General features: G+C 60.3%; 100 protein-coding genes and 13 pseudogenes (2 of these 113 cut by a window edge). 64 read left to right on the top strand and 49 right to left on the bottom strand.

What is annotated here, in order from left to right; all coding sequences use genetic code 11:
- From LDZ21_RS28740 to LDZ21_RS28755, 4 genes and pseudogenes are all read right to left on the bottom strand, one after another.
- Positions 1 to 1,385: the 5' portion of a hypothetical protein gene (locus LDZ21_RS28740; RefSeq protein ID WP_244797884.1), read on the bottom strand. The gene continues 634 nt to the left of window position 1, outside the view; 1,385 of the gene's 2,019 nt are visible here — the first part of the coding sequence; it begins with the start codon at positions 1,383 to 1,385; its stop codon lies beyond the left edge, outside the window.
- A gap of 1 nt (position 1,386) precedes the next feature.
- Complete coding sequence (locus LDZ21_RS28745) at positions 1,387 to 3,024, bottom strand: hypothetical protein (RefSeq protein ID WP_244797885.1); 1,638 nt, start codon at positions 3,022 to 3,024, stop codon at positions 1,387 to 1,389.
- Positions 3,025 to 3,043: 19 nt separating this feature from the next.
- The gene (locus LDZ21_RS28750; protein ID WP_244797886.1) at positions 3,044 to 3,541 is read right to left on the bottom strand and encodes a hypothetical protein; all 498 of its coding nucleotides are present in this window, start codon (positions 3,539 to 3,541) and stop codon (positions 3,044 to 3,046) included.
- A 1,032-nt stretch (positions 3,542 to 4,573) separates the two neighbouring features.
- Positions 4,574 to 6,211 (bottom strand): annotated as a pseudogene (locus LDZ21_RS28755) (ATP-binding protein).
- A gap of 300 nt (positions 6,212 to 6,511) precedes the next feature.
- Between LDZ21_RS28755 and LDZ21_RS28760 the strand changes: the two are divergent.
- Positions 6,512 to 7,565, top strand: a pseudogene (locus LDZ21_RS28760) (IS110 family RNA-guided transposase).
- A 112-nt stretch (positions 7,566 to 7,677) separates the two neighbouring features.
- On the opposite strand, the gene LDZ21_RS28765 reads toward LDZ21_RS28760, so the two are convergent.
- Positions 7,678 to 9,363: a site-specific integrase gene (locus LDZ21_RS28765; protein ID WP_244797887.1), complete on the bottom strand. Its 1,686-nt coding sequence runs from the start codon at positions 9,361 to 9,363 to the stop codon at positions 7,678 to 7,680.
- A gap of 609 nt (positions 9,364 to 9,972) precedes the next feature.
- Positions 9,973 to 10,987, bottom strand: a pseudogene (locus LDZ21_RS28770) (IS110 family RNA-guided transposase).
- Between the two features lie 140 nt (positions 10,988 to 11,127).
- Here LDZ21_RS28770 and LDZ21_RS28775 point away from each other — a divergent pair.
- The 3 genes and pseudogenes from LDZ21_RS28775 (at position 11,128) to LDZ21_RS28785 (ending at position 14,767) form a co-directional block, all read left to right on the top strand.
- Positions 11,128 to 11,760 carry a hypothetical protein gene (locus LDZ21_RS28775; protein ID WP_244797888.1) on the top strand — a complete coding sequence of 211 codons (633 nt, stop codon included), beginning with the start codon at positions 11,128 to 11,130 and terminating at the stop codon, positions 11,758 to 11,760.
- Positions 11,757 to 13,759 (top strand): annotated as a pseudogene (locus tag LDZ21_RS28780) (integrase). The gene LDZ21_RS28775 and the pseudogene LDZ21_RS28780 overlap by 4 nt, the downstream one beginning before the upstream one ends.
- Positions 13,760 to 13,789: 30 nt before the next feature.
- Positions 13,790 to 14,767, top strand: coding sequence for an AAA family ATPase (locus tag LDZ21_RS28785; protein ID WP_244797889.1), 978 nt, complete (start codon positions 13,790 to 13,792; stop codon positions 14,765 to 14,767).
- A 1,300-nt stretch (positions 14,768 to 16,067) separates the two neighbouring features.
- On the opposite strand, the gene LDZ21_RS28790 is transcribed toward LDZ21_RS28785, so the two are convergent.
- The 7 genes and pseudogenes from LDZ21_RS28790 to LDZ21_RS28820 all read right to left on the bottom strand — a co-directional run.
- A complete protein-coding gene (locus LDZ21_RS28790) occupies positions 16,068 to 16,304 on the bottom strand; it encodes a hypothetical protein (RefSeq protein ID WP_244797890.1) in 237 nt (78 codons plus the stop codon).
- A gap of 1,847 nt (positions 16,305 to 18,151) precedes the next feature.
- Complete coding sequence (locus tag LDZ21_RS28795) at positions 18,152 to 19,336, bottom strand: Replication protein O (protein ID WP_244797891.1); 1,185 nt, start codon at positions 19,334 to 19,336, stop codon at positions 18,152 to 18,154.
- Between the two features lie 322 nt (positions 19,337 to 19,658).
- Positions 19,659 to 20,627, bottom strand: coding sequence for a ParB/RepB/Spo0J family partition protein (locus LDZ21_RS28800; RefSeq protein WP_244797892.1), 969 nt, complete (start codon positions 20,625 to 20,627; stop codon positions 19,659 to 19,661).
- 2 nt (positions 20,628 to 20,629) lie between these two features.
- A complete protein-coding gene (locus tag LDZ21_RS28805) occupies positions 20,630 to 21,817 on the bottom strand; it encodes a ParA family protein (RefSeq protein WP_244797893.1) in 1,188 nt (395 codons plus the stop codon).
- A gap of 815 nt (positions 21,818 to 22,632) precedes the next feature.
- Positions 22,633 to 22,914: pseudogene (locus LDZ21_RS28810) on the bottom strand (IS3 family transposase); the annotation flags it as partial.
- A gap of 16 nt (positions 22,915 to 22,930) precedes the next feature.
- The gene (locus LDZ21_RS28815) at positions 22,931 to 24,016 is read right to left on the bottom strand and encodes an IS110 family RNA-guided transposase (RefSeq protein ID WP_244797894.1); all 1,086 of its coding nucleotides are present in this window, start codon (positions 24,014 to 24,016) and stop codon (positions 22,931 to 22,933) included.
- Positions 24,017 to 24,306: 290 nt separating this feature from the next.
- A pseudogene (locus tag LDZ21_RS28820) lies at positions 24,307 to 25,093 on the bottom strand (IS3 family transposase); the annotation flags it as partial.
- A 164-nt stretch (positions 25,094 to 25,257) separates the two neighbouring features.
- On the opposite strand from LDZ21_RS28820, the gene istA reads away from it, so the two are divergent.
- Together istA and istB are read left to right on the top strand one after the other, a co-directional pair.
- Positions 25,258 to 26,751 (top strand): IS21 family transposase, encoded by a 1,494-nt coding sequence (istA, locus tag LDZ21_RS28825; RefSeq protein ID WP_244797895.1) that lies wholly within the window; start codon positions 25,258 to 25,260, stop codon positions 26,749 to 26,751.
- Positions 26,748 to 27,566 carry an IS21-like element helper ATPase IstB gene (istB, locus tag LDZ21_RS28830; RefSeq protein ID WP_244797896.1) on the top strand — a complete coding sequence of 273 codons (819 nt, stop codon included), beginning with the start codon at positions 26,748 to 26,750 and terminating at the stop codon, positions 27,564 to 27,566. The genes istA and istB overlap by 4 nt, the downstream gene beginning before the upstream one ends.
- 67 nt (positions 27,567 to 27,633) lie before the next feature.
- On the opposite strand, the pseudogene LDZ21_RS28835 reads toward istB, so the two are convergent.
- A pseudogene (locus LDZ21_RS28835) lies at positions 27,634 to 27,937 on the bottom strand (transposase); the annotation flags it as partial.
- A 665-nt stretch (positions 27,938 to 28,602) separates the two neighbouring features.
- Positions 28,603 to 29,460 carry a ParB/RepB/Spo0J family partition protein gene (locus tag LDZ21_RS28840; RefSeq protein WP_244797897.1) on the bottom strand — a complete coding sequence of 286 codons (858 nt, stop codon included), beginning with the start codon at positions 29,458 to 29,460 and terminating at the stop codon, positions 28,603 to 28,605.
- 158 nt (positions 29,461 to 29,618) lie between these two features.
- On the opposite strand from LDZ21_RS28840, the gene LDZ21_RS28845 reads away from it, so the two are divergent.
- The 5 genes and pseudogenes from LDZ21_RS28845 to LDZ21_RS31485 all read left to right on the top strand — a co-directional run.
- Positions 29,619 to 29,792: a nucleotide-binding protein gene (locus tag LDZ21_RS28845; RefSeq protein WP_244797898.1), complete on the top strand. Its 174-nt coding sequence runs from the start codon at positions 29,619 to 29,621 to the stop codon at positions 29,790 to 29,792.
- A 215-nt stretch (positions 29,793 to 30,007) separates the two neighbouring features.
- Positions 30,008 to 30,388, top strand: a complete 381-nt coding sequence (locus tag LDZ21_RS28850; protein WP_244797899.1) for a ParB-like helix-turn-helix domain-containing protein — start codon at positions 30,008 to 30,010, stop codon at positions 30,386 to 30,388.
- A gap of 665 nt (positions 30,389 to 31,053) precedes the next feature.
- Positions 31,054 to 31,758, top strand: coding sequence for a VirB8 family type IV secretion system protein (locus tag LDZ21_RS28855; RefSeq protein ID WP_061151707.1), 705 nt, complete (start codon positions 31,054 to 31,056; stop codon positions 31,756 to 31,758).
- A gap of 2 nt (positions 31,759 to 31,760) precedes the next feature.
- Positions 31,761 to 32,633, top strand: coding sequence for a TrbG/VirB9 family P-type conjugative transfer protein (locus LDZ21_RS28860; RefSeq protein WP_244797900.1), 873 nt, complete (start codon positions 31,761 to 31,763; stop codon positions 32,631 to 32,633).
- A 513-nt stretch (positions 32,634 to 33,146) separates the two neighbouring features.
- Positions 33,147 to 33,356 (top strand): annotated as a pseudogene (locus tag LDZ21_RS31485) (hypothetical protein); the annotation flags it as partial.
- Between the two features lie 28 nt (positions 33,357 to 33,384).
- Here the strand turns inward: LDZ21_RS31485 and hfq are convergent.
- On the bottom strand, positions 33,385 to 33,660 hold the full coding sequence (hfq, locus tag LDZ21_RS28870; RefSeq protein WP_244797902.1) for an RNA chaperone Hfq: 276 nt from the start codon (positions 33,658 to 33,660) through the stop codon (positions 33,385 to 33,387).
- A gap of 473 nt (positions 33,661 to 34,133) precedes the next feature.
- Positions 34,134 to 34,529, bottom strand: a complete 396-nt coding sequence (locus LDZ21_RS28875; protein WP_244797903.1) for a bactofilin family protein — start codon at positions 34,527 to 34,529, stop codon at positions 34,134 to 34,136.
- On the opposite strand from LDZ21_RS28875, the gene LDZ21_RS28880 reads away from it, so the two are divergent.
- The 18 genes from LDZ21_RS28880 (at position 34,528) to LDZ21_RS28965 (ending at position 53,837) form a co-directional block, all read left to right on the top strand.
- Entirely contained in the window at positions 34,528 to 36,120 is a 1,593-nt protein-coding gene (locus tag LDZ21_RS28880; protein WP_244797904.1) for a coiled-coil domain-containing protein, read from the top strand. The two genes, LDZ21_RS28875 and LDZ21_RS28880, sit on opposite strands and share 2 nt — an antisense overlap.
- An 85-nt stretch (positions 36,121 to 36,205) precedes the next feature.
- Positions 36,206 to 36,385 (top strand): hypothetical protein, encoded by a 180-nt coding sequence (locus tag LDZ21_RS28885; protein WP_239294759.1) that lies wholly within the window; start codon positions 36,206 to 36,208, stop codon positions 36,383 to 36,385.
- Between the two features lie 37 nt (positions 36,386 to 36,422).
- The gene (locus tag LDZ21_RS28890) at positions 36,423 to 36,809 is read left to right on the top strand and encodes a hypothetical protein (protein ID WP_244797905.1); all 387 of its coding nucleotides are present in this window, start codon (positions 36,423 to 36,425) and stop codon (positions 36,807 to 36,809) included.
- Positions 36,810 to 36,902: 93 nt separating this feature from the next.
- The gene (locus tag LDZ21_RS28895; RefSeq protein ID WP_244797906.1) at positions 36,903 to 37,088 is read left to right on the top strand and encodes a hypothetical protein; all 186 of its coding nucleotides are present in this window, start codon (positions 36,903 to 36,905) and stop codon (positions 37,086 to 37,088) included.
- A complete protein-coding gene (locus LDZ21_RS28900; protein WP_244797907.1) occupies positions 37,085 to 37,900 on the top strand; it encodes a hypothetical protein in 816 nt (271 codons plus the stop codon). Before LDZ21_RS28895 ends, LDZ21_RS28900 begins: the two co-directional genes overlap by 4 nt.
- A 660-nt stretch (positions 37,901 to 38,560) precedes the next feature.
- Complete coding sequence (locus LDZ21_RS28905; protein WP_244797908.1) at positions 38,561 to 39,991, top strand: tyrosine-type recombinase/integrase; 1,431 nt, start codon at positions 38,561 to 38,563, stop codon at positions 39,989 to 39,991.
- Between the two features lie 188 nt (positions 39,992 to 40,179).
- Positions 40,180 to 42,702, top strand: a complete 2,523-nt coding sequence (locus LDZ21_RS28910) for a hypothetical protein (RefSeq protein ID WP_244797909.1) — start codon at positions 40,180 to 40,182, stop codon at positions 42,700 to 42,702.
- Between the two features lie 12 nt (positions 42,703 to 42,714).
- A complete protein-coding gene (locus tag LDZ21_RS28915) occupies positions 42,715 to 44,091 on the top strand; it encodes a hypothetical protein (protein WP_244797910.1) in 1,377 nt (458 codons plus the stop codon).
- Positions 44,031 to 44,768 carry a hypothetical protein gene (locus tag LDZ21_RS28920; RefSeq protein ID WP_244797911.1) on the top strand — a complete coding sequence of 246 codons (738 nt, stop codon included), beginning with the start codon at positions 44,031 to 44,033 and terminating at the stop codon, positions 44,766 to 44,768. Before LDZ21_RS28915 ends, LDZ21_RS28920 begins: the two co-directional genes overlap by 61 nt.
- Positions 44,765 to 45,148, top strand: a complete 384-nt coding sequence (locus tag LDZ21_RS28925; protein ID WP_244797912.1) for a DUF6262 family protein — start codon at positions 44,765 to 44,767, stop codon at positions 45,146 to 45,148. Before LDZ21_RS28920 ends, LDZ21_RS28925 begins: the two co-directional genes overlap by 4 nt.
- 157 nt (positions 45,149 to 45,305) lie before the next feature.
- Positions 45,306 to 45,668 carry a hypothetical protein gene (locus LDZ21_RS28930; protein ID WP_244797913.1) on the top strand — a complete coding sequence of 121 codons (363 nt, stop codon included), beginning with the start codon at positions 45,306 to 45,308 and terminating at the stop codon, positions 45,666 to 45,668.
- Between the two features lie 92 nt (positions 45,669 to 45,760).
- Positions 45,761 to 47,056, top strand: coding sequence for a TolC family protein (locus tag LDZ21_RS28935; protein ID WP_244797914.1), 1,296 nt, complete (start codon positions 45,761 to 45,763; stop codon positions 47,054 to 47,056).
- Between the two features lie 11 nt (positions 47,057 to 47,067).
- A complete protein-coding gene (locus tag LDZ21_RS28940) occupies positions 47,068 to 48,618 on the top strand; it encodes an efflux RND transporter periplasmic adaptor subunit (RefSeq protein ID WP_244797915.1) in 1,551 nt (516 codons plus the stop codon).
- The gene (locus tag LDZ21_RS28945) at positions 48,615 to 51,821 is read left to right on the top strand and encodes an efflux RND transporter permease subunit (protein ID WP_244797916.1); all 3,207 of its coding nucleotides are present in this window, start codon (positions 48,615 to 48,617) and stop codon (positions 51,819 to 51,821) included. The genes LDZ21_RS28940 and LDZ21_RS28945 overlap by 4 nt, the downstream gene beginning before the upstream one ends.
- Positions 51,818 to 52,168 carry a copper-binding protein gene (locus LDZ21_RS28950; protein WP_244797917.1) on the top strand — a complete coding sequence of 117 codons (351 nt, stop codon included), beginning with the start codon at positions 51,818 to 51,820 and terminating at the stop codon, positions 52,166 to 52,168. Before LDZ21_RS28945 ends, LDZ21_RS28950 begins: the two co-directional genes overlap by 4 nt.
- 438 nt (positions 52,169 to 52,606) lie before the next feature.
- Positions 52,607 to 52,960: a hypothetical protein gene (locus tag LDZ21_RS28955; protein ID WP_244797918.1), complete on the top strand. Its 354-nt coding sequence runs from the start codon at positions 52,607 to 52,609 to the stop codon at positions 52,958 to 52,960.
- Positions 52,961 to 53,088: 128 nt separating this feature from the next.
- A complete protein-coding gene (locus LDZ21_RS28960) occupies positions 53,089 to 53,385 on the top strand; it encodes a hypothetical protein (RefSeq protein ID WP_244797919.1) in 297 nt (98 codons plus the stop codon).
- 2 nt (positions 53,386 to 53,387) lie between these two features.
- A complete protein-coding gene (locus tag LDZ21_RS28965; RefSeq protein WP_244797920.1) occupies positions 53,388 to 53,837 on the top strand; it encodes a DUF2933 domain-containing protein in 450 nt (149 codons plus the stop codon).
- A 15-nt stretch (positions 53,838 to 53,852) separates the two neighbouring features.
- On the opposite strand, the pseudogene LDZ21_RS28970 reads toward LDZ21_RS28965, so the two are convergent.
- Positions 53,853 to 55,922, bottom strand: a pseudogene (locus LDZ21_RS28970) (heavy metal translocating P-type ATPase).
- Between the two features lie 162 nt (positions 55,923 to 56,084).
- Here LDZ21_RS28970 and LDZ21_RS28975 point away from each other — a divergent pair.
- From LDZ21_RS28975 to LDZ21_RS28990, 4 genes are all read left to right on the top strand, one after another.
- The gene (locus LDZ21_RS28975; RefSeq protein ID WP_244797921.1) at positions 56,085 to 56,399 is read left to right on the top strand and encodes a hypothetical protein; all 315 of its coding nucleotides are present in this window, start codon (positions 56,085 to 56,087) and stop codon (positions 56,397 to 56,399) included.
- Between the two features lie 118 nt (positions 56,400 to 56,517).
- Positions 56,518 to 56,949, top strand: coding sequence for a Cd(II)/Pb(II)-responsive transcriptional regulator (cadR, locus tag LDZ21_RS28980; protein ID WP_244797922.1), 432 nt, complete (start codon positions 56,518 to 56,520; stop codon positions 56,947 to 56,949).
- A 267-nt stretch (positions 56,950 to 57,216) separates the two neighbouring features.
- Complete coding sequence (locus tag LDZ21_RS28985) at positions 57,217 to 58,488, top strand: adenine nucleotide alpha hydrolase family protein (RefSeq protein ID WP_244797923.1); 1,272 nt, start codon at positions 57,217 to 57,219, stop codon at positions 58,486 to 58,488.
- A gap of 150 nt (positions 58,489 to 58,638) precedes the next feature.
- Complete coding sequence (locus LDZ21_RS28990; protein WP_244797924.1) at positions 58,639 to 59,691, top strand: SDR family oxidoreductase; 1,053 nt, start codon at positions 58,639 to 58,641, stop codon at positions 59,689 to 59,691.
- Between the two features lie 42 nt (positions 59,692 to 59,733).
- Here LDZ21_RS28990 and LDZ21_RS28995 read toward each other — a convergent pair whose 3' ends face one another.
- Positions 59,734 to 59,991, bottom strand: coding sequence for a hypothetical protein (locus tag LDZ21_RS28995; RefSeq protein ID WP_244797925.1), 258 nt, complete (start codon positions 59,989 to 59,991; stop codon positions 59,734 to 59,736).
- A gap of 122 nt (positions 59,992 to 60,113) precedes the next feature.
- Positions 60,114 to 61,274 (bottom strand): sensor domain-containing diguanylate cyclase, encoded by a 1,161-nt coding sequence (locus LDZ21_RS29000; protein WP_244797926.1) that lies wholly within the window; start codon positions 61,272 to 61,274, stop codon positions 60,114 to 60,116.
- Between the two features lie 337 nt (positions 61,275 to 61,611).
- Between LDZ21_RS29000 and LDZ21_RS29005 the strand changes: the two genes are divergently transcribed.
- Genes LDZ21_RS29005 through ligD form a run of 4 tightly spaced genes read left to right on the top strand, consistent with a single transcriptional unit; the run spans position 61,612 to position 64,272 of the window.
- Positions 61,612 to 61,917, top strand: coding sequence for a hypothetical protein (locus LDZ21_RS29005; protein WP_244797927.1), 306 nt, complete (start codon positions 61,612 to 61,614; stop codon positions 61,915 to 61,917).
- A complete protein-coding gene (locus LDZ21_RS29010) occupies positions 61,898 to 62,113 on the top strand; it encodes a hypothetical protein (RefSeq protein WP_244797928.1) in 216 nt (71 codons plus the stop codon). Before LDZ21_RS29005 ends, LDZ21_RS29010 begins: the two co-directional genes overlap by 20 nt.
- An 11-nt stretch (positions 62,114 to 62,124) precedes the next feature.
- Positions 62,125 to 62,328 carry a hypothetical protein gene (locus LDZ21_RS29015; RefSeq protein ID WP_244797929.1) on the top strand — a complete coding sequence of 68 codons (204 nt, stop codon included), beginning with the start codon at positions 62,125 to 62,127 and terminating at the stop codon, positions 62,326 to 62,328.
- A 42-nt stretch (positions 62,329 to 62,370) separates the two neighbouring features.
- Positions 62,371 to 64,272: a DNA ligase D gene (ligD, locus tag LDZ21_RS29020; protein WP_244797930.1), complete on the top strand. Its 1,902-nt coding sequence runs from the start codon at positions 62,371 to 62,373 to the stop codon at positions 64,270 to 64,272.
- A gap of 17 nt (positions 64,273 to 64,289) precedes the next feature.
- Here the strand turns inward: ligD and LDZ21_RS29025 are convergent, their stop codons facing one another.
- On the bottom strand, positions 64,290 to 64,523 hold the full coding sequence (locus LDZ21_RS29025) for a hypothetical protein (RefSeq protein WP_244797931.1): 234 nt from the start codon (positions 64,521 to 64,523) through the stop codon (positions 64,290 to 64,292).
- 955 nt (positions 64,524 to 65,478) lie between these two features.
- On the opposite strand from LDZ21_RS29025, the gene LDZ21_RS29030 reads away from it, so the two are divergent.
- Positions 65,479 to 65,727 carry a DUF378 domain-containing protein gene (locus tag LDZ21_RS29030; protein ID WP_035967811.1) on the top strand — a complete coding sequence of 83 codons (249 nt, stop codon included), beginning with the start codon at positions 65,479 to 65,481 and terminating at the stop codon, positions 65,725 to 65,727.
- Positions 65,728 to 66,044: 317 nt separating this feature from the next.
- Here LDZ21_RS29030 and LDZ21_RS29035 read toward each other — a convergent pair whose 3' ends face one another.
- The 5 genes from LDZ21_RS29035 to ku are packed head-to-tail and all read right to left on the bottom strand — an operon-like array spanning position 66,045 to position 68,910.
- The gene (locus LDZ21_RS29035; protein ID WP_244797932.1) at positions 66,045 to 66,557 is read right to left on the bottom strand and encodes a hypothetical protein; all 513 of its coding nucleotides are present in this window, start codon (positions 66,555 to 66,557) and stop codon (positions 66,045 to 66,047) included.
- Positions 66,558 to 66,561: 4 nt separating this feature from the next.
- Positions 66,562 to 66,873, bottom strand: coding sequence for a DUF4148 domain-containing protein (locus LDZ21_RS29040; RefSeq protein WP_244797933.1), 312 nt, complete (start codon positions 66,871 to 66,873; stop codon positions 66,562 to 66,564).
- A 14-nt stretch (positions 66,874 to 66,887) separates the two neighbouring features.
- Positions 66,888 to 67,097 carry a YjzC family protein gene (locus LDZ21_RS29045; RefSeq protein ID WP_244797934.1) on the bottom strand — a complete coding sequence of 70 codons (210 nt, stop codon included), beginning with the start codon at positions 67,095 to 67,097 and terminating at the stop codon, positions 66,888 to 66,890.
- 56 nt (positions 67,098 to 67,153) lie between these two features.
- Positions 67,154 to 67,981, bottom strand: a complete 828-nt coding sequence (locus LDZ21_RS29050; protein WP_244797935.1) for a tetratricopeptide repeat protein — start codon at positions 67,979 to 67,981, stop codon at positions 67,154 to 67,156.
- Positions 67,906 to 68,910, bottom strand: a complete 1,005-nt coding sequence (gene ku, locus LDZ21_RS29055; RefSeq protein WP_404981118.1) for a non-homologous end joining protein Ku — start codon at positions 68,908 to 68,910, stop codon at positions 67,906 to 67,908. The genes LDZ21_RS29050 and ku overlap by 76 nt, the downstream gene beginning before the upstream one ends.
- Positions 68,911 to 69,128: 218 nt before the next feature.
- Between ku and LDZ21_RS29060 the strand changes: the two genes are divergently transcribed.
- Together LDZ21_RS29060 and LDZ21_RS29065 are read left to right on the top strand one after the other, a co-directional pair.
- Entirely contained in the window at positions 69,129 to 69,839 is a 711-nt protein-coding gene (locus LDZ21_RS29060) for an SOS response-associated peptidase (protein WP_244797936.1), read from the top strand.
- A 44-nt stretch (positions 69,840 to 69,883) separates the two neighbouring features.
- Positions 69,884 to 70,063, top strand: coding sequence for a hypothetical protein (locus LDZ21_RS29065; protein ID WP_244797937.1), 180 nt, complete (start codon positions 69,884 to 69,886; stop codon positions 70,061 to 70,063).
- Positions 70,064 to 70,160: 97 nt separating this feature from the next.
- Here LDZ21_RS29065 and LDZ21_RS29070 read toward each other — a convergent pair whose 3' ends face one another.
- From LDZ21_RS29070 to LDZ21_RS29095, 6 genes are all read right to left on the bottom strand, one after another.
- Positions 70,161 to 70,649, bottom strand: a complete 489-nt coding sequence (locus LDZ21_RS29070) for a hypothetical protein (protein WP_244797938.1) — start codon at positions 70,647 to 70,649, stop codon at positions 70,161 to 70,163.
- 87 nt (positions 70,650 to 70,736) lie between these two features.
- Entirely contained in the window at positions 70,737 to 70,931 is a 195-nt protein-coding gene (locus LDZ21_RS29075; RefSeq protein ID WP_035510755.1) for a hypothetical protein, read from the bottom strand.
- Positions 70,932 to 71,031: 100 nt separating this feature from the next.
- Entirely contained in the window at positions 71,032 to 71,853 is an 822-nt protein-coding gene (locus tag LDZ21_RS29080) for a CsgG/HfaB family protein (protein ID WP_244797939.1), read from the bottom strand.
- A gap of 565 nt (positions 71,854 to 72,418) precedes the next feature.
- Entirely contained in the window at positions 72,419 to 73,360 is a 942-nt protein-coding gene (locus LDZ21_RS29085; RefSeq protein WP_244797940.1) for a hypothetical protein, read from the bottom strand.
- A gap of 95 nt (positions 73,361 to 73,455) precedes the next feature.
- On the bottom strand, positions 73,456 to 73,956 hold the full coding sequence (locus LDZ21_RS29090) for a DUF2726 domain-containing protein (RefSeq protein ID WP_244797941.1): 501 nt from the start codon (positions 73,954 to 73,956) through the stop codon (positions 73,456 to 73,458).
- A gap of 93 nt (positions 73,957 to 74,049) precedes the next feature.
- The gene (locus tag LDZ21_RS29095) at positions 74,050 to 74,913 is read right to left on the bottom strand and encodes a CAP domain-containing protein (RefSeq protein ID WP_244797942.1); all 864 of its coding nucleotides are present in this window, start codon (positions 74,911 to 74,913) and stop codon (positions 74,050 to 74,052) included.
- Between the two features lie 112 nt (positions 74,914 to 75,025).
- Between LDZ21_RS29095 and LDZ21_RS29100 the strand changes: the two genes are divergently transcribed.
- From LDZ21_RS29100 to LDZ21_RS29135, 8 genes are all read left to right on the top strand, one after another.
- Positions 75,026 to 75,511: a hypothetical protein gene (locus LDZ21_RS29100; RefSeq protein ID WP_244797943.1), complete on the top strand. Its 486-nt coding sequence runs from the start codon at positions 75,026 to 75,028 to the stop codon at positions 75,509 to 75,511.
- Positions 75,489 to 75,722, top strand: coding sequence for a type II toxin-antitoxin system Phd/YefM family antitoxin (locus LDZ21_RS29105; protein ID WP_244797944.1), 234 nt, complete (start codon positions 75,489 to 75,491; stop codon positions 75,720 to 75,722). The genes LDZ21_RS29100 and LDZ21_RS29105 overlap by 23 nt, the downstream gene beginning before the upstream one ends.
- A complete protein-coding gene (locus tag LDZ21_RS29110) occupies positions 75,722 to 76,099 on the top strand; it encodes a type II toxin-antitoxin system VapC family toxin (protein WP_244797945.1) in 378 nt (125 codons plus the stop codon). Before LDZ21_RS29105 ends, LDZ21_RS29110 begins: the two co-directional genes overlap by 1 nt.
- 123 nt (positions 76,100 to 76,222) lie before the next feature.
- Complete coding sequence (locus LDZ21_RS29115) at positions 76,223 to 76,621, top strand: hypothetical protein (protein WP_244797946.1); 399 nt, start codon at positions 76,223 to 76,225, stop codon at positions 76,619 to 76,621.
- 268 nt (positions 76,622 to 76,889) lie between these two features.
- Positions 76,890 to 77,129, top strand: coding sequence for a hypothetical protein (locus LDZ21_RS29120; protein WP_244797947.1), 240 nt, complete (start codon positions 76,890 to 76,892; stop codon positions 77,127 to 77,129).
- Positions 77,130 to 77,467: 338 nt separating this feature from the next.
- On the top strand, positions 77,468 to 77,860 hold the full coding sequence (locus LDZ21_RS29125; RefSeq protein WP_244797948.1) for a hypothetical protein: 393 nt from the start codon (positions 77,468 to 77,470) through the stop codon (positions 77,858 to 77,860).
- Between the two features lie 168 nt (positions 77,861 to 78,028).
- The gene (locus tag LDZ21_RS29130; protein ID WP_244797949.1) at positions 78,029 to 78,682 is read left to right on the top strand and encodes a hypothetical protein; all 654 of its coding nucleotides are present in this window, start codon (positions 78,029 to 78,031) and stop codon (positions 78,680 to 78,682) included.
- A 230-nt stretch (positions 78,683 to 78,912) separates the two neighbouring features.
- Positions 78,913 to 79,719 carry a hypothetical protein gene (locus LDZ21_RS29135; RefSeq protein WP_244797950.1) on the top strand — a complete coding sequence of 269 codons (807 nt, stop codon included), beginning with the start codon at positions 78,913 to 78,915 and terminating at the stop codon, positions 79,717 to 79,719.
- Between the two features lie 37 nt (positions 79,720 to 79,756).
- Here the strand turns inward: LDZ21_RS29135 and LDZ21_RS29140 are convergent, their stop codons facing one another.
- The 4 genes from LDZ21_RS29140 to imuA form a co-directional block, all read right to left on the bottom strand.
- On the bottom strand, positions 79,757 to 80,521 hold the full coding sequence (locus LDZ21_RS29140) for a hypothetical protein (RefSeq protein WP_244797951.1): 765 nt from the start codon (positions 80,519 to 80,521) through the stop codon (positions 79,757 to 79,759).
- A 672-nt stretch (positions 80,522 to 81,193) separates the two neighbouring features.
- Entirely contained in the window at positions 81,194 to 84,337 is a 3,144-nt protein-coding gene (locus LDZ21_RS29145) for an error-prone DNA polymerase (RefSeq protein ID WP_244797952.1), read from the bottom strand.
- 4 nt (positions 84,338 to 84,341) lie between these two features.
- Entirely contained in the window at positions 84,342 to 85,820 is a 1,479-nt protein-coding gene (locus LDZ21_RS29150; protein WP_244797953.1) for a Y-family DNA polymerase, read from the bottom strand.
- Complete coding sequence (gene imuA / locus LDZ21_RS29155; protein ID WP_244797954.1) at positions 85,744 to 86,451, bottom strand: translesion DNA synthesis-associated protein ImuA; 708 nt, start codon at positions 86,449 to 86,451, stop codon at positions 85,744 to 85,746. Before imuA ends, LDZ21_RS29150 begins: the two co-directional genes overlap by 77 nt.
- 407 nt (positions 86,452 to 86,858) lie before the next feature.
- Between imuA and LDZ21_RS29160 the strand changes: the two genes are divergently transcribed.
- Positions 86,859 to 87,206: a flagellar transcriptional regulator FlhD gene (locus LDZ21_RS29160; RefSeq protein ID WP_425306868.1), complete on the top strand. Its 348-nt coding sequence runs from the start codon at positions 86,859 to 86,861 to the stop codon at positions 87,204 to 87,206.
- A 2-nt stretch (positions 87,207 to 87,208) separates the two neighbouring features.
- A complete protein-coding gene (flhC, locus tag LDZ21_RS29165) occupies positions 87,209 to 87,817 on the top strand; it encodes a flagellar transcriptional regulator FlhC (RefSeq protein WP_244797955.1) in 609 nt (202 codons plus the stop codon).
- Here flhC and LDZ21_RS29170 read toward each other — a convergent pair.
- From LDZ21_RS29170 to LDZ21_RS29185, 4 genes are all read right to left on the bottom strand, one after another.
- Positions 87,803 to 89,284, bottom strand: coding sequence for a UvrD-helicase domain-containing protein (locus LDZ21_RS29170; protein ID WP_244797956.1), 1,482 nt, complete (start codon positions 89,282 to 89,284; stop codon positions 87,803 to 87,805). The genes flhC and LDZ21_RS29170 overlap by 15 nt on opposite strands.
- 78 nt (positions 89,285 to 89,362) lie before the next feature.
- Positions 89,363 to 89,686, bottom strand: a complete 324-nt coding sequence (locus LDZ21_RS29175) for a hypothetical protein (RefSeq protein ID WP_244797957.1) — start codon at positions 89,684 to 89,686, stop codon at positions 89,363 to 89,365.
- 68 nt (positions 89,687 to 89,754) lie between these two features.
- Complete coding sequence (locus LDZ21_RS29180) at positions 89,755 to 89,937, bottom strand: hypothetical protein (protein ID WP_244797958.1); 183 nt, start codon at positions 89,935 to 89,937, stop codon at positions 89,755 to 89,757.
- Positions 89,938 to 90,246: 309 nt separating this feature from the next.
- Entirely contained in the window at positions 90,247 to 90,693 is a 447-nt protein-coding gene (locus LDZ21_RS29185) for a hypothetical protein (protein WP_244797959.1), read from the bottom strand.
- Positions 90,694 to 90,851: 158 nt separating this feature from the next.
- On the opposite strand from LDZ21_RS29185, the gene LDZ21_RS29190 reads away from it, so the two are divergent.
- A complete protein-coding gene (locus LDZ21_RS29190; protein ID WP_244797960.1) occupies positions 90,852 to 91,505 on the top strand; it encodes a TetR/AcrR family transcriptional regulator in 654 nt (217 codons plus the stop codon).
- 282 nt (positions 91,506 to 91,787) lie between these two features.
- On the opposite strand, the gene LDZ21_RS29195 is transcribed toward LDZ21_RS29190, so the two are convergent.
- From LDZ21_RS29195 to LDZ21_RS29215, 5 genes are all read right to left on the bottom strand, one after another.
- Positions 91,788 to 94,055, bottom strand: coding sequence for a xanthine dehydrogenase family protein molybdopterin-binding subunit (locus LDZ21_RS29195; RefSeq protein WP_244797961.1), 2,268 nt, complete (start codon positions 94,053 to 94,055; stop codon positions 91,788 to 91,790).
- Positions 94,052 to 95,080 (bottom strand): FAD binding domain-containing protein, encoded by a 1,029-nt coding sequence (locus tag LDZ21_RS29200; RefSeq protein ID WP_244797962.1) that lies wholly within the window; start codon positions 95,078 to 95,080, stop codon positions 94,052 to 94,054. The genes LDZ21_RS29195 and LDZ21_RS29200 overlap by 4 nt, the downstream gene beginning before the upstream one ends.
- The gene (locus LDZ21_RS29205) at positions 95,080 to 95,559 is read right to left on the bottom strand and encodes a (2Fe-2S)-binding protein (protein WP_244797963.1); all 480 of its coding nucleotides are present in this window, start codon (positions 95,557 to 95,559) and stop codon (positions 95,080 to 95,082) included. The genes LDZ21_RS29200 and LDZ21_RS29205 overlap by 1 nt, the downstream gene beginning before the upstream one ends.
- A gap of 127 nt (positions 95,560 to 95,686) precedes the next feature.
- A complete protein-coding gene (locus LDZ21_RS29210) occupies positions 95,687 to 96,895 on the bottom strand; it encodes a zinc-dependent alcohol dehydrogenase (RefSeq protein ID WP_244797964.1) in 1,209 nt (402 codons plus the stop codon).
- Between the two features lie 889 nt (positions 96,896 to 97,784).
- The gene (locus tag LDZ21_RS29215; RefSeq protein WP_244797965.1) at positions 97,785 to 97,955 is read right to left on the bottom strand and encodes a zinc ribbon-containing protein; all 171 of its coding nucleotides are present in this window, start codon (positions 97,953 to 97,955) and stop codon (positions 97,785 to 97,787) included.
- A 401-nt stretch (positions 97,956 to 98,356) separates the two neighbouring features.
- Here LDZ21_RS29215 and LDZ21_RS31490 point away from each other — a divergent pair, with 401 nt between their 5' ends.
- The 4 genes and pseudogenes from LDZ21_RS31490 (at position 98,357) to LDZ21_RS29230 (ending at position 102,594) form a co-directional block, all read left to right on the top strand.
- Entirely contained in the window at positions 98,357 to 98,506 is a 150-nt protein-coding gene (locus LDZ21_RS31490) for a DUF6496 domain-containing protein (RefSeq protein WP_425306869.1), read from the top strand.
- Between the two features lie 100 nt (positions 98,507 to 98,606).
- Positions 98,607 to 99,581: pseudogene (locus LDZ21_RS29220) on the top strand (IS5 family transposase).
- A 281-nt stretch (positions 99,582 to 99,862) separates the two neighbouring features.
- Positions 99,863 to 101,182 carry a histidine kinase dimerization/phosphoacceptor domain -containing protein gene (locus LDZ21_RS29225; protein ID WP_244797966.1) on the top strand — a complete coding sequence of 440 codons (1,320 nt, stop codon included), beginning with the start codon at positions 99,863 to 99,865 and terminating at the stop codon, positions 101,180 to 101,182.
- Positions 101,183 to 101,241: 59 nt separating this feature from the next.
- Positions 101,242 to 102,594: a cation:proton antiporter domain-containing protein gene (locus LDZ21_RS29230; protein WP_244797967.1), complete on the top strand. Its 1,353-nt coding sequence runs from the start codon at positions 101,242 to 101,244 to the stop codon at positions 102,592 to 102,594.
- A gap of 571 nt (positions 102,595 to 103,165) precedes the next feature.
- Here the strand turns inward: LDZ21_RS29230 and LDZ21_RS29240 are convergent.
- Both LDZ21_RS29240 and LDZ21_RS29245 read right to left on the bottom strand, forming a co-directional pair.
- Positions 103,166 to 104,098 carry a tyrosine-type recombinase/integrase gene (locus LDZ21_RS29240; protein ID WP_244797969.1) on the bottom strand — a complete coding sequence of 311 codons (933 nt, stop codon included), beginning with the start codon at positions 104,096 to 104,098 and terminating at the stop codon, positions 103,166 to 103,168.
- A gap of 47 nt (positions 104,099 to 104,145) precedes the next feature.
- A complete protein-coding gene (locus tag LDZ21_RS29245) occupies positions 104,146 to 104,865 on the bottom strand; it encodes a nucleoside 2-deoxyribosyltransferase (RefSeq protein WP_342346308.1) in 720 nt (239 codons plus the stop codon).
- A 300-nt stretch (positions 104,866 to 105,165) separates the two neighbouring features.
- On the opposite strand from LDZ21_RS29245, the gene LDZ21_RS29250 reads away from it, so the two are divergent.
- From LDZ21_RS29250 to LDZ21_RS29270, 5 genes and pseudogenes are all read left to right on the top strand, one after another.
- Positions 105,166 to 105,966 carry a Tar ligand binding domain-containing protein gene (locus LDZ21_RS29250; RefSeq protein WP_244797970.1) on the top strand — a complete coding sequence of 267 codons (801 nt, stop codon included), beginning with the start codon at positions 105,166 to 105,168 and terminating at the stop codon, positions 105,964 to 105,966.
- Between the two features lie 75 nt (positions 105,967 to 106,041).
- Positions 106,042 to 107,370, top strand: coding sequence for an IS4 family transposase (locus LDZ21_RS29255; RefSeq protein WP_244794283.1), 1,329 nt, complete (start codon positions 106,042 to 106,044; stop codon positions 107,368 to 107,370).
- Positions 107,371 to 107,375: 5 nt separating this feature from the next.
- Positions 107,376 to 108,311, top strand: a pseudogene (locus tag LDZ21_RS29260) (methyl-accepting chemotaxis protein); the annotation flags it as partial.
- Positions 108,312 to 108,471: 160 nt separating this feature from the next.
- Positions 108,472 to 110,031 (top strand): GGDEF domain-containing protein, encoded by a 1,560-nt coding sequence (locus tag LDZ21_RS29265; protein WP_244797971.1) that lies wholly within the window; start codon positions 108,472 to 108,474, stop codon positions 110,029 to 110,031.
- Positions 110,028 to 110,501, top strand: coding sequence for a hypothetical protein (locus LDZ21_RS29270; RefSeq protein WP_244797972.1), 474 nt, complete (start codon positions 110,028 to 110,030; stop codon positions 110,499 to 110,501). The genes LDZ21_RS29265 and LDZ21_RS29270 overlap by 4 nt, the downstream gene beginning before the upstream one ends.
- Here the strand turns inward: LDZ21_RS29270 and LDZ21_RS29275 are convergent.
- A protein-coding gene (locus LDZ21_RS29275) for an IS5 family transposase (RefSeq protein ID WP_244797973.1) occupies positions 110,476 to 111,293 on the bottom strand; the annotation gives its coding sequence in 2 pieces (ribosomal slippage) (positions 110,476 to 110,945 and positions 110,945 to 111,293; 819 coding nt in all). The two genes, LDZ21_RS29270 and LDZ21_RS29275, sit on opposite strands and share 26 nt — an antisense overlap.
- A gap of 727 nt (positions 111,294 to 112,020) precedes the next feature.
- Between LDZ21_RS29275 and LDZ21_RS31250 the strand changes: the two genes are divergently transcribed.
- From LDZ21_RS31250 to flgM, 4 genes and pseudogenes are all read left to right on the top strand, one after another.
- Positions 112,021 to 113,724, top strand: a complete 1,704-nt coding sequence (locus tag LDZ21_RS31250; protein WP_280519457.1) for a methyl-accepting chemotaxis protein — start codon at positions 112,021 to 112,023, stop codon at positions 113,722 to 113,724.
- Between the two features lie 268 nt (positions 113,725 to 113,992).
- On the top strand, positions 113,993 to 114,160 hold the full coding sequence (locus tag LDZ21_RS29295; protein WP_244797974.1) for a hypothetical protein: 168 nt from the start codon (positions 113,993 to 113,995) through the stop codon (positions 114,158 to 114,160).
- A gap of 118 nt (positions 114,161 to 114,278) precedes the next feature.
- A pseudogene (locus LDZ21_RS29300) lies at positions 114,279 to 114,470 on the top strand (two-component system response regulator); the annotation flags it as partial.
- 239 nt (positions 114,471 to 114,709) lie between these two features.
- A pseudogene (gene flgM, locus LDZ21_RS29305) lies at positions 114,710 to 114,949 on the top strand (flagellar biosynthesis anti-sigma factor FlgM); the annotation flags it as partial.
- Between the two features lie 128 nt (positions 114,950 to 115,077).
- Here flgM and LDZ21_RS29310 read toward each other — a convergent pair.
- On the bottom strand, positions 115,078 to 115,343 hold the 3' portion of the coding sequence (locus LDZ21_RS29310) for a hypothetical protein (protein WP_244797975.1). It continues 37 nt past the right edge of the window; the window shows 266 of its 303 coding nt (coding positions 38-303); its start codon lies beyond the right edge, outside the window; it ends in the stop codon at positions 115,078 to 115,080.

Raw genomic sequence — 115,343 nt, forward strand, 5'->3', positions numbered from 1 at the left:
TCGGCGATGCTGCCCGGACGGCCCGCATCATGCGAGACCTGGAAGCTGTCGCCGGGCTGAAGATTCATGCCGGGATCGTCGATCTGAAACGTGTCGGACGACGCATCGGTCACGTTCAGGGTCACCGGCTTAAAGTGCACCTCCTTAGCAAATCGATCGGCGAGATCGCTGAGCGCGTTCTTCAGAATCACTTCCTTGCGGTCCGCGACGTTGAAACCGGACCGATCGGTCACGGTATCGTCGATGCGCTGATCGACGTCCGCCGCATACAGCACGCGTCCGTCTTTCGACACCAGTTCGGCAAAAGCCCACGCCTGATATCGCTGCAAGGTCTTGTAGCTGAGATTGGTCGCCAGCGTGTAGTGGCGGGCAGGCGGCAATACCATCCGAATGAAGTAGTTCGGCAATGCGCGGTTGCCGCTCACGTCGTGACCGATTCCGGTATGGCTGTCGATCGATGCCTGAACCTGGCTGAAATTCGCATTTAGCGGTAGCGTCGTGAACGGCGCGTTGCTGCCAAGGCGGTCAGTGAAGAGCTGCGTGCTGACGGCATCGGACAGGTCTTCGTTGCCATCGCTCACGATCGCCATGACGCGCGGCTTGCGAACGTCCGACAGCGCCATCGTGCCTGGCCGGCTGAATACCGCACCGCTCGCCGGCTTGCCCAGAACCGGAACCGCGACCGCGTAGCTCTGCCCGGCGTACACCACGCGGACCTCGGCGTCGCCGGCATCGAGCACGTCGCCCTTGCCGATGCCCGACTTCGAGCCCTTGTCGAGCACCGTGAAGCCACGCCAGGTGTCCGCCACGGTGGCTTCGACGACGTAAGGATTGAACTGGGCCGCCGCCGTCGTCAGGGTGCTGTCGAGCACGGCCGCGAAGCCGGAGCGATAGGCCGTGCTGACCCTTGCGTCGAGATCGGCGTGCGACAGCGATTGCTGGACGGTCATCACGTCGTAACGCGTCTGGCTGAACGACTGCAGCACCTCACCCGTGACCGGATTGCTGAAGTAGACACTCAACGTGATCGGCAGATAGACGTCGGTCGTGCCGTCGGTCTTGTCGATCTGATAGCGCGACACGCGCGTCACCTGGACCGATAACGCAAGCGTGCGCAGACGATTCTTGCTGTCGATGGTCGGCGAGAGCGCGGAGAAATGCGCCTGGGCACGCTGCTGGAGCAAAGCGACCGTCTGCCCGATGTCCAGTGAATTGCGGAACCCGGGGTCGATCTTGCTGCTAGCCGTCGATGTCCGGTTCGAGCCGGGCGCGGCATCGTCGAAGAAAATGCCCGGCACGACGTACAGGCCGACGGTCTGCGCGGCCTGCGCGTGCGGCACGCCGACGGCGAGTGCGACGGCGAGAGCGGAGACTTGGGCGCGCATGTCAGTGGACCGCCTTCTTGCAACCGTTCATGCACAGCGTGATGACATTGCCGTCAACGGACGAATCGAGGCTCGCGAATTGCGGATTGCTGCCAAGCGCCATCGCGATTGCCTGGTCCAGCGGATCGCTGCCGCGGTACGTGGCGATCATTTCCACCTGGCCCGCGCCGGCCTGACGCTGCGTGCCCTTCTCGAGGCCCGGCACCGACTTCAGCGCCTGACCGAACGCCGTGCGCGTCAGCAGCGGAAGATTGTCGCCCGTGAGGCGGATCGTGTATTCAGCGCCGTACATCGTGCGCTTCTTGACGAACTCTTGAATGCGCTTGCCGATCTGATTGCCGAGGCTCCCCGCTAGCTTGACCGCGAGACGGGCACGGCAATCGTCCGGCGACGCGCCGATCGCGGCTTCGGATTGGGTGGCGGAGCCGATGTCTTCGCCAGTCTTAGTGGAGAAGGTTTTCGTGCTGGCGACGCCTGTACACGACTGCTGGCCCGAACTTTTATCGACGCCGAGATCGTAGATCACCGACGAGCCGATCATCAGATAGTCTGCAGTCGCGTCCTTGCGTACGTAGCCGACGTACTTCGTCAGTTCCGCGCCGTTCTCGAGCTGGTTCAGCGTAATGGCACGGTCGCCGAAGTAGCGGCTCTTGAAGATCGCATTGTCGAGCACCTTGATGTCGAGGTCGGCCAGTTGGCCTTTCAGCTCGTTGTAGGTGTAGTTCTTGCCGTCGGGCCCGGTGTTTTGCGGCTGGTACTTCACCAGTTTGCGGTAGTACGTGTTGTCGTGGTCCTCCGCGCTCACGTTATGCGCGTAGGCCGAATTCGACGATGACGCGGCCGCCACGCGGCTGCTCGCCGCAGCGGCCACCTGACGCGACGCAGCCCCTGCCGCCTGATGACTGCTCTGACTCGATGCATCAAGTCGTCCCGAGCCGCTGGCAGACACCGCCGCCGCGTTCCCGTAACTGTCCTGCGCAGCGCCCGCGACCTTCGCGTTATAGGCCGCGTTCACGCGATTGGCCGACTTGTCGTTCACGGCGAACGCGACCTGTTCTTTCGCCGCGTAGGCGGCATCGCTACTCGCCGCGTACGCGGCACGCTTCGAGCTCGAGGCAGCTTCCTTCTCGTTATAGTGCGAGCCTTCTTCGTGGCGGAACTCAGTGAGTTCCTCGAGCGGAGCGTGCAGGTTGGTGGGCGTCGTGAAGAACTCGTCCATCATGACGAGGATTGGCTGGCTGCGAGTCGCCGTCGTGTTCAGCGCGAGACCGAGGTCGCTGATCTCGCTGCGCAGTGCTTTGTCGTCCATGCGAAGCGTCACCTTGACCTGATACTGACCATCGGCGGAGCTCGGCGTGACGTCATAGAACGCGTCGTCGCCGATCTGCACCACGAGGTCATCGAGCTTCGCCTGCACGTCGCCGTTGCGGCTCGTTCCCGCGCCGACCACCTTGTCGAGTGCTGCGAGCACCGCATTGCGCTTCGCCTGTCGGAAGGCCAACGTGCGCACGGAGTTAACGTCGCCGGTGATGGCAGCAGAGCCAACGCCGCGCGCCTCGATGTCCAGCGCATGAGCGGCCGGAGCAATGACCAGCGCCGTGACTGCGACGCTCAGTAGCTTCTGCTTGAATGAAATCATGTGATTGCTTGGTTATGTTTTATTTGTCGTTCGGAAGAGTGACGGACACGTCAGCGGCATGCGCCACGGTGCCCGCGGACGTTTCGACGATCGAGGCGTCGCCGGCCTTCACTATCGGCTGCGCGAGTCCGAAGCGAGCCAGCAGCGGGTCGTATTCGCTCGACGTACGAAGCGGTTCGAGATAGGGATCGGTGTCGATGCGCGAGCTATCGCGCATGCCGTGGTTCATTGCGCTCTCGAGCGCGGCCAGCGCGCTGATGCGATTGCCCGCCGCTGAACGCGCGTCGGCCGCGATCATCCAGGCATCGGGATTGTTTGGTTCGAATACCGTGAGCTTGTCGGCAAGCGACGCCGCTTCGCCGAAGTTCTTCTGATCCAGCGCGGTGCGCACGGAGGCAACAGTCACCGGAACGTTGCCTCCGCTCGTGGACATGTTTTTCCCGCTGTTCTTGCAAGCCGCCACACCGAGCGCGAGGGCGAGCAGAAGCGGCGCGACATAAATGCCGCGGAACTGCATGGGTTGGTCCCCACGTCCCAAACAAATCGTGCTGCACCTGCGGTGCTTATGTTGGTGTGCGGCTGCTGATTTCAGCCGGCCCCGTCCGACAGCCATAATCAATTCGGATACCGTACTAAATATGAGAGTTATTTTTAGCGGTGTGTTCTTCGACCGGCTCGATTTATCGACCGTGCTTATCTAACTGCGGTTCGGCGGTGAGTCACCCATTGCTTTCTTTGAACCTCGCAACGCGCGCGATGAGTCTACCTGACGTGCATCCGTCTATGCCCGTAAGCCCGTAGAGGTGTGGCCGTCCGCCCCGCTCGATCATGCGAAAACTTGTATTTTTAAATTGGGAAGAGCATACCATGCGCTTATCATTTTGATATGAACTATCTTAATTTCTTAAGCAATATCGGAAAAAAATCAAAGAATTTTCTCGAGTGGGCGGCTCTTGAAAGAAAATCCTCAAGTTTCAATCGGAAGCTGCCGTTAATAATCACCTCGTCGCCAGACGCGTCCGTTTCCGCACGCTATGTTCGCAAAATTATTTCGGTGCGCAGTCATCGGCAGTCAAGGAAGCGACTCGCACCGATTCCGCCATCCGTTATGTTGCCGCCGTATAGGCCGGGTGGTCCATGCTTGCAAACGGCGACGTGCGGTGTTCACTGTATACACGAACAGATCACCTGCACGAGCCGCAGACGCGCGGACGACCGTCCCCACAACAAACCGACGATCAAACACTTTTTGGCGCATCTGTAACATAGCCAAGTCAGCCACGCGGTAAAAGCGACGGCGCGGAGAGACGCGACGACCGGCGTCTTGTTTCGACGTGAGCCGGTTCTCGTTCGAGTCAGGACCGCACCCTCGGGGTCGACCGCGACGTCACGCGGCCATGGGGCATGGTTTAGATTAGGCTTAGCTCATCTCCGATATCTGAACCAACGTTGCGATGTCGCGAAAGCCTTATAAGACGTGGGTTTGCGCCCAACCTTGGATGGGGTCCTTGGTTCATCGTACCGAGATAGACGGCAATCTGCGCCAACGCTAGGAGGGTAGGGTGTATCGAGCCGTACTACGTGTGCCCGACAATTGCAGTTTCCCGTTCTTCACCAGGTGATCTAATGCCCGTCGTACCTGTGAGCGCGGTATTTCCAAGCCTACCCGCCGATGAATCTCGCCGATCCTCGTGTCTGGATACCGAGCGACATCTTCCAGAATGAGCGCCGACAGACGATGTGGTTCAATCCGCTTCAAGGTCGTCGCCGCCGGGAAGTCGAGGTTCCGCAGCAAGTGCGGGTCAACAAAGTAACGCGTGGCCTGCGTGCGTCCCGCGGTCTTTACCACCTCCCAATCCACCAGTCGCGCCAGCCAGGGACGAAGTGCATCCGGGGAGGCAAGCTCTAGCATGATGGCAAGCTCCCTTGCCGTGAGCGCTTCGTGCTGCGCGAGCAGCCCCAAAGCGATCCGCTCACGCTGTTGGAGGAGAAACGTTTCATCCGCCTTGGCAAGAAAGTCGATGACCTCCGGCTTCAAAATGCGTCGGCGAATCACTACCTGCACACGGTCGTGTCGTTCAACGAGCTCAGGCGCGGGCCGTCCTTGCGATAGCAGGACCTCATACATCTTGTCGAAACCGCTTCCTTCACGCTCCATCAGTTTCAGGTCGTGGAATAGTCGCGCCAATATCTCGTTGCGCCGAACGCTCGTGTGCAGGATGTTTTGCGGGGTCACACCGAGCGGGAGAAGTCCCGGGTTAACAACCTCGAGGCGATCCGGATGCAAGTTCATAAAAATGTCGCCCCGCTGCGTGTAAGGCCGGTGCACCAGTGCATTGACGAAGAGCTCGCGCACCACGATCTCGTCGTAAGCTGGCACGTACTGACGGTACAGACCGTCCGGAAGCTCATACCGTTCTCGGAAATCCGGCACCTCTTTCCACACCGCTTCGACTAGCTCCATCGGACTGAGAAGATGGTCGTCCCAAACCCACTTATTGATTTTAACGCCGTTGTCGTCGTACTTGATCACCTGAACAACCGGCGCCGTCGCGAGCTGAGCACGATCGGACTGCGTGCCGAGACAGAGGACGCCCATATTCGTCAAATAATCACCGCGAGCCAACATGTAATGCTCGAGCAACTCGTCGTCCGACTTCTCTTACACCGACGCTTTCACTCGGTCCGACGTACGAAGGCCATGCATGAGGCGACGGACCTGCTCAGAGTTCGCCACGCGCCGTGATACGCGCGCCGTGCATTGGGTCTCCCAAGGCAGCGCCGCACGTTCGCTGGCAAGCCGCAGCACATCGTCGCCGGTGACGGGTGCACTTTTGTCGGCGATGCGGATGTAATAGCGACCGTCGGTGGTTGACGCCACCGCCACGGCGCGTGGAATAGTCAGTTCGAGATATTGCGCGCCATTCTCGGCCGTGCGCACCTCGGGTAACGCAAAGACGTTGACGGTCAGCTCGCTCAGGCGACGGCGCACTAGATCAGGCAGCTCGGCGGGAAGCACTTGTCCAGCCGGAGGCGCAGTAGCGGCATCTTCGATGCCGATGAGCAGTAAGCCGCCGGTCGCATTGGCAAACGCCACGCAGTCCTTGGCCAACTCATTCCAGTCTGCAGACTTTCCCTTGACGACGCGGAGCGATTTCTTGTCGAGCAACTGCCCTTCTTGGCTCAAGTCCTACTCCTCGGGAATTCAGCGATTAGCGTTGTAGTGGTGACGTTCGCGCCGGCAGGCGCCCCAGCCCCCGACGCGGCGAACAGCCAACTCCGCATTTTATGCAAACCCGACGGGCAAACCCTGTCTTGCTCGACGTGCGTAGAACGCAATAAAACTGTCAATCCGAAATCGCGGTGCCAGCGGGATCGATTGGTGCGGATTGATAATCATTGAAAGGCCTCCTGGCCGCCCCAAGGAGGGGGCGGCCAGGGTCTACAGTTGAGATGCGATGCTCACCGACCCGTTCAGGAGGCTGAAATGAAATTTAGCGGAATTGATCTGCACTCGAATAACGCCGTGGTTGCGGTGATCGACGACGAGGATCGGGTGCTTTACTGCAAGCGGCTGACCAACGACCTTTCCCTGATCGTGGCAGCACTCATGCCTTGGCGTGCCGAACTGCAGGGAGTGGTGGTGGAATCAACGTTCAACTGGGTACTGGCTCGTCGACGGACTGATGGCCGCCGGCTTTGTCGTCCATCTGGCCAACACGGCGGCCATCAAGCAGTACGAGGGCCTGAAGTACGCCGGTGACGAACGCGACGCCGTATTCCTCGCCCACGTCTTCCGGCTCGGACTGCTACCTGAAGGCTACATCTATCCACCGCAGGAGCGCGGGTTGCGTGACCTCGCGCGCAAGCGCATGCGGCTTGTACAGCAACGCACCCTGCACATCCTCAGTATCGAAAGCCTGCTGGCCAGACAATTGAACCTGCGCATGAATGGCGACCATGTCCAACGTCTCGACGACGCAGCGGTACACGCACTTGCGCTGCCGCCGCATGTCGAGCGCTCATTGATGGCAAACCTGGCGATATTGCGCACACTGCGTATGGAGATTGCCTCCCTCGAAACGATCCTCCATCAGGAAGTGAAATTGCGCACCGAGTTCCAGATCCTGAAGACCACGCCTGGAATCGGCGAAATACTTGCTGCCACGATCATGCTCGAGACAGGGACCATCACGCGATTTCCCGGCGTTGGCCATTTCAGCTCCTATTGTCGGTGCGTCGAGAGCAAGCGGATATCTAACGGCAAGAAAAAGGGCGAAGGCAATGCTAGGAACGGTAACCGGTATCTCGCCTGGGCGTTCATTGAGGCCGCAGCAATCGCGCTCCGAACCTGCCCGCAAGCACGACGCTTTTATGAACGCAAGAAGGCGAAGCGCCTGCCCGTGGTCGCGATGAAGGCACTGGCGCACAAGCTGGCGCGCGCGGCCTACTACATGATGCGAGACGGCAAACCTGATCGAGGTTCACGGCGACCACGCGCTCCACATCGGAGAACGCAGCCAGTCCGGCGCGCAGGTTGATTTCTTTGTCTGTCATCGTGTTTTCCTTTGTTCCGGCGCGCCAGTGCACGAGAGAGCGCCGGAAAGTGATTCGTTTTGTCAGTCACGCACGCAGCGCTGGCTGCGCTGCTGCTCACTGCCCCGTCTTATGCGCGGCGACGCCCGCATAGTAGCGAGCCACCTCTTCGACCACGCGTTGCTTTTCGGCCTGGACATAGATGCTCGTGGTCTGCAGCGATGCATGGCCAAGCACCTTCTGCACGACGTCCACCGGCACCTCGTCCGCGACCGACTGGGTGCCGAAGGTGTGTCGAAACGCATGCGCATTCGCCTGCCCTAGCCTCACGCGTTCATCAAAGCTCAACCCATCCATCGTCTCAACCAGTTCGGTGACCATTCGACTAATCAGCCGGTTCAGTCCGTCGGCGGTGTAGCCTGCTTCCTTCACAGGCTGCCCATTCCCGCTCTCCACGCCCTCCCCCGCTCGATGTCGCCGGCGTGACGCGTCGGTCCACGGAATGACGACGGGGCTCAGCAGGGGCCCGCTCTGTTTGTCTTCTTCGGTCGCCCCGTCGAAATCTTGAGCCCAGTCGTCTTTAGCCCGGTCCGCCCAATGCGCGCGCAGCGCGTTCAGCGTCGCGGCGCTCACCGGCACCGTGCGTTCGCGCTGCCCTTTGCCGACGAGGGTCAGCTCCCAGACCGGTCGCTCGGGTGTTCCAAAGGATGAAGGGCGCAGATCCTCGCGCCGGGCGCTGGCGGCTTCTTCACGCCGCAGACCCGAATCGCCCATCAACAGAATTGCTGCTCGCACCGCGCACCATTGAACAGCGCCCTGCTCTTCCGACCGCCATTCGAGTTCATTGCGCAATTTGCGCCACAGATCGGCCGGCAAGGCGCGTTCGATCTTCATCACGCGTTCGCGTTTGATGACGACCGGATCGTTGACCGCCTTCCACGGATTGCCGGCGAGATAGCGCACGTCGACCCACCAGGCGAATGCCGTTCGCAGTACCCGAACGGTATAACGCTGCGATTCCGGTGAAAGCGTCGCGGACAGCGAAGCCGTACCATCGGCCGCCGCAGAGGAATTGGGCAAGGCAAACGGACGCCAGCGCGGCGAATGCCGCGGGAAGCGCTCACCCACAAAGCGCGGATCCGGGCTTTTCAGGAAATCCTTATACGCCTCGCAGTCGTCGACGCGCAGATCGCTCAGCGCCTTGCCGCGCAGCACCACCGCCCACAACAGAAAACGCTCGAGCTCCTTGGTGTACGCGCGCAAGGTTTTCGGCTGATCGCGAAAGCGATTCAGATAGGCGCGCACCGCATCTAGATCGTGGCTCGCCTGGATATAACAGAAGGCCGTCGCGCGATTTTCGCCGTGCGCGCCGGAGAGCGCATGCGGCACGGCGAGACGCTCGAGCGGCGCCAAGGTCAGCCGGCTTTCAGACTGTGGGGTGCTTGGACCGCCGCCCGGGCCGCTTCCCGTCACCTTGGCGGCTGGGACCACCTCGACCAGTTCGGCCGCGATGAGCGGCACGCCGTCCTGTTCCTCGGAGTCGACGTCGGACTCGATCGTTAGTTGCAGTGATGCCTGCTGCTTACGGAGCCAACTGGCGATGGCGCGCGCCCGGCCGGGGCCGATGCGCGGGATCGAGCGCCACCAGCTGCCGCCGCGCCGGTTGCAGAACGCGACCAGTTCGCCCAGCGTCTGGATGCCCTCGCCTTTCAGCCGCCGCGCCACGCGCGGCCGCAGCCACGCACTGATCGGGTGATCGGCCCGCGGCGGCGATGCGGCCAGTTGCGCCGCCTCGGTCACCATCCGGAAGGTCACCGCCGTGAGCGACGGTCGCCCATGCTGACGAATCGACGCGCGCAGGTGCTCGGCGAGCGCGGTCGAGCCGTGCGCGAGTGCCGTAAATCAAACTGAAACTGTCACTCCGGAAGCCTTACGGGAGGGCCGTCCGTGTCCCGAGATGACAAACCTATATTCACTCGCGGCGCAATAAAAGTGTCACCCATTGAAAGGCCGAGGTAAAGGGGTAAATCGTATCCTTGGCGCATTGTTTTGCGCCGTTGCGAACGGTCTGGGCCGCACCGCGCAGCGAAGCATCATGACGCGTCCGGTTTCTCGTCTGTGTGGTTGCGGAACTGATCCGCACCAGTCACCCATCGGGATCAAGGCGAGCGCCGCTGATCTGGCGTTTGCCCCTGGCTCACATCATCGAGCTCCAGAAAACCGTCGGTGCCAGGCCAATGTCCAGGAGTACATGACAATTCCAGGGTTACCCATGTATGGGCACCAGACTGTTGTCGGCTCATGGTCTGGGCGTCTCAGTCGTCGCTACAACGGGATGGCCGGGGGCTGGGCCCAATCAATTCACTGGTTTGGTACCAACAACTTTACCGGGCTCGCGGCCCCCCGCCAAACTTAACCAAAACATCGTTGAACCTCAAAGGGTTTGCCGTCTCGCATCATGTAGTAGGCCGCGCGCCCCAGCTTGTGCGCCAGTGCCTTCATCGCGACCACGGGCAGGCGCTTCGCCTTCTTGCGTTCATAAAAGCGTCGTGCTTGCGGGCAGGTTCGGAGCGCGATTGCTGCGGCCTCAATGAACGCCCAGGCGAGATACCGGTTACCGTTCCTAGCATTGCCTTCGCCCTTTTTCTTGCCGTTAGATATCCGCTTGCTCTCGACGCACCGACAATAGGAGCTGAAATGGCCAACGCCGGGAAATCGCGTGATGGTCCCTGTCTCGAGCATGATCGTGGCAGCAAGTATTTCGCCGATTCCAGGCGTGGTCTTCAGGATCTGGAACTCGGTGCGCAATTTCACTTCCTGATGGAGGATCGTTTCGAGGGAGGCAATCTCCATACGCAGTGTGCGCAATATCGCCAGGTTTGCCATCAATGAGCGCTCGACATGCGGCGGCAGCGCAAGTGCGTGTACCGCTGCGTCGTCGAGACGTTGGACATGGTCGCCATTCATGCGCAGGTTCAATTGTCTGGCCAGCAGGCTTTCGATACTGAGGATGTGCAGGGTGCGTTGCTGTACAAGCCGCATGCGCTTGCGCGCGAGGTCACGCAACCCGCGCTCCTGCGGTGGATAGATGTAGCCTTCAGGTAGCAGTCCGAGCCGGAAGACGTGGGCGAGGAATACGGCGTCGCGTTCGTCACCGGCGTACTTCAGGCCCTCGTACTGCTTGATGGCCGCCGTGTTGGCCAGATGGACGACAAAGCCGGCGGCCATCAGTCCGTCGACGAGCCAGTACCCAGTTGAACGTTGATTCCACCACCACTCCCTGCAGTTCGGCACGCCAAGGCATGAGTGCTGCCACGATCAGGGAAAGGTCGTTGGTCAGCCGCTTGCAGTAAAGCACCCGATCCTCGTCGTCGATCACCGCAACCACGGCGTTATTCGAGTGCAGATCAATTCCGCTAAATTTCATTTCAGCCTCCTGAACGGGTCGGTGAGCATCGCATCTCAACTGTAGACCCTGGCCGCCCCCTCCTTGGGGCGGCCAGGAGGCCTTTCAATGATTTCAATCCGCATCCTATACTTCGGATCCCGTCCGCGGAGGATAATCCCGTGACGAATAACCTGCACATCTCAGAGCCGGTGACGATTTCCCGTCCACGAGGTGCCCACCGGTTCGAAGCCTTCAGCCCCAAACTCGCCCGTCGCGTTACGTTCTACCGGCGTGCGTTGCTCGAACAATGGCTGCTTCTCGAGGCAAATCCGAAAGTGATCAGTTTCTGCGAGCGACCTGGTTATGTTCTGATCGACGGAAACCGCCGTCTTGCCGATTTCTGGGTGCGGTTCGCTGATCGTGAAGAATTGGTTGTGCTAATCGAAGAATCAAGCAACTCTGATGCGGAGGCGTTGGGGCGCGATCTTGACGCCGCATCTCAGGTCCGACTTGTTGCATCGGGCGAGCTCGCTGCGGCGCGTGTTTGGACCGACAACTGGCAGCGCATCCTTCCCTACCTCGTCGCGAATCGAGGTCTCGCTCCGTCACCCTTGCCACAGGCAATCGCGCGCTTCTTGAAGGGCGCTCAGCGCTTGCTTACTATCGAGCGCGAATTCGCAATCTACGACCTGGTCATCGTTCGCGCAACCTTGTTCGGCCTGTTGCACACGGGTCGTGTGGGCGCACCAGAACTGCAAACTCAACCACTGTCGCTGCTTACCTCGTTCACCGCGACCGGGGCGATATCATGAGTCGCCGCAAACCGGAGCTACAGGCGATCGATCCCAACGCGTGGCCTACTGTTGCCTATACCGAACTCGACGAAGGCTCGCGCCGGAAGTTCGAGCAGCGTCGGCAAGCCGTGCTGCGCTACATAGCTGGCGAATCGATCAAGGCCATCGAGGAATCGACCCACGTCAATCGCCGGCAACTGTACCGCTGGCTGGAACGTGCGCAATCGGCTCATCCCGACGGGCGTCCTTTCGGCTTTCGCGCACTCATTCACTACGCGCGCATAGCAGAGTATGGGCGAGTAAGCGACGTGCACTTGCGGGGGGAGCGAGGGTGCCGCGGCGCAGCTGGCGCCTTTGCCCAGCTTCTCGAGCGCTACCCTGCGTTGCAGGTTGGCTGCTACTTCAGGTAAAGCAACGCAAGATACTGCTCGTGCAGATGCATACTGACGGTCGTTTATGCACCCGTCTGCGCGGCCTGAATTCGCTGCACGATAATTTCCTGCGTCAATGTCGGGCAGCGGGATTGACGGCGGCCGATTACCCGCTCAACACGAATGGCCATGCCATTCGTTCGCTTGCGCGACGATTGAAAGCCGAGATGTTGCGCAGTTTCGGGACGGCAGCACGTTCCGCGGGCGCTTCACACCTCAAGGGCTTGCCGCGCGTCGACGACGCTGGCACGCCTGCAGCGGTCCGTCCATATCAGGTAGTCGAATTCGACGGTCACAGACTGGACATCCGTCTCAAGGTCGTCGTGCGTGACCCGCTCGGCTTCGCGCATGAATTTGAGATCGAGCGGGTATGGCTACTTGTGATCATCGACGTCTGCACTCGCGCCGTACTTGGATACCACATCGCATTGGCGAGAGAGTACAGCCGCTATGACGTCATCAAGACGATTGAACACGCGCTCGAGCCTCATCGCCCGCAAACCTTCACGATTCCTGGGCTCGCGTATGGACCACAGGATGGCTTTCCGTCAGGACACCTTCCCGAACTTGCCTATGTGACATGGGAATGCATCAAGCTCGACAACGCGAAGGCGAATCTTGCAAACGAGGCGTTGACGGCACTTTGCGAATTCGTCGGGTGCGTGGCGGATGCCGGTCCGAGACACAGCCCGGACGAGCGCCCCTACATCGAGCGGTTCTTTGGCACGATCGCCAGCCGCCTGTCGTCCCGTTTGCCTGGCTACACAGGTTCGCACCCACGGGACCTTCGCCGGGCGCTCGCGGATCCAAAAGGCGACCTGCGGCTCTATGTCTCCTTCGACGAACTGGCCGAATTAGTTGAGTATGCGGTTTCCGCTTACAACGGCACACCGCACCGCGGGCTTAACAACGCTACGCCGCTCGAAGCGATGGAGTACTTCGTGCGCGGCCGGCAAACGATGCTTGTCTGGCTCGCCGAACAGCAGCGTCGAACACTCTGTCTGATGCAACAGGCAAAACAGCGTCGCGTGCGGGCCTATCTCGAACAAGGCGTGCGTCCGCACATTAACCTTCACGGCGTGCGCTACACGAACCTCGTGCTTGCGAATAGCCCGCGCCTGATCGGTCAGCATCTACTCATCTACATGAACGCGGACGATTTGCGATCGGTACGCGCCTTTCTGGCGGATGGCATGGAGCTCGGTGTTCTTGAGGCGCAAGGAGCGTGGCGGGTGGTACCGCACAACCTCAAGCTACGTCAGGAGATTCGCAAGCATGCCGGTAGGCGACGTTGCTCCGCCAATCTCGAATCCAATGCTATCGCGGCCTACGTGGACGAAAAGCTCAAGCAGGCGAAGAAGACGCGCAAGGCAGCAACGGAGCTGGCCCATGTGAAGCTGTTGCTCGCATCAGCACCTACAGTAAGCACGCCTGTTGGTCCGCTGCGATCGATCGAGCCACAGTCAGCGCGACCACCCGGCACCGCGCCGACAATAACCACGCCAACGACCGCAGTCGTCGAGCTCGCGCCACGCACGTCGGTACGGCCCCGAAAACTATCGATCGGTACCGGTCAGGTCTTTTAATCCCATCGTCGTCCTCGTCGGAGGTGAGTCATGTCGCTTCAGGTACCCCGTCCGATCGATCCATCGCTGCACCCGCTCGTCACCGGCAATTATCGTCTTGCCACGCCGGCGATCGAGGCGTTCTACAAACTCGTGACGCGTTGCCTGCGCTACCGCATCATGGGCGCACTTATCTACGGACCGTCGAGAATTGGTAAAACGCGCGCCATCGAGTATGTCCGTCTCCTCCTCGCGCGTGAGTATCCGAAGATAACGACCTATCATGCGCAATGCGAGCACAAGCCGCGGCATGCCGAAGGGCCATTCTTCGCGAATCTGCTCGAGGCAGTTGGCGATAATGCGCCGAACGCCGGTACGGCCTGCAGCAAACGCTCTCGGCTATCGTTGCGCATTCGCGAGGCTGCCGCGCGCGCAGGAAGCAATACTGTCTTGCTCCTCTGCGACGAAGCGCAAAGGTACAACGAAAACGAATACGAATGGCTACGCGATGTACACGATGTGCTTGATCGCCAGCAGATCAAGCTCTTCACCTTCCTCGTCGGGCAAGAGGAACTGCTCGCGCAAAAGACTGCGCTGCAGATAGCAGGCAAGACGCAGATCGTCGCGCGTCTGATGGTCGAAGAACTGGCGTTCTACGGTATCCGCAATGCCCAGGATGTCGCCACATGTCTGAACGGCTACGATCAGACGGCATATCCGCACGGCACTCCGTGGAGCTTCACGCGGTTTTACGTGCCGGAGGCGTTCGACGCCGGATATCGCCTTGTCGACGATGCCCATCTGCTGTGGCAGGCATTCGAAGCGGCACATCATAAGGCGAGCCTGCCCGGCGAGCTCGAGATTCCGATGGAGTCCTTCGCACGCGCCGTCGAAATCGTGCTGAAGGAAAGCGAGATCAAGGATGGATCGGGTTACTGCCCCGAGGCAGCCTTGTGGACCCACGCCGTGCACCACTGCGGCTATATCCAAACGCGCCATGCTACCGGACGGGTACTTGTAACCGCGTAGGCGCGACGCGCTTAAGTCACCACGCTTCCCGATTCTGACATTCGATGAATGGCAACTCCGGTTGGCGCTGGGCAGCTCCTTCAAGATCGAATGGCTGATGCCGGGCGAGTCTCTCGTCTCGATCTTGTGGAAGTTTGCTCGCGCCAATGCACTTCCGGGTCAAGTGCTGCTCGAGTTAATCCGCTCCGAGGTTTGTGAAGGCGTCGTACCACTACGGGACGCGTTCGACCTAACACAGCTGGGTCGCCTGATACGGCTCCCCAGGAATGTGCTGACCGAATCGTTACTCGATGTGACGCGGGGGCAAAGATATGTCGAGGCTTTCCGGTACTGCCGACACTGTGCGGCGCACGGCTACCATAGTGTGCTGCATCAGCTCACGGAGGAAAATTCTTGTCCGGCGCATCAACAGTCGCTGGAGACACGGTGTTTGGAATGCCTCCACGAGATGCCGTTTATCGTCAGCAGCAGAGTGATCGACGCGCCATTTCGGTGTCTCTGGTGCGGTTCGCACTTTAGTTATGGTCGTCTCTCCTCCGTCTCGACGACGCCTGCCATGCGCAAGAAGGACATCAATGCGATCAGACATCGCGTTCAGCTACGACTACGCAGCGACGTCGGCCAGCGCTGATCGGATGATGGTCGGCGGTCGATCTGGCGGGGACGTGTCCGCGCCGATTTCTTGGAAAGGAATCAGGTCTTTCTGGCCACCGCGACCTCGCGGACGCGAAGTGACACTTTTATTGACGAACTTGTGACACTTTTAATACCGTCTACGAAACGCCATCCCGATAATAGACATTATCAGGCTTCCTAAGTAGGCTAAGGCCACGGTCACGTGCGAAGGCGATGCCTTGCATTAAGGTCATCGAGCAAGCTTCAATTACGAGGCCGTCCGCGGCGTATCTGTCCTCGCCGCCGGGTCTAGCTTCGTCGCCCAGCAACGCAAGAAGACGCCGCATCAGTGTTGCTGGAGTTCCTCGATCGCCTCCGCATAGCGGTCACTGAGCAGCGGCCGTAGATGCAGATGCTCCTCGATCAGGCATTCGATCGCCAGATGTCCGTAGGCGAATCTTGCGCAGGCAGGCCCGTGACTTGGAATGGCGGCTAAGTAGCGGTTGACCTGCGATTTACCGCAGGCCGGCAGCGCTTTGCAATGGTGGCGACGATAAGCAGAGCGGACTCAAGCCGTTGTTCGGTCATCGACCGCGCCGCGATGGTTCGCAGCGGCGAAAAGGCTCCTCGGTGGCTCGACGAGCGCAAAACCGCCACTCCTTCGCCGTCATTCGGCCCCCGCTTGCTAAGGTCGATCTCCAGTCATCGGCGGCTCGATCGGTCCAGCGAAGAGGCCCCCATCGAAGTACGCGTCATCGAGGTCCATGATGGTGTCGTCTCCCATCAAAATTACAACGAAATCGACCGCCCCGTCGCCAGGCACCGCGGAGATTTCCGCTATTGTTTGTTGCGGCGATCGCTCGTCGATAAAGCGCAACCAGTAGTAACCTGGCGCGGTCGGCCGCGTGACTTTCCATTCCATAGCAAGGTCGCATTGAAAGGACCGTTGCTACTACATTAACGCTTCTATCCCGCTGCGGTCATCCGCGTTACCCTCTTCCGAAGCGTTCGGCTCCTCATTGCCCGCTTGCCTGGCTGAAAAACGCCACCGTTTTAGCGTTGGCTTACTCGAGTATGACGGGTCACCGACGCGAACGACGAAGACCTCAGATCTGCTCAAAGCGTATCGAATTTGTACAATCCGTCTTATTCGATACGCTGCGCCAACGACGGGACCGTCCCCGGTGCGACGCGTTGATAATGCAGCGCGGCAGGCGCGTCCCATCACGCAGGGCCGTGAAACAAATCGCTGAAAACTTCAGAAGATCATTGAAAACAATGAGTTACATATCGTTCCATTTTTCCCGCAATGTTCCACGCCTGAAGGATAGTTCCGATGCGAAAGGGCGCTGCACTCAGTCGCGTGAGTCGATGACGCAGGCCGTTACGTTCAGGCCGTAAAAAGGCGACACTACCGCGAAGAAAGGGGCGACGTTCACTGGACTGGCCGATCTCCGACGGCGCACGAGCTTCATTGCGCGCTAGGTATTATTTAAGAAGTCTAAACTGAATGTGCCGTGTTGCAGCCCTGTTGCCGCGCCCCAGGTGCGGAGAATCTGCGCATTCAGGCGATGCGCGGGAGCTCCAAGTAGTGGAGGCGGTCGACAAAGTAGGCTCGGTGCAAGGTCCTTGGATTAGGGCACGGAAAGCGTGTTGGACCGTAAAGAGCGCGTGAGCGAGGTAGTGGCCAAGCTCGGCGGTGCCGGGCAAATCATGCGGGCGGTGTATTTTGCACAGCGACTACGCCCGGTTGGCTCGAGCTTTCCGACGACCGGTCCGCGCGTTGCAAGGTGCCAAGGTGGCGGCGTCGGGCGTCGCCAGGAAGCGACGCGGTCCCGCATACAGGTGGAGGTCGTTCGAACCGTCTATAGCAGCGTGGACGCCGGTCACGGCATTGCCGAACCATTTACTGGGCGATGGAACAGACCGGCGGACGCCGGTCGAACGAACGTCGCCACCCGGGTATTTGTGAGCGTTTGCTGGTTGTTCCCACCGCCCGGGAGGCGCGCCGCGGTCTGTTCAACCATCGGTTCACGCGGGCACCGAAGGGCCGATCGACGTCCGCACACGGCGGCACGCTTCCGCGGCCGCGCTAATCAGCGTGGCTTGTTTCGTTTAAGCCACCGGCGTCGGTTACACCGACGTCGGCTTACCGCGACGTGATCTGATCTCAAACTCGCTGCGTGGCAGGCGGTGTTGCACGCTGAGATCCTCGTACCGGTTCTCCGACAGCATGGCCGGTCTCGGCGCTCTCGGCCCGGCTCTTGAGGTCTGGTGTCCCTAACTCGACGAGTGGACTTGCGCAAAGTCGCGTCGCGCGCTGGCCAGGATGGCAGGGACCCAGCTCCGCCTCGGATCGGCTTCGTCGCCCGCCCACCACCTGCGGGCCTACCGACCGATACTTTCGTCTAGGCGCACAGCGAGACAAGGGTCTTCCGTGCGCATCCAGACCGTGTACGCCGCGTTGCCGATTCCGGCAGCAACGGATGGGCGCTTCGGCTCCCTCCGCTCCGCCCGACGACCGCGCCTCGCACGGTTCTCGCCTTGGCCTTGCGGTGATCCGTGGCGTCTCGATGCCGTCTTGGGGTCGGCTCTTAGGCGTGCGCTGCGGCCGCAGTGCGGCAGCTCGCCGACGTTGCGGATGAATCGGCCGCTCCATTTCTACCGGGGCATTAGATCGCCTCCCCGCCAACGGTGCGCGTGGCCTTCGGCCGCTGAGTTCGCGAAGGCAATTCATCTGGTGCGCCAACCGAGGGTCGCTCGCGCCCGTCATGCGCCCGCTCCCCGCGCTTTCAGGAGCTGCCGCAGCCCGGCGATATGCTCCCGCACCGCACGTGTCACCGGCGGCTTTGAGTAAGTCAGCGGTGCCGTGCAAGGCTGCATTTTGCCGAGCGCCTCGCGTCGCGCCTGGGCGAAGCGTTCGAGATCGAGCGCGGTGGCTGGGCGAAGTTTCCCGGACGCGAGCGCCGTCGCGAACGACGGCATCCATCCGGCGGCTTGGCGGCCAATGGGCTCCCTGAGACTGAAGATCGTCAGCGTGTCACCATCGGCTCCGATCACAAACTGACGAGCCTTGTCCGGGCCGAGGAACGTTCGGCCGGCATTTTGGAGGGCAACGGCTCGGGCGTCCGCCTGCTGCTGTGCACGTGCTTGCTCGGCGTGGTGGTCGGCGTGCCGACGTCGCACCAAAAGGGCGAAATCGACCGGATTGCGCAGCAGGGCGCGCAGGTAGTTGATCGGCGCCTTGGCGTGCTTCAGGTGATTCCACGTCGCTTCAACGACATCGGAGAGGCGTTTGCCGTGCGCACGTGCCTCGCGCATAAGTTTGAAGATCAAGAAATCAAAAAACCCCAAGGCGCGTAGGCGCTGAAGGTCCGCAGGAAGTTGGCCCGGTTGTCTCTTTTGAAAAACAGAAGGGCTTAGATCCTTATATATTCCACCGTCTGCCACATTGGCAGACGGTGCAGAGAAAGAGGGCTGGCCGGATGGGAGCGCGGTTGAGAAGGGCGTCCGGTGCGGTTCGTTCTCGTGCGCGGGGGAGCCCTCAATGAGGCCGAGGAGGGTCGCGGCATGTTCTGTTAGATGGAGGTAGGCGCGACCAAACAATCCAGCTTCGACATAGCGGTTCTGCGGGCGACGTTCGATGAGTCCTGCGACCTCGAGATCGTCGAGACTGCGATAGAACGTCCGCATGGATTGAAGCGCGCGGCCCGTGAGCAACTCACGGCGCGCGAAGATGGCGGCGAAGGGCTGGGCAGCGTCGACCGTTCGCGCGAGGGCGGAAAGGACGGCGCGGGCGCGCGGCGGGATCTGTTCGATGTGCGCGGCTCGGAATGCTGCCCGGAAGATGATCCAGGGCAGGTTGGTCGAGTCGCAGCGAAAAGCTGTGAGGGCGGCCGAATCTTTGGGGTGAGCTTCACCCTCGCCAGCAACGAAGCGTTGCGCGATAGACATGTCGAGCGGTCCATTTCAGTGAATGGGTCGGATTCGCTTGACTGTCGATCTTGTTGCGCTACACTCCGGGTTGAGCGTTGTACCCTTTCCGGTTTCCAGCCGGGGAGTGTGGTGCTAGGATTTCCAGCCAAGCCCACTTATGCAAAGGCCCTCAGTTTCCAGCTGGGGGCCTTTGTCTTTCAGGCTTTAGGTCTGCTGCATTGGTCTTAGTTTCGTCACGAAAGGTCAATAAAAACAGCGGTTTAGAAATTGCGATGCGCTTAGAAGCCTCTGGCTGAAACTCTAAGTAACTGATTGCACACGAGTTTCGTGCCGAAAGTGGTCACTTCAGTTTCGAATCAATCAGGGCTTGAATTTCTCTCGCCCATTCGTTCGCACGCTCTGCCTCCAACTTGAGTCGTACACCAATAACGCCACCGCGCGTTGTGATCTCACAGTAGTTCTTCTTGCCTTGCTTAACGATTAGCGTCTCGGCGGGAGGGGCCTTCTTCGCAGGCTTAGCCTGCACACTCGAAACCGCCTCTTTCTGCGTGTAACGCTCTTCCTTAACCAATCGCTCAACAGCCTTGATGACCTCCCTCGTTCGCCCTTCTGAATGCGCGCGCGAAAGCTGGGCGGCGGCGTCGGCGCCCAGTCTGTCAGGACGCTCTTCGAGCGCGGCTTTTGCCTCGGCCGGCAATCCGTCAAACGCGAAGATCTTGCTGACGTGGGATTCCGACAATCCAACCGCCGTTGCCAGCTCTTGTTGCGTGAGGGCGTCTGCAGCTTCTTGAAGGCGCTGAAAGTGCCAGTATTTCTCATAGTCGGAAAGCGAGGGGGCGAAGAGATTGGAAAAGAAGGCCAGCCGTTCGGCCTGATCCGGCTCCATGTCCGAGACGATTGAGTCGATCTCCTCGATGCCCAGGTCTCGATAAATCGCAACGCGGTTGTTGCCGGCGTTGATATTCCATTCGCCGTCTTCGCGTGCCTCAAGGATCACAGGGTGCACAAGCGGATACTTGGCCAAGTTTGCTTTAAGTTCGGCGTATTGCTCGGAGGTAAGCTTGCGACGGCGCCCCGGTACCTCGTGGAGCTTCGAAATAGGGCGCTTAGCTCGTGCACCCTTATCCAACTGCATTCTGAGATTTGCGATCTCTTTGCGTTGTCGTTCCGCGGTCGCTTGCAACTGCATCAGTTGGCCTGGTGCTGTTCGAGCGGGTACGGGTTGGACGTCCAAGGCTTTTTCCTTGTCCTCAGCCGTCACCTGAATGTTCTTGGCCCGTGCAGCCTGTTCCTTCATCCATGAAGCCATTGTTAATCCTCCTGTGCCCAGATGGCGCACACCTTGTCATCTACGCGATCGACCAACTGATCTACCGGAGTGCGAATTCGGCGAAGCGTTTCGGATCCGACATCATTTGGCCCGAGATCGTAGAAGGTCGAGAAGCGCATATTTGTATTGCGCGCCAGGTCCGATTCCGGAATCTCGATAGGCACGACGCGCGAACCATAAATCTGCGTAATCCAGCCTTGAAGGATCTGCGCGGCGGGCTTAGACGTCATGCGAGTAACAAGGACATCGACGAAGTCAAATTCCTTGGCCCTACCATCGTCGAACGCTTGCATCCCGTTGATCAGATCGCCGAACAGGTGCCAGAACTGCACCATCGACGCAAAGCTCAACATATCGGGCACGACCGGCACAATAACTCCGTCAGCCGCGAAAATCGCATTGATTGTGAGGTAGCTAAGGGTCGGCGCGGTATCGACGATGATGTAGTCGTAGGTCTCCTTCAGTTGTGACAATCCGTCATGCAAGACCTGTTCGAAGCGAACCTCCCCGTCACTGGCTGCTCGAGCGGGCAACATGAATTCCGCGTTGAACAGCTCGGTAGAGGACGGAATGATGTCTACGTTGGGCCAGTAAGTCGGGACGGGGAGGGTGGTCATGTCAAACGGCTTGCCCTCGAGATAAGCCTCGATCAGGGGCATGACGGTTTGAGATGAATCGACCTCAGCATGCGGATTGATGCCATACAGCGTGCTTGCGCTTCCCTGTGGGTCAAGATCGATGTGCAACACGCGGCGGCCTCGGCGCATCGAAAGACCTTGGGCGAGAAGGGTGGAGGTCGTGGTTTTTGTCACCCCACCCTTAAAGTTCGCCACAACGATAACCTTTGCCGGACCGTTGCGGGGGAGGGGATTGCGCTCAGAGCGGATCCATGCAATCGTCTCTTCGACCGTGAACTGGCGCGGCGAGCCGGGCTTGGCTTGCGTGCCTGTGGGAAGCTCGCCTTTCTTGAGCACGTAGCCCATGCGCTGCTTATCGATACCACACATCTCCTGCAGTCGAGCAGACGAGATGATGGGCGGCACTTTGCGAGGGAAGGGCTCGAGCATCTCATCGCGAATTTTCTGCAGCATGCCGTCCGACAGTTTCGCTAGGTGCATGAGATCAGCGCCCGTCGTTTTCCCTGCCTTGAGCTTTTTGATGGTGTCCATCGTTCTACCCGTAGCGTCCAGTGGACCGATTCTGAATGTTTCGACCTGGCCGGTCGAATTGTTCGAAGATTAGTCGTTGTGAAAAGTAAACGCAAGTTAACTTTGCATATGCCCGCGCGCCGCAGCGTCCTATCCGCGGACCTAACACCCGAATTTCTCGAAAGAAGTTGAAGTTATGGAACGGCTATCATGAAAGGCTGTGTGGGAGGCAATTCGCCCGTTCGTCCTCGACGCTTTTGAAGTCAACTGCGCCACCACCGGGAATGGCGTGGGAAAATTGATCGTCTCCGTTACCCCCGCTGTTCCTTCGTCGGTGCTTGATCTGAGCGCATTGGCGCGCGAATAGATTTTTCTGGCAAAAGGAGAATCATGGCTAACCAAATAAAGCGCTTTCGTCTGTACGTCGCTTCGAGACCAAAAAGCGGCTAGCAGCTTTGGACACCTGGTTGCTTTGCGGCACTTTGCGCCGCCTCGTCGGCAGGAGCTGCCTTCTATTCATCGGTCCTTGCAAAAGTCCGGCCGGCCTTTTCCGAAGCAGCGATGTCGGTGCCGTTCAGTCATTGGGGCCTCGTGGCTTGGGTGTGTGTGGTTGCCACAGCGGCCATTTTCGTAAACTCACTTTTTGGGCAGACTGGCCTCACGCTCTCTGTCTTTGTTAGAGAACCGACTCCTCGGGTAACGGTCGCGTGAGTATTGGATGACGCGGTTCGACGAATGCGGTTCCGGCGCCGTCTTTTCCTCGATGCTTCCGCCGTGCGGAGCATAAAACGGCCCGCTAGGAATGAACTGACCCCGTAAAGTTGGACAGTTAAAGACTAGGCAGCCAAGGGCTGAGTCCTGTATTGCACGGGGCTCAGCCCTTTCAGTTTCAGTTTGATGCGGTCGTGGTTGTAGTAGTGAATGTAGTCGGCCAGCGCGGCTTGCAACTGGTGGATGCTAGTGAAGCGCTGCAGCTTGTAGCATTCCGACTTTAGCGTACCGAAGAAGCTTTCCATCGCAGCGTTATCCAAGCAATTGCCCTTGCGCGACATGCTTTGCGTTAAGGCGTGCCCTCCCAGCAGTCGTCGGTAGGCGGACATTTGATACTGCCAGCCTTGGACGCCCTTCTAAAGGTCAAGGGGCAATTTGAGTCTGCGCGATCTCGCGGTTGCGTTGCCGGATTAGGTAATAGACCTCCCGCGCGATATAGCGCTTGAGGCAGCGGATCGCCTCAAGTTTTGAATGCCCCTCGCTGACGCGTTTGGCGACGTAAGCCTTCGTGCGAGCGTCGGTTCTCAAGCGACCGATCGCAATGATGTGCAAGGCGCTGTTGGCTGCGCGATCTCCGCCTCGATTTAGTCGATGTCGCGTCACCTTACCGGAAGACGCCGGCACAGGGCTCACGCCACAAAGGGCGGCGAAGCTGGCTTCTGACTGAAGCCGACCGCAGTTGTCGCCGGCGGTCAACAATAGTTGCGAGGCCGACTCGTAACCAATCGAATTTCGCGAGACAAGATCTGGGGCAAGTTCGTCCACGAGCGTCGCGATCATGACGTCGAGGTCGGCAATCTCGTCGTGCAGCTCCAGATACCGACGTCCCAGTGACTTCAGCGCAATTCGGCATGCGGACGTCAGGTTGCGATAGTCGGACAGATCCGGACGCCACGCAGCCAATGTTCGGATGAGCTGCATTCGTGTCATCGCGCGTAGTGATTCACGTAACTCATCGGGCGCGCTGATGATGGTACTGTGGATCAACTGCAAAGCAACGCGCCGCGCCGAAATGGCCGTCTTCCGGCAAACTTTCAGAACGCGTAGCGATTCAATCATGCCATCGCGCGTCTTGGGCGTGACCGTACGCACACCGGCGAAGGCAGCATGAGCCGCGTTGTAGGCATCCAGCGTATCGTCCTTGCCACGTTTGCGCCGGTCGCTTTTATCCGGCGCGGTGACCTCCAGCACGGTGACTTGGGCCTGCTGTAGGTAGCGCAGTAAGCCCGCGCCATAGCTCCCGGTGCACTCGACGCCGACCCGGACAAGCTCACCGAATGAGCGCATCCAAAGCAACATGCGCTGGTACCCGTGCCGCGTGGTTGGGAAGGATTCGCTGCCGAGAAGGCGATCATGTTCGTCAACGACAGCCGCGAAATGCAGATCCTTATGCGTATCAACGCCGCCTACAATGCTGCGAGGGCCAGCAGTAGTCTGTTCTTCTTTCATACAGCCTTGCTCCGGTTGCCGATGGGATATAGGCGATCTCACCGGCATCGAGTACCTGGACAAGACAGTAAAGTGACAGGGCGTCAGGCCCTTCTTGGGTCACACGTATCGACGAGGTGAAACCTCGCCGTTCGGCAGTTCCAGACGACCGACGGGTCCAGGGATAGACATCGAGTCGATCGGAATGCGGGTCAGGTCGCCCGGAACGCTCTACGGCACCAGACCTCTCCCGAAAGCCCCTTGTTTCGAACGGTGACCGGCCGGAAACATCTGGTACCCGTATTCTTACTATCTGAATGCAACATCGGTCTGTCGTTGCGACCGAGCCGGGCCAATGCCTTGTTCAGCATGCCAGTGACGAGCTCGAAGCTTGGGCGTCGATCCATGTGCCAAGCGATGATCTCGCCGTTATACAGGTCCATCACTGGCGATAGATATAGCTTCTGGCCGCCGACGTTAAACTCGGTCACGTCGGTCACCCACTTCTGATTTGGCCGCGGCGCATGGAAGTCCCGTTTGAGCAGGTTCGGCGCCACACGCCCCACTTCGCCGCGGTACGAGCGATACTTCTTCGGTCGCACCAGCGACTTCAACTGCAGTTGCCCCATCAATCGTTGTACCGTCTTGTGGTTGATGCTCAGGCCCGACTGTCGAATTGCAGCGGTGATGCGCCGGTAGCCATAGCGGCCCTTGTGGTGGTCATACACCGTCTGGATTCGATCCTTCAACTGCGCATACCGGTCACCCACTTGGAGCACCTTGAGCTGATAGTAGAACGTGCTGCGTGCAAGACCCGCGGCCTTCAGCAACGCGGCCACCGGATGACGCTCCCTCAGCTCATGCACTATTTGCGCTTTTTCTTTTGCGCTGCCCGCTTCTTCGCCTTGAGCAGCGCATCGAGTTTTTTTAGGTACGCCACCTCCGCGCGCAGGAACTCGTTTTCCTTGAGCAGTTCTTCGCGCGTGCGGTTTCCGGCGCAGCTTGTTCGTTTGGGTTGTCGGGCCGTGGGGCGGTCATTTTCCGGGGGCGCCCACGGGGGGCAGGCGCCAGGGCATCTACACCGCCCACATGATACAGGCTGGGCAGCGACAATTGTCGTGGCCGGTCGTTGACGCTTGTTTTGGCCGGTGGTGAGGAGTCGTAGGCGGCGTAGCCGCAGGAGACGACGAGCCACCGGCAGCGCCAGGTCGACGGGGCTTTAGGATGGGATGATCGAAGCTTGAAGAAGAAGCGGTCAGCTCATGTCTGGAACCCGCATTACCGACCAACAGGTTCATCTCTATATGAACAAGCGCAAACAGCATTCTCAGGAAGTCGCGGCCGCCAAGACCGGTATCAGCGTGCGTACGGCACGCCGCATCGAGCGCGATGCCACGTTGCCCTCGCAGAGGCCGCGTCAATCATGGCGGACCCGCCCGGATCCCTTCGTTGACGTATGGGACAGCGAAGTCGTACCGCTGCTGCGCAGTGCGCCCAACCTGATGGGCATCACGGTCCTGCGCAAGCTGCAGGATGATCACCCGGATCGTTATCCCGATAGCATGCGGCGCACGCTGGAGCGACGTATCCGCCAGTGGCGGGCCCTTGAAGGGCCTACGCAGGAGGTGTTCTTCCCCCAGGAACATCAACCGGGCGTGCGCGGACTGTCAGACTTCACCGATATGAGCAAGCTGTGCGTGACGATCGGCGGCGCCCCATTCGGTCACCGGCTGTATCACTTCGTGCTGGCGTTCTCGCGCTGGGAGTACGCGAACGTTGTTGAGGGTGGCGAGAGTTTCGAGGCCCTCGCAGCGGGATTGCAGAACGCGCTATGGCAGGCCGGCGGTTGCCCGCGCGAACATCGTTCTGACAGCCTGTCGGCTGCCTTCAAGAATCTGACAGAGCAGGAGGACTTCACGAAGCGTTACGCAGCGCTACTTGACCATTACGGCATGGAGGGCACGCGCAACAATCGTGGCCTGGGTCACGAGAACGGCAGCGTGGAATCCTCGCATCGGTATCTGAAGGAAGCGGTCGACCAGGCCTTGATGCTTCGCGGCCATCGCGAGTTCGCTGACCGGGCTGCGTACGATGAATTCATCCGTGAGGTGGTGATGCGCCGAAACCGGCGCAACGCTGCGGCGTTTCGTATTGAGCGCGCACAGTTGCAGGATTTGCCTGAACGTCGCACCACGGACTTCGTCGAGGAAGAAGCGCTCGTGACCCGCTGCAGCACGTTCACTGTGCGGGGCATCCTGTACAGCGCGCCGTCGCGCCTGATCGGCCACCGGCTGAAGGTTCGGATCTATGGTGACCGGCTCGACTGTTACCTGTCCGGTGCGCCGGTGCACAGCACCGCGCGAGGTTCCCGTGCAGCGGACAACCGCCACGCGCTGGATTATCGTCACTTCATCGATTCTCTCAAGCGCAAGCCGCAGGCGTTCAGGGGGTTTGCGTTTCGCGACGCGCTGTTTCCCCGTGAGGCCTACCGCCGAACCTGGGAGAGGCTGGAGGCGCAACTGACGCAACGTCAGGCATGCAAGACGATCGTGGGGCTGCTCGAACTCGCAGGACACCATGGCGTTGAAGCGTTGCTGGCCGAGCGGCTGGACGTCTTGCTCGAAGCAGGCGAACTGCCCGATCTGAAGCAGTTGCGCGATGAATTCGCGCCACGTCAGGCCCTATGTCCCGAGGTGGTGGTCGAGATGCCGCCCGTCGCGGTCTATGACGAGCTGCTCGACAAGGTGGCAGCATGAACATCCCTGCCCATGACAACGGCCGTCTGGCCCTGATGCTGAACGAGTTACGCCTGCCGACGATCGGCAGGTTATGGCCCGAGTTCGTTGAGCGCTCTGACAAGGAAGGTTGGCCGGCTACGCGATTGCTCGGGGCGCTGCTCGAGCATGAGCTGGCCGAACGTGCCAAACGACGCATCGAGCGGCACCGGACCGAGTCGCATCTGGACCCGACCAAGACGCTGGCCACCTTCGACTTCGGCATGGTGCCAATGGTCTCGAAGGCGCATGTCACTGCGCTGGCTACCGGAGATTCGTGGCTGGAGAAAGGTGCCACGATTCTCCTGTTCGGGCCGCCCGGTGGCGGCAAAAGTCATTTAGGTTCGGCCATCGGACATGCTTTGATCGACGTCGGCTATCGCGTGCTGTTCACGCGCACCAGCGAGCTCGTACAGAAGCTCCAGGCCGCGCGCCAGAGTCTGCAACTTCCATCCGCGCTCACTAAGCTCGATCGGTTCGATCTCATCATCCTGGACGACCTGTGGTACGCGCGCAAGGACCAGGCCGAAACCAGTGTGCTGTTCGAACTGATCGCCGAGAGGTATGAGCGCAAAAGTCTTTTAATAACGGCCAATCAGCCGTTCTCTGGCTGGAATGACGTGTTCCCCGACCCCGGCATGACGGTCGCAGCCATCGACCGGCTCGTCCATCACTCGACGATCTTCGAACTGAATGTAGAAAGCTATCGCCGTCGAAAGGCCAGCGACAAACAGAGCGCGCGCCGGCGACAATTACCCGACGACAATTACGATGGAGGCGCGACAACTATGAATTAGCCAGCGACAACTACACCCGTTGACCGGCCAAAATAATTGTCGCTGATCGGCCGTGCTGCTTGACGCTGTCTAACAGGCGCTCCCATTGGCCCACGATGCCGGCATTGCGAATGTCGAACAGCGCGATCACCTCGCGATGCGAGAGGCCATCGCGCCACATACGCTGCAACACCATCATCTTGAATTGCGCGTCGTAGCGACTGAACTTCTTGCGAAGCCCTGCGCGGCCATGCGCCCGATAGCTTGCAACCCAACGGCGCAGCCATCGAATAGTCGATTCCATGACGCGTCGCCACGTCACCCACGGTTGCGCCTTCGCGCAGACATGCCTTAACCAGGCGTAATCGGAACTGCTCGTCGTACTTCGCCATGAAAAACACCCCAAAGGTTGGATCGGTGTCCAACTTTTGGGGTGCAGTTCAGGAAGGCGGGCTTTTTTGTGCGCCAATAACTGGACACTGACGGTAAAGCCCCTCCGCGACCCTCTGCCTGCATGATCGCCCGGCCCTTTAACTGTCAGATAACGGTGATTTTTGTCACCGAAACGGCAGGAGTCACCGCCACCGTCGATTCCGATCTAGCCGAACTGACAGTTATCGTGACGAAATGGGTGAGTATCGAAGCCACCGACGCGGCAGCAACCATGCGACCGAAGGGACGAAAGCACGCGTTGACTGGCGAGCGGGCGCGGGGTTTTTCTCACTAAAGAAGCATGCCGAAGGCGCTGATGCCCGTCCGGGGCAGCAAACAATGCAGCGCAAGCCTCCTATCGTCGACGTGAGTTTCCAAACGGAAACCGAGCCGGTCGCTACACCGTCACCGCCGCGTCCGCGCGTTACTCATCAGCAAGCGAACACTTCAATTCCTGCGGGACCGGTTAAAGTCGTTAATCTATTGCCGACGGTTCTATTGCCGACGGTCGGATTCTCCGCGCGGCGCGGCTATGCGTATGGACCCGATCGTTGGCGTCGCGATCGCAAGCATCAGCGCAAAATCGCGCGCTTCTGAAGACGGTTTCGACCTGGAAACCGCCGGCTTATCGTGGGATTTCCACTGAGTTCGCCAGTGCCGAGATCGCTAGTGCCCGCAGTTGTTCGACGTCTACGAGATTGCGCCGGGTCGGACGCGCCTTGAAGCTAAAGGAAAAAGTAACAGCGTCCCCGACGACGTGCACCTTTACCTTGCAGTCGGTATCACCTGGGCCACCAGCAAGGTAATTCAAAATTGCAGCCGCCGACCGGCGACCGGGCTGCTCCGAGAGGAGCTTGGCATTGCGAGCAACCTTCGAGACGCCTAGCGTCCTAACAAGTGCCAGTAGCGTCTCTGCGTTGCCGTGAGAAAATCGCTTCTCGTCAAAGAGCTCTGTAATCACTGTCGGAAGCTTGGAAAGGGCCGTCGCAACAGACAACCGTCCCTTTCCCCAGCCCTGCTGCTTCGCCGCTTCGGTCTTCGTTAGCCATTTGTTGGCCGCGACACCCTCGACGAACTGTCGTGCCCGAACAAAAGGAAGATCAACTTGTGGCGTGCGTCCGCGCTGTGGCGCGGGCGGCGGCTTGTCGTCTAGGAGCTGAACGATCTCGGTCCATGACTTTCCCTCCTTCGCAATCGCACGTGCTCGTTGCTGCAGCGCCTCACGCCCGATGGCCCGTTCGATCCTGATAAGCTCTCGCGCCGTCCTCCCGATTAAACCGGTTTCAGTGAAGAGGAGAAGTACGTCGGCGGGCATCGCCGAGACGCGCAACGCTCTATTGACGTGTTCGCGTTGAACCCCGAACCTTGCCAGGGACTCTGCAGCCTCCGTTTGGTTTTGCCACAGACGTCCCAGGCCGTCTTTGTACACGGTAGCGAGGGCCAGCGGATTCCGGCTCAACGGCTTTCCGATATATGTTTCCAACCTATCCCTCCGTTTGGACTGTTTGTCGGCACGCTGCGCGACGCTCTTTAGCATGCATATAGTTTTCACGTGGAAATCGCCCGTCAAGGCCCGCAGGGCTTCTTGATGCGGATATTCGATAGATATAAGACGCATGTGATAACTTCAAAGGTTGTGCCATGAGCCTAGTCACAGCAGTAGCGAATCAAAAGGGTGGGAGCGGTAAGACGACGATTGCCCTTAATCTCGCCGGCGCATATTGCGATGACAATCCGAGCCTACGGGTCCTCGTGATCGAACCCCGACTCCCACGATTCATCCGTCAGAGCACAAGGGCTGGCGCGGAGCCATGACCCTTTACGGTTGTCAAGCTCGCAGCCGGGTTGAATCTCGGGCGGGAAATAAAGAGCACGCAGGACCATCTTCGGGTGAGCTAGCGCCGCTATGGAGGGCTGTGAGGGGGGGGTGGCGATAGCTCGAACGTCGTGCCAAGGCTGCAACTCGCGCTCGAGAGGTTGGTCTCAAACCTTTCAATCCAGAAACTCACGCTTCCCGGGACAGCCAAGCGGTGTTCGACGACGCAGTGGCATGGGAGAGAGTCGTTGCTCAGGCCGTCTTCGAGAGCCAAGACGCGCTCGCGGAGAGCCTTGGAGTAACGAAGTCGACGGTTTCAAAGACGTTGCATATTGCCAAACTGCCTAGGGCGTTCCTCGAACGAATGGCAGCAAAGGAAGGCGTGGGTCTGGCTCCCGCTTACAACATCAAACTTATCATTGACAAGGCAGGCAACGCCGCAGCCAAGAGAATCCTTGAACTGGTTTTAGCCAGGGCGACGTCTGTCCGGCCCATGGAAGAGCATGTCAAGAAGCTCCTCGACAGCACCTCGAGAGATGCTAAGAAAGCCCATTACCGCGGGAACGTACCGTTCCCAGCCCGCCGACGGGCGTGAGATAGGAGCGTTGAAGTAGCATCGGGACGGGAACCTCGTAACGGTCGTCAGAGAGTTCGTTGCCAGCGAGTTCTCGAGCGAGCCTGACAGGCCGGATTAGTTCGCTCCCGGAAACGAACAAGGCTCGACGAGTTGGCAGCGGGTCCCAAGACAGCGAAGAGTTGGGTGACGAGACGGTATGAGCACAAAAGCGATCTATCAAAGGCCAATGGTGTTGTTTAACAAAACAGCACCTTTGGTCGATAGCGAGTTCTCTGCTTCCTAGCAGCGCTGCGCCTCCCCTCGAGGGCCAGTGACTAGCGATCGATCGGCGCGCTATATCACTGATAATTCACTTTGTCGGGGAGCCGTTAGCCTAATATTCTGTTTTTAAGGGAAAAAATACGAAAAAGCAGGTGTGACAATCCGGGTCTTTCTGCAATTGTCACGGTCGACACCTCAGTCGCCGCTAAGAAAACCCACATTCCCAAATCGTTGTGCAGCGAAAAGACACCTAAAAAACAGCGCCTTTCCGGAAATAGGCTTCATCATGATAATTCCCCCTGCGTGACGGACTGACAGAGGTCGTCCGTAGTAACCGTGCAATGACGCACAAAACTACCCGCCTTTCCGCTAAAAAAAGGACGCTCGCGCTGTTTCAATGGTGACCATTCCAAAGGGTTGCCATGCGTCTTTTCAAGAACAAGCGTCGGGCCGCGCTGTCCACGGCCCCCGGCTCATATGCCGAGGAGGATCCGAGCAAGGTGATTTTCGAGACGAGCACAAGGCTCACGCTCGAAGCTAACCGCTGGATGCTCATCTCGTTCGGCCTCGCATTCATCGCGGCCGGCGCTGTCTGGACGCGCCAACCGCCGCCTTCGGTCACGCGCGTCGTAGGCGTCTCTGCCGACACCGGCGGCCATCCGATCGTGACAGAGCTCGTCGCCTACAAGCCAGACTCGCAAGCTGTGCGGACGACCGTCAAAGATATGGCGGTTCGTTGGTTCACGATCGAGCCGGTGCTGACGGACCGGCTCGAGACTTCGCGCATGACGGCTAACATCAACGCGGTGAAGGCTCAGATGATCGGCGCGGCAGCCGGTCAGTTCCGTGACTGGTTGAAGGCCGACACCCCCTTTCAGCAGATAACAGCCAACCCGAAGCTGATCCGCGAAGTCGACGTGCGCAATATCGCGTTGCTCGAGGACTCGACTGTTCTCGTTGAGTTCACGACGACCACCTCGCAGGCTGGCGCGACCGGCAAGCCGGACGTGAAGTCATATGCACTCACGTTGCGCTATCAAATCGTCGCGCCTACTGCTGAACAGGCGTTGACGACGAACCCCTTCGGCATCTTCATTCCGTTCTTCCGCCTCGAGCGGACCGCATAAGCATGACCGCAACAATTCTCAACAAACGGCCGGTCATCGGCATGTGCGTTCTCGCTGCATGTGCAGCGTTCCTTGCTCAACCGGCTGCGGCCAAGAAAGCCGCGAGCGACTCGGCGTTTAATGCCGCGATGGTCGCGGGCGACCCGATGAGCCCGATCAATCCGTTCAACGGCGGCGCTGATCCATTGACGATGCCCGGCGACGCTCGCATCGGCGTGTTTCCGTACAGCCGCGACCAGATCTACCGCGTGCTGACCGCACCGCTGAAGCTCACGACAATCGAGCTGGAGAAGGGGGAGAAGTTGATCGCTGACCCGGCGATGGGCGACAGCGTCCAGTGGGAGATCGACGACGACAAGATGAACCATGTGTTCATCAAGCCTCACAAGGCGGACCTCGTCAACACGCTGCACTTGACTACGAATCTTCGCGAATACGACTTCACGCTCATCGCCTCACCGGCGGGCGGCATGTTCTATCAGACGGTGCGCTTCCAATATCCGCGCGCGCCGATGGCCCGCGTCAGCGCTCGGGAAATTGCCTCTGGAAACGGCGACCGTAGTGGTGCTGATTCGGGAAGCATCAGCGTCGCGCCCGACAAGCTGAACTGGGACTACAGCGTCGACGGCCGCGCTGAATTCACGCCGGAAACCGTTTTTGATGACGGCCATGCGGTTTGGATGCGCATGCCAGCCAAAGCGCAGGAGTGGCCGGTTCCGTTCATTCTCGACCACGGCGATCGCGTCGTTGCAAACTTCATTCGCCGCGGAGACTTCCTCGTCCTTCAGCGTCTGGCCGACGAGATCGTTTTACGTTCCGGCAAGGACGAGGTCAAGGTGACGCGCGGCCGCCGCCGCCTGCTTGGGGTGTTCTGATCGTGGCCAAGAAACCGGACTCGGCTACGCCTACCGCGGAGCAAGAAACCCTCGTCAAAGGCAAGACGCCGCGCAATGCGATCATGAGCATCGGCATTCTGGCGGCTGTCGTCATTGGAGGCCTGGGCTTCTACTATCAACTACAGGCGACGAATAAGGCAGATGAAGAGGCGCGCATCAAGAAGGCGACCGCGCTCAAGTCGAGTACGGAAACGCCCACTGCTGCGAACAACAACGACATCGACCAGATGATCCGTCAGCAGCGCGACGCAGCGGCGTCGGAGGCTGCCGCGCGCGCAGCTTCTGAGGCAGCGGCGCCGAAGCCCGCCGTCAAACCGATGCTAACTGGCGCGGACTTCAAGGAAGAAGTCGCAGGCTCGGGCACGGACACGCGCGAGCTTTCCCGCCAAGCGGCGCAAGACGCGATCTACACGTCGTCAGTTTTCAAGCAGGCCGGCGCGTCGCGTTCGGCGAACCAAGCGAACGGCGTACTGCCCGCTGGCGTCCCTTCGTTGGACGAGGTACGAGCTGCTCGGAACGCTGCCGGAGCTAACACCCCTGCAGGTTTGGACCGAGGGCAACAAGAACGGCAAGTTCTTCGACCACGCCGAGGACGGCTTCGCCATCTCCGACGACCTGTCAATCGAGATGGGCGACCTGTTCCAGAACTTCCCGGTGGCCGCCGCGTTGTTCATGGACTACGCGTTCTACCGGATCGCACAGATCGGCTACCTCTCGGTGCCGTGGCTATTCATGGCACCTTCTGCCCGGGGCGCGGGCGCCGATCAGGGCGCTCGTGGCGCTCAGAGTTCTGAGGGCGACCGCGGTCCTCGCTGACCGTCGAGATGGAGTGCTTGAAGATCACCTGCGGGCCCGTCGCCGCGTTCAGACAGACCGTGTACGAATCGAAGGACTCGATGCGGCCTGTCAGCTTTATTCCATTGACCAGGAAAACTGAGACGCGCTTGCGTTCTTTGCGGAGCGCGTTGAGGAACTCGTGCTCGGGCTTCGGGACGGTGTCAGGCATGGTCGCCTCAGTCAGTGAAGTCGAAGAGTGAAAGTGCTTGCAGTCCATGTGCACGCCGTGGCGAAAGCGGTCGGCATATCCGCATAGTCGCTCAACGTCAGATGAAACGCTGATTCTCGTGGCTACAGCCAAAAAAAAGCCCGCTCAAGGCGGGCTGCAATCCATATCGGTCGAGACATGGAGGAGACGTGATTAGTATAAACCCTACGGCTTTTGGCGCATAGCCATCTTGTACGTCACGACGGACTTGTACGCGGGCCGGTTCCAGTGTGGCGTGCCGAGCGTCATCGCCTGGCTGTTCACAAGCCGCCCAGTGTCAAGCATGCAAAAGCAATGGCCCTCGAACGCGGCCTCTTGCGCTGCCGCGTCCCATGTCTTAGTGACGAAATCGAAGATCGGTTCGATGGGTATCATGATCGGGGTTTTAGAGACTTTGACCCGTTATCGGCAAATCATAGGACTTATTCAGCGGCTCAGGCGATGGCGCGCGAGATATCCGTCACGTTCGATTCCGTGCGTTCCTGGCCTTTCACGTCGTCCAAACGCGGACCGGCGATAGGCCCTTCGTCCGGCGTCGAATCGGCCTCAATCGTCAGCATTCTGGCGACGCGCTTGACCGTGCCGTTGAGCGACGCACGCGGACCGAGGCGGATCGTGCCGCAGTAGAAGATGTCACCCGAGACTTGGCCGTTGATTTCCAGCGAGCCCCGAGCGTGCACATCGCCGTCGACGCGCCCGTCAATTCGAACGTGCTCGCCCTGCGCGGAGCCCTTTACGAGTCCGCCTTCGCCGATGTGCAGCAGACCCTGCGTCGAGATGATGCCGCCGTCGAGCAGGCCGAAGAACGAAATGCCGTGATCCACGACCATGTCGCCAGTGATCGCGCATGCGAGCAAGCTTACTCAAGAGCGAGCGACCCTTGCGGCAAAGCAGAGCGAATCGGCCACGACCGAGGCGCGCCTGCGAGAGCTCGGCGTGCGCCGCGACGAGTTGGGGCGTGCCCTCAAGAGCGCGGCCGACGACGAGCAGGCAGCAGCGGTTCGTTGCCAGCAGCGCGTTTCCGTGCTGAGTCGAACCGTGGCCACGCACCAAGCAACGCTGGCTCGCCGCGAGGCGATCCTCGGTGCGGCGGCCAAGCGCGAGGAGGCCGAGTTGGCGATTGCGCGCGAGGAAGCGAGGTTCGCTCCCCTGCAGCGCGACATTGCCGATTTGGAGGTCAAACGCGCGACGTTGACCACGCTCGATGCGACGCTTACCAGCTTGATGAGCCAAGGCACGACGAAAGCCGCGCACTTCGACACCTTGAACAAGCAGGCTGCGGTGGCGGAGCAAGTGCCGTGTGTCGGTCATTCAATGCATGCGCAATGTCCACTGCTCGCGCAAGCCTTTCAAGCGAAAGAGCAAGCGGAAGTGCAGCGTGTATCGGTGGCGAATCTTCGCGCGGAGTATCGCGAGAAGAAAGCCCAAGCTGAGGCCTTGGCGCTCGTGCCGGCTGAGTTGGCGGCGAAGCGCGTCGAGATGCTGGCCATCACCGATGCGGCGGCGCAGTTGCGCCGTGCCCTGCAGGTGGCGGCAGAGCTTGCCGCCACCAAGCCATTGCTGGATGCAGCCGTATCCGGACTTGAAGCGGCGCAAGCTGAGTTGCGTTCGATCGCCGAGGAAAGCGCCGCACGTACCGCCAAGTACCAGTCTGAGAAGACGGGTATGGCAGCGGAGCTTGCCCGCATTACCGAGGAAGTCGGGCGACTGGCCGCCGTCGATGTGACAGCCGCCATTGCGAAGCTGGATCGCGATATCGCAGGGAACCGCGAGACCGTCGCTGCACTGGATGGTCGGATCGAGCAATCCATCCGATCACAAAGCGTGTTGCAGGCCGAAGCGGAAGCCCTGGCTGTGGAGTTGGAGAAGTTCTCGGCCACGCAGTCGCGTGCCGAACGCCTCTCCGATCAAATTGCTCATTGGAAGCTGCTGGCTAAGGGCTTGGGCAACGACGGCGCGATCGCGTTGACCATCGATGACGCGGGTCCGGCGCTGACGCACACCGTCAACGAGCTATTGCTCGCGTGCTACGGCATGCGCTTCACCGTTGAGATCCGCACGCAGCGCACGCTCGCAAGCGGTGAATTGCGCGAGGGCTTTGAGATCCTTGTTCACGACGCCGAGTCCGACAGCAGCAAGTCGGTCTCCGTCATGTCCGGCGGTCAGAAGGTCTGGATTAACGAGTGCCTCACGCGCGGCATCGCGCTCTATCTCGCGCAGAACACGGGTCAGCCGTATCAGACGTTGTTCAGCGACGAGTCAGACGGCCCGCTCGACCCCGAGCGCAAAGTGCAGTTCATGCGAATGAAGCGGGAGGTGTTGCGCCAGGGTGGGTATCAGCGGGAGTTCTTCATCTCGCAGACGCCCGAGCTCGTCGCAGAGGCCGACGCAGTCATCGACGTGCAGGCGCTTGCCGCCTGATTTCTTATCAACCCTTGTGGGGAGTCGCCCCACATGGGCGCTCCCTGTTTCTCTCCTTACTCGCGCCGCTCGGCGCACAGACCCTATGGCAAACCTTTTGATGCTGCTGCTCGCGGCAGCCGGCAATCCGTCTCATTCGAATGCGGTGCCTCACCGGCCGCCTGCGCAGCAAGCTGCACCGGCTAATGCTCAGTCGCAGCCGCAACGTCCGCCGTACTTGCGTCGCGCGGCTGCGTTCGATACCGGCCGTCTGCGTCGCATCTGATAGCGGCAATCTTTTCCCTTCTTGACTGGAGCCTTCCATGGCCTATTCCTGCACCGACTTCGTCGACGATGTACTCAATGACATGGTGATCCGAAGCTGGATCAAACCCGAGCAGTACGAGCCCGACGACCCACAAGCCCAATGCAATGCGGTGTTGGGCGCGATCGGCGATGCCGACGTTTCGCTTCGTCTGGCCGCTGACGCGAAGCAGTTTCATGCCGAACTGCTGGATGCCGTCGAAACGCTGACCGCCATCGCCGAGCAGCACGGCGCGCTTGCCCTCGCGAATGTGGTCTATCTCCAGATGGCCATTTTGAAGGGCGGGGTGATCGAGCTTACGCGCGATGAGGCGGAGGCACTCTCGTTTGTCAGAGAGCTGCCCTCGGGCGGTCGCTGGTGGCAGAGCGTCAAGCTGATCGAGTAAGTGGCACAAATCGCTGTCCAATTTTTTTCTCAACCCTTGCGGGGAAGCGGCCCGCTCGGGTCGCTCCCGCCTTTCATTGTGTGGAGTGTTTTCATGTTCGAAGCAGCCAAGCTGGGCGCATCGCCCGAGCGGTTTCCCAACCTCGAAGCGGCGATTGGCTATATCGTCGGCACAGCGACGCACGCGGGTGAAGTTCGCCCGTGGGTCCGCAACGTTGATACCAAGGTCTTCCTGATCATCGGCGGCAGAGTGCAGCCTCAAAACGGGGTGCGCCAATGACGCCGCCCTGGCTGGAGCAATACGCCAGCGGCCAGAAGACCGGCTACGCGCAAGCCTTCATGGCGTACGCCGAGTACTACGGAGTCGATGGATCTGCTGACGATGACCCGGAAATCGAGGAGCGGATCGCCATGCATCGGCAGCCGCTCGTGGGTTACGCCAGTCGCACAGGCACACGCCGCAACCTGGCCGCACTCAAGGGGGCCGACTGGCGCTTGTTGGTCTCGGCCAAGGGCGAGTTGCGTACCGAGGGCTTCGATCGCTACGCATTGGATAACGGCGCTTGGACCGCGTACCAGCAGGCCCTGCCCTTCGATGAGCACGCGTTTTCTGTTGCTGTCGAACGGCTTGGCGAGCGGGCCGATTGGCTTGTCCTTCCGGACATCGTCATGGGCGGGATGGCCTCGCTTGACTACTCGTTGAAGTGGTTGGAGCGACTTCGCGGTATGCCGTGCCGGATGCTGATCGCAGTTCAGAACGGTATGCAGGTCGACGACCTCGCTTCGCTTCTGTCGCCCGCTGTCGGCATCTTCATCGGCGGTTCAACTGAGTGGAAAGAGCAGACGGCGCACGTGTGGGGGTCCCTCGCGCGGCGGCGTCACTGTTACTTGCACGTCGGTCGTGTGAACTCGGCGCGGCGCATCCGCATCTGCGCGGCCGCCGGTGCCGACAGCTTCGACGGTACGAGCGTGAGCCGGTACGCGAAGACGCTTCCTCGGCTGGATCGAGCAACACGGCAAGTAGACATGTTTGCCGCAGCGCACGACGGTCTGGAAGAGGCGCAACGAGCGACGGCCGACCTTTTGATTTGACTTAGACCATTAACCCTTTCGGGAGCGCATCCCGAAAGGGTCGCTCCTATTATCTTGGAGCGAGAAAGATGGAACGGGAAATTGTTTCGAAGATGGAAGCTGCGATCGGCGTCATGCAGCGATACATCGAACTTTCAGCACGTGTACTCTGGTGTTGATGCTTGAGGCAATTCGCCGTGCCGGCGGCACGACGATCACCCACCATGTTCAGTCGGCGGACACGACGATCGAGAATCCGACAATCGCAAACTTCTTGCACTCAGTGTTGGACGAGCTGCAGTTGTTGATCGAAGCGTCGGTGTTGCCCGTACAGGTTCACGTCACGACGCCGTCGTTGGCAAGCCAGTTCGTCGTCTCCACGATAGGACGCGGCACGTTGGTGCGCACACCTGAGAATGGCGTGCGTGACGGTAGACGGACCCGGGCGTGCGCGGACGAGTGGAAGGTACGCCCGGGAGGTAGGCTTCGAACACTGCTTGAACGTCGGGCGGCAGATGACGGTGCCCGCGAAGTTATAACGGTGCTGGGGCTGCGCAGGGTAACCGCATCTACGAGTTTTAGTTGCTAACGCCACTTGTCGAATCTGGGTGCGAGTGTTACCGTCTCGTCCGCTTGGCGATGGACGACTTCAGACTATAAGAATCTTTGGCACCGAATGTCATGACAAGAAATCACTGCAGTCCATCCAACACCGAATCTATCGGTTCACGTGTCCTCGTCGTTCCTGTAAGCATGAACCTTGGAGATCTTCCCTATTTCGATAGCCTCGCACCGCGCGACACCGGTGGCGCCGATGTCACGGTCCGTCAGGTGCGATTTCACGGGGATCATGTCGTCGAGGGATTCCCACTGCTCTATTGCGCATCGAGGTTGCCGGATGCGCTCGAGATGAACCTGTTCATGGAGCATCGCTACCGAGGCAAATTTCTACGTCCAAAAGCATCCCGCAATCGCAATCCGAAGGGCGGTGTTTCGCTCAAGACCTTGAAGAGCATAGCCAACTCTCTTCGGGGATTTCTCGCGTGGCTCGACCGCACCGATACGGATTGGCGCGAGGTTTATGCAGCAGCAGATGGCGACCGTGCGAAGGCATGGCTGCCTCCATATCGATACCGCGTTCACTTGATCGGTGAAATCGAGGCAGGCAAGGTTTCGCGAGACACAGCCAGTCTTTACGTCAATCACGTTCGCCAGTTCTACGAGTGGGCGCACAAGATGCGGCGTATCGACCGCATTCCCTTTGCGTACAAACGTATAGCCGTCAGGAAGCCGCGGAAAGATGGCGACTTCGACCTGCTGTTCAGCGCGGTTCAGGACGAGAAGGCGCTAATGGTCCAGACCGCCGATCTCGCGATTCCAAAGAGATACAAATCGAAGATGGCGGAGTTGAACGAGGGGCTAACACCCTACACGGTAGAAGAACTCAAAATGCTCTTTGACAGTGACCATATGCGCCTTGACAGCCGCAAGCTCTGGGCGGAACTCGCGCTTGCATGCGGTTTGCGTGCGGCCGAAGTGGCGGCGCTCTCCGAGAGCGCCGTTGTGAATCCGTCGCTATCGTCGACTACGGCCTTTCCGGTTCGGGTGACTGGCAAGTTCAACAAGGAGAGGATGGTATTGCTTCCGCATTTCCTGATGCTTGGTCTGTGGGAGTACAGGAACTCGGCGGAGCGGATGCGACGCGCTGCCAAATGGGACCTTGTGCACGGGGCGGACGTTGGTCGTCCACTTTTTCTGAACCGTTCCGGCAAGCCGATCAATAGTGCATCGCTCACGAATGTCACGTCATGCGTGGCGCGGAAATATGCCGAGGGTGGCATCAGGTTCGGCAGATCGTTTCATGATTTACGCGCCACCTTCGCCACCTCGCTTGCGAGGTTTATGCTAGAGAAGCACTTACCGCTTGGCTTTATCCAGTACAAGCTAATGAGCCTGATGGGTCACGCGAACTTCTCGACGACGCAAAAGTACCTCAACTTCGCGAGATCTATAACGTTCGAAAGCCAGATGCAGGATTGGGTGAGCCAGATTTTCGCGGATCTGCGGCCGGGGCTTGAGTCCGAAGCGATCGCTTCAATGGTCGACGCATGAGGGCGCTCAGGCCTGATTCCAGAGGCGATGGAATTCGTCTCACGCATGCCGAAAACATATCGCTGAAACTGGCCGCTGACATCCGCGCAGGCGTGGGGCGATACGGGGAAGACCCTGAACGATGGGGTTGGTCACTTGCAACGGTGCGAACGGGTCTTTCGCACCTCCTGCCCGCCCTAAGCAGGGTCGTGGCTCGCCTTCCCGGCGCGCTTCGCGAGCGGTTTTTGACGCGTGGAGTTGACGCCATCGAGGATGAGGACGCGTGGGCGCAATTCGTGGGTGCGACATATCGATCCGGCGGGAATGCGGCGTATTACCGAAACGTGGTCGGCGCCTTGCACAAGATCATTGCACTGCACAGGAACGATCCGGGCGCGAAGCCTCCGAGCTTTCTTCAGCTTCGCGCAGGGCACACGGATATTTCGGAACTGTATCGGGTATCTCCAGAATTCCTGTTGACGTATAAGCGCTATATCCTCGCGATAGACGCCGAGGGACGGGCTCGGTCATCCGGCATGTTGCGTAAGCACGAAACGTACTCCCTGCTTTCTTTACTCATTGCAGGCAGCCGTGCCAGGTTGTGGCTGGTGGCCGAAGGATTTGAGGCGTTTGCAAAATATCCGAAGCTGAACGAGATGACGGAGAAACTTCGCACGTGGCAGCAGGCAGCGGCGATGACTGATCTGCTTGCCCGTCATGACCCGATCCGCTGGAAACGGAAAGTCGTTGATGTGCTCGGGCACACCGCAGATCTCACCGAGCTTTTCGCACTGTCCGAACCAGTCTTTCGCGATGTTGAAAAATTTGCGGCGATCGTACGAAGCAAGCCGCTGAAATACAGGAAGGCGGCAACGGTTCGTGACGTGCTCACGCGCCTGCAGCGCGGGTTGCGCATTGTACTGTCTGCGCTGCCGGGTAGTGCGGGTGCTGCTGTTATTTCGCGCGGTCTGGTCGCCTTCACGGAAAATGACTGTGAGCTTCTTTCCAAAGCGCACAGGCTTGATGGCATTACCGCTGATCAGTTTTCCCCAGTCAAAGAGATTGTGGATGCGTTGTTCCCGACGGCCAGACGCGACAGGAAGGAACTTCAGGCGTACCAGCTCGCTTTTGTAAACGACTATTCGTCCCGCCCCATCTTCTGCGACTTCGCTCCGATCAGAATGGTTTCTGTCGCGCTTTACGATGATCTCGTGGTACTGCTTGCCGCCCTCGCTGCGTCGTTGCCACAAGAACCATTCGGTTGGCGCACGGTGTATCACAAATATACCCAACTGAAGGCGGTCCTCGTGATGTTTCGCGAGCGACTCATACAGGAATTCAGTGTCGAGTTACAGGAGCACGGCATGCGGGCCTTTGATCTACCGGGACACAGGCTTCAGAAGACGATCTTTTTACTTTTGCAGAATGCCGCTCGCGCAGGAACAGTGACGACAAAGACCGCCTCCACCTACAGGAAAGGCCTCGTGTGGTTTCTGGAGCGGTACGGCTTCACTGTCGTCGACGCGTATCCGATTACGACCAGTCGAACGGACAGGCATCTCAGGCTTCTCAATGCGGACGACTTCTATTCGGCCGAGCAATGCCGCGAACTTGCATTCCACATCGAGGCTATGCTCTACGACGAGGGCGGCTCGCGGGAAGACAGAATCACACTTCATCTCGCGCGCATTCTGCTGAAGACGGGATGGAATCTGTCCCCTGTTCTCGGTATTGAATGTGATGACATTATTCGTGCTGGGACTCCGCTAAATCCGGGCGCGGTTGCCGTTGTTCTCCGCAAAGCACGGGCGGGCTACCGATCGGATGCGTACACTTTCGATGATCCCGCAACAAATATATCCGCGATGCGCAGCGCGGTCGCGGACCTTCTGCATATCCGGGACAACCTGACAGCGGATCTGCGGGCTTCTCTGCCCGACGGCAATCCGCACCGTACGTTTGTGTTTCTCATTGTGCGGAAGGGTGAAGTGCAGCGGCTGTCCATGGCCGCGACAAAGGCGGTCACCGAAATGCTGGCCAGACGCGGATGCACTTTGACATTCGATTCCACGAAAATCCGGAAGGGCGGCGTCAATCACCTGTACCGGCAGGTGCAGAAGAACCTGCGTGACTATGAGGCTGCGGCGAAACATGACTTCGCGACGTTCGAGTCGAACTACTACAGGATCGATGAGAACCAGTCCAGGTACACGTTGGGCAAAGCCGTCGACACCATGGGCAAATACTTTAGCGGGAAGGAGATCGAGGCGGGAATCGTGATCGTTACGGACCCGCAGATTCGGCTGCAGCATACGCCGACAGGCGAATGCGCGTCGACTGGTCGCGATGACGAGGCGGCGCGATACGGGCTCGAACACAAGCGACTGCTCGGGGAAAGAGGGACGACAGCGCACTTTTGCGCAGACTTTCTGAGTTGCATCTGGTGCAGGTTTTTCCGTCTTGTTGCCGATCCTGATCACGTTTGGCGGTTGTTGAGTTATCGCGAGTACGTACTGCGGTCGATGGAATCGTCTGCGCTCGAATGGGACGATACCGAGGAACAGAGGGTAAATATCGCTATGCTAAAGGATCGCGTGGCGGACATGCTCGCCAGGCTCGACGCGATGGTGCCTGGCGTCACGAAGAAAGGACAGATGCTGCTGTCGAGCAAGGGGATGCACCCAGACTGGGGTTTTGCGATCACGGACGCGACGACGGGCCTCAGTGGATAAAGGGCGATGTGTATGAAAACCGATCTCCCGGAAATTATTGATGTCATTTCAACGGCAAATGGCCGGATCGCCATCAACGACCTGTCGGTCAGCGAAATTGATTCGCTTCGTGACAAGATCGTCTGGGCCTATAGTGACCAGCGGGCGCCGCGGGCCATCTATACGTTCGGCGGGCAGGATTTTCGCCAGCGGGGAATCCAGAAGGGGCTGGTGGTGGCCACTGGAAGTGTGCAATTCGATTATGAGCTTAAAGCCCTCATGCTCCTCCTGCTTCACTCGGGCGCCCGGGAAGGCGGCACGCCGTACAAATGGCTATCCGTTACGCAGCGCGTTCGTTCGTTAGCACGGTTCTCTCGCTATTGTGCCCAACGTGGATTGCAGTCGTTTCGGACCCTCGACCAGCTCCCGTCGCTCAAGTTGCGTACGATCCTGCTGGGGTTTCTGATGGACAGCGAAAAAGATGGAGGCATGAATGCCAAGGTCTTCACGTCTGGCTACAAGTCGGCTCGCGACGCGCTGAAGTGCCTGTCAATGTATGCGCTAGTTGACAGAACTGACTTCGCAGAACTCGTGAACAAATTAACGCTGCCGGCAATCGACCAGCACGAAGCGCAAAACCGGCTTCGGCACGCGATCGTCCCGACGGGCGTGATGAAGCGTGTGATTGCCGAAGCCACCGGGTATGTCGAGCAGGCGGAAGCAAGGTTCGACGAATTCGCTGCTGTTTTTCGCGAGACACATCGGGGTATTGTCGCAGCGAAATGCGTCGATCCGGCGGCAGCCGTCTATTCGACGGCGCGAAGGGCAGCAAGGCGGCTGAAAACTCTTCTTTACGATTACTTTCGTGACCTTCAGTTGCACACGTATGCGCTGGTCCTTGCGTTCACGGGCATGCGGGATGGCGAAGCAGGTGCGCTACAAACGGGTTGTGCAGGCAAGCGGACCGAAGGAGGGGAGACGGTTTTCTATCTGAAGAGCCTACTGTCAAAGACAGACGACAATGCAATCAGCCTCGACTGGATCGCCAATGAGTCTGCATGGCGCGGCGTGACGCTACTGTCCAAGGTCAACGAACTCTATTATGAACGCGCCCGACTGCTCCAGCAACACTACGGCGATCACCTCACCGACGACGACGTGAACACGTTCGCGCACGGGCTGGCCAATCGATGGCTATTCGGTCTGCGCCTGACGGTCTTTACGGCGAATTTCGTTCGCTATACAAAAGGCGCCGACGGCATACGTGCGCTCAAGCTCTCACATTACCGGATTCCCCTTACCGCTGCGGACATGGTTCAGCTGGAGGAGATGGATGCAATTACCGTTCGGTGGCGGGCAACAGCGGGAATCGCGGGAAACCGTATCGCGTCGGAGACCCGTTCAATCTGACTGCCCACCAATTCCGGCATACGTTTGCCTGGTTCATTATCGCGAACAGACTGGGCGATCTCGACGACATTAAATATCAGTTTAAGCATCTACATCGCGCGATGACCTTCGTTTATACCGAACGCGGATTCAAGTCACTCAACGAACTGAGGAGCGTGATCGAGCACTTTGAGGCATTGGTCAATGGCCGGTCAGTCAACGATATTGTTCAGTCGGCGGTCACCGGTCGTGTTGCCGGCGGTGGTGGCGAACGTCTCAAGAGGATGTTGATGTCGTTGAACGATGGAATGAATGACGAAGCGTTTGGGACGGAGCAGCAGCCGCATTTCAAAAGCATGAAAGATGTTATCACTTTCACAACGCGACACAGCGAGTCGATCCGCGGTTTGCCGCATGGCTACTGCACAAAGGGGCCGTCATGCAAGATCAGGAATGCGGCCGATCCGTCCCACTGCCTATACTGCGACACTTACTTTGCGACACCGAAGCATCTCCCATATTGGAGAGCGATTAGTGCAAGTTGCGAGGCCAAAATCGGGCGGATTGACGGCATGCCGCACGAAGCGCAAGACCAGTTTCAGGCGTTCCGGCAGTCCCTGGAAGACAACCTCTTTGCGGCGAACAAGATCATTGACCAACTCACCTCAGAGCAATTGATTACGGTGGACGCCCGATGATGGACACACGAGCCCGGATTATTGCGGCGATACGCGAGATGCGTGAGGCCGGCGAGAGTATCAGCATTCACGCGGTCGCGGCACGGTGTGGCGTATCGCATTCGCTGATTTACAACCGCTACCCGGACCTGAAGGAAAATATCAAGGAACTCAAGACCGCGCAGAAGCAACAGCGGAAGGCCGACGACGATCAAGCGCTTATCGCGAGACTGATGTCTGAGACGAAAGCATTGCAGACGAAGGCGAACGCCGCGAAGCAGGCTGACGCAAAGGAAATGTTCAAGTCGCTTCTCGCACACCTGCAGCAAGTGTATTCGATGTATGACGGTCTTCTTGAAGAAAGGAACCGGTTGGCGGTCAAGCTGGCTTCAGACAAATAGTTCAGTGGGACGCCAAAGGTGAAGCATTTCGGCATGCATCTTCCCGTGGTGGGAAGGCCAAGCGTTGAAAGACGGTGTGAAATTCCATGCGCTGCATGAAAGCGTTGGGACAAGCTGGCGAAAACGTGACTAAAATAGGTTCGCTATAATCTCGGCCATGAGATTCCTCCGGACACTGCTTCTTCTGCTGCTTTGCGCTGTGCTGCCCATCAGTGGGCTGGCAGCAAGCGGCTTGACCGGAGAATGTCCGATGCAGATGAGCGCGGGTTCCGACGAAAGCAGCGCGATGTCGTCAGAGATGCCCGGTTGCGAGATGACGAATCCGTCCAAGCACGAGAAGGTCAAGGACATCTCGTGCAAGACGACTGCTCAGTGCCAGCTTGGTAGCCTTTATCATCCGGTACCACGTATTGAAATAATCCGTCCCGGCGCGCTGTCCAGTCCGGTCGTATTTCACTACGCACAGTCGCTTGCCGTCCGTGAGTTGGCCGGCCTCTGGCGACCTCCTCGCTCCATCTAATCCCTCGCTGACAGGTTCGCCGCATCCGCGGCGAGGTCGTCCTGCATCCAGGACGTGGATTCCTTATCGGAGTCCGCCGTTGGGACTAGAACATGCCTTCAATCATTGGCACGCCGTCATGCCGGCGTGCATCTCTGCGCGCGCGTTCACTTTTCGCCGCGCTTATTCTCACGAGCGTAGCCTCCTACGCTCAGGAAACACCCTTTACGCTTGATGCGGCACTTCAGGCCGCGACGGACCATTCCGCCGTCATGGGTGCGGCGCAGGCCTCGGTACGCGCGAGCTCGGAGGCAGCCGTCCGGGCCGGCCAGTTGCCCGACCCGACGCTTAAGGCGGGCATCGACAATTTGCCCGTGACCGGGCAGCAGAAATTCACGGTCGGTCAGGATTTCATGACCATGCGTCGCGTCGGCATCGAGCAGGAATGGGTGTCGGGCGAGAAGCGCCGACTCCAATCCGCTCTAGCAAACGACGTCGTTGACCGGGAGCGAGCGGGCTATTTGGCGCAGCTCGCGAACACGCGTCAGCAGACCGCCATTGCGTGGCTGAACGCGGCCTACGCAAAGAAGACCGTCTCGTTGCAGCAGGAACTCGTTGACCATATGAGTCATGAGCTCGCCGCGACGAAGGCTTCATATCGTGGGGCGAAGGCGACTGCCGCTGACGTCACGCAAGCGCAGGTAATGCTCGCGCAGACCCAGGACCAGTTGCTCAAGACCCGCCAGACCTTCCGGACGGCACTCATTGGGCTGTCGCGATGGACGGCAATGCCCGCGTCCGACGTGACAGGCGAGCCACCTGCGCCCTTGTCCTACGTCTCGACGCTACCTCCGGAGGAACTGCGTGAGGTGCAGCCGGCGCTCGTCGCTGCGTCGCGCGACATCGCGCTCGCCGATGCCGATACGGCTGTCGCGAACAGTAACCGAAGCCCGAACTGGACGTGGGGCGTTGCGTATCAACAGCGCGGCGGAGCGTATTCGAACATGGTGTCGATTGGCGTCAGCATCCCGTTGGCCATCAATGGCAAAAATCGCCAGGACCGGGATGCAGCGGAAAAGGCGGAGCTTGGCACTAGGGCGCGCCTGATGTACGAGGACGCGCAGCGTCAGGTCGAAGCCGACATTCGTACGCAGTCCGCCACCCTCGAGAGCGGTCGCGAGCGCATTGCCAATCTCTCCGACTCTCTCCTTCCCGCTGCTGGCCAGCGCGTACAACTGGCGGCTGCCGCCTATAAGGCAGGCACCGGCTCACTCGCCGACACCTTTGCAGCACGACGCGCGCAATTAGAGGCTGAACTTCAGGTGCTTGACCTGCGGCGAGACGTGTCACAGACCTGGGCACAGCTTGAATACCAGGTCGTCCCGGCTTCGATGACCGCAGGTCAGTGAAGGAGAAACGCATGCAAAAGAAACAATTGGCACGCGCAGCCTTGGCGGTGTTTGCGGCAGCGGCCCTACTCGCCGTCGGCTATGTTGCAGGCACCCAGCGTCCGGCTTCGGGGGGAGCAGGCGCTCTCGCCCCGGTGTCAACGTCAGCAGACAAGGTCGACGCGAGAGCGGGTCGCAAAGTCCTCTATTGGCACGACCCGATGGTTCCGGCACAACATTTCGACAAGCCGGGCAAGTCGCCTTTCATGGACATGCAACTCGTACCCGTCTACGCGGACGAAGATGGTAGCGCGCCGGGTGTCAGCATCGATCCTGGCCTTCAGCAGAACCTCGGTATCCGTTACGCGACCGTGCGCCGGCAGGATACTTCGGATGGGTTCGACGCCGTCGGCACCACACAGTTCGACGAGTCGCGAGCAGACGTCGTGCAATCACGCGTGACGGGTTACATCGACCACCTAAACGCCAGCGCCCCGATGCAGCGGATTGCAAAGGGCGCACCGATTGCGTCGCTCTTCGTTCCGGACTGGCTGGCACCGCAGGAAGAGTACCTTGCGCTCAAGCGCAGTGGAATGGACAGCAACATGCTGGAAGCGTCCCGCGCGCGCATGCGGGCGTTGTCGATTCCGGACGGCGTCATCGCGGCCCTCGACCGGACCGCTAAGGCGCAGACCCATGTCGTGCTGTCATCGCCGGAAACGGGCGTCGTGAGCGAACTGAACGTCAGGGAAGGCGCGATGGTCACTCCTGGGCAGACGCTCGCCAAAATCGCGGGGCTCTCGAAACTGTGGCTCGTCGTCGAAATCCCAGAGGCGCTCGCGTTGTCCGTGCAACCTGGCATGGCGGTCGACGCGACGTTTAGCGGTGACCCATCCCAGCGCTTCAAAGGCCAGATTCGGGAAATCCTGCCTGGCATCAGCACGACCAGCCGCACACTGCAGGCTCGCCTTGAACTCGACAATTCAGCGCTCAAGCTGACGCCGGGCATGCTCATGCGAGTGCACGTCGCCGGCCAGAAGGCAGTGCCGCGGCTGCTAGTGCCTTCAGAAGCCGTTATCACAACCGGCAAACGCTCCGTCGTCATCGTGAAGAACGGCGACGGACGCCTGCAACCTGTCAATGTCACCGTCGGCAACGACATTGGTAACGAGACTGCGGTCGTCAGTGGTCTGAAGGAGGGCGAGACTGTCGTCGCTTCCGGCCAATTCCTCATCGATTCCGAAGCCAGCCTCAAATCGGTTCTGCCGAGGCTCGAAGGTCGCCGCGCATCGAGCGCAACGGACGTCATGGCCGCGACCGGTTCGGCTGAAGCCTCATCTTCGGGGGCGACTCAGACGTATGAGACCACCGGGAAGGTCGAGAAAGTAACTGCAGGCGACATCACCTTTTCGCACCAGCCCGTTCCCGCCCTGAACTGGCCCGCAATGACTATGTCATTCAGTAAGCCCGCGCCAGACGCGTTTCCGGATGTAAAGCCGGGCGAGACCAAGCACTTCGTCTTTCGGCAGTCTGGAGACGGCTACCAGCTGACAAAGGTCGAACCGGTCGGAGGCGCCAAATGATTGCGCGTCTTATCCGCTGGTCCATCCGCAACCGATTCCTCGTGTTGCTTGCGACCGTGCTGGTCACGTCATGGGGCGCCTACTCGGTAAGCGAAACGCCGCTCGACGCGCTGCCTGACCTGTCCGACACCCAGGTCATCATCAAAGCATCGTATCCGGGCAAGGCACCGCAGGTCATCGAGGACCAGGTCACCTATCCGCTCACCACGACACTGCTTGGCGTGCCGGGCGCAAAAACCATTCGCGCCTATTCGTCGTTCGGCGACGCGTTCGTGTACGTGCTCTTCGATGACAAGACGGACCAATACTGGGCACGCTCGCGCGTGCTCGAATACCTGAATCAGGTGCAAAGCCGCTTGCCGTCGGGAGCGACGGTCTCGCTCGGTCCTGACGCGACCGGCGTGGGCTGGGTGTACGAGTACGCGCTGGTCGATAGAACCGGGCATCACGACCTTGGGCAACTGCGGGCGCTGAACGACTGGTTCCTGAAGTTCGAGTTGAAGTCGGTGCCCGATGTGTCGGAGGTGGCCAGCATCGGCGGCATGGTGCGCCAGTATCAGGTCGTCCTCGACCCGGACAAACTGCGCGCATTTGGCATCACCCAGGCAATGGTGGCCGATTCACTGGCCAAGGCGAACCAGGAATCGGGCGGTTCGGTGGTCGAGATGGCGGAGTCCGAATACATGGTCCGCTCTTCCGGCTATCTTCATTCCCTGGATGACTTCCGCAACGTCGTGCTGCGCACAAACGATGCGGGTACACCGGTACTGCTCGGCGATGTGGCGCGTATCCAGATTGGACCCGAGATGCGGCGCGGCATTGCGGAGCTCAACGGGCAGGGTGAAGTCGCGGGTGGGGTCATCGTTATGCGCTCGGGGAAGAACGCACTGACGACCATCGACTCCGTGAAAGCGAAGCTCGCCGACCTTAAACGTTCTCTACCCGCCGGCGTGGAAGTTGTAACCACCTATGACCGCTCCCAGCTCATCGAGCGCGCAGTAGACAACCTTAAAGACAAGCTCATTGAAGAGTTCATCGTCGTCGGGATTGTCTGTGCGGCCTTCCTGTTTCATTTGCGCAGTGCGTTCGTTGCGATTCTGTCGTTACCGCTCGGCGTTCTCGCCGCGTTCATCGTGATGCACTATCAGGGTGTCAATGCGAACCTGATGTCGCTCGGCGGTATTGCGATTGCCATTGGCGCGATGATTGATGCCGCTATCGTGATGATAGAGAATGCTCACAAACATCTGGAAGCATTCGAGCATGAGTATCCTGGCGTGCGGATTTCTGCCGCGCAACGCTGGGAGCTCATCGCAACGTCTGCGGCTGAAGTAGGGCCGGCGCTCTTCTTCTCGCTGCTCATCATCACGCTGTCGTTCATTCCGGTCTTCTCGCTGGAAGGGCAGGAAGGTAAGCTGTTCTCGCCGCTGGCATTCACTAAGACCTACACGATTGCGGCTGCTGCGGGACTGTCGGTCACGCTCGTGCCCGTCCTGATGGGCTACCTCATACGTGGCCGCATCCCGCACGAAAATGCCAATCCCATCAACCGGGTGCTCATTCGCCTCTATAGGCCCCTGCTCGAAGCAACGCTTCGACGCCCGTGGTTCGTGATTGGGCTCGCCGTGATTGCGTTGGCTGCCACGGTAGTCCCGGTTTCGCATCTCGGTGGGGAATTTCTGCCTCCGCTTGATGAGGGCGACCTTCTGTACATGCCGACGGCGCTTCCGGGCATTTCGGCCGAGAAAGCGTCCGAACTGCTGCAGCAGACCGACCGGCTCATCAAGACCGTGCCGGAGGTGGCGACCGTGTTCGGCAAGTCGGGCCGCGCCGACACTGCCACGGACCCGGCACCGCTCGAAATGTTTGAGACCACAATTCAGTTCAAACCGCGCAACCAGTGGCGCCCGGGCATGACGCCGGAGAAGCTCGTCGACGAACTGGACGCGACAGTCAAGGTCCCTGGCTTGTCGAACGTCTGGGTGCCGCCCATCCGCAATCGCCTGGACATGCTGTCGACGGGCATCAAGACGCCCGTCGGGGTCAAGATTTCCGGTGCGGACCTCTCGCAGATAGACCGGATTGCGACGCAGGTCGAGGCAGCCTTGAAGGACGTGCCTGGCGTGACGTCCGCATTGGCCGAACGGCTAAACGGAGGTCGTTATATTGATGTCAATATCGACCGGTTTGCGGCGGCCCGTTACGGGCTGAGTGTGGCCGACATCCAGTCGGTCGTCTCGTCGGCGGTAGGGGGTGACAACGTCGGCGAAGTAATTGCTGGTCGGGAGCGGTTTCCCATCAATATCCGCTATCCACGCGAAGTCCGGGATTCGCTCGAGCGGCTTCGCCAGTTGCCAGTCATCACCGACAGGGGCGCGCAAATACAGCTCGGCGATGTCGCACATATTGCAATTGCCGACGGTCCCCCGATGATTCGCAGCGAAAATGCGCGTCTCTCGGGCTACGTTTACGTGGACATCCGAAACACGGACCTGCAGTCAGCCGTGAAAGCAATGCAGCGTGCCGTTGCGGAAAAGGTCGTTCTTCCCGCCGGGTACTCAATCGCGTGGTCCGGACAGTTCGAGTACCTGGAGCGCGCGGCGGCCAAACTGCGGACGGTCATTCCCGTGACCCTGGTCGTCATCTTCGTGCTGCTCTTCCTGACCTTCAATTCCGCGGCTGACGCGTTGTTGCTCATGTCGACGGTGCCTTTCGCGCTGGTGGGCGGCCTCTGGTTCATCTGGATATTGGGTCATGCCGTGTCGGTCGCGACATCTGTGGGCTTCATCGCACTCGCCGGTGTTGCTGCTGAATTTGGCGTCGTGATGCTGCTGTACCTCAAGGGGGCACTTAATCGTCGGCTGGAAAACGGTAAGCCTCTGACAGAGGCGCTGCTTTTCGACGCAATTCTCGAAGGCGCTGTGCTGCGGGTGCGGCCGAAAGCGATGACGGTTGCGGTCGTGCTGGCTGGTCTCGTGCCCATCATGGTTGGACAGGGCGCGGGGACGGAAGTCATGCAGCGCATCGCTGCGCCGATGGTCGGCGGCATGGTCACCGCGCCCCTTCTGTCGATGTTCGTGATTCCCGCCGCCTGGTTCCTGTCACAGCGCCGTCAAGCACGAAAGGCCAGCGCGGCCCGTTTTCGTCGTGAAGTACCTTCCGGCGCGAGAGTGCCATCAACCGAAACTGGAGAAATTCAATGAAGAAACTGATTGTCGCGACAGCGGCGTTTGCAGCCGTTGTCGCCACCCTCGCGTTTGCTGGCGATGACATGGCCGGCATGAATATGTCCACAAAATCTTCGGCCGCGAAGGCGTCGTCGAACGCCGCGTTGACCGATGCGGAAATCAAGAACGTGGACGCGACGACCGGCATGATTACGCTGAAGCACGGCGCGCTGGAGAACGTCGGCATGCCGCCAATGACGATGGCCTTCAAGGCAAAGGATGCTGCGATGGTCAAGCGAGTCCACGAGGGCGACAAGGTCAGGGTTCGCATCGAGAACGTCAACGGCAACCTGACCATTGTGAGGCTGGAAAAACAATCTTGACGATGAATTGACGCCGTACTCGCAGGCTCGTAATAGACAGAACCCGCGATGCTAGCGACATCAGTTGAAGCGTGGAACGAGACGGTCAGACATGTGTTGCGCATTGCGCTCGGCTTGCTGTCTCTCTGACGTCGCTGGCCGCGCAACTGTCAACGAGTCGGCACTACTGTCATCCGAGCAGCGTTTCTGTTAGCGGGTGTCGCTCGGCGCGGCGCACGAGGTGGTCGCCGAGCGATGGCGAGGCGCTTCAGACTTTTGAACCGCCAGCCATCCTTTTTCGACGCAGCGGCCGCAATTCGACGCGCTACTCGCCGGATTCGTCGGCGCCGATGCGTTCCTGCCGCACCTGGAGAAATGGGCCCCAGTGACATGAAGCCACGCCTGAGTCTCCTGACGTTGTCTTAGCGGTGCGCCGCGACCAGGCCTATACTGAACTTCATGAAATTTTGGGTAAAACTCGTCGCATGTTTGCTGATTGTCTGGTTGCCTTTGATTGGCGACCCGGCATGGGCGACGTCATGCCCGGAAATGACGGCAATGGCATCACAGCAAGCCAGCGTGTCGGATGCCTTTGACTCGACACCCTGCGGACACGACGTGGAACACAACGCCGTGAACGTCCATCACGTCTGCCCGGGCGGCGCAAGCGGTTTCCTTTGCGGTGTGCCGCCCATACCCGTGAAGCATTCGCTCCTCGACGCGCCTTCGTCACCTGTCTATCGGGCGGTTACTCCCAACTTCGCTGAAGAGTTCATTCCGGAACTTCCCGCGCCTCCGCCTCGTTCGGTGTAACTCCCTTTCAACCAGGTTTGATCGGTTGTGTGCCGTCGCTCGCACACGTTCGCCTACGCGCAACGACTGTCGACCTGCGCGTGAACGCTTCACGAGCGACACGATTCAATTGAATTTCGGAGCTTTCCATGAACACTAAAACTGTAGGCGCATTGATTTTTCCGGCAGTGCTTCTCGGTGCAAGTGCCGTCAGCATGGCGGCAGCAGGAGCAGGAGTGAATACGTCTCCCGGCTCGTCATCGCCGAGTCGGGAACACGGCTCGATGATGGGCATGGGCGGAATGATGGGGAACTGCCCGATGATGGGCGGTACGGCCGGTATGGACCCGAAAACCGCGATGAAGATGCACGGCGAGATGATGCGTGCGATGGGCGACATTATGCTCAAGTACGCGGACCAGGCCGCAGCTGCTCCGTCGAAGTAAATATGTGTTTCGTTCTCTCCCACAATATCTCAACACATCGCCGCGAGGATTCAACCTCGAAGTACAACACGAAGTCGACGGTGACTATTGCGCTTGCTCTCGCACTGATTCTAGCAATCGGTTACTGGGCTCTGCCTCAGATACTGGGCGAGCTCAGCACATTCGTAGCGATGGCCAGCGTACTGATTTGTCCGCTCTCGATGCTATTCATGATGCGCGGCATGCAGACCCCGTCGATGGGCCGGGGAAGCCTGGTCAGGCGCGGGAAAAAGCGGCTCCTAGTTCAGCCATCTGATGGTGTTACGCAGGGCCGGTGTGGCATGAATGGACTTCGCGCCGAGTCCTTGCGTAGTGCAGGATCGACATGTCGAACGGAAAGGCAGAGAAAATGCCCGTGCAACATACATTGCAACTATCCCATCGCAACCTCCGGTCGATTCAAAGCGTACTAGCAAAGGTTCGCCCGGTCACTTGCGCAGCAGACGAAGGCCATTGCCGACAACGAGCAGGCTGGCTCCCACGTCAGCGAATACGGCCATCCACATGGTTCCGTAGCCGACCACCGTCAATGCAAGGAATACAGCCTTGATTCCGAGTGCTAGCGTAATGTTCTGCACAAGAACTGAGTGGGTAGCCTTCGACAGACGAATAAACGCAGGAAGCTTCCTTAAGTCATCGTCCATCAACGCGACATCTGCCGTTTCGATTGCCGTATCAGTTCCCATGGCGCCCATTGCAAAGCCAATATCAGCACGCGCGAGCGCAGGCGCATCGTTGATGCCGTCGCCAACCATGCCGACTATGACTGCGTTCGCGGAGAGCCGCTCTATTGCACGCAGCTTATCTTCCGGCAATTGATTTCCGTCAGCCTGGTCGATTCCGACCTGCTTCGCGATGGCTTGCGCGGTGTGACGGTTGTCGCCGGTCAGCATCGCCGTGCGCACGCCGAGCTCGTGAAGCTCTGAAATTGCCTCGCGGCTGCTGTCCTTGACGGTGTCTGCCACCGCAAAGAGCGCGAGCACCCGGCTGTCGTCAATCAGCATTACGACCGTCTTGCCTTGACGTTCAAGGGCATCGAGTCGCTCCTCCATCTCTGCGGAGCAGCGACCAAGTTCTTCGACCAGCCGATGGTTGCCGAGCGAATAACCTTTCCCATCGACAACGCCGCGAACGCCTCTCCCAGGAATTGCCTCAAATTCTTCGACCCGATACCGCGTTATGTCGTCATTGTCCGCGGCTCGTGCAATGGCCGTCGATACCGGATGGTCGGAACGATCTGACAGGCTTGCTGCGAGTGAGCGAACGCGTGCGGCATCAATGTCCGTCACACGCAGTTCGAACTCTGTCTGGAGCGGCTTGCCGTGGGTGATGGTTCCGGTTTTGTCCAGTGCAAGCCATTCGAGCTTTCGTCCCTGTTCCAGATACGTACCGCCCTTGACAAGGATGCCTCGGCGCGCCGCTGCCGCGAGGCCGCTGACAATCGAGACCGGTGTCGAGATAACTAGCGCGCAGGGACAAGCGATGACGAGCAGGACAAGCGCCTTGTAAATCCAGTCGAACCAGTCGCCCGAAAACAAAAGCGGTGGTACTACCCCAACTGCGAGCGCCACGACGAAAACGATCGGGGTATAGATGCGAGCGAACTCGTCGACGAACCGCTGTGTTGGAGCCTTCGAACCCTGCGCCTCTTCAACTGCGTGAATGATGCGCGCCAGCGTCGTGTTGTTTGCTGCGGCAGTGACCCTGTACTCAAACGAACCCGACTCGTTGACGGTTCCAGCGAACACCGCGTCACCCTCCGCCTTTTCGATGGGAAGGCTCTCCCCAGTGATGGGCGCTTGATTGATGCTCGAACGGCCGTTTGTGATTTCGCCGTCGAGACCGATGCGCTCGCCAGGCTTCACGCGGACGACCGCACCGAGAGTGACGGAGCTCGCTTCCACTTCAGCCCACGACCCATCCGACTGCCTGACGGTCGCCGTTTCCGGCGCCAGCCTTATCAAGCCCTGGATAGCATTGCGAGCACGGTCGAGCGACTTTGCCTCGATGAGTTCGGCTATGGTGAAAAGCACCATGACCATCGCTGCTTCCGGCCACTGGCCGAGCAGCAGCGCGCCCGTGACGGCGATGCTCATCAGTGCATTGATGTTCAGGTTACCGTTGCGGACGGCAATCCAACCTTTCTTGTATGTCGTCAGCCCCGAGCCAAATACCGCGAGCAAAGCGAGTGCGGCGACGAGCCAAGAAGGCTGTCAGAGCCAACTGGCGACCTCCGCGCAAATCGCCACAATGCCGGAAAGCGCCAGCGGCCACCAGGATTTGTGCTCAGGTTCCGGCACCTTCTCAGGTTGCCCATCTGCGCTAGCCAGCTCCGGCGTGAAGCCCAGTGACCGTACGGCATCGAGTACGGGGGCAAGCGCCTCTGGCTTGTGAGCAACCGTCAGCACGCGCTGCATCAGATTGAATTCCATCGCGGTAACCGCCTGCATGCCAGTCAGTTTTTTGCGGATTAACGCTTCCTCTGTCGGGCAGTCCATCTGAAGGATGCGGATTTGTGTCCGAACCGTGCCGCCAACCGAAGTCGGCGCGGCTAATGCGCTGAGAGATAAGGCAAGATGTGCGCAGCAGCTATCGCTAGCGGCAGTCGCACAGCAGCTATTGCCGGCCGCAGGTCGGGGAGCGTCACTCTCGCAATGGTCTTGGCTGTGTTCGTGACCATGACCGCGCTTTCGCTGATTCGAGCCATCCGCGATTGGCTCGGCAAGCGCTCCGAATGTCCGGGTCTCGGCGCCACAACAGCTGTCGGCGTTGGAAGGCGCGCAACAGCTTTTTCCACCCGAATGTTCGTTAGCCTGGCTATCGTCGTGGTCGTGGCCACTCTTTCGGTCGTCTGCGTCTTCGCAGCAGTGGGCGTGACCGCTCGAGGAGCCGCGTTCGTGTTCCTCGTCATCATGGCGCTCTGCGCGCCTGGCAATGCGGCCGCGGTCCTGCTCATGTGCAGTTACAGCGTCTGAGCCGTGCTCCTGGCGCCTTTTCGAAACGTTTCCATCCGACATGGTGGTATCCATCCTTGATTTATGATGTAGTAAACACCTTGGAGTGGCTCCAAGGTCAAGGTGGAACGGAAAAAACATGAAAATCGGTGAACTGGCGCGACTGGCTAATTGCACCACCGACACGATCCGATTCTATGAAAAGGAAGGGTTGCTTCCCGTGGCGGACCGGACAGAGGCGAACTATCGGACCTATAACGAGGGCCACGTCGACCGCTTGCGTTTCATCCGGAACTGCCGCGCACTGGACATTACGCACGACGAAGTTCGTTCGCTGCTTGAGGCCGCTGACAACTCAGGCATCGGCTGTGGTGCCGTGGACGCGCTAATTGATGAACACATTGACCACGTCAACACGCGTATCGATGAACTGCTTCAACTTCGGGCGCAATTAACCAAGCTGCGCGAGAGATGTGGTGGTGCGCGGCCGGTCGAGAACTGCGGGATCATTCACGAGCTGACATCAATGGAAACGGCCAAGCCGAAATCAAAAGCTTCTCACTTGGGATAGGCGTCAGGCAGGCGCCGCACGACGGATGAGCGGCAAAACGAAAGTCGCATTCACGTTTCAGAGGCCAGTCGGTCACGACGCGCTACACCATCGAATCGAGCGGTAACACTTCCTGGAAACCTGCAGCGGGATTTCGAAAAATCGTAGGCAATTACGCGTCGAAAGTGTTACCTGTGCGAATTCGCCAATGCGGCATGGCATGTAACACTTTGCCGGTCTGTTGTAGATGTGATTGGCAGGGACGAAAGCACCTCGCGAGCGGTAGCGATGGCCGAGCGACGCGACAGCGCTGAAGTTGCGGTCCGAAGCAGAAACGGGGCGCTGACCCTCAGCCCGCTAAGCGAATGGACGTCCGATGATGTGTGGACGATGCTCGCGCTGCTGGCCGCGGACGAAGGCATGACGTTTCCCTCGCCGTTGGCACCGAGCACGATTCACCGCCTGTCCGAGATCTACCGGGCAGGAAACGGTGGAACGTGCGGTGTCGTGGTGGGCGAATCGGGTGCTCGCGCCGCCTGCGGCTCGCGTTTTGGATGCTCCTTCTGTTGCGTCGCCGGTGATCGCGACAAGTCGCTGGAGGCCATGATCGAGGATGAGCAATACGGGCATCTTCGACCGCTGAACGACTTCCGCAACTATCTGCTTGCGATCCAGTGGGACATGTCGCGCCGCGAGTTGGTGGGCCGTTCGCTGAGCGATGCGGGCTACACGCGCATCCAGGCAGACACGTACAGCTACCTCACGCGTGTTGGTCTACTGAAAATGCTCTGCAGTATCGACGCGGCCGAGCGCGACCGCGCAGAGGCACATTCGGGCGCGCTGTGGAGCGGATCGATTCCGGATACGGAGGAGAATCGGCTGCTGTGTGAGCCGCAGTTCGAGTTCGTGACGCCGCAGCAGTTGGTGGCCATCGACTTCTTTCTCTCGATGCATCACTACGCGCCGCACGCATTTCCGGCGCTGGCGGTCTGGCATGACGTGAATGCGCTCGGACGCCGGTATCCGGTTCCGAAGCTCGACGGCTTGCCGAAGACTGACATCGTTCTGCACGGCTGGTATCCAGTCGGTCGGTACGACAAGGAAGCGCCTGCAACGGGATTGCGCTCGTTCGATGCTGAACAGTGGAATCCGTACCGGCATCCGGGCCGGCCTGGTCGTTATGCTATGACAACGGGTGGTGAACAGACCGTCTATTTCGAGGAAGCCTCGCAGTTCGAGGTGGATGCGGAAGCAGCGTGCCTGTTCGTTACCTGCACGTATGACACTGCGTTCATGTTGGACACGCAGCATCGCGACGCAATCGAATCAGCGCATTTCTGGCTGAACGAAGGCATCGTGAAGTTGCCGACCGGTATGGCGCAGCGGTATCAGGACATGGCCAAGCGCGGGCAGTACTTCGCGCGACTCGCTCAACGTCTGAATTTGACGGCGGCCGAGTTGGACGCGCATCTCGTGTCGAACGCTCTCAGCGATGCAGAGCACGATGCGCTGTTGGGCCAAGACCTGATGCAACTGAGCCTTTTTGCGGAGGCAGCTTAGCGTCTGCCAGCACTTTCGAATAACCCCGAGCTTAGTCTCGGGGTTTTTTTGTGCTTGCGAAATCCACGACCGACAAACTAGGTCACGAGCGGTGGGAATGGGGCTTGCGCCGCGGACGGCAACCACTGGAAATGACCTGAGGAGCTGTCAATGTCGGACGACGAAACGTCGCTTTCACGCCGCAAGCTGATGAAAGGGGCGACGGCAGGCGCTGCCGCCATGCTCGCGGGCGGCACGGCGCTCGCGCAAGGAACCAACGCGGGAAACACTGCGGGAAGCGGTACGGGCGCGGTGGTCGGCCCATCTGGCGCATCGGCTTCGGCGGCCCCGCAGGACCCGCGGGCGCTAAACGCGCATCCGCCTTTCCCGGTGCAGCATCAGCCGTGGCCTGGGCTCGCGGGCCAGATGACGCCGCGCCCCGATCACGGCGAAACGACGTATCGCGGAAGCGGGCTGCTGAATGGCCGCAGGGCAATCATCACGGGCGGCGACTCCGGCATCGGGCGCGCGGCTGCCATCGCCTATGCGCGCGAAGGCGCGGATGTCGCCATCGTCCATCTGCCCGCTGAGGAAAGCGATGCTCGCGAAGTCATTGACCTGATTCGCGCCGCGGGGCTCAAGGGCGTGTCCATTCCCGGCGATATCCGCGACGAGAACTTCTGCAAGCAGCTCGTCGAACAGGCGGTTGGTCAGCTCGGCGGACTGGATGTTCTCGTCAACAACGCTGCCCGCCAGCACTCGCACGATTCCATCCTCGACATCAGCACCGAGGATTTCGATTGGACCGTTCGCACCAACCTGTACGGCATGTTCTGGATTACCAAGGCCGCGATCCCGCATATGCCGCCGGGCTCTGCCATCGTCAATACAGCGTCGGTGAATGCGTACAATCCCTCGCCCAATTTGCTCGACTATGCGATGACCAAGGGCGCGATCGCCAATTTCACAAAGGGGCTCGCGAAGCAGATGATCAAGCGCGGCATTCGTGTGAATGCCGTCGCGCCGGGACCGTTCTGGACTCCGCTGCAGGTGAGCGGCGGACAGACGGAGGAGAACCTAAAGAATTTCGGCAAAGAAACGCCGATGGGTCGTCCCGGTCAGCCCGCGGAGATCGCGCCGTTGTACGTGCTCCTGGCCTCGGCGCAGGCGAGTTACGTGACGGGGCAGGTCTACGGCGCATCGGGCGGCAACGGCTACCCATGAGGGCTCACCGAACCCGCCTCGCTCATTCCGACGTCCTGAGGCCTAAAACCCCGGGACGTTTTTGTTTCGGAGATTGTGATCGACGAAATTCGGCGCAGGCAGCGTTTCCCCGGGCTTCACGCCAAGCAGTTCCATGGCGCGCAGGATCGCCGCAGTTTCGTAAGAAAAATTAAGTGTCACCGGTTCGCTGTCGTCGAGCAGCACGATTGCGCCGGAATGAACGCTGAGAGCGTGCAGGGCCGTGTTCAGCGCTCTTGCGATCTCTCCATCGCGCGTCTTTTCATCAAAGATCGGGTTCATTGCCTTCTCCGTTGCGCGAAAGACTTCATACCAAGCACGGCATGTGCCCCGCCGCCCATAAAGGGCCGTGGCGTGGGTGTATGAAGAAATTACTTATTCGGAAAGGGTGGGGTATTCTTTACTTAAAGCTTTGCCCGATACAACGCAACGTCTGCAAGGCCTAACAGCGCGGGTGCCGACCCAGGCGGAGTCGGGAATGTGCAGGCGAGACCGACTGAGACGGTGACCGGCGCGCCGCTCGAAGCGGCCGACGGGATTCCGAGTTGCTCGACTGCCGACCTGAGGGACTCCCCATCGCGCAGTCCTGCCGCCGCTTCGCAGGCGGGCAACACCACAACGAACTCTTCGCCGCCGTAGCGCGCAACGAAGTCGCTTTGCCGGCGCAATGCCTTTGAGAGCGCACCTGCGACTTGTCTCAAGCAGTCGTCACCGGCAAGGTGGCCGAACGTGTCGTTGTACTGCTTGAAGTGATCCACGTCGATCAGCAACACGCAAAGCGGCTGGCCGCTGGCAGAAGCGAACACGAAATCGCGCGGAAATCGGTCGTCGAAGTAGGCGCGGTTAAACACGCCCGTGAGGCCGTCGCGTGCGGCCGTCTCAATCAGCGTGCGGTGCGTCTCGGACAGTCGCCGGTAGAGGCCGGTCGTCTCGTAAATCAGCATGCCCAGCACGGCGCTGGATGACACCATCGAGGCTACCCGCGCTGCATACCATCCCACGCTATAGCGGGCACCTGCGGAGAGCGTGAGCGTCACGTCGATGAGCGCACTGAGAAGGGCGACGGCGAGCCATAAGTCCATCAACGAGCGCAGACGGGTCGTCGATACATGGAGCCCAAGCGCCGCTAAGCAGAGCGCTTCGACAATGATCGCTGCGGGGCTGCTCGACAACTGAGTGTACGAGCCGGATTGAGCGACAACTGGCGGGAGGTGCGACTGCCCGGCGGTGGCGAGCGCACATAACGCCACTGCGAGGGCGACGGCCCCAATGACGGCGAAGCGGTCCTTAGCGCGTCTACCCAAGTTCAATGGAACGCTGCGGGCAAGTAAGGAAACGGTCACTAGCGCGGGAAAGCCGCCGTGCCAGAACACCCATATCCATACCGCCGTTTGCGGACCCGCGCCAAGCAGCCCGGCAGACGAGAACACGCCCGGAAAGACGAGCAACTGGATGCCGGCGATCACACTAGTGAACGCGTACGCGCCGCTGAGCGCTGCGAAAAGGAGCCTGCCCGAGACCGCATATTGCGTCCACAGCAGCAGGGCCGTCAGGCCTTCGGTCAACGTGACCCACGTTGCGAACACCGGCAGAAACGGCGCGATGACGGGTCCCGGGGTCTTTGGCGTACGGCCAGACGAGCACGGCCGCAGCAATCGCAAGCACGGCCACAATCCCGGCAATGACTTGATGCCGCGGAGTCGACGGCAGGTGGATAAGGGTTGTCTGCATGAAGACAAGGGACGTGAATGCGACCGATGGTCTGCAGGCCTTGCCAAAGATTCGGAAGCTTACGTTCTTACGGCGACAGCGCGATATTCTTGAGCGGTGCGCACAGTGGTGCCCTGCTTTGGCGCAATGCTTGCTCTTCGTGAGCAGGCAATGGTACTGATCTCTAATGCCATGAAAGTGACGATCGTCTCCCATGAGAATGCTCGGCCCGGCGCGGCGGCAGAGCTTCATCGGTTTTACTTTGAGACGGCCGACGCGGGTTTGCCGAAGAGCCATTCGATTTCGCTGCGCACGGCCCGGGTGATTCTAGAAGGCAAGCCCCCCGACGATGCGCTCACCAAGATGCTGCGCGCGATCGTGAGCGCCGGTGAGAGCGATTACGACAACCTGATTGGAAACACCTACACCGATGACAATGACGCTCCCGTACAGCAAGCAGGAAGAAGACGACGCCACCATGAAGGTCGAGCACCGTGAGTGGACGATCGACTCTCGGCCCAAGCGAATTGGACATCATTGGCATTCGTGGTGCGAGGTAGAGCGGCCGCCTTGGGAAGACGAGGACGATGGTCAGATCTTCCACTTCTCGGACATCGGCTATTTCGATACGGAACGGGCGGCGCACGAAAGGGCGATCGCATGGGCGAAGGCGTGGCTCGATGAAAATTTCTAAGGCCAAGCGCCATGACCATTAGCGACAAGCCGGTGGACGAAGTGGTCTTCCGACCAGACAACGATGCTGGGTGGCGTCTCGAGGTTCCCGATGCCGCGCGCCCAGACGGTGTGTTTGTGACCATCGTCGCGTATAAACAGGATGCGCTGCAACTTACCGCGGACATGTATCCGACGGCCCACGTTCGCGTGATCGATGACCCGCCGGGGGCATGAATGCGTCGCGCGCGCTCAAGTCGTCAGACGGCGGGTGAGGCATTGCCCGACGCCATCGCTCCGCAACTCGCGACGCTTGCACGACGCCCGCCCGTGCGCGGCGACTGGCTCTACGAGATCAAGTTCGACGGCTACCGCCTGATGTGCCGAGTCGAACATGGCAAAGCGAAGCTCATCACGCGCGGTGGCCACGACTGGACTGAGAAGATGCGCACGCTGGCGTCCGCTATCGACGAAATGCCGGTCGACAACGCGTGGCTCGACGGCGAGGTGGTCGTGCTCACCGAGAGCGGTGTACCCGACTTCAACGCATTGCAGAATGCGTTTGACCGCCGCAGCACGGCCGAACTGACCTTTTTCGCGTTCGATGTCCCGTTTCTAAATGGACGTGATCTGCGGGAAGTGCCGCTCTCGCAGCGCAGGGAGCTACTCGGCGAATTGATCGCCCAGACGTCCAGCGAGCGTATCCGCTTCAGTGAGTCCTTCACTGAAGACCCGGAATCGCTGCTGGCGTCGGCGTGCCGGATGCGGCTCGAGGGCATCATTGGCAAACGCGCCGATGCGCCATACCGTTCGGGCCGTTCGACCGATTGGATCAAACTCAAGTGCTTACAACGCCAAGAGCTTGTCGTCGGCGGGTACACGAGATTAGCGGGCGCGAAGAGCGGCATGCGATCGCTGATGCTCGGCGTGCACGAGCGCGACGGCAGCTTGCGGTTCGCCGGAACCGTAAAAGCGGAACTGAAGCCGCGCCCGCTGGCTGAACTGGAAAAGGAGGCGGCGAAACTCCTTCGCGACGATCCGGCTTTCTACAACCCGCCCCCGCGCGAGAAAGATCGCGACTTTGTCTGGCTAGAGCCTAAACTCGTCGTCGAAGCGTCGTTTCTCGAATGGACGCCGTCGGGCGAGGTTCGTCATCCCGTGTTTCAAGGCATGCGGGACGACAAGCCCGCCGCGGCCGTGACGGAAGAGGCGGTCGTCGACGTGGATGAACCAGAGAGCTTGCCTCAGGCGACAGGAACGACGCGCGTGTCGCCCGGCCGCGCGGGAACGCTCGTTATCGCAGGTGTGAAAGTCTCCAACGCCGAGCGCATCATCGATGACGTCACGCGCATGAAGAAAATCGACCTTCTTCGCTACTACGACGAGATCGCCGAGTTCGCGTTGCCCTACCTTAAGGATCGGCCTGTGTCGCTGGTACGCGCACCCGAAGGCATTCACGGGGAGTTGTTCTTCCAGAAGCACGAGGAGCGTTCGAAGATTCCGGGGATCACACGACTGCCATCCGAGATCCACCCCGGCCACCCGCCGCTGCTGGTCGTCGACCATCACGAAGCGCTCATCGGTCTCGCACAGATGAACGTGGTCGAGCTGCATAGCTGGAACGCGGTACAGCCGGATCTGGATCATCCTGACCGCTTCATCCTCGACCTCGACCCCGACCCCGAGCTGTCATGGCAGATGATGGTCGACGCGGCGACGCTTTCCAAGGTCTTGCTCGATGAGATCGGACTGAAGAGCTTTATCAAGACAAGCGGTGGCAAGGGCTTTCACATCGTTGTGCCGCTCACGCGCCGACAGCAGTGGGATGAAGTGAAAGACTTCTCCCACGCAGTCGCGCGTTACATGGCGAGACTGATGCCCGAGCGCTTCTCAGCCGTCCTCGGACCCAAGAACCGGGTGAAGAAGATCTTTATCGACTACCTGCGCAACAGTAAAGGCGCGAGCACGGTCGCCGTGTTCTCGGCACGCGCCCGGTCGGGCATGGGCGTATCGATGCCTATCGCGTGGGACGAGTTGAGCGATATTGGCCGCGCCGATCAGTGGACGATCAAATCGGCCGCACAGCGCATGCATTCGCTGGGTAGCGATCCCTGGGACGGATTTCACCGGACGCGGCAAGGCATCACCGTGGCGATGCGAAGGGCGGTCGGCATGCGCTAACGCCCGCGGACCGAGACCTAGCTTTGCTTCTTGGTCTTGTGGCGACGCTTAATAGGGAGCGTCGAGTGCTTGACGGTCGGCCCGCCGGGCGTGCCTGTCTCGCCGCTCCCGTTGGGCGTGGCGATGCCGACACCGCCTCGACCCGCCCCATTGCCGCCGGGGACGCCGCCGGCGTTGCCTTGGGCGAGAGCGCCCGTCGAAAGGCCCCACGCAAGGGCCGTCGTCACGATGCATTTCGCTGCTGTATTCATTTTGTTCCTCAGTCTGTCGTTCACGCGTGGGACGATAAGGCCGTTCTGTCCCGCCGGGCGCGCTCATCGCAAACGCTAGTCCCGGTGCGCCACTCTGATGTTCGCGCAGCATTAGAGACGATCAACATGACCTGCTTGCGACGACGGCATGACGTATGCGAGACCGTCCGAGTCGGTGCGAGCCGGGGGGCTCGCAAGATATCGTTATCGGAGGCAACGATGAAAAGCATGACCGCGAAAGTTTTAGCTTCGGCGCTCGCGATGGCGCTGTCGGTGGGCGCATACGCCCAGGGTGGCGGGGCCGGTGGTGGCGGCGCAGGGGGTGGCGGCGCAGGGGGTGGCGGCGCTGGTAGCGGCGCTGGTGGCAATAGCTCAGGCGGCGGGATGGCGGCAGGGGCCGGCGGTGGGACCGGTATGGGCGCTGGCGCAGGCGGTGGTGGTGCTGGCAACCCGGGCGGTGCGGCAGGCGGTAACGCAGGCGCCGCCGGGGGCATGACACAGGGCACCGGCACCGGCGCTATGACAAACGGCTCGTCAAACCGGTCAAACGGTAGTGCAACACACAAGGGTACTGGCTCACACCGCGCCAAGGGTACCGGCGCGACAGGTTCGACACAAAACAGCCAATAGGTGCGGGCGTACCCTGCTTTCTACCACGCAGCGGCTACTGGCTTTGACGCGTTAAAGCGCGCGGTAGGATTGACGAGAGTCGGTCGCGCCGCGCTTCTTTCGGCCGGAAAGAGCGCTAAAGGTAGTTGTAGTTGAAGTCCGGCAGTCCAGAAGTGTTGCAGCAAAGTTTGTTGATGTCGCTCCAAAGTGTCACGTGAGCTGACGGCTGACGTGCCGTCCATGGCAGGGCGGCCCCAAGATTGAATCGGTTGTCGCAAGGGTACAGTCGTTGCTCCCACAAGGTTATTGCGACGATCGTTGCAACCGACAATTAGGGAGCATAGTCATGCCAACAGTAACTTCGCAGGGCACCGTCGTAAAACGCACTCCGGTGGATTGGGTTGCGGGCGCACTTGTCATCATCGGCGCGTTGAACTGGGGCCTTGTCGGTGCGGCTCAGTTCGATCTGGTCGCCGCAATCTTCGGGGCGGGCACGGTTGCCGCAAGGATCGTGTATGTGCTCGTGGGGCTCGCCGGGGTCTACATGCTGATTCGCGCATTTGTGCCTTCCCGCGGACACCAGCTTGCATCCTGACTAGATGCAATAGTTGGCGCTCCGTCTAGCGCTTGCCTGAGCGGGACGTCGACAACGACTTGGGGCGCGGGCGCGCATGCAGTGGCCTACGACATCACGATCGGCACAACAATGGCCGACGACCGCGTGTGCGCCCCGCCGTTGGGAGGGCGATTGCGACTGGCCTCACGACCGACCAATCCAATCTGGTTTGTAAAGGCGGTGACGCAAGAACACCTTGGCGTCAGCAAACGCATGATCACGGAAAAACCCAGCACGGGTCCCCGATACAGTAACGTAGCAGCACGCCGATGCTGGTCACCCCAGACGTGTCCAAGCTATCCGGTTGCGGAAAACACAACGACGCCTTCCTGGTTCAATCCGGCATCGCTCGGCTCAACAATTGAGCACTCAAGTTCGGGATAAGAGAGCCTGCGATAAATGCTGGTTTCAATCAGTTCACCGCGGAACCGCCGGTAGAGCAGGCGTCCAGCGAAGTAGTAGTGGGGGTCGAGCACAGACGGCGGACTTGCTGGGACGTCTCCGTGAAATGTCGTTCGGGTGTCCGCCGCGAAGGTCGTCCAGAGCTCGCTTCTCGCCGGCAGCATGGTGCCGGGCTTCACCGCATCGGTGACGGTGTATCCCCAGCCCGCTTTCGGCAGCGCGTGCCGTGCACCGGTGTACGTACGCTTGATTTCAAACGCGCTACTGACGACCTCGAAACCCCAGTCGCATCGATTCTCCAAGACGAACGTCACCTTCCCTGGGGAGCCTGGGATTATGCGGGCCTTGCTGATCGCAATTGACAGTTGCCGCGCGTGGGTCGTTTGGGTCGGCTCGTCGTCGGTCACCGGTTCACGGAATTCGTGTTGGCACGCACTCGTGCTGGTACCAGTAGTCGACGAGGCGCTGCGCGTATTGCAGATCTTCGGGATAGTAGGGGTCGTCCCAAAACGGCGACGGGTCATATCCCGCCTTCCGCAACGCGGCTAACTCTGACTGGTGCTCCGCCATCGTGGGGCTTGCGTTCGTCCTCAGGGCAGTCAGGTCATGGCACTCGCGGTCAGTCAGGTACCTGCCTGGCGGCGGCATCTCGCCGACGGCGCAACCGCCGAGCAGAGATGCCGCCGCGAAGGCGATCAGCCAGCGTCCGCGCGTTGTGCCCATGATCCAAAATTTATTTAGTCGCCGCTACCAAGCTCGCTGTGCTTGTGTGAATGCGTGGCTGCATGGACGAGTTCGTAGCGAGCGCCTTTGCCGCTTCGGGTCGGCGGGAAATGCTCGCCCTCGACGCACGTCACCTCGAAGCCGGAGCCGCCGTCGCCTTCCTTCACAACCTTGTAGATGCCCGAAGTCTGAACCTTCTCGCCGGGCTTGTGCTGGTCTGCCATTCTCGACTCCTCGTTGTTGTTCCAGTCGCCCTAAAGCAAAACATATTCCGCGGCGCCTATGAGTTTCTCTGGAGCAAGCGGTACGCATTGAAGTGCCGGATGGCCTTAGTCGCCTCACCAAGTTCTTCGTGGATGCGCGCGGCGTTGAAGTGAGCATCGGCGAAATCAGGAGCGTTGTGGATGCAAGCCTCGTATGACTGCAGTGCTTCGCGGAAGTGGCCCGAATCTTCGAGCGCGACCCCGATGTTAAACAGCAGCACCGGGTCGTTTGCCCGGTATCGCAGCGCGTCCCGATAAACCGCTATGGCGTCGCCGAATCGCTCGGTATCCACAAGGATGCCGCCGAGGTTCAACGATGCATCGGTATGGTCCGGTGCTCGTTCGAGCGCCTTTCGATAGGCCGCTTCAGCGGCGTCGAGGTCGTCGTCCTCAAGTGCGCGCGCTCGGCGAAAGAGTTCGACGGCTTCTTCGCGTGCCCGCTGCGCGCGCGGCGCTTGCAAAGAAGCGACGTTTCCTGATGCTTGTTGTTCCTCGAAATCGAGAAGCAACTGGCCAGTCTCCGCGTCCCATTGGCGGCTCGCCTCGTCCCGGACCGCCACTCGGTCTCCGACGGCCGCGATCCGCACGCCCGTGAGCGACCCTTCGCGGCCCCAGCTTTTACGCAGATGATCGAGCGCGCGAACGATCTTCATCGGGGAGACGCCTGCCACGCGCAACGCGTGCGCGGTCCTCAGCATGACGATGTCCTGGAAGGTAAAGCGCCGCTCTCGTCTGTCACCGCTCGCCGGCGAAACGAAGCCTGCAGCGATCAACCGCTCGACCACGCTACGCGACACGCCAAGCAGGCGCTGCACTTCGCGAAGGCTGTACCCGTCGTCTTGCATATCACCGCTTTGTGCCGGTCTTGCGCGCTGGTGCTGGTCGATCGTCTGTCGCCGCGCGGCGCACCGCTCGGCGCTTCGGGGGGGGGCATTTCCTCCGCCGGTTCCGGCGCTTGTGCAGCGGCTCGGGCCGTCTTCCGTGCGGCGCGCGGTGCCGCTGTCGGTTCCGCTGCTGCGGCGGGCTTTTTCTTTAGACTGGCGCGTAGGGCTTCTACGAGGTCGATGACTTGTGCGCCGGGCTGCTCGATTGCCGGTGCCGCCGTGATCTTGTTGCCCGCGATCTTCTTGTCGATCTCGGCGAGGATGCGCTCTTTTTCCTCGTCCTTGTATGCGCCCGCGTCGTAGCTGTCGACGCGGTACTGCTCGATCAGTTGCTCGGCGAGTTGTAGTTCCGTCGGCTGAATATCCGTCTCTTCAATGCCGATATCGGCCTGCGAACGTACCTCGTCGGCGTAGAGCAAGGTTTGGAGAATCAGGCCGTCGTTGCCGGCGCGCACCTGCACCATGTGCTGCTTGCCCTTCCACGTCCAACGGGCTACCGCGCAGGTGCCGCTGTCCTTCATCGCTTCTTGCAGCAGCCGGTACGGTTTGCCGCCGCGCTTGTCCGGGGCGAGGTAGTAGGGCTTGTCGAGGTAGATCGGGTCGATCGCCTCGGTGGGCACAAACGACACGATGTCGATTGTGTGACTCGCGCTCGCTTCCAGCGCCTCCAGCTCCGACTTCTCGAAAATCACGTACTTCTCTTTCTCGAACTCGTAGCCTTTGACCATGTCGGCGCGCTCGACGACTTTCCCGTCGTGCGGGCAGACGTACTGCTGCTTGAGCCGGGTGCCGCACTCTTTGTGCATGAGGTTGAAACCGACGCCTGATTTGCTCTCCGTGGCCGTGTAAACCTTCACCGGCACGGATACCAGACCGAAACTCAGCGTCATTGAAGCGATAGAACGCGCAGCCATAGGAACCTCTCGCGTAGGTTATCTGGCCGGCCACAGTCGATGCCGCTCTTGGCGGCGCATCCCAGTCACGCGGCAAGGCCAACGGGCGTTTTGCGCAAAACGGGTGCCACACCTCCCAACCCAAGCCGCAACAACGAAGAAGGCGGGGACTCCTCCGCCTCCGTGTATATTTTCGACAACGGAGGGCGAAAACAGTGTGCACGAGCTACGAGTCTAATCCGAAAGACGCGTTCGACGTCTTCAGTCTGTTTCCGGTGCCGAACTTCGAATACAAGCCGGAAATCTACAAGGACTATGCCGCGCCGATCTTCCGCCGCGTCGATGGTGAGTATTTGACTGACGCAGCGACGTTCGGGATGGTCCCGCGCAAGTTCATCCCACCGGGCGTGAAAGCCTTCGATACGATGAACGCGCGATCCGAGTCAGTGGGGCAGAAGACGAGTTTTCGCACTGCGTGGAACAAGCTGCAACTCGCTCTGATTCCATGCCGACGGTTCTACGAGCCAGACTACGAGACCGGCAAGGCAGTGCGCTGGCGCATCGGCATGGCCGATGGCGCTCCGCTCGCGATCGCTGGGTTATGGCGCGCATGGAAAGAACCCACCGACGGTTCAACGAGCCTGTCGATGACGTTGTTGACGGTCAACGCTGAAGATCACCCATTGATGAAGCGGTTCCATAGGCCGGGGGCAGAGAAGAGGTCGGTGGTCATCATCCCGCCAACCGAGTACGAGGACTGGCTGTCTTGCAAGAGCACGGACGAAACGCGGTCCTTCCTGCAGCTCTATCCGGCCGACGCGATGCACGCAGAGCCCTTCCCACTGCCCCCGCGCAGCGCAAAGCCCAAAGCCACGCCCAACCTAGATTTGGCCCAAGCGTCCCTGCTCGCGGACGACGGCGGCTGAGCGAGGGGCAGGAGTATCCCGTTCTGGACAACAGGAGAAAGGCGATGGCTACCTATCGCGCGGCGTATGTGTTGCCCGAAGCAGGTTCGAACGGCGTGGGCGTACTGCTGACGACGGAAGAGCAATCCACCTTGACGGACGACGAATTGATGATGGTCGCCAGGCAGGTGGCGGCCGCCAATGACGTGGAAGGCGAGATTGTCATCGGCGATTGGAGAGAGTGACGCGACAAGTGCGTCGCGTCGTCAATGACACGAAACGCGGGTTACCAAACCGCCAATCGGACGATGCAGGAGACGAAGCGCGTCTGGGTCTCCTTCGTCAGTGCGCACCTCCAGACTTCGGGCACGCCGACAAGTTGTACTTCAGCACTGCGGCGTTCTTTGCAGCTTGCGTAAATTTCTTCCGCGCAGCCAGCCGTTCGGGGGTGCTGAACGTGCGAGCGTAGACTCCGTTTACCGCTTCAACCACCGCATCGATGTTGGCTGGACCTGCAGCGTCAGCGGCGCATGCCGAGCTCTGCACAGCCGCCAGGACGACGCCGCTCGTGTCGGCCTGATTAAGTACAGCCGCCGTGATGCTGGTCTGAAAGTTTTTCGCAGCAACGTCCGCCGCGTTTTTTACCGCCGGATTGCTCGAATACTGATCGAGAATGAATTGTTTAACGTCATCCCGATAGCCGCGGCGCTCGGAATCCACGCCTTCGACGGTCGAGCCAGACCCGCCTGCGCCTCCGCTTCCACCACAAGCGGTCAGAAATACGGTCATTGTCGCTAGCAGCGCAGCGCGCGAAAGAATGCCTTTCTGCAAAATCGAACTCCCGATTCGCCGACGCGCCTATCTGACAGTAAGGCCGACGCGAAGCTAATGCCCCGGCGCCGGCCATAAGAGTTTGACTCAGGCGCGGCTGCCGAGCGCGCGCTCGATCTTGCGATCCGTCTTGTACTGGCCGAGTGCGAAAACGGACCAGATAGCGGCGGGAATCCAGCCGATCAGCGTGATCTGCAGGAGAAAGCAGATGATTCCGGCGATCGGGCGGCCGATCGTAAAGAACTGGAGCCACGGAATGATGATGGCGAGAAAGAGGCGCATGTGTGCTTCCTTTGAGGTTTCGTTGAGACCGCTATAACGGTCACTTGCTTAAATGCTTGATAGGGCGGAGCCGTCAGGACCTCCGCCCTCCGTGCGGTCGTCAGTTCACGACGAGTGCGCCGCCATTGCCGAGGCCGCCCTTGACGTTCTGCGCCCGGTACTGGCGAACTGCGCCGACGAGGTTGTTGAGCGAGTCCGTGAATGCCGCGACGACGACCTTGCCCTGTGCCGTGCGTGCGTAGGCACCGCCGCCCGCAGCGCCAGCGCCGCCGAAGCCGCCCGCGAACACGCCAGAGAGCATGCCGAAGTCGACGTTGCGCGCCGATCCTTCGGCAGCCGCCAACTGGACGCTCGAGCGGTTGTCGACGAGCGTCAGCATGGTCGACGCTTCCTGCGCCTTCATCGTGCCGGCGGCACCGGCGAGCACACCGCCAACCACGGGCACGAATGCGAGCAGGCCCGCTGCGCCGCCGCCCGCGTCGCGGTTGCTGAAGGTCACGCTCGGGCTGATCGTGTAGTCGGCCGCGACCATCTGGCCTTTATGCATCTTCGAGGTCTTGCGCAGTTCGCCCGATGCGTTCAGCGAGCGCTCGCCCATCGCGGTGCCGAGCGCGCGGCCGCGGTCGACGATCACGAAGCAGTTGCTTTGCTGGACGAGCAGCTTCAGCACCGGCACCGTCGAGCCGAGCTGATATTGGCCGGTGAGAAGGCCGTACCACGGCGCTTCCGTATCCTCGACGATAGCGACGGTGCCAAGCGGCGCGGTGCAGTGTTGAAGGCCGGCGTTCGCGTTCTGCGACGCTTCGCCGGCAGCGGAACCGGTCGCCGCCGTCTTGGCGGATTGCGCACCCATCTGCATTTCGGAGCAAGCGGACAGGGCAAAAATGGAGAGGGCGGCAAGGCCGATCATCTTGAGCTTCATATTTCCTCGTTGGGTGTTCAGTCTTTTGCGTTGGCGTCGATGCCAAACAGACTTTCATCAAAACCACTTTTGGGCCTCGCAACCTCGGCTCAGCGTGCCTGGCGTCGTGTTTCAGTCAGGGCGGCGGCAGCGGGCGAAACCTCGTCGAATTCGGTACTACACCGGCTTGCTCCAGCAAGCCGGGTCCTGCGCTCGTTTAGGGAGGTCTGGCCCGCCGGCTGGAGCCGGGAGTCGAGGGGCCGGGGTGCTGCGTGCCGGGGAGCTCATGGCGAGGCGATGTGCTGCCCACCATCTCTCCCAGGGCAACGACAAGGCTACCGGCCGTGAAAGTGCCGCAGGACTGGAAAGATGCGTCTTTTTCATGCTCTTTCGCCGACCATGACTGGCTACCGCCACTGGCGCTCAAGCGGCGTGACCCTCCACCAGACTCCGTCGACGCTTGTGGCCTGTGCCCGGACACGGCGCATGGCTCCGCGGCGGACCATCATGCTTCCGTCTCTGACGAACCCCATCTGTTTCAGTGCCTCAGTGGTGTAGCGTTTCTTGAGGGTGGCGTAGATCCGCGTCATGACGACTTGCCGACAGGAGCGGCAGCCAGCGTCGGTGCACAGTTAAAGCCTGTACGTTCGCCCCGGAGGACCTCGACGTCGGCGCGGTTGGCGCGCACGAGAACATCCCGCGTCGCATTGGTCTCGTCGAAAAGCCGGACGTAGGAACTGCCGCCTACTCCGTGCCACACGGCGCGGGCGTCGCGCGTGCCCCATTTGTCAGTCGTCGGCAGTTTGTAAAACTGGACCTTGACTCCGCTGGCCGCTGCGATCGCCGCCAATTGCGTGTGCTCAGTGTCGGAAAAGATGACGACCTGGCCGGGGGCCGAGCGCACCCCGAGGTTGACCATCGCCAGATTGAGAATGGCCGGGCGCGTCGCGACCAAGATGCCGAAAACGGCCATTGCCAGAAAGCTAACGGTGAGCCGATGGTTGCTCCGCTGCGCTTTCGCGGGAACGATAAGCAGGAGAATCGCCGTGATCGCGCCCACTGCGGCGAAGAACATCAACGTCGCGTGCATGCGCGCGTCCGGCGCCTGATCCCTCACGAAGATGAGGTGATAGGCGAGGGGAAGCGCAACGAGCAACGACATGAAAACGGTCGACCGGTTGTCGACAGCCGGATGCAGCGAGGAGCCGGGCGGCTGTCCGCGACGCTTGAGCCGGAAGTTGTTGGCGAGGACGAGAAGCTTGAGCGCCCACAAGGCCGCGAAAATGCCGAAGCTGACGCCAAGAACCGCCATACAGGTGAACGAGAACGCGGCCGACGCGAGGAAGAAAGCGTCGCCGAGCGACAGCCCTTCGGGGACGATGCTTTCGAAGTAACAGTAGGCGACTAAGATTGCGCCGCCGAGGATGAGGACCGCTTTCCACGCGGTAACGAACGATGCTTGAATGACGTCGATGAGCGACTTGACCAGCTTGATCGCGTCGACGGGCTCTTTTTTGTTGGGTTCCATGGGACCTCGCTTAGGTGACGATAGCGACGCGAGTTCGTTCGCGTCACAAACCAGCCTATCGACACCAGCGCGAAGTCAAGGACCCTGCCGCCGCGTCAGACCCGAGAAAACAGAGAGGAACCTTCGCTTGCGTGGACGCGCGTCTCGGAGGGGAATAGCGCGGACCGGATACCGTTTTCGTCCGGCTTCGCCTTGGATTGGAAACGGATGGTCCGGATGCCCGCGCTTGCGAGATATGCGTCGCGCACGGCGTCACGCGCGGCATCGTGCGTCCTATCATCGAGCTCGACAACAGCAACGAGAGCAAGCTGTCTATCGTAGACCGCGTAGTCCACCCGCTTCTGCGAGATCCGTCGGAAGTCAATGGTGCGCTGCTTTCCGCTCGAGATCGGCTGGATGATCGCTGACATCGCAACTTGCGGAAAGATCAACGCCTCCGGAAGCGCGCGACGAAGCCGCTCGAAGAACTCCTTCTCGTTGGCGGTCAGCAGGGGAACAGCCCTGTATTGCGGCTTCGCCGCTACGTTGCTGGCAACGACGGTGACGATGCCAATCAATAGGGCGATGACTAAAAGTGGCGCAATGTGGCTTAGCATGTGTCCGCCATAGAGTTACAGGTCGAGTACGGCAATCAGGAGGCCGATGCTACCTAGGCCTCGCTGAAACCCGTGAACTTGCTATGGCCGCTCTTACATGACGGCGGGCGGACGAATGCCGCCACCGTTCAAGCCCTGGGCCTTCGTTGTGCTCGCAGCCTTGGTGGTGAAAGACCACGTGAGGTCGAGCGGATTGTTTTGCGTTCCATTCGCGCCCAATGACGTCAAAACGCCGACGACATGCACCGTGTACGTGGCGCTTGAATTGAGCGGCTTGAACGGAACGCACATCGCGGCGTTTGTCAGTTCGCTATCGTTGGCAGAGGTCTGAAGTTGACACGGCACCGCGTTCCCGCCGCTGTCGGTCACCGTGAAACTCACGGAACTCAACTTCGACATCATGTTGCCCTGAATGGTGATGGGATAGCCCGTGTACGTCTGGTTGTACTGCGGCGCGGACGCGAACGGGCTCGGGATTTCGTTGACGTACCAATTTGTCGGAACGTCCGTCTCGTTCTGGTACGGATAAGCGATGACTTGCGTGCCGCTGAGGGCGGACGTCATGTTGCCGAAATCGATGTTGAACGCCCCCCACGTCGAGCTGGAGGCGCTGCCTACGCCCATACTGGCGAGGTTGGCGAGCATGATGACACGGTGATAGGGCGCGTCGAACAGGAGCCTGACGGCCACCAGAGAGTCGGTGAATGCTCGCACATCACCGGCGCTGGTGACCTCGCCGTAAGCCGTGTAGCTGCCTTGTGCGGTGATGCGGACCGCCGGGGTTGCACCGGTGAATCCGGGCTGACCAGCCGTCTCGTTGTGGCTCAAAATCGAGTTGTTGGCCAGATAGACAGCATGGTTTTGCGACGACGTCGTGAGCCCCTTGTCGACCGAGAGCGCCGTCGTGTAACCGACGTTATGCCGCATGGCGTTGAGGTAAGCGATGCTATCGGCCACGGGGTCGCCGGTAGCTGCAACGCTCTGCACCGTGGTTGCCGGTGGCAGGAAGCTCACTTTCTGCGATGCAGCTGGGGAGCCACTCTGGCTTCCTGTGTTGTTTGAGCCTCCCATGCCGTTTGCGCTTCCCGCGCTGCTCGAAGCGGAGGAACCCGACCCGCCGCCGCATGCGGCGAGCACGGCGACGGTCAAGGCCGTCAAAGCAGAAAGGCGGATGGACGGCAATGCAGCAGACGACTGTTTCAAACCAGACCTCGTTAAGTTCGTGGACGCCGTAATGGGCGTTCCGATCGTTTTCTTAGCCACCGACTCCCTTGCTTTCGAAGGGGCCGATTTAAAGCCAGTGTTGGGGAAAAGGTGCCTTGTCAAGGCGCAGTCGCGCGCCTTGGCGGACCAGCACCACTGCATCGTGAACAAAAACGCGAATCTTGCGCAGGCGAAAGCTACGGTTTTTCATCCGTCTTTTGCCCGTGCCTGCCCCAGTCAGGTCATGCAACAACCCACCTACTGCGTCGTTACGGATTGCCGTCTGGTCGAGACTTGGCTAAACTTAGCTAATCAGTGGTGGAGGGCCCGTGCAGACCGTGAATATCCATGAAGCAAAGTCGCAGTTGTCGCGCCTCATCGAGGCAGCCGTTAGCGGCGAAGAAGTCGTCATCGCCAAGGCTGGAACGCCCGTGGTTCGGCTCGTTTCCGTGGAGCAGAAGCCGAAACTTCGCCTCGGCTTGATGAAGGGAAAAATCAAGATCGCCGACGACTTTGACGCGCCCTTGCCGGACGAAGTCTTGGCGACGTTCGAGGGCCGGTAATGCGTCTGTTGATCGACACACACGTTTTTCTGTGGGCGATGGGCGGCGATAAGAGGCTATCGAAACGTGCCGAAGCAACGATGCTCAGCGCCGACGCTGTGTTCGTCAGCGCCGCGAGCATTTGGGAGATCTCTATCAAGACTGCACTCGGAAAGCTCGACGCCGAGGTGAAGGAGCTAGTCGCGCGGATGGAGGACGCGGGGTTTCGCGAACTACCAGTAACAGCGGCGCACGCTGCAACAGTTCGCGAGCTGCCCGATATCCATCGAGATCCATTTGATAGGATGCTCGTGGCGCAAGCCATCACGGAGCCACTGCGCCTGCTGAGCGACGACGACAACGTCGCGAAGTACACGGACCTCGTCATTCGAGTTTGATCGACACTGAAAACAGACGGCACGGCAGGAAAGCCGGTCGCTCCTGCAAGAAACCCCAGAACCAATGGCGACATCACTTTAAGCCGCGAAGGCCATCTCTAATTGCGGAGCAAAATGACGCGTATGAAGACGCCCGACAGCGGGGGCACTGCGCCGAAGCAGGTCGATGAAAACAGCTTCACTAGGCAACAATGGGAAGCCATCGCGCACTACGTGGAAGCCCGCAAGCGCCGACGGAAGTTCTACTTGACGGCTGGCGCGGCAGCTCTCGTTTCGTGCAGCGCTGCGTTAATGTCCCGCGCAATGACGGAAGGTAGCACGCTCGACATTCCCCCCATCCTTCAATGGGCGCAGATGATCCTGCCCATCGTCTTACTAGTTGTCTTGAGCCTTGGAACAATCGCGTTCAACAGTGCGGTTGCGTCAGGCCGGAAAGAGATGCTCTCAGCGGGGCTGGGCAAGAAGTTCGTTGCTGATTTCGAGAAGTATCCAACGCGGAAGTTTCCGCGCAAACAGGCATGAGCCATCCGCGGTGCCGTTGTGGCGCGGGCGCGATATAACGACAGACACTGACATGAGGAAGAAGGAAATGGTTGGGCGTTTTGTAGTCGTGTTGACGATAATTTCGGCTGCGATCGGCTTGACTGCTTGTAACACGGTCGCCGGTTTCGGGCGGGACATCACTGATTCTGCAAACGCGGTAAAGCATGTCGTTTTTTGAATTGCTTTGACAAATGCCAGCGCGAGCGGCTACAGCAAAAGTTGCTTTGCGCCTAAACAGGTAAGCGCCATGGACAACCGCGACCCTTACGCCCGACTCGTCGAAGAGCTAGGACAACTCTTGGTTGACCACATCGAGCGACACCACCCGGAGGCGTCGCGGTTCGCCGCCATCAAAGCGTTGGGCGCGGCGGCGAAGGCGCTCGCCATGATCTATGGGCCGTCCATCGTGCCGCCCAAGAGTCACGAAGAGCAACTTGAGTGGGCGTACCGGATCTTGCGGGCCGGCTTCGCTGAAACGTCGATGTAACGGCGAAGCGTCCCCCGAAGCGATAGGACCGCACATGCGCAGAGAGTACGAGCTATAGACGGATGTATTGGCCATTTCCACGTTGCAACTTACACAGCGAACGCGCCATAGTGCGGTACACCGTCTGTCGATCCCGCCCTTTTTCTCGAAACTTTCCATTGCCTCTTAGTGTGAGCATGAAGCATTTTTTTCGCCCTTGTGTCTAGTATCGCTTCGTCCCGTGTGCTGCCAGACGAAAGACGCACTGAAAGGCTGGTGGCTCCCTAAAGGTTATTCGCGGAAGACCGATAACCCGTAAAACCGGGAAAGTCCCGTCGACACGTGTGAGGACCCGCCAGATGATGAGAAAAGAAGCAGCAAACTACGCTCGAACAGCAATGATAGGTGCTTTGCTTTCCGCTGGACTGGCTTGTACCGCTGAGGCGGACACCGGCACTTTGGAGCAACGCTCGTCCTTGGCTAATCAGGCACAGTTCGTTTGTAGTTTGATCGGCGTTAAAGTTGCTAGTTACGCGCGCGTGATCGCGGAGCAACACCTTACGACCGGACAGATAATCGATCGTGTAGAAGCCAAGGACGCACAGGCAGTCATGAACGCGTCGAAGTATCTCTCAATGACGCCGCAAACAGATGACGTCACGTTCCGGGTTTTGAAGGTTGGTGTCATGGGAGCTACCGAATGTCTGAGCGACACGTTCCGAAAGTACATGGGAGTTCCGGCTCTAGAATGATGAATGTGTTCGAACGTCGCTAATCAACAGCCGTTGCGCAGCATTATTTCGACGCGGCGGAGGGCGCTCTGGTGACTTACCGCACCGCTGCGCATACCGATTGGCTAGGAAGCGTGGTGTACAGCCAAGTAGCCGCGGCAGGTGTTTCCAAACGTAGGAGAGGTGGGCGTGTCATTGGGAATGGGGGTTTTTCTATCCACGGCTTTTATAGGCATTTTGTTGCTTTACCGCTGGACGATGGGGCGTTGGAACTGGGGGCGAGGCCTGAAACGGCTTCTGGCTGGGACAGCGACGATAGTGATCGTCGGCGGGCTGTCTTTTTGGGCGTTATTGACATATATAAACCGCCCGACGTTGCAGAGTCGCTACTACGGTGTCACTGTTGCGATGACGATGGCTGAGGTCAAATATAAGCTTGGTTGGCCGTCGAACGTCTTGATACCAGGTGACGCGGGCGCGAAACAATGGTGGGAAAGATATCCGGCGGTACTAAGCGTTAAGGAGATTCGTGAAGGCAAAAGCGTCGACGACTACCGGTCATGGAATTATGATGGGTCGCCACGAATCGATATTGAGTTCGACAAAGCGGGAGGGAACGTAATTAGCGTGGCATGTTTTGCCGGCGACGCGAGTTGCGCCCCCCTTCTCGGTATCTCCGAGCGTTCGACGGAAAAGGAAGTTGTAGATCGCTTGGGGGAGCCCACTAACGAACGTATTAGTGGCCCAACGAAGACTATGGAGTACCGCAAGCTTGGCGTTAAGCTGTATCTCGCGAAAGAACGCGTTTACATGTTGGAAGTCCGCGAATTTCCTGGATCGTAGTCCCAAGCCTGACGCGTAAGGTGCCATTGCCAAGATGCGCACAAGCATAGGGAGCGAATTATCATCTGGCTCTAAAATCGTTGTTTGGTTTCCGCACGGCTGCGCGAGTCAATGGAAAAAGGCACAGTGAGTTTTGCTGGAATGAACCACATTGAGTCGGTCAACCAAGAGAAAGAAAGCTGTTGGCGAACACGCGACACTCCGTTCGTGGACTGAGCCAAAGGAAAACTGTGAACAAAGGTACTAAAAGGAAAATCGGGGTTGTCGTCGCGGCTCTCTTCATCGTGTCAGCTGCAGCGTGCTCACGAGGGAAGGGCGATCATAACGCGACGACCGGCGCTGCCAGCGCTAGCTCACAGTCTGAGGAGGCTCGTGCAATTGCCGACGGAAAGAGAGTTGGCCACGTCCTGCCGTTCAAAATTTGCAGGCTGGGCGTCAACGATAACTTCACCAACGGCTACACGCTTGAACAGGCAGAAATTCGGGTATCAGTGGCGGCGAAGCCCGACGATTGGTTCGCCACTACGGCAGCCGCGGCCCAATCGTTGGCAGAGGCTGGCGTATCCGAGGCAGTCGAACTAGATGTTACACGCGACGACTTGCCAACCACGGGCCTGGCCGGGGTGTATGCCTGGCTTGGCAGAGTCAACATTGGCCGCGATGCGAGCCAATCGAATGGGAGAAAGCTTCCGTACGATTGGGAGGCGTTCAACCCAGTCTTCATGAGCGCTGAGCGGGCCGCCCCCCTGGACAGCGCCGCTATCAGGGACGCATTCGACCAATTGCCCGAACGCTTTCAAGAGCAGGATAAAGAAAGAGAGGCAGGCGTACGGATCAGGAAGCAAATGCGGCTGAGTCATGCGCCGGATCTCTCGCTCGCGGGTCCCGTCTTCAGCGGCAATGCGATGGCAGACCGAAAGCCCAACGATTACTACATCGAAGTCAGCGAGGACAGCGTGAAGCAGCTTGAGCACTTGAAGGAATTGGCGCGCGGGGCGCCGGTCCACAATCTGGAATGCCCAGATTGGCACTTGTAGAGCGTTGGCTGACGGATCGTTGGCAGGTGTTTGTCCTTCACGCCGAGCAATCCTCGGCTTGAAGTAGCACCGTTTTTGCGGACGGCCTGGCACCTTTGCGCAGGATCATGTCGTCGTTGACGTCGCGCGGCTGATACCCATAAATCATGTAAGTCTTGTTGACGTAGGTGATGGCTTTCGCAAGATGGCCATTGGCTTCGTCGGTCAGGTCCTGAGCCGCGTCAGTGCCGTCTATGCCCGCTTCTGCATCGCGAATGATGCCCTTGTACTTCGCCTCCTCGGACACCACTGACGCCTTCCACTCAGCGTCCACGATAGTCAAATATCGCTGTGCGTTTGCGTCGGCGATCTTTGGAAGAGGGACACGGGCGAATTGCTTGGCGGTTGCTTGCAGGACTCGAATGTAGCCTCGCGAGGCCCCGAGTATGCCCGCGAGGTCCAGCCGCGCGCCCGCTGCGGCCTGTTGCTTGCGCATGAACTCATAGGCCTCCTGGCGGCGGTCCTCGATAAAAGACATGCGTCGTGCGTAAGCCTGGATTTCACCAAGATCGTTGCGGGTGGGACGAGCGATCGCGCGCTCGAGTTCGCAACGACTCACCGTCGAAGCGTTGTCCGGAGCTGGCGGATCGGCCAATGCAACAGGCGTGACCGTGGTCGCGGGAGTGGATGCGCGCTGGGCAGAGGCAACGAGTTGTTGGCCGCCGTTGCCGGGCGGCCCAAAAACGAGTGCCACCGCGACGCAGCCGGCCGCGCCAAGCACAACCGCGAGTCCAGTGTGTTTGTTCTTTCCGTCCTTCATCATCTCCCCGGTTTTAGTCTTTGTAATCGATGCGCTGCGCGCTCTTTCGCTGAACCCCCTTCGCGAGCAAACTCGCCATCATCGGCCAGTCGCAACTTTTAGCCCGTTGCGTTTCTCCAGCGGCACCTTATGGCTGGCCCTTCTCTGCGGGTGCCCGTGCTGGACCACGCGCGGTTTCCTGAAACTCGCCACGCCAGACAAGTTTTCCGGAGGCGAATCATTCTCAGTTGTCAGCTGAGAGCGGGTGCATGCACCTGAATTGGATTTCCGCAGAGGCGTACTGCCACCCCGCATCTTGTGCCGCACTGTTCACAGGGATTACCGTGGCGCCTTTAGCAGCGCAATACTCGCTCGCTTGTTGGTAAAGTCGGGCTTTGACTTTCGAACCGGAATAATCCCAGCCGGCCTGCTCACCGAGCATATAGACACCGCTTCCAATCGGGACGATGCCTGTCGTGGTTGTGCAGGCGGCGACCAGTAGCGCGCAAAAGATCGGTCCGACTATTCTCATTTTGTTTTTCCAGCGCTCGGTGAGTTGTCCGGCAAGAGTACTGGGACACGGCCTGCGGAAATATGCGATTACGAACATCGGTATATCAGGTAGTCGATGCCCGCTGGTCACCTTGCAGTCGTCATATGCTGCGACTGCCAGCGGACGTCCGTCCAGAGTCCAGGTCAGTGAAAATTCCGGCTCGACGTGGCCAGGTTCCCAAGAAGCGCGGTCATGTCGACGAGGCGATTAGCGACAAGGTGCTTTACTTCGCCCTCCTTCTGCCAGACCCCGGAGACACCGAGAAGGGAGGCGCCCAGCGCTTCCTTCCTGAACTTCTCGACGAGTGACGGCCAGACGATGACGTTGACCTGACCAGTCTCGTCTTCCAGCGTGATGAACAAGACGCCGTTAGCCGTCCCCGGTCGCTGACGCACGGTCACAATCCCGCATGCCTTGGCGAGACGCCCATTCGGGTAGGTGGCAAGCTTCGACGCTGCGAATATCTTCTTTTGGTTGAGCCGCTCGCGAAGCAACGAAAGCGGGTGACGATTCAACGTGAGGCCGGTCGCGCGGTAGTCGCTGACGATCTCCTGCGCTTCATTCGGCGCGGCGAGCATCGGCAGTTCTTCTTCGCGCGCCGTCGCGCGCAGCAGATCTTTGTCGGGCACGGCTGCGACGGCCTGCCAAAGCGCCTCGCGCCGGTTGCCGGACAGAGCCGCGAGCGCATTCGCGTCTGCAAGCAACTGCAAGTCGCGGCGATCGAGCCTCGCACGGTTGGCGAGGTCGTTGACCGACTCGAAAGGGCGCACCGCGCGCGCCGCTTCGATGCGTGCCGCCGACTCTTCGCGCATGCCGCGAATGAGCGACATGCCGAGCCGCACGGGTGCCATCGAGCCGTCGCCTTCAAGGAATGAATCCCAGTTGCTTACCGCGACGTCGATGGGCAACACTCGGACCTTGTGGCGCTTGGCATCCTGCACCAGTTGCGAGGGCGAGTAAAAGCCCATTGGCTGGCTGTTGAGCATCGCGCACAGGAACGCGGCCGGCTCGTGGCACTTGAGCCAGCAGCTTGCATACACGAGCAGGGCGAAGCTCGCCGCGTGGCTCTCGGGAAAGCCGTACTCTCCGAAGCCCTGGATCTGCGCGAAGATCGATTCAGCGAACTCGCGGTCGTAGCCACGATCGAGCATGCCGTTGACGATGCGGTCGTAGTAATGCTGCAAGCCGCCTTTGCGTTTCCACGCGGCCATCGCACGCCGAAGCTGATCCGCCTCGCCGGCGCTGAAGCCTGCCGCGAGCATGGCGACCTGCATGACCTGCTCCTGAAAGATCGGCACGCCAAGCGTACGAGCGAGCGCGGTCTCCATCTCGGGCGAGGGGAACGATACCGGTTCCTTGCCCTGCCGCCGGCGCAGGTACGGATGGACCATGCCGCCCTGTACCGGACCCGGCCGCACGATGGCGACTTCAATGACGAGGTCATAGAACTGGCGCGGCTGCAGGCGCGGCAACATGCTCATTTGCGCACGCGATTCGATTTGGAAGACGCCGACGGTATCGGCGCGGCAAATCATCTCGTATGTCGGCGCGTCTTCCGCTGGAATATCCTGCAACTCGAACGGCTCGCCGCGCTGTTTTGAGATGATGTCGAGCGTGCGTCGGATCGCCGAGAGCATGCCGAGCGCAAGCACGTCGATCTTGAGCAGCCCAAGCGCTTCAAGGTCGTCCTTATCCCACTGGATCACGCTGCGATCGACCATCGCGGCGTTTTCGATGGGCACGAGCCGCGAAAGCTTGCCGCGCGCGATGACGAAGCCGCCGGTGTGCTGCGATAGATGGCGCGGGAAGTTCAGCAGTTGCGATGCGAGGCTCGCCCACTGCTGGATCAACGGCGTCGAGGTGTCGAGGCCCGACTCAACGAAGCGATTCAGCAGATCCGCGCTGGAGTCGAACCAGTGATGCGACTTGGCCACCTTGTCGACGATGATCGGATCGACGCCGAGTGCCTTACCCGAGTCTCGCAGCGCAGACTTCGGACGGTATGTTGTGACGGCGGCCGCGAGCGCCGCGCGCGTGCGCGTGTACTTGCGATAGATGTACTGGATCACTTCTTCGCGCCGCTGGTGCTCGAAGTCCACGTCGATGTCGGGCGGCTCGCCGCGCTCCTTCGAGATGAAACGTTCGAACAGCATCGAGCTGCGCGCAGGATCGACCTCGGTCACGCCCAGGCAGTAGCAGACAGCGGAGTTCGCGGCCGACCCGCGCCCCTGACAAAGGATGCCTTCGTTGCGCGCGAAGCGCACAAGGTCGTACACCGTCAGGAAGTACGGCTCGTACCGAAGCTCGGCGATGAGCGACAGTTCGTGCTCGATCTGCGTCTGCACCTTGTGCGGGATGCCAGCCGGAAAGCGCCGATGCGCGCCTATGTACGTTTCCTGCCGCAGATAGGCGGTGGGCGTCGTGCCTTCGGGGATCAGTTCGTCGGGGTATTCGTAGCGCAGTTCATCCAACGAAAAGGTGCAGCGACTCGCGATCGTCAGCGTCTCGCCGAGCGCCCGTGCCGGGTACAGGTTCGAGAGCCGCAGTCGCGCGCGTAGATGCTGCTCGGCGTTCTGTGCCAGTTCGAAGCCGCATTCGGCGATGGAGCGGTTTAGGCGCACGGCGGTGAGCGTGTCTTGCAGCGGCTTGCGCGAGCGCACGTGCATCGTCACTGCGCCCGTCGCGACGACCGGCACGCCATGACGGTCAGCCACGTATTCGACGATGCCGCGGTGGATGTCGTCCATCGCCCGCGCATGCAGCGTGAGCGCGACCCAGCAGCGTCCCTCGAACGTGCGCGCGAGCCATTCGACCTGCGCGTCGAGCCGTTCTTCTTTTGCCGGATACTCAGGCGACAGAATGACAAGACAGTCGGGCAAGCCCTTCAAATGGTCGTATGGCGCTTCCGGACGCGCCAAATCGTTCGGCGACAGCAGGTACGTGCCTTTCGACGTTCGCGTTCGCGCGAGCGTAATGAGTTCCGACAGGTTTCCATACCCGTTGCGGTTCATCGCGAGCGCGGTGAAGGCGAGGGCGGGCGTGCCGTCAGGATTCGTCAACTGGAAGTGCGCGCCGACGATCAGGCGGATGTTCGCTTCCTTCGCGGCAACGTGCGCGCGCACGATACCGGCGAGCGAGCATTCATCAGTGATGGCGATCGCGAGGTAGCCGAGCTGCTCCGCGCGCAGGATCAGTTCTTCGGCGTGCGAGGCGCCGCGCAAGAACGTGAAGTTGGAGAAGCACTGCAACTCGGCATAGCCGGGCAGCATCGACGAAAACACGTCCATCGCGTCACCCGAACAGGCCGTGCAAGAACCATCGAGGGTCCTCTTCGTCGCGGCTGCCGACGCGCTCTCGGTAGATCCAGTAGCAGCTGTGGTCGTCGGCTTCCGCGACGAAATAGTCGCGCGTGACGAGATCGCCTCCCCACCAACCCGCTTCTATGCGCTCGCCGGGGGAGACCGTACGTAGCGGACTGCCGTAGAAAGGACGGTGCTGGCGCGTCATCAACTGGATGGGCGTCTCCAGCAGCCACGAAGGGCGCGGCTGATCGCCGGGGAGCGAACAGCCTTTGACGTCGCTCGACACTGGCACCCAGTTCGATACGGTTTCGGGCCGATGGTCCGCGACAGGCGCCGCGCGCAACACGTTCTCGTGGCCAAGGCGTGCGACGAGCAATTCCATCAGCCGGTTATGGTCGGCGGCGCTGCCGCCCGGCTCCGGAAAGAGGGTATCGGAAGGCGGTTCCGCTGCCTCAACGTCATTCACTTCGACACGCACAGCGATGACCGCGGCCGCAAGCTCAACGCGTCCAAGCCGCTCCTTCAGCAAGCGAGTCAGGTGTTCCTCGTGCCACGTCGGCTCCGCGAGCGCGACCTCAATCGTCGTTGGCGGCAACGCCGCGCGCCCGCGTTCATGTTCGAGTTCGATCGAGAAACGCGTGAGCGCCAGTTGCTTGCTGGCGAGCCAACCCGTCAACTGCACGATGAGCCGCCGCGCGACAAAGAGCACGGCTTCCGCATGCTCGACGCGGTCGGGCAATTCGATCCGTGCGTTGAACGACGGCGGCGTCTGGACCCATTCGTAGAGTTCGGGCGCTTCGCCCACGGCGCGATCGAGCGTATCCAGCAGCGCGGTGCCACAGCGCTTCTTCAGTCCGGCGCGCGGCAAGCGCCGCAGGTCCGCAACGCTCGTGCATCCGAGACCGTCGAACCAGTCGGCGTAGCGTCGGGCTTCGAGGACCAACAGGGCGGGCAAGCGCGGCAACTGCCGCATCAGCGAGCGAATGGAAAGTCGATGACCGCCGCGATAACGCGCCATCAGCCACGCGCTTTGGCCGGTGGGCGCGACGCTCATCCGAGCGGTGAAACCGAAAGCCGCAAGCGATGTGCGGATCGCGCGTCTAAGCGCGCGCACGCCACCAAAGAGGCGCAAGCTCGCCGACACATCAACGAGAACTGTTTGCTCCTCAGCGATCGATACCTGCGGGCTGAACTGCATCAAGGCCGTGGCGACATCCGCGACGGCCTGCTGCTCTTTGATTTCGTCCTTGTCGTGGATGCGCGCGTCCGGCGCGAGTGTAAGGACGCCGCCCTTGCGCATGCCCATGCGGACACCGGCCTCGTGCGCTATATGATCGAGTGCGACCACACGCTCATGGTCGAGCACGACTAGGCCCGGACCGAAACCGGCCTCACTCGTGGACGACCAGTTCGGCTGGAAGACTTCTCGGCTGAGGTGCGGCAGATACACGCCGATCCACACTTGCATGGCGATTGAACAGGATAGGCGAATGGGTCAGTCCAACGACAAGCGGCTCGTCACGCACTGGGCCTCGGCGCTTCACAAACTCCAATGAAACGCTGTCACGCGCAGGGCGCACAGCAATGCGAAGCGGGGCAGGCGACGTGTCGCTCGCAGCAGCGAGCGGCCGCACCATGAAGAACAGCGACTCGCTCGTCTGCGCGGCGAGGTGCAGGCGGCGTAGCGCTTCCGGTCGCACATGGGTTTGCCAGAAGATCAGCGCGCCGAACGTCCCTGCGCGAAGGATCTGCTCACCCGCCCAAAGCGCATCGGCGGTCTTTTGAGCGCGCACGACGTGGATCGACGTCTCAGGCAGGCCCCAGTAGGCCGCCGCTTCGGGCTGAAAGCGGTGAGGGGGCTGCAGCAAAGCAATGCGCCGTTGGGCGACAGCCTTCAGCGCAGGCAACAGCAATCGCATTTCTCCAACGCCCGGCTGCTGCACCAACAAGTCCGTCAGCGCGCCTTTGGGCCAACCGCCGCCCGGCAGTTCTGCGGCGAGCGTCTCAGATCCACACGGCACAACATTCACGCGAGCAGACGCTAGTTGCGAGCCGCGCCAAATCGATGGATGAATGTCTTCGAGGGCTAACGCTCCCATGTTCAACCCCGTACTGTATGTTTGTACAGTAGTCTACACGATGCAGGTAGCGAAGGGTCCGGGGTTTAGGTCGGCAGGCCGGGTCAGATTTGGCCGGCGAAGGTAACTCTGTCGTTTTCTTGCATCAGTCGGGTAACTCCGTATCGAGTAGGTGTTACCGAAATTGGCGTTTCTCACAAGCAGCGCGCAACAGAAAAGAAGCTGCAAGCCGCATGCCACTGAGCAATGGGTAGCCGGCTGTGATGACAGAGACTAGTTATTTCGTGTACTACATCCACCGAAAAGAAGGAAAAATATCTTCCTTCGCGAACGATTGCGCGAGGTGCATTTGCTGTGGCAAACGATTACCGCGTGTAACAAGATGTTGCAAACTACTGACCGTAGTCAGACAATTTGCTCGCGCCCTGATGAACGGCGCCAACGAGCAAGCCGAACTCACTACCTGGTCCGCCGCCATGATCTACGCCTCCTGTGACCTTGGTTCGATCCGCGAATTGAACCTGTCGTACCTGATGCTCGCGCGACGCGTGCTGGCGTCGGATCGCGAGGCGGCACAGTCGCATTTGGGTCTGTCCGCGGAAATGGCAGATACGCTGCTCAAGCTCTCGCCCGCGCAAACCGAGAAGCTCGCGTCGTCGTCGCAGTTGCTGTGCTTTTTCCGCATGAGCGCCGATGCAATGCTCGCGGGCCTCGCTGGTCGCAGCAACGAAGCTTCGATCTCGACCGTCACGAATGACGCTCTGCTGGCGGCCTAATCATGACCACGACCACGTCCTCCAAGAGCCTTGCTGCCGAAGCTGCGCAAGTCATGCGCGCGATCACGCTGATCAAACTCGGCGCGCGCATGCAAGTGCTGGAGTCGGAGATCCCGACGCTTTCGCGGGATCGGCTGATTCGTCTGTATCGGGAAGTGAAGGGCGCATCGCCGCCCAAGGGCATGCTGCCGTTCTCCGAAGATTGGTATCTGACGTGGGCGCCGAACATCCACACCTCGATGTTTGCGAACGTCTACGCGTTCCTCGAAGCGAATGCCGGAGGGCTGGACCGTGTGGACCTGCTCACGCGCGCCTACGCGCTGTATGCGGAGCACTTCGAGATGAACGGTGAGGCGTTGCAGATGGACCTGACGCGCGCCTGGACGTTTATCCGTTTCAAGGACGCCGGCATTCTTCGCCTCGCGGGCTGCACGCGCTGCCACGGCAAGTTCGTCGCGCACGCACACGAGCCGTCGCATTCGATGGTTTGCGGCATCTGTCAGCCGCCGTCGCGCGCAGGCAAGACCAAGGCGGCCGCGAAAGCCGCGCTCGAGCGCAATGCCGCACTGCAGGCTCTGGCGGCCGGACGCTCGCCGCTATTGGCTGCGTGAGGCCTTCGGCACGTTGAAGAGCCGCAGCAGTTCATCCCGCACATCCGAGATGTCGAGCACATGCTGAGCGCGCGTGAGCGCCACGTACAGCAGCCGCATCTCGTCTTCATCCAGCGTCAACCGGCCGTCGACCAGCTTGAAGCGGAAGTCGTTGACGATCCGCACGCGTTTCCACTCCAGTCCCTTCGCACGATGGATGGTCGAGATGACGTAGTCAGCCTGGCCCTCCGGCGTCTGACGTTGCGCGAGCGCACGCAAGTAGTCCGTGCCGCGATCGTCGACGATCTCCACAACAGGCAGCAAATCGCGGCCGACGGCGCTACGCGCGAAAGCCTGCGCCTCTTTCCAGTTTTCGAAGAGCGACAGAGCGGTGGGCCGGAAAGCCCGTCTTCCGTTGAGCAACTGATCTGCGCCGTCGGCAAAGGCGATGATCTCGCTTGGATTCATGCGCAGAGTTGGGCGATGGCCCATTTCGATACCCGCCGCAAACTGCCAGATGGCCGTAGCGTTCTTTCGGCACAGCACCGCGTCCACCGGCGGCTGCACTGACGGATCTTCGACCATGATGGAGCCGATGCTCGGCTGGCCCCGGATCGGGGTGGTTTCCCCGAGCAATGCGAGCACGCAACTCGCGAGTCCCGCGAAGGTGGGCCCGAACCGAGACGACTCGGTCAGCGGCCGCTCCGGTGCATCGATCTGCGCCATCGCGTTGACCGCGCCGCGCCACTCATAGATTTGCTGATACGGATCACCGACATAGATCGTCTGCGCGTGCCGTTGCCGTGCAAGAACGGACAGCATGATGCCGTCGCTGTCTTGCGCCTCGTCGAACAAAATGAAATCGGCGTTGATACGCGGATTCGATTGCGCCCACACCTTCAGATAGACGTCCGGCTGTATCGCTTTCAGTCCCCGCGGGTTGACGCTCTCCGTCCATAGCCGCGCGATGCTGGGCGCGAGTTGCTCGCGCAGCCAGTCGGCGGCATCGTCGCGAATCTTTTCGTCGACCGGTATGTGGAAGGGCTGCGGCGTATCGTCGGCGGATCGACAGAACCGGCCGAGCCCGTCGGCGATCATGCGGCCAATTTCGAACGGCGCGAGCTCCGCATTCTTTCCCGTGATGGTCGGCACTTCGATTGGCCCGAAGCCATATCGGGCAGCGAGTTCGTGCGGTGGCTCAGACGGCAGATTGATGCGCGCGGTCAGCCACGCGGGAGCGCTTGCATAGGCGAGCGAATGGACGGTGCGAGCTGAGACGTTGGCCGGGAAGCCGCGCCGCGCCGAGTCCGCGATTTCCTTGTTAAATGCGAGATAGCTGCCGCGCTGGCCGGTAAGCTGCTGAGCGACGAGCCGCAGCGTCGAGGTCTTGCCTGCGCCCGCGTACGCTTTGACTTTGAGATCGCCGCCGCTTCTCGCGGCTTCAACGACCGCTTCCTGTTCCGCCGTCGGTTTGTATGCCTTGGCCACCGAACGCCCTTCCAACGAAAAGAAGCAGTGTGCCGCAAGTTCGACCAACCGGTGACGGCGCGGCCGCCGCGCTCGCTGCTACTTGCGTCCGTCGGCGACGAAGCGGAACGGGAAGACAAGACGGCCCAATTCATCACGCTCAAGCGGAACGTCCGGACCGTCCAGCAGCTTCTCGACCTCTTCGACCTCTGGCAACGGCGGCCACGGCCATGCTTCAGTCGCCCATGCTGGAATATCGGTCTGACGAACGAATGCGAACTCCTCGGGCTCGTCCCATATGGAATCGAACGTCTCGTTGAGGATTTGCTGCATATAGGCGACGTGCTCAAGACGCATCGACCACCAGTGACGGCGAATGCGGTCTTCGCCGGCAATGACGGTGCGCGATTCGAGGTCGAGCACGAACCGGTGCTTCATGTACGGGTCGCTGGCCCATAACGAGTCCCACTCGCCGACCGCATATCGTTGCTTCACGTCTGCCAATAGTGTCCCCATTGGTGGTGCTCGCGCGCCTCGATGGCCACCGCCATGATCTCGCCCAGACCGAACGCTGGATTGTCGCGTTTTACCGCGATGAACCGGTCGACAAGCGAAGGCGCAACCCTGAGCATGCACAACGCCTTCAATTCAACAAAGTCGAAGAGGCTAGTCATGATTGGCCGATTCGCGACCAGGGCGCTAATCTCGTGGCATAGCACCGCTTCCCGACGATCCGGCAAACCGCGCCTCTCCGTCACGTCTGTGAACACTGCTCGTTGCGCGAGATTGCGGTCCTCAGCAGTGGCGAATTCTTTGGAATCGATCCCCAGCAGCGCGAGGTTGATCTCGTCACCGGCGGCGATGAATTCCGACAGGACGGGGGGGTTCGTAGGACATGGCGGTTGAAAGTTCTGGAATGAATCCGATTTAGCGGATGAAATCAGCCGTTCTTAAGGGTCTGCCTAATAGTTGTGCGCTTCTAATCAGTCTCGCAGGACTTCAACAAGCCACGCTTCCAAAGGGCGACCCGCATCGACGTCCACAAAAAGCGCGACGCCGCCAGCAACGATGTCGCGCGACCACAAGTCAGCGGCATCCACCCACGGTTGGATTAGCGATCGCCGAGCTGGAAGGTCGGCCGCATTGAAGTCGAGTGGGTAATCGATTGACGAATGGTCGGACTCCACCGCCAGACGCAAAGAATCAACACGTATGCCACGAAGCTCCGTGTTCACGATCCTATTGACGACGACGTCGAACTCCCGCTCACTGGCAAGCTGATAGCGGCAAGGAGGCGTCTCAAGGCGAAGTTGATTCCCTGCGGTAATGCGCCCATGTGACTCGCTCAGCACCAGTCGATATCGGGCAACGCGTGCTTCACGGTCGGGGCCAGGGAAGACGGCATCTTTGAATGCGCCCTTGTATGTCATGCGGACTCCGGTCGGGGCCGCGACAGGCGGTCACGGCACCTTATCGAGGCTAAATACCGGCGGGCAAAGTCAAGGCGTCATTGCGGCGGGAAAAAGGGCGCCGATCGACCATAATGGATGTACCTACATAATCGAACGCGCCGTGAGGGGAGAGCGACATGTCACAGGTCACGGAGACAGGCACGAAAACGACCAAAAGAGACCCCGAGGGCACGCGGCGTCGAATTCTCGAAGCCGCGACCGAGCAGTTCTCGACCCTCGGCCTTGCTGGCGCTCGCGTCGATGCGATCGCACAGGCCGCCGGAACGAATGAGCGCATGCTCTACTACTACTTCGGCAGCAAGGAGCAGCTCTATGTGGCCGTGCTGGAGTCGATGTACGCGGATTTTGCCAAGAAGGAGAGCGGCCTAGACCTTTCCGAATTGCAACCGGGCGAGGCGATAGCGACGCTTGCTGAGTCGATATGGGCGCATCTGTGGGACAACCCACGTTGGTTGGGCCTGATCAACGGGGAAAACCTGAATCGCGGTCGATATCTTAAGTCGTGCGAAAAACTACGAGCCACAGTCTCGCCGGTGGTCGAAGTCATCAGCACGATTCTCGATCGTGGCGTGGCGGCTGGGCGCTTTCGACGTGACGTTGATCCGCTCGACTTCTATGTGACGCTTGTTGGGATGGGCTATTACATCGCCTCGAACCGCTATACGATCAGCGCCTTCGCTGGCCGCGATTATGCGGACCATCCGGCGCGAGAGAAAATGTCCGGGATGCATCTCGCCATGCTGGAAGCTTACCTGGGCTCGACGCCGTAGAGCGGTGAAATTGGACGGCGGTGGGCGTGGTCGAAGAGGGGGCCGACCAAGGGCCGGCCGAAGACGACCCGAAGCCGCCGGTCGAACCGGTGACGCTGTAACGTCGGCTTAACGAGGTCCAACGGCCAGTCGGAGTACCACCGGGAAGGACGCGGGACGGGCATTTTTGCGCCGCCGCTTGCCGCTAGTTAGGCACCTGGCAGCACGAACCGGATCAGCAGAGTTTTAAACTATCGGCGGGTAACGGTTTTAAGCACTCCCCTCGCTTTCCATTTGCTCCTACTACACAAGATCGTCGATGCGAATGGGCAACTCGCGCACGCGCCGTCCTGTCGCGTGATAAACAGCATTGCTAATTGCCGCATTCATCCCGACGATGCCGATCTCGCCCAGCCCCTTGACGCCGAGCGGGTTCACCTGCGCATCGGCGTCGGGTAGCATGATGACATCAACTTGATCGACATCCGCGTTGGTCGGAATGAGGTACTCGCTGATGTTGTCGTTCACGTACCGCGCATGACGCACGTCAATCTCCGTCTCTTCGAGCAGCGCCGCGCCAACGCCCCAGATCATGCCGGCCATGTACTGGCTATGCGCCGTCAGCGGATTGACGATCGTCCCCGATGCGAACGCTCCGACCATGCGCGGGACACGGATTTCCCGCGTGAGCCGATGCACTCTCACTTCGACGAAGTGCGCACCGAATGCATAGGCCGTCGCATCCTCGCGCTGGTGTCCGCGCACTATCGGCAGCTTGCCGGCGCGTAGCTTGTCCATCGCCTCCGGCGCGAGTCCTTGCGGAATATGCTCCGCTTCCGCGCTCACGGTGTCTCCGCCCGTGCGCACCACCGCATCGCGCAGCGGTTCCCATACGTCGTTCGCGGCGAGGCGGCCCGATGCCAGCTTCATCGCTTGCGGATCGCGGCCCATCAGCGGGCCGGTCAACGCCGCCGCGCACGCAAGCCTGTCGCGCAGCGCGTCGCAGGCGCACGCGACCGCATGCGTGATCGTCGCAGTGTGGCTGGACCCGGCCGCGAGCGACGCGGGCGGATAGTCCGTGTCGCCCACCCTCACGTCCACATGCGACGGCTCGATTCCGAGGCACTGCGCCGCTGTCAGCGCGATGACCGTGTACGCGCCGGTGCCGATGTCGTGCGCGGCGATGTCGACACGCGCTCGTCCGTCGGCGCGCAGGGTTACGCGAGCGGCGCTGGCCGCGATGTTCGACGGATACGCCGCGCTTGCGCAGCCCCAGCCGATGAGCCAGTCGCCTTCGGTCATCGACCCCGGTTGCGGATTGCGCGCGGCCCAGCCGAAGCGTTGCGCCCCTGCATCGAGGCACGCGACGAGCCGCCGGCTCGTGAAGGGCTTACCCGTCACGGGGTCGACCGCGGTATCGTTGCGGCGGCGGAGTTCGACCGGGTCGATCGACAACTGCACGGCCAGTTCGTCGAACGCGGTTTCCAGCGCGAACATGTAAGGCGTTTCGGGCGGCGCACGCATGAAGCCCGGGGTGTTCCGGTCGGCATGCACCACGTTCACGACCGTTTCGATATTCGGGCACGCATACATGCGCGCCGTGGTTTCCGTCCCCGATACGTTATACATGCTCGGGCGGCTCGTCAGCTCCCAACCTTCGTGCCTGAGCGCGACGAGCTTGCCGTCGCGCGTGGCGCCAAGCTGGATGTGATGGCGCGTTTCCGCGCGATACGTCGCGACGGTGTAGCTTTGATCGCGCGTGGCGACGAGTTTCACCGGACGGCCCACGCGCCGCGCGGCGATCGCGATCCACGCGGTGCGGGCGGTCGCATTGCCCTTGCCGCCGAAAGCGCCGCCGACAAAGCGCGAAATCACATGCACCTTCTCGCGCTCGATCCCCAACTGCTGAGCGACGTTGCCGCGCAATCCATACACGAACTGGCTCGGTTCCCAGGTGGTGAGCGTGCCGTCGCGCCAGGCGCACGTCGTGGTGTAAAGCTCGATCGGATTGTGATGTTGGGTCGGGGTTGCATAGATCGCCTCGACGCGGCAATCCGCGGCTGCGAAGGCCGCGTCGAAATCGCCGACGCGGTAGTCCTCGTGCTCGCCCGGCTCGCGCCTTTCGCCCTCCGCGCCAACACTGCCGAACGTGGCTGAAGGCGGTTCTTCGTCGTATTCGATGCGCGTGCGCTGCGCGGCTTCTCGCGCGATCTCATAGCTCGTCGCGACGATTACGCCGATGATCTGCCCGTCGTGCCAGACCCGGTCGCTTTCGAGCGTGGTCGTCGTGGCGCCGCCCGCCTGCTGCTCGGGCGGCTTGGCCTCAGATCCGACGTTCTCATGCGTCAGCACGTCCAGCACGCCGTCGATCGCAAACGCATCCTCGGCATGTATTCGCCGCACGCGCCCGCGCGCGATCGAACTGGTGAGCAGGAACGCATGCACCGCATCCTGCACCGGTTCATCGGATGCGTAACAGGCGCGGCCCGTGAATTTTGCCTCGCCGTCTATGCGCACATGAGGCACGCCAAACGCGGGCTGATGCTTGGCGAGTCGGTCGATGTCGCTCATGCAACCTCCAGCGCGGCGGCTTCCAGGAGCGCGCGGACCAGCGTGCGCCGCCCGAGCTCCGGCTTGAACGCGGTTTCGCCGCTGACGACCGCGCCGGCGAATGCTGCGTCGGCGGCTTCGCGCGCACTGCGTTCATCGATGAGCTTGCCGGCAAGCGACGCTTCGGCCTCGCGCGCGCGCCACGGCTTCGCGGCGAGCCCGCCGATTCCGATGCGCGCGGCCCGCACGACGCCTTGCGCGTCGAGATCGAGCGCCACCGCCGCCGACGCGAGCGCGAAGTCATACGACGCGCGGTCACGGATCTTGAGATAAAGCGAACGCCGCGTCCACGCGCCGGCGGGCACATGGAAAGCGACGATGAGTTCGCCGGGACGCAGGTTCGTCTCACGGTGCGGCGTGTCGCCCGGCAGCCGATGCAGCGTCTCAAACGGAATGTTGCGAATTTCGCCCGCTGTACTGCGCACCGCGACTTCCGCGCCGAGAGCAACCAGCGCGATCGCGAAATCGCCCGGATAGTTGGCGATGCAGTGTTCACTGGCGCCGAGCACGGCCAGCCGGCGATTGACGCCGTCGCGCGCCGCGCAGCCGCTTCCCGGCGTGCGTTTGTTGCAGGCGCGCCAGCTCGTGTCGCGGAAGTACAGGCAGCGCGTGCGTTGCAGCACGTTGCCGCCGAGCGTCGCCATGTTGCGAAGTTGCGGGCTGGCCGCCATCCAAAGCGATTGCGAGATGACCGCGTAGTCGCGGCACACGGCGGCGTGCCGCGCGGCATCGGCCATATGCGCAAACGCGCCGAGCGTCAGGCCGCCTTCGCTTGCTTCGATCGCGCAGTGGCCGGCGGCAAGCGGCCCGATATCGATGAGCCGCTCGGGTGTCATTACGTCGAGCTTCATCAGGTCGAGCAGATTGGTCCCGCCCGCGAGAAATTGCACCGGCGAACCGACCGTGAGTTCGGCCTGTTCATCGAACGGCCCGCAGCGGGATACGTCGTCGGGTTCGTTGGCGGTCGCAAGCTGGAATGGCCGCATCAGTCGCGCTCCGGCTGCGCGGCGTGAGCCGTATCGCGCACCTGCTCGATCGCCGCGACGATCTTCGGATAAGCTGCGCATCGGCACAAGTTACCGCTCATGTACTCGCGAATGTCGTCGCGCGAGTTCGCATGCCCTTCGTCGATACACGCGATCGCGCTAAGGATTTGCCCCGGTGTGCAATAGCCGCATTGCAGCGCGTCACAGGCGACGAACGCCTCCTGCATCGAATGAAGCGAAGATCCATCGGCGAGCCCTTCAATGGTCGTCACCGCGCCGCGCGTCGTCGCGGCGAGCGTGAGGCACGACAGCACGCGTCGTCCGTCGACGAGTACGGTGCACGCGCCGCATTGCCCTTGATCGCAACCCTTCTTGGCGCCCGTGAGCCCCAGATGGTCACGCAGCGCATCGAGGAGTGTCACGCGCGTGTCGAGATCGACAACGTGCACCGTACCGTTAATACGCAAATCGACATTCATTGCGGCTCCTGTCGCGGTCACTGGATGACTGTTCCACCGTTCGCGCAATCGTCATGTCCCGCACGCTAGCGCGTATCGCGGATGCGGCGAACGCACCGCGCTGGCTCGCCGGATTCACTCCCGGCTTTCACGCGAGCGGCTCGAGCGCTACCTTGATCCACCCCGGCTGCCGCTGATCGAAAGCCTTATACGCGTCGATGACATGCATCAGCGGTTCGCGCGTGGTCAGCACGCGCAGCGGATCGAACGAGCCGTTGCGCACCGATTCGATCAGGCGCGGCGTCACCGCGCGATGGTTGCAATTGCCCATTTTGATGGTCAGGTTCTTGTTCATGGCCTGCCCGGTCGGGAAGAAGCGGTCGGTCGGCGGATACACCCCGATCACGCCGAGCGTGCCCGCTTTGGCGAGCGCCGAGACAGCCCAGTCGAGCGCTTGCGTCGGCGCATCGCCGGGAATCCAGTGCCCGTCCAAGGGGTTGCGCGCAGGCGTGACGGTCTGGCTTTCCTGCTCCGCCTGCTGCCTCTCTTCCGGCGATACGGCCGGCCCGCGCTGCGCATGGACGGCATCGACGCCGACGGCATCGATGGCACGGTCCACGCCGACGCCCGCGGTCAAGGCCATGATTGCCTCTACCGGATCTTCGTTGTCGAAGCTAACCGCTTCCGCCCCTTGCGCGCACGCCATCGCGAGCCGGTCGTCGAGCCGATCCACGACGATCACGCGCCCCGCGCCGAGCATGAAGGCGCTCGCCACTGCGAACTGCCCCACCGGACCCGCGCCGAACACGGCCACAGTATCGCCCGGCGTAATCTCCGCGAGTTGCGCGCCAAAGAAGCCAGTCGGGAAGATATCGGACAGCAGGATCGCCCGATCATCGTCGAGCACCTCGGGCAGCTTCATCAAGCTTGCGTGCGCAAGCGGAACCCGGGCGTACTGCGCTTGTAGTCCGTTGATGGGCCCGGTGGTTTTCGGGCCGCCGAAGAACGATGTGCCCGCCGCCGCGCCGTTCGGATTCGCGTTGTCGCATTGTGCCGTGTATCCGGTCCGGCAATAGGAGCACGCGCCGCACGAAATCGTCGACGGGATCAGCACACGGTCGCCACGTCGGAAATTCCGCACTCCTTTTCCCACTTCCTCGATGATGCCGACGCCCTCATGCCCGAGGATGGTGCCGGGCACCATGCCGGGAAACGTGCCGCGCACCATGTGCAGGTCCGTACCGCAGATCGCGCTCGCCGTCAGGCGGACAATAGCGTCCTGGCCATGTTGCATGACCGGGTCCGGCACGTTGTCGAGTGAGATCTTGCCTATGTCGTGAAACACCACAGCTTTCATCGAGCGCTCCTGGGACGGGTTAGGCTGCTTTAAGCAATGGATGCGCCTACCTTCCGGCCCGTTTCCCCACTCGGCCAAGGCACGTATTGGGATACGCGCTGTATGCATCCCACGTCGCGGCTAATCGGCGCACCGTCAAGAAGAAAGCGGTACGGATACCATATAGCGAATTTAGTAATCACTCCGCCGGTCGCACCCTGCGGAAGCTGGCGAGTTGTTCGTCGCCGTCACTCGTCAAATGGCCGTTCCTTCGGCCGCGAATCGTGATCAGAGGTCGTCCAGACAACGAAGCAGCGGCTGATCTTTCTGACGGCATTCCATTCGCTGAACCTAAACTGTTGGGCGCAGTACCGCATCGGAGCGGACCGAACCTTCAACTAATATCGAACAGGAAGCCCCCTATGTCGCATCCAACTACCCCGGTAGCGCCCGCGCCGACTCAGTCTCAGCCGAACTCGGATGTGCCTGACCTCGGAACGCCGGAGACAAAGCCCGATCAGCCGCAGCCACCGGAAGAATCCGGGGTGCTGTGATCGAGGGCCAAGAAGCGACGAGAAAAGACCCGGAAATTGCGTCGTACGGGCAATCTGACGGAATCGAAGCCAGCAAGGTGCTGTCGGCGGGGCACCGAATGATCGCAACCACGACCGTTGTACGCTCGGTTCAGCCGAAGGCGAGGCGCACCGTCGAAGGTCAATCAATTCCAGAAACGAGGGAAGCACCCGGCAGTTGGACCGCCCTACTGGTACCCCTTGTCAATGATAGGCAGCCCGGTGGAGCGCCCACTGCAATTTGGATGCGCATCGGCCCCGTTTCGCCACACTCCAGATCGCTGCATAGAAGGGTGCGTGCGCGCGATACCGCGCATATTTGCCAGACCTGCGTGGTCTCAGCTACTCGATTTGTTACCAGGCTCACGCACCCGCGTCGAGTAGGTGTCGTTGCCGCACTTCGGGCACTTCGGGATCTTGTGGCCTTCGGTGACGTGCGTCGAATGGTGACATTTTTCGCAACGAAAGTCGCCAGTCTTTTGCGCTTTCTCGCCTGCCTGTGCTGACATAGCCGTCTCCAATATGTGAACTTATGAGGCTCTGCACGACCCCCATTCAATGCGCAGCAACCAGCATTCCGACGGGGCGTCGACGACACTTGCGACCGCTCGGAACAGGCCCTAGACCGTGTACGAGCATCCGGGCGTATGAGACAAGGACTCACGTTTAGGGACAACGGCTTCACAACAAGACTTCGTCCGTTCGACAAGACATCGCCGCGGGATCGCGGACAGACAGCAATGGGCTCCTCACCGGTACAGCATTGCTTTATACCTGTGACCACCATCGCTAGCGACCTCGCCATCGCGGATGCTGCGGAGCGAAGACCGATATCCCGACGTTGGGAAACCGAAAACGAACCGAAACAGCTGATGGCTTTCTGTCGCCAGCAGCACAAAGGGGCCAGCTTATGCCGCTAAAGAAAGGAACCTCGCGCGACACTGTTTCGAAGAATATAAAGACAGAAATGAAACATGGGAAGCCGCAGAAACAAGCGGTGTCCATCGCGCTCAACGAGGCTCGCAAGTCCGGCAAAAGAATACCCAAGAAGGGCAAGTAGGGCCTAAAAGCCCAAGCAAGTCTAAGGCTCCGCTGATTAAGTCCACCGCAGAGCGACTTTGAACGTTATAGATCGGAGTCTATAGAGAAGGCAGAAGCAGATGAAACAGCAAACGCTGGCGATGGCCGCCGATCAAGGCGCCGGTTTCGAGACCCACCGCAAACGCACACGGCGCGATGAGTTTCTCGATACGATGAACACGATTATGCCGTGGGCCGAGTTGTGCGCGGTGGTCGAGCCGCATTAGCCGAAGCGCGGCAATGGCCGTCCGCCGATTGGTCTGGAGCGCATGATGCGTATCCATTTCATCCAGCACTGGTTCAACCTCGCCGATTTCGCCTGCGAAGAGGCGCTTTACGATAGCACTAGCCTGCGTCGCTTTGCGGGGATCGATCTGGGCTGTGAAGCCGTCCCTGACGCCACCACGTTGCTGAAGTTTCGTCGTCTTCTCGAAACCCACAAACTGGGCGAGCAGTTGTTTGCCGAAGTCGGCCGGGTGCTTCAGGCGAGCGGCATGAAGCTCAAGAGCGGCACGATCGTGGATGCCACCATCATCGGGGCGCCGAGTTCGACCAAGAATGAGCAGCAGGCACGTGATCCCGAGATGCATCAGACCAGGAAGGGTCGCCAATGGTACTTCGGTGCGAAGTTGCACATCGGGGTGGACAGCCAAAGCGGGCTGGTGCACAGCGCGATGCTCACCGCGGCCAATGTGCATGACAAGCATCCGCTGCCACATCTGCTGCATGGCGAGGAGCGGCGCGTCTACGGCGACAGCGCCTACGCCAGCCAGAAGGAACTGATTCGAAGCAAAGCGCCCAAGGCGCGCGACTTCACGAATCAGCGCACCCGCCGCGCGGGTGTCGTTGATGAGGTGCAGCGCGGCAAAAACCGCAACAAGTCGAAGATTCGCGCGCGGGTCGAACATGTGTTCGCCGTAGTCAAGCGCCTGTGGGGTTTTACCAAGGTGCGCTACCGGGGCTTGGCGAAGAATGCGAACCGTGCGTTTGTGGCGCTCGCGCTCGCCAACGTTTACCTGTCGCGTAAGCGATTGATGGGAGCAGTCCGCCTGTAAAGGGCGAGAAGCGGGCAAACCGCCCGCACCTGAGGCCCTCAAGGGCCAAAGGTCGCAACACAAGCGCTTGTTTGTGTTCCATCAATCGTCAATCGACGCGAGCCCGCGAATTCAGTGTCTTGTTCAGCATTGCCCTAACTAGACGCGCCTCTTCCGGCCGAAGTTCTTGTCGCCGTCACGCCGCACAAGAGAATCAGGCGGACCCGCGCGCGCGAGGCCGCGAGCGACCGGACGCACTGCACCCGTCCGCTACGACGGATCCTAGCCGGCTCACGTCAGGATTGCCGGATCGTCTGTGCCAATTCAATCTCTTGACGCCTTCGGCGAAAACCAGCGGCCTGCCGATTGCTTTCATCTGGCCTGTCGCCGACGCACAGGCTTTACGTATGATATCGCGCTCACTGAAGGCCACTCTTGCTGCCTCTATCAATGCGCTCACGTTTTCGCCAGACGAAACGGTCCCGCTTGTTGACGTCATGCGTCACCGGCAGACATTTGCGCAAATGATTGACGCCTGGCACAGCGATACGGATGCGTCGATCGAGGCAATCCTCGCTGCGGCAGCCCGGTGCGCCGCGCTCGGCTGCAACGCCCCAATGGCAAAGGTCCTTGAAGTACGGCGCTCCGACAATGTTCTTGTTGTTAAAGCGCAGTTCGGCCTGAGTGAAGAGGCGCTTGGCCGGTCAGCAGGAAAGGTGGACCCGGTCAACCCAGCGGGGGAAGCGCTAGCCAACGCCGAGCCTGTGATCGAGCCCGACGTTCGTCGACGACCGCAAGAAAAGCTGCCGCAGATCCTTCTTGACTACGGCGTCGTGACGTCAGTGAGCTTACCGTTGATCAACCACATTGGGCCCTACGGCATTCTCGAGGTGGATTATCGTGAACCAACTGAATTCGGTGCGTTCGAATTGTCGTTCCTTGCATCCGTCGCCGGCGCGCTCGCCGAAAGCATCGAGAAGTACCACGCGCGATCATCGCTAGCGGCCGATCGTGACGCCAAGGTGGACTTATTGCGGGAACAGCAGCACCGTATTCGCAATAACTTCCAGCTCATCGTCGCTATGCTTCAACGCAATGCCAGGCAAGCGGAAGATCCCCAGGTCCGCAGCAGCTTCAGGGACGTCGAGCGCCGGGTCTTTGCAATGGCGTCGCTCTACGATCATCTCCTCGGTCTCGGTCAACACGGCGAACAGATAGACCTTGGCCGGTACCTTGGTTCCATGGCCGACAGCTTCCACGAGTTTTACGGACTGCGGGAAAACCGAATCACGCTGCAGGTAGACCTCGAGTCTGGCGTCCTGTTGTCGCCCGACATCTGCACCACCATCGGGACGGTGGTGAACGAACTTGTCGCAAACGCCGTTGAACATGCCTTTGGTGGGGAACGGGGGCGAATCAAGATAAGTTTGAGGCAGCAGCCCCAACTTGCGATCTGCGTGGTAGACGACGGCAAAGGGTTCGACGCAAGCGCATCGGAGAACGTAGGGTTACAGACAATTCGGCGGATAGCTATGAGCATCGGTGCAAAATTGGAGCACCGTTCGGAAACCGGCCACGGCACAGTATGCGAGCTGACACTTCCTGGGCACGCTTCCAACTGAGAGTCCTATCACTGACTTCAACACTATCCCTATGATGGGCAATCGTCGAACGCGCCGATATGTTCAACGTGAGCAATTCGAAGAAGACCTGGCTTACGGAGCGGATGTTGACCATTGAAGCCATTTGGTTTTTGATAGTCGGGGCCTTGATGGTCGTCATGGCTATCGGTCGGAAGATCGTCGAGCGGTTGCCGATGACCGGCGCGATGATCTATCTCGTCGTCGGATTCTTGCTTGGTCCAGCATTCGTCGGATTGCTGAGAATCGACATCGAGCGCGACGTTGTGCTATTGCGCACGCTCACCGAGGCAGGCCTTGTCGTTTCGCTGTTCGCGATCGGGATGTATCTTCGCGTTGAGCTTTCGAATCCGCTCTGGAGATTGACATTGCGGCTGGCCGGTCCTGCCATGCTCATCACCATCGCCGTTATGTTCTTCGCGGGGCATTGGGGTCTGGGACTTGCCGCAGGACCTGCCTTGCTGTTGGCATCTGCATTAGCGCCGACCGACCCTGTCCTCGCCAACGAACTGCGCGTTGAAGAGGCCGGCGACGATGAGCCTCTGCGCTTCGCCTTGTCATCCGAGGGCGGGCTTAACGACGGAGCAGCGTCGCCGATGGTCTATATCGCGCTAGCGCTTTGCGGCGTCGGAAGCCTCGGCAGCAGCAATCCGTGGACGTTCTCACTTGCGATCCTATGGGGATTAACAAGCGCCGTCGTCATCGGATGGGCGTTGGGCACAGGCATCGTCGTGCTCGTGACTTGGCTGCGCACGCGTTACGACCATGCGCTCGGCTTGGAGGGCTTTCTTGCACTCGGCCTCGTTGCTTTGGCGTACGGGGCGACGCTCATTGTTGACGGCTACGCCTTTATCGCAGTGTTCGTCGCAGGCGTTGCGCTGCGGCGCCGGGAGATGAAGGCGACCGGTGAGAAGCCGCCGAGCGAGGCGCTCGAGTCGGTGGAACGCGGCAATCGAGATGAGGCTGCAAAAGACCCCGAATTGGCTCACGCCTACATTGCGGAAAAGATGATGGGCTTTTCTGTGGAGATCGAGCGATTCATTGAGCTTGGGCTGATGGTTGTTATCGGTAGCGTCGTGTCCGCGCATTGGCGCGAATTGCTGCACTGGTCCGCGGTCTGGCCCGTTTTGTTCTTGTTCATCGTCGCCCGTCCGGTGGGCAGCAGTCTGTCGCTGCTCGGCTCATCGATGGACTGTCATCAGCGGGTGTTATCGGCATGGCTCGGGTTGCGCGGTGTCGGCGCTTTTTACTACCTGTTGTATTCCTGGGAAAGGGCTGGAGGCAGCACCGTCGCTGCAATTGCGCCGATCATCCTTTCAGCTATCGTCCTATCGGTTCTCCTCCACGGAACGACGGCCACGGTGCTGCTTGATCGTTATATGCGCCGAAAGTAGAGAACCCGAGGTTGCGGAATGTGCCTTGCCTTTCACCGATGGAGTAACCCGAGGATGACATGGGTGGACGACACAGTCTCGGGGAACGAGTGCAGACATCGGGCACCTACAAAGTTTCACTACACGGCGATGCCAGGTCAGGCTTCGAAGTCAGATGCGTCGAAGGCGAACATTTTCCGCCGACCCCCGGTGGGGCCAGCGCCCACTACAAGCTGCTGTACTTGGCCGCGGGCTCGAAAGAGGAAAGCAAACTCGGCACCGATCGTAATTGATATCGTCGAAACCGCTGGAAGCGCGCAATCTGAGGAGCCGGATTTTCACCAGAATTGGCTCGAGATCGGCCACACTCTGCTGCGCAAGGCGAGCCAAACCCTTCGGTTCACCGGCCCGCGAGCGCCCAGACGGGCAGACGACTCTTGCGCCACTATTTTTTATCCGAATTGCGCGTGAGTTCGGCAACGACCGGTTATGACCGCACTGCAGCCCGTTGACCGTTCCTTGTTTCAGCATTCCGAGTGACTCAAAGTGGCCGGTTGCGGAAACGCAGCGGTCGTGAAGGAGTTAGAACGATTTATAATTCAGCCGCCGGAATCTCGCCGACGTCAATAGTTTGGCGCAGGCGGGTAGCGGTGCGATGGCTGGAAAGACCCATAAGGCTGCTGACCTGCTCATTCGTTTTGCCGCTGACGATATGCCGACGCCCGAACGTGTTTCTGAGCAGTCGGGGACTTTCGTCGGCCGCAGACAATCCCGCGCGTCGAAGCGCTGCCCGCACACATTTGAGCATGGTGTCCGGCTGCATCGGTTTGCCCCCTGCGGTGGCGATAAACAACCACTGCGTCGCGCATTGCATGCTTCGTCGCGTCCTGTGGTACTTGCGCAAAGCGTCGACCGCGAACGCATCAATCGGCACGCGCCGCGCGATACGAGGCCCGTGCTTCTCAACGAAAACGGTAGAGCGCTCGACGACCACGTCGAGGTCGTCGACTCGCAACTGCCGGAGTTCCGCAGCCGTGATGCCCGATGCAAGAAACAGCGCCACGATCGCTGTGTTCCGGAGTTCCTTGAACGCCGCGCCTTCCATGACAACACAAACCGCTTGGAGCCGTGCGTCGTCTTCCGATGACAGATAGATCGGCGCTGGTTCGTCTTCCGGCCAGGTCTCATTGGCAAGCATCTGCGCTGCCGGATTGTCGGCGCGCAGATCGAGGTTCACGAGGTGACGCGTGAATCGGTCAATCAGCTTGAGATAGCGCAGGCGCGTCGTTGTGCCGGGCGTGCAGTCTTGTGCGAGATCAGTGAAGAAGCCGTCGAGATGGTCTGCTCCGTAGCTGGCCACGGTCGCACGGTGAGCGACGAGATAGTCGTTGAAGCGCGAGAACATCGAGCGGTGCTGGACGATAGACTGATCGGCGAACGCACGGCGATCAGCGCCGGTCGCTTCCTCGCGTTGCCATACTGCGTAGGCGTCTTCTGGTGCAATAAGCCAAATGTCGTCAGGCATAGTTATCGATATACTGAAAGTCGCTCTCCACAAACCATACAGCGAAGCTACCGCTTCGCCAACACCAAGCCACCAACGACGGGGGCGCCTCCAGCGATCTCTCTTCGGATAGCGTCGATGCAAGCTGCAGGTCCGCCGATGACGATGCGTGCGGAACACGCCAGCATCAGATTGACGCTCAGGCCGAAGTCCTCAATGAGATAGCCGCGCGCACAAAAAGCGCCGTTGTTTTCGGTCGCCGCTGCCTCAACTCGCTCCGCCAACGGCGCTTCACTGGATCGATATGCCCAGACGGGCTTTCCAAGCGCCACAGCAAAGCCGACTTCGAAAGCAGTGCCGCTGTCCGGCTCGCCCGCGCCCCGAAAGTCGTCGAGGTTCGCCATCACGATGTCGGCCGACTTGATCAATTGGACGTTCGCTGCATAGATGTAGCGCGCAGCATCCTGCGGTGTGAGAGAAGAGGGGACATTGCCGTCGAGCGGATAGAGTCCAACGAAGCCGCGATCGCGGCAGAGCTGCTTGAGGTGCTCGCCGTGTTCTTTCGCGTTACCGCGGAAGACATCGAAGCCCGCAAGGTAGATGCGTGGCTCGCTCGCCGCGCGCTCAATCGGCAGCGGAGATGGGTCGATCCTTCCTTCCCGGACCCGGCGTTTGATCCGGTTTAGCTGCTTCTTCACAGCCAAGGCGCTCTTGCCGAGACTGTTTGCTATCTGGTCGACCGGTACGCCCTGATCGAGCAACTCCATCACTGCGCGCTGCGACTTCATCGGATTTCTTTTGGGCATCGGTTTGTTGCTTCGGCTGCAGGGCTGTTGCGAGGTGTATGAGCTTACCAACAACGTCGTCGAGTCAAGTGAATGAGCATGCTCAACACTATTCGCGACACGCCAGAGGCTGCAGCACGGTCATCGTTACCGGTCCCGGTCGTTTGGGCAGCCACTGATATTTTTAGTGAAGCCGGTGGCGTTCGTTGCCGATAGACAATGACCCCTTCTATTTGAGAAGCGGCAGGCACCCGCGACTGCGCGATCGTATTGCCTTCCTGTTGAGCGCAAGAACCAAGAACAATGAAGAACCTCACAATTCGGGCGCGGCTTGCGCTCACCATGGCTTTCCTCGGTGGTCTGCTGGCGCTCTCTGTCGGTTTCGGGTTGTACGGCATCAGTGCGACGTATTCATCGGCCAAAGACATCTCTGACAATTCCCTGCCGGCGGTCAACGCCCTTGGCATCTCCAACAACTACATTGCTCGCGCGCGGCTTGCGCTCGATCGCTATGCGATAAACCCGGCGGACAAAGACGCTGGCGGGCTGATCGCACGAGCCAATAAATTCATGCGCCAATCAGACGAGTGGTACAGCAAGTATGACTCTCTGCCGCGCGCAGCCGATGAGGACCAACTGGCAAAGCGCGTTGCCGAGTCTCGCGCCGAGATGCGACAGGCAATCAACAGGTTCGGCGCTGCAATAGAAGCGGGTGACAAGGAGGCGATCGGCCGCATCGCGTTCCACGATATGCCGACGTCGTACACGCGGTGTATTGAAGCCTTCCAGAAACTGCAAGATTTCCAAATTGCAGATGCGAAGCGTCAGACGGACGAGAGCGACGCCCGCGTCTCGACGCTTCGCATCCTTGGCGTATTTGCACTGCTCGTAGGTATCGCTGCCGCAGCGCTTGGGTGGTTCGTCCTGCGCCGGGCCATCATGACGCCACTTGGCCAGGCGCTGAAGCACTTCGAGCACATCTCGGACGGCGACCTCACGCACGAGGTGTCAATAAAGACGCGCGACGAAATGGGGCAATTGCTCCTTGGCGTCGCCGCCATGAAAGAAAAATTGGCCGCAACGGTGGTAATGCCGTTCAGTTAAGCGACTGAACGGCATTTTATTTTGGTGCGGGAAGTAGTTGTAAACGTTGCGCCGAGCTGTTAACTTTTCGGGGCGATGCTTGCCAACCACCTCACCTTCGTAATCGAAGCTCAAGAGCCGACCGATCTGCGACGGTTGGCTGAGCATCTGCCCTACGAGTGGGTCACGCGCGCGGTCCAGGCAACGGGCGCAGCGAGCATCCGGCGCCGTCGTCTGCCGGCTGAGCAGGTGGTGTGGCTGGTGATCGCGCTGGCGATGTACCGGCACTGGTCAATCAGCGAAGTACTCGACAGTCTCGATCTGGCCTTGCCCAACGAGGCCGCGCCGTTTGTGAGCAAGAGCGCCGTGGTGCAGGCCCGCCAACGCGTGGGCGAGGCGCCGATGGCGTGGCTGTTCGAGCAGACGGCACGGGCGTGGACGACTCAGGACGCGGCTCACCATGCGTTCAAGGGATTAAGTCTTTGGGCGATGGACGGCACCACGTTGCGCGTACCCGACAGTGCGGCCAACCGTGAGCACTTTGGCGCGCAAGGTTATGCCAGCGGCAAGGTGGCCAGTTATCCGCAGGTGCGCGCCGTGACGCTCACCGCCATTCCGACGCATCTGGTCGCCGATATCAATTTCGGTCGCTACGACACCAACGAAATGATGTACGCCAAAAGCCTGCTGCCGCAGATTCCGCAAGACTCGCTGACGGTGTTCGACAAGGGCTTTTTGGCTGCAGAAATCCTATGTGGGCTGACGATGAACGCCCCCAATCGTCACTTCCTGATTCCAGCCAAAGCGAATACCTGCTGGGAAGTGGTCTCGGGTACCGCTGACGATGCGACGGTGCGCATGCGCGTCTCGCCGCAGGCGCGCAAGAAATGTCCGGCTTTGCCCGAATTCTGGAATGCGCGCGCGATCCGAACGATCGATGCGCGTGGACGCGAACGCGTGCTGTTGACTTCGCTCGGCGATCGTCGACGTTTCAAACCCGCCGATATCGTTGCCTGCTATGAGCGCCGCTGGCAGATCGAGACCAGTTACGGCGAGCTCAAGCAATCGATGCTGGGTTCTGAGTTGACCTTGCGCAGCCGCACCGTCGAAGGCGTGTATCAGGAGATATGGGGTGCGCTGATCGCCTACAATCTGATTCGCCGTGAGATCGCCAGCGCCGCATGGGAGGCGAAACTCGCACCGACCGACATCAGCTTCGTGCGCGCCCTCCATACCATCCAGCACGAACTCATGTGGGCCGCCCTTACGCCGGCCTATGCAAAGTTGCCCGCATGCCTTCGGCGCCTGCGCGAACGGCTCAAGTCCCTTCCAAATGAAAAACGACCCGGGCGCACATGCGACCGAGTCGTCAAATCCCGCCCCTCACGTTACTCCGTCCGGTACCTTAGAAAGAACCTTAACTGAACGGCATTACCGCAACGGTGGGGACTGTTCGAATGAGCAGCGAGGCCATCGCGAGCGCGAGCAAACAGATTGCCGCTGGCAACACCGACCTGTCCTCGCGCACCGAACAGCAAGCCGCTTCCCTGCAAGAAACCGCCGCGAGCATGGAAGAGCTGACCTCCACGGTCAAACAGAATTCTGATAACGCCAAACAAGCAAGCAGCCTGGCGGACAACGCGAACGTCGTCGCCAACGAGGGCAGTGCCATCGTCGGTCAGGTGGTCGAGACGATGGCCGGCATCGAGCAAAGTTCAACGAAGATCGCCGAGATCATCGGCATTATCGAAGGCATCGCCTTCCAAACTAATATTTTGGCGCTCAACGCGGCAGTAGAAGCGGCGCGAGCTGGCGAACAGGGCCGTGGCTTTGCTGTCGTAGCAAGCGAGGTTCGTAGCCTCGCGCAACGCTCGTCGGCCGCTGCGAAGGAGATCAAGGATTTGATCGAAACCTCTGGCAGCCGGGTGCAGGCGGGCACCGAGCTTGTCGCGCGGGCTGGTGAAACCATGCAGCGCGTCGGCACGGCGATCCAGCGCGTCACCGACATCATGGGGGAGATCGCATCGGCTTCGCATGAACAGGGCCGCGGTATTGAGCAAGTCAACCAGGCGATTTCGCAGATGGACGAGGTCACGCAGCAGAACGCCGCATTGGTCGAGGAGGCCACTGCTGCTGCAGGATCGATGCAGGATCAGGCACAACAGTTGACGGCTGCAGTGGCGGTGTTTCGCACTGGCGCTACAGGGCAATCAGTCACGCCTTCGCCGATGCGCGGCAACGGGACCGCGGTGAAGCCCACGCTCACCCGTCCCCCAGTGCGCGCGACGACGCGCCCGAGCAAGCCATCGAACGTAGTCGCAGAACCGGCTACCGCGTCCGCAGACGGCGACTGGTCGACGTTCTGAGTCATGAAGTGTCTTTCTGCGTCTGACAAACCGGCGCGCGAATGCGGACCCCGACGAGCGGAGCGGGGCAACAACGCTTAAGAAAGAGCTGGTGGTGCCGTAAAACTAGCGGTTTGCTGGCGCGTCTGCCCGCTGTTCGATCTTCTATAAAGTGCCGCTGATGCGACGTTTCGACCCCCATTTCCCGTCGCTTCCGCTAGGTCCCTTTGGCCGCTTGGTCGCTCGCAAGCCGATGCTGGCGGGAGCGACCGGAACGGCTATCAGCGCATGCGTGTTAATTTTCACGTTCATCGTGCTCGCGATGGGGCGGCAGCAGGAGCTGGACCGCGCTAAAGCAAACTCGTTGAACGTTGCCATTACCTTGAGCCATGAGATCGCTCGGAACGTTGAGCTTTATGACCTCTCGCTGCAAGCGGTGGCCGAAGGCGCGGCGGACAGCCGCGTGCAAGCGCTCCCCAAAGACCTGCGGCACAAAGTCCTGTTCGATCGTTCAACCGCGGCTCGGTATGTTAGCGGCGTGTATGTAGTCGATCGCGCCGGAAATATTACGGATGGTAGGGACGTTGGTGCCGTGCACGCTAACGTCGCCGATCGGGACTACTTCACGGCACAAATGGCTCGCGCGCAGGCGGGCCTGTTCATATCGCGTCCGTACCGGTCGCGAGCGCGTGATGGCGCTTGGTCTATCGCGCTTAGTCGCCGTATCACGCTATCCGATGGCAGTTTCGGCGGCATCGCCTCACTGGCCGTCAACACCGACTACTTTTACGCGATGACGCAAGCCCTGATCGTCGGGCCGAATGGCGCATCGTTCATCCTTCAGAAAGACGGAACCATCGTCGCTCGCAACCCCATACTTAAAGCGGGCGAACCAAACAGCGTGGCGCATTCTCCTACATTCGGGCGGATGCTCGCGAATGAGCAGGGTTTCTACATTGCGCGCTCGGCTGTGGATGGTCTGATGCGGTTGTACTCGTTCGCACATGTACCCGGCACTAACTTGATCGCCGTTGTCGCGCCTTCCTATGACGATGTTCTACGCGACTGGCGCCACCGGTCCCACGTCATCGGCGCACTAGCGGTCCTCTTGAGCGCCGCGTTTGCGTATGTTGTCTGGGCGCTAGCTTTCGGCTTACGTTACCGGATCTCCTTACAAGCCCATGTGACTCACATTGCTCATACCGACGCGCTGACCCAACTGTTGAACAGAGGGGCGCTTGAAGAAGGGCTGGAACGCGCCTGGAACGACTGCGGAGCCCTCGGCGTTCCCATGTCGATGCTCTTCGTTGACGCTGACCGCTTCAAAGCCTACAACGACAATTTTGGCCACGCGGCCGGCGACGCCGCCCTGCGAATGATTGCCGACTGCTTGTCACGACAGACGAGGGCCGGTGTTGATATCGTCGCGAGATACGGCGGTGAGGAGTTCGTTATCGTGCTGCCCGGCGCTGGACTGTCGGACGCAGTCCGAGTCGGTGAGAGCATACGTGAGTGCGTGGAAACCACCTCGCGGGCCGGGGAGCGAAGCGGAGTTCATCCTTTAACAATCAGCGTTGGATGCAGCACGATAATGCCTAGTAGCTGCGTGACGACGGCTACCGGCTTACTCGCAGCCGATCGAGCCGTCTATGTCGCGAAACAGCGTGGTCGCAATCAGGTCAGCGTGGCGACTGCGGCGATGTATCAGTCGACGCCTGGATCAAGTTCCGAAACAAAATGATAGACGACAACACAACAATCTACGTTCAATTGCAGATCGACGTGTACGGCGGTTGCATTGAACTAATGAGCAGAGACGTCCCCGAGGCAGAGGCGCGTCGCATGTTCAGCAAGGTGGTGGCCGACCCTCGAGCGGTGAAAGAAGATATCTCAGCGTTGCTTGCGACGGAGACTCGCGGCGACACCTTGCTGTTGGGCTACTCGGCGCCCGGCCTTCGCGGTCGTCACGGCACGGTTGAATTCGCCCTTGAGCATGCAATTGATGCTGCCGAGAAGTATTTCGGCTTTCCGGCCGATGAACTACGCGCAGCGCTCCAACCCGCTAACGTCTCCGCGCTGATCGACGAGCGTGAACGCGGCATGGCGACTCTGCAAGACGAATTTCCCGAACTGGCCGAACTCTATGAGGCGTTCGTCGATGCCGTCGACGACTTAAAAGGCCAGTTCAAAAAGCGCGCTCCGTTCGGCTGAAGATGTTCCAGCAGACGAGTGCGCAGGCTAGCTTTAAGAAAGCTTCGTGAATGTCAGCGCGGCGTTCGAAGCGAGTGCGGAGGCGACGGAAACCATGGAGCCAAGAATGAGTCCGTTCCACGACCCAACGGAATTTGCCGAGGCCGCTGCCGTGTTCCGTGCGACGCCTGGCGATAACCGGTTGGATGCCGCGCTCGCGAAGCCGGCGGCGATGCGAGTCAGAATCGTAACCACGGTCGGCGTAGATGACCTTGGGCTTGCGAAGCGGTCGGCCGCGAGTGCCACGAATCGGCGGGATGGCGTCGACCAGCGGAAGCAGTTGGGTGACATCGTTGCGGTTTGCACCGGTCAGAATCGCGCTGACTGGAACGCCGTTGGCGTCTACGAGGATGTGGTGCTTGGAGCCTGGTCGCGCACGATCGGTGGGGTTTGGCCCAGTTTTTGGCCCGCCCCAACGGCTCGCACGGACGATGAATCGACAGCCGCATGTGAGAAGTCGAGCTGGCCCGACTCGCGCAGCTTGTCGAGCAGCAGCCCATGCAATCTGTCCCACACCCCGGCCTGCTGCCAGTCGTGCAACCGACGCCAGCAGGTCGCGCCAGAGCCGAATCCTAGCCGCGTCGGTAGATGGTTCCAACGGATACCTGTCTTCAGAACGAGCAGGATGCCATTCAATGCTGCACGGTCCGAGACCGGTAGGCGCCCGGGGTAACGCTTGCGTCGCGGTCTGGGCGCTGGAAGTAGTGGTTCGATCAGTGCCCACAGTTCGTCATCGATGATAGGTGCCGGCATTCCTTGATCCGTTGTTCAGGCATCCAAGGTTAACCGTTTCGAAGAAAAGTAAACAGCCCTTCCGAGCTCTTTTTGAACTGGCCTTTAAGGGACGCCCCACCGCATGAGGTGACGCAAGACATTGCGCTCACCCGTGGAGCGCTGCACTAAAGAGCTGCGTCACTAGCGTGAGGCAAGGCGCGCCCCCCGATCGCTCAGTCTCGTAGTCGCAACTAGTTCCTAGACAAACACATTCGCCTGACGCGTCCCCGGCAGCATCCGGTCGAACTCGCGCTTGGCGAGGCCGTAGCATTCGCACGAGCGCGCTTCGAGCGCCGCTCGGTCAAGCAGCGTGATGCATCCGCGCGTGTTGTGGAGAACCCCGCTCGCGAACCCGGCGCTTGATGCGCGCGACCTGCCTTCGGACCGCCAGCACGCTTTTGCCGTCATCGGCTGCAATTTGCTCGACCGAAAGTCTCCCGAGAGTTGGTTAAGAGGACTGCAATGGCCGGCCTCGACTGGAACGGTATTTAATACATATTGGTTCCGTTATGCGCGGCATTTACGGTAAAGGATACGCTTCCGCTGCCGATAGTGCGAAAGGAAGGTGACATGCAAACGTAATCAACAACTTCGGGCCACCCTCGGGGAAGTCAGTGCCACCGGCGACCGGCCGTTGCAGCAACCGCAACCGCATGCTTGCTGTGCCTTCCCAAACGAATACATATAACGGTCCCTCGGATACCTAATGAACCTGCACAAACTAAAGGTCGGCGCCCGGCTGACTGTCGGCTTCGGTGTCGTCGTCGCCTTGCTTTTCCTCATTGCGACAATCAACTTCCTCAGCATGCGTGCTCTCAACAACGAGATAACGCTGATCACCGATGATCGGATGGTCAAGGCAGCAGAGGTAAGCAAAGCTAAAGATTCGGCCAGTCAAACCGTCCTTCGGTTGCAACGCGCCGCGATCACCGGAAGGCCGGAGGACGTCGAGGCGATGCAAGCTGGTGTGCTCGAAGCTTCCAAAGCGACGTCGCAACGGCTCGAGAAGATCGACCGCATGATTACCTCTGCACGCGGGCGCGAGCTTTTCAACGCGCTCACCGAGGCTCGCGCTCGCAACACCGCAGCGCGTCAGGAAGCGGTCAAACTTCTGACCGCCGGACAGGTCGAGGAAGCACGTGCACAGATCGCCGGGGCCGTTGCCGCGGCCCAAGGCAAATACTTCACGGCGCTCGATGCGTTGGTCGCTTATCAGTTTGAACTCGCCGATGAGTCGGCCCGCACCGCGCACTCCGCGTATGACCGCGCGGTCGCGCTTTCCTTCGGCGCGACCATAGCAGCCGTGTTGGTTGCAATCGCGGCGATGCTTGTGATCACACGATCCGTGACGAAGCCATTGGGTGAGGCTCTTGCGGCAATGCAGGCGCTGGAGCAGGGCGATCTGACCCACCGCGTGCAGGTGGTAGGCCGCGATGAGCTCGCGACGTTGATGCTGGCAGTGCAAGCCGCGTTTGCAAAGCTGTCCGCTCTCGCGAACGGCATTAAAGAGTCGGTCGACGTCATCAGAACGGCATCGGGCGAGATTGCCGCGGGCAGCACGGACCTTTCCTCGCGCACGGAACAGCAGGCCGCCTCTTTGGAGGAGACTGCGGCGAGCATGGAAGAGCTGACCGCGACGGTTAAGCAAAATGCAGAGAATGCGAAGCAGGCCAGCGGTCTGGCGGACAACGCGAGTGCTGTTGCCAACGAGGGCAGCGCGATTGTCAGTCAGGTCGTCGAGACCATGACCGGCATTGAGCATAGTTCCGCCAAGATAGCGGAGATCATCGGCATGATCGAAGGCATCGCTTTCCAGACCAACATCCTGGCTCTGAATGCAGCCGTTGAAGCGGCTCGCGCGGGGGAACAGGGTCGCGGCTTCGCGGTCGTCGCAAGCGAGGTTCGCAGCCTGGCCCAGCGCTCGTCGACCGCGGCCAAAGAGATCAGAGAGCTCATCGAAATGTCCGGCGGGCGCGTGCAGGCGGGGACCGAACTGGTCGCGCGGGCAGGCGAGACGATGCAGCGCGTGGGCACCGCCATCCAGCGCGTCACTGACATCATGGGCGAGATTGCGTCCGCGTCCAACGAACAGAGCCGCGGCATCGAGCAAGTGAATCAAGCCATCTCGCAGATGGACGAAGTCACGCAGCAGAACGCGGCGCTTGTTGAAGAAGCAGCGGCGGCAGCCGGTTCGATGGAAGACCAAGCGAAGCAACTGACAGCAGCCGTCGGCGAGTTCCGGACCGGCCAGACGCTCGCCGTCCAGTCAACTTCTCACCGCGCGCCCCAGACGCCGCAACCTGCAGTCGCCACGAAGAGTGGGCCAGCGACGCGTGTAGTGAAGCCGTCTGTAGCGCCCAAGCAGGCAGCAGTTGTTGCGGCCGCTGACGGCGACTGGTCGACGTTCTGATCGCGGCAGGAGGCCCGGCCTTGACAGTCAACGCGTTGCCCTCTACAGCAGACAGAACGTCACCGGCGTTGGTCGCCGACAGCACGGACGGAAAGCGTTTAGTTCGCAAGCAGGTAAGCGATATGGTCATCCAATTGCACCAGCTTCGCCGGCGACTCGCAGGTATAGAAAGCGGTGCGTCTCTGGAAGCGATTGAATCCGTGGTGAAAGCTTGTCTCGAACTCGACGCGTTCCTTCGGTCGGATGTCCCGCGCTAGAGGACCAGGAAATGAAAACGCCTAATGACGAAAGCCCGTCCCTGCGCCGCGAGGCCTTTCGCTGCACCGGGCAGCAACTCGACGCTATCTTGCGATTCGCGGAGCAGCGGTGTTTCGAGGAGCGGCCGTTGCAATGGGTGGTCGCTCAATATCTTCTGTCGCCGGCGGGCCCGGCCTGACAGTCAGCCGCGTGGCGCGGCGGGCCGTATTAGACCGCGACCGCAACGCATTTTGGTGATGTGTCGTGCGTTGCTTGCAAGCGCAGTAGCCGCCTGAACGAAGTGCGCTTTTGCGCAAGTGACCGCCGAGAAAAGGCGCGAAAACGTGCTCACGGCGATTCAGGCTGGTGCTAGCGGCTATATCGTGAAGCCTTTTTCAGAAGCGGCACTGGCGGACAAGCTGGCTCAGATTGCGCCGCCTTCCGTAAGCGCCGCCGCAATCGATAAAGGTTCGTCCGTATTCGGCGCCATCTTCGAACGCACGACGTAACGCCACGGCTCACACTTTGTTTCAATTTTGTTGCAAATGCGCGGACGCCTTGTGATTCAAGGCTTTCGCGCGATCGCTACGGTCCTCAGGCAGCCGCGCAGCTGGCCGGATGGTAAAGATTTCAACGCAGGCACCGATAGAAGGCACATGCCAGCGAGAAACGACACCATGAAGATTCAAACCACAATCACCGCAGATACGTCGCGTGAACTTGCCGTTCGACGCACAACGAACGCCAGGCAGACTACGCCGCCAGCACCGCACAGCAAACCGAAGCCGTCGCGCCCGATAGCTCCGCAGTAACGCTTTCATCGACCTCTATGTTGCGCCCGTCGAGCGAAATGGATATCGATATTGACAAGGTCGCAGCAATCAAAGCCGCTCTGCGTGACGGTAGCCACAGCATCGATTCGGGCAGCATCGCCGACGGCATGCTCGGCACGGCGCGCGAGCTAATGCAACGCCAACCACGAGTCTGAAGAAGCGTCGCCGTCTGTCTGCCTAATTCAGGTGTCGACAGCTTTGCCAAGAATGGAGTTACCGAAGCATTGCGGAGCCACCGGACCCACGAGTGCGCGCAAGATAAGGACCGCTGACGCCGAGACGGTCACATACTAGAGAGCAGGACCTTCTCCGCTTCTGCAAGCAGCGCTCGTGCGTACTCCGAGGCAAATATATCGTCGCTGTGATCGGCGCGACCAAGAACTATGGGATTCACGAGCCGCGCCTCTTCAACGAACGCCGAACGGGCGGCCGCCGATACGAACATCACATCGGCGACGATTTTCTCCGCTATATCGTCGACTTCGCCGATTTTGACGCCTTCATCGGACACGATCGTCGCGGTCGCGTTGATGCCACGGCGGGTTTCTA

Origin of the sequence: Caballeronia grimmiae, assembly GCF_022879615.1 — a bacterium.
Taxonomy (GTDB): Bacteria; Pseudomonadota; Gammaproteobacteria; order Burkholderiales; family Burkholderiaceae; genus Caballeronia; species Caballeronia grimmiae.

Bases quoted from the DNA above. Each gene is read 5' to 3' on its own strand.
- LDZ21_RS28745 (WP_244797885.1), bottom strand. From the start codon at position 3,024: ATGATTTCATTCAAGCAGAAGCTACTGAGCGTCGCAGTCACGGCGCTG.
- LDZ21_RS28750 (WP_244797886.1), bottom strand. From the start codon at position 3,541: ATGCAGTTCCGCGGCATTTATGTCGCGCCGCTTCTGCTCGCCCTCGCG.
- LDZ21_RS28765 (WP_244797887.1), bottom strand. From the start codon at position 9,363: ATGGTGACCGAGGCGGCGCAACTGGCCGCATCGCCGCCGCGGGCCGAT.
- LDZ21_RS28785 (WP_244797889.1), top strand. From the start codon at position 13,790: ATGTCGCTTCAGGTACCCCGTCCGATCGATCCATCGCTGCACCCGCTC.
- LDZ21_RS28790 (WP_244797890.1), bottom strand. From the start codon at position 16,304: ATGGAATGGAAAGTCACGCGGCCGACCGCGCCAGGTTACTACTGGTTG.
- LDZ21_RS28795 (WP_244797891.1), bottom strand. From the start codon at position 19,336: ATGTCTATCGCGCAACGCTTCGTTGCTGGCGAGGGTGAAGCTCACCCC.
- LDZ21_RS28800 (WP_244797892.1), bottom strand. From the start codon at position 20,627: ATGGCTTCATGGATGAAGGAACAGGCTGCACGGGCCAAGAACATTCAG.
- LDZ21_RS28805 (WP_244797893.1), bottom strand. From the start codon at position 21,817: ATGGACACCATCAAAAAGCTCAAGGCAGGGAAAACGACGGGCGCTGAT.
- LDZ21_RS28815 (WP_244797894.1), bottom strand. From the start codon at position 24,016: ATGAAAGAAGAACAGACTACTGCTGGCCCTCGCAGCATTGTAGGCGGC.
- istA (WP_244797895.1), top strand. From the start codon at position 25,258: ATGTCTGGAACCCGCATTACCGACCAACAGGTTCATCTCTATATGAAC.
- istB (WP_244797896.1), top strand. From the start codon at position 26,748: ATGAACATCCCTGCCCATGACAACGGCCGTCTGGCCCTGATGCTGAAC.
- LDZ21_RS28845 (WP_244797898.1), top strand. From the start codon at position 29,619: ATGAGCCTAGTCACAGCAGTAGCGAATCAAAAGGGTGGGAGCGGTAAG.
- LDZ21_RS28855 (WP_061151707.1), top strand. From the start codon at position 31,054: ATGCGTCTTTTCAAGAACAAGCGTCGGGCCGCGCTGTCCACGGCCCCC.
- LDZ21_RS28860 (WP_244797900.1), top strand. From the start codon at position 31,761: ATGACCGCAACAATTCTCAACAAACGGCCGGTCATCGGCATGTGCGTT.
- hfq (WP_244797902.1), bottom strand. From the start codon at position 33,660: ATGCCTGACACCGTCCCGAAGCCCGAGCACGAGTTCCTCAACGCGCTC.
- LDZ21_RS28880 (WP_244797904.1), top strand. From the start codon at position 34,528: ATGTCGCCAGTGATCGCGCATGCGAGCAAGCTTACTCAAGAGCGAGCG.
- LDZ21_RS28875 (WP_244797903.1), bottom strand. From the start codon at position 34,529: ATGGTCGTGGATCACGGCATTTCGTTCTTCGGCCTGCTCGACGGCGGC.
- LDZ21_RS28885 (WP_239294759.1), top strand. From the start codon at position 36,206: ATGGCAAACCTTTTGATGCTGCTGCTCGCGGCAGCCGGCAATCCGTCT.
- LDZ21_RS28890 (WP_244797905.1), top strand. From the start codon at position 36,423: ATGGCCTATTCCTGCACCGACTTCGTCGACGATGTACTCAATGACATG.
- LDZ21_RS28895 (WP_244797906.1), top strand. From the start codon at position 36,903: ATGTTCGAAGCAGCCAAGCTGGGCGCATCGCCCGAGCGGTTTCCCAAC.
- LDZ21_RS28900 (WP_244797907.1), top strand. From the start codon at position 37,085: ATGACGCCGCCCTGGCTGGAGCAATACGCCAGCGGCCAGAAGACCGGC.
- LDZ21_RS28905 (WP_244797908.1), top strand. From the start codon at position 38,561: ATGACAAGAAATCACTGCAGTCCATCCAACACCGAATCTATCGGTTCA.
- LDZ21_RS28915 (WP_244797910.1), top strand. From the start codon at position 42,715: ATGAAAACCGATCTCCCGGAAATTATTGATGTCATTTCAACGGCAAAT.
- LDZ21_RS28925 (WP_244797912.1), top strand. From the start codon at position 44,765: ATGATGGACACACGAGCCCGGATTATTGCGGCGATACGCGAGATGCGT.
- LDZ21_RS28930 (WP_244797913.1), top strand. From the start codon at position 45,306: ATGAGATTCCTCCGGACACTGCTTCTTCTGCTGCTTTGCGCTGTGCTG.
- LDZ21_RS28935 (WP_244797914.1), top strand. From the start codon at position 45,761: ATGCCTTCAATCATTGGCACGCCGTCATGCCGGCGTGCATCTCTGCGC.
- LDZ21_RS28940 (WP_244797915.1), top strand. From the start codon at position 47,068: ATGCAAAAGAAACAATTGGCACGCGCAGCCTTGGCGGTGTTTGCGGCA.
- LDZ21_RS28945 (WP_244797916.1), top strand. From the start codon at position 48,615: ATGATTGCGCGTCTTATCCGCTGGTCCATCCGCAACCGATTCCTCGTG.
- LDZ21_RS28950 (WP_244797917.1), top strand. From the start codon at position 51,818: ATGAAGAAACTGATTGTCGCGACAGCGGCGTTTGCAGCCGTTGTCGCC.
- LDZ21_RS28955 (WP_244797918.1), top strand. From the start codon at position 52,607: ATGAAATTTTGGGTAAAACTCGTCGCATGTTTGCTGATTGTCTGGTTG.
- LDZ21_RS28960 (WP_244797919.1), top strand. From the start codon at position 53,089: ATGAACACTAAAACTGTAGGCGCATTGATTTTTCCGGCAGTGCTTCTC.
- LDZ21_RS28965 (WP_244797920.1), top strand. From the start codon at position 53,388: ATGTGTTTCGTTCTCTCCCACAATATCTCAACACATCGCCGCGAGGAT.
- cadR (WP_244797922.1), top strand. From the start codon at position 56,518: ATGAAAATCGGTGAACTGGCGCGACTGGCTAATTGCACCACCGACACG.
- LDZ21_RS28985 (WP_244797923.1), top strand. From the start codon at position 57,217: ATGGCCGAGCGACGCGACAGCGCTGAAGTTGCGGTCCGAAGCAGAAAC.
- LDZ21_RS28990 (WP_244797924.1), top strand. From the start codon at position 58,639: ATGTCGGACGACGAAACGTCGCTTTCACGCCGCAAGCTGATGAAAGGG.
- LDZ21_RS28995 (WP_244797925.1), bottom strand. From the start codon at position 59,991: ATGAACCCGATCTTTGATGAAAAGACGCGCGATGGAGAGATCGCAAGA.
- LDZ21_RS29005 (WP_244797927.1), top strand. From the start codon at position 61,612: ATGAAAGTGACGATCGTCTCCCATGAGAATGCTCGGCCCGGCGCGGCG.
- LDZ21_RS29010 (WP_244797928.1), top strand. From the start codon at position 61,898: ATGAAGGTCGAGCACCGTGAGTGGACGATCGACTCTCGGCCCAAGCGA.
- LDZ21_RS29015 (WP_244797929.1), top strand. From the start codon at position 62,125: ATGACCATTAGCGACAAGCCGGTGGACGAAGTGGTCTTCCGACCAGAC.
- LDZ21_RS29025 (WP_244797931.1), bottom strand. From the start codon at position 64,523: ATGAATACAGCAGCGAAATGCATCGTGACGACGGCCCTTGCGTGGGGC.
- LDZ21_RS29030 (WP_035967811.1), top strand. From the start codon at position 65,479: ATGCCAACAGTAACTTCGCAGGGCACCGTCGTAAAACGCACTCCGGTG.
- LDZ21_RS29040 (WP_244797933.1), bottom strand. From the start codon at position 66,873: ATGGGCACAACGCGCGGACGCTGGCTGATCGCCTTCGCGGCGGCATCT.
- LDZ21_RS29045 (WP_244797934.1), bottom strand. From the start codon at position 67,097: ATGGCAGACCAGCACAAGCCCGGCGAGAAGGTTCAGACTTCGGGCATC.
- LDZ21_RS29050 (WP_244797935.1), bottom strand. From the start codon at position 67,981: ATGCAAGACGACGGGTACAGCCTTCGCGAAGTGCAGCGCCTGCTTGGC.
- ku (WP_404981118.1), bottom strand. From the start codon at position 68,910: ATGACGCTGAGTTTCGGTCTGGTATCCGTGCCGGTGAAGGTTTACACG.
- LDZ21_RS29065 (WP_244797937.1), top strand. From the start codon at position 69,884: ATGGCTACCTATCGCGCGGCGTATGTGTTGCCCGAAGCAGGTTCGAAC.
- LDZ21_RS29075 (WP_035510755.1), bottom strand. From the start codon at position 70,931: ATGCGCCTCTTTCTCGCCATCATCATTCCGTGGCTCCAGTTCTTTACG.
- LDZ21_RS29080 (WP_244797939.1), bottom strand. From the start codon at position 71,853: ATGAAGCTCAAGATGATCGGCCTTGCCGCCCTCTCCATTTTTGCCCTG.
- LDZ21_RS29085 (WP_244797940.1), bottom strand. From the start codon at position 73,360: ATGGAACCCAACAAAAAAGAGCCCGTCGACGCGATCAAGCTGGTCAAG.
- LDZ21_RS29090 (WP_244797941.1), bottom strand. From the start codon at position 73,956: ATGCTAAGCCACATTGCGCCACTTTTAGTCATCGCCCTATTGATTGGC.
- LDZ21_RS29100 (WP_244797943.1), top strand. From the start codon at position 75,026: ATGCCGTTTGCGCTTCCCGCGCTGCTCGAAGCGGAGGAACCCGACCCG.
- LDZ21_RS29110 (WP_244797945.1), top strand. From the start codon at position 75,722: ATGCGTCTGTTGATCGACACACACGTTTTTCTGTGGGCGATGGGCGGC.
- LDZ21_RS29115 (WP_244797946.1), top strand. From the start codon at position 76,223: ATGAAGACGCCCGACAGCGGGGGCACTGCGCCGAAGCAGGTCGATGAA.
- LDZ21_RS29120 (WP_244797947.1), top strand. From the start codon at position 76,890: ATGGACAACCGCGACCCTTACGCCCGACTCGTCGAAGAGCTAGGACAA.
- LDZ21_RS29125 (WP_244797948.1), top strand. From the start codon at position 77,468: ATGATGAGAAAAGAAGCAGCAAACTACGCTCGAACAGCAATGATAGGT.
- LDZ21_RS29140 (WP_244797951.1), bottom strand. From the start codon at position 80,521: ATGATGAAGGACGGAAAGAACAAACACACTGGACTCGCGGTTGTGCTT.
- LDZ21_RS29145 (WP_244797952.1), bottom strand. From the start codon at position 84,337: ATGGACGTGTTTTCGTCGATGCTGCCCGGCTATGCCGAGTTGCAGTGC.
- LDZ21_RS29150 (WP_244797953.1), bottom strand. From the start codon at position 85,820: ATGCAAGTGTGGATCGGCGTGTATCTGCCGCACCTCAGCCGAGAAGTC.
- imuA (WP_244797954.1), bottom strand. From the start codon at position 86,451: ATGGGAGCGTTAGCCCTCGAAGACATTCATCCATCGATTTGGCGCGGC.
- LDZ21_RS29160 (WP_425306868.1), top strand. From the start codon at position 86,859: ATGAACGGCGCCAACGAGCAAGCCGAACTCACTACCTGGTCCGCCGCC.
- flhC (WP_244797955.1), top strand. From the start codon at position 87,209: ATGACCACGACCACGTCCTCCAAGAGCCTTGCTGCCGAAGCTGCGCAA.
- LDZ21_RS29180 (WP_244797958.1), bottom strand. From the start codon at position 89,937: ATGACTAGCCTCTTCGACTTTGTTGAATTGAAGGCGTTGTGCATGCTC.
- LDZ21_RS29185 (WP_244797959.1), bottom strand. From the start codon at position 90,693: ATGACATACAAGGGCGCATTCAAAGATGCCGTCTTCCCTGGCCCCGAC.
- LDZ21_RS29190 (WP_244797960.1), top strand. From the start codon at position 90,852: ATGTCACAGGTCACGGAGACAGGCACGAAAACGACCAAAAGAGACCCC.
- LDZ21_RS29195 (WP_244797961.1), bottom strand. From the start codon at position 94,055: ATGAGCGACATCGACCGACTCGCCAAGCATCAGCCCGCGTTTGGCGTG.
- LDZ21_RS29200 (WP_244797962.1), bottom strand. From the start codon at position 95,080: ATGCGGCCATTCCAGCTTGCGACCGCCAACGAACCCGACGACGTATCC.
- LDZ21_RS29205 (WP_244797963.1), bottom strand. From the start codon at position 95,559: ATGAATGTCGATTTGCGTATTAACGGTACGGTGCACGTTGTCGATCTC.
- LDZ21_RS29210 (WP_244797964.1), bottom strand. From the start codon at position 96,895: ATGAAAGCTGTGGTGTTTCACGACATAGGCAAGATCTCACTCGACAAC.
- LDZ21_RS29215 (WP_244797965.1), bottom strand. From the start codon at position 97,955: ATGTCAGCACAGGCAGGCGAGAAAGCGCAAAAGACTGGCGACTTTCGT.
- LDZ21_RS31490 (WP_425306869.1), top strand. From the start codon at position 98,357: ATGCCGCTAAAGAAAGGAACCTCGCGCGACACTGTTTCGAAGAATATA.
- LDZ21_RS29230 (WP_244797967.1), top strand. From the start codon at position 101,242: ATGTTCAACGTGAGCAATTCGAAGAAGACCTGGCTTACGGAGCGGATG.
- LDZ21_RS29240 (WP_244797969.1), bottom strand. From the start codon at position 104,098: ATGCCTGACGACATTTGGCTTATTGCACCAGAAGACGCCTACGCAGTA.
- LDZ21_RS29245 (WP_342346308.1), bottom strand. From the start codon at position 104,865: ATGAAGTCGCAGCGCGCAGTGATGGAGTTGCTCGATCAGGGCGTACCG.
- LDZ21_RS29250 (WP_244797970.1), top strand. From the start codon at position 105,166: ATGAAGAACCTCACAATTCGGGCGCGGCTTGCGCTCACCATGGCTTTC.
- LDZ21_RS29255 (WP_244794283.1), top strand. From the start codon at position 106,042: ATGCTTGCCAACCACCTCACCTTCGTAATCGAAGCTCAAGAGCCGACC.
- LDZ21_RS29265 (WP_244797971.1), top strand. From the start codon at position 108,472: ATGCGACGTTTCGACCCCCATTTCCCGTCGCTTCCGCTAGGTCCCTTT.
- LDZ21_RS29270 (WP_244797972.1), top strand. From the start codon at position 110,028: ATGATAGACGACAACACAACAATCTACGTTCAATTGCAGATCGACGTG.
- LDZ21_RS31250 (WP_280519457.1), top strand. From the start codon at position 112,021: ATGAACCTGCACAAACTAAAGGTCGGCGCCCGGCTGACTGTCGGCTTC.
- LDZ21_RS29295 (WP_244797974.1), top strand. From the start codon at position 113,993: ATGAAAACGCCTAATGACGAAAGCCCGTCCCTGCGCCGCGAGGCCTTT.